General features: G+C 46.5%; 102 protein-coding genes and 1 pseudogene (2 of these 103 running past the window's edge). 70 read left to right on the top strand and 33 right to left on the bottom strand.

What is annotated here, in order from left to right; translation table 11 throughout:
• The 3 genes from CXK86_RS04635 to CXK86_RS04645 all read left to right on the top strand — a co-directional run.
• Nucleotides 1–524, top strand: partial view of an oxidoreductase gene (locus CXK86_RS04635; RefSeq protein WP_076252049.1) — the 3' portion only. Its footprint begins 403 nt before the window's first position; the window shows 524 of its 927 coding nt (coding positions 404–927); its start codon lies off the left edge, out of view; the stop codon is at nt 522–524.
• A 271-nt stretch (nt 525–795) separates the two neighbouring features.
• Nucleotides 796–1065, top strand: coding sequence for a CD3324 family protein (locus CXK86_RS04640; RefSeq protein ID WP_076252047.1), 270 nt, complete (start codon nt 796–798; stop codon nt 1063–1065).
• A 196-nt stretch (nt 1066–1261) separates the two neighbouring features.
• Complete coding sequence (locus CXK86_RS04645; RefSeq protein WP_257467767.1) at nt 1262–1795, top strand: hypothetical protein; 534 nt, start codon at nt 1262–1264, stop codon at nt 1793–1795.
• Nucleotides 1796–1846: 51 nt separating this feature from the next.
• On the opposite strand, the gene CXK86_RS04650 is transcribed toward CXK86_RS04645, so the two are convergent.
• Nucleotides 1847–2707, bottom strand: a complete 861-nt coding sequence (locus CXK86_RS04650; protein WP_076252045.1) for a GNAT family N-acetyltransferase — start codon at nt 2705–2707, stop codon at nt 1847–1849.
• 16 nt (nt 2708–2723) lie between these two features.
• Here CXK86_RS04650 and CXK86_RS31970 point away from each other — a divergent pair, with 16 nt between their 5' ends.
• From CXK86_RS31970 to CXK86_RS04675, 6 genes are all read left to right on the top strand, one after another.
• Nucleotides 2724–2876, top strand: coding sequence for a hypothetical protein (locus CXK86_RS31970; RefSeq protein WP_179086576.1), 153 nt, complete (start codon nt 2724–2726; stop codon nt 2874–2876).
• Nucleotides 2877–2975: 99 nt separating this feature from the next.
• Nucleotides 2976–3569 carry a hypothetical protein gene (locus tag CXK86_RS04655; protein WP_101313492.1) on the top strand — a complete coding sequence of 198 codons (594 nt, stop codon included), beginning with the start codon at nt 2976–2978 and terminating at the stop codon, nt 3567–3569.
• Nucleotides 3570–3838: 269 nt separating this feature from the next.
• Nucleotides 3839–5980 (top strand): sensor histidine kinase, encoded by a 2142-nt coding sequence (locus CXK86_RS04660; RefSeq protein WP_101313493.1) that lies wholly within the window; start codon nt 3839–3841, stop codon nt 5978–5980.
• A 4-nt stretch (nt 5981–5984) separates the two neighbouring features.
• Nucleotides 5985–6683 (top strand): response regulator transcription factor, encoded by a 699-nt coding sequence (locus CXK86_RS04665; RefSeq protein ID WP_036671783.1) that lies wholly within the window; start codon nt 5985–5987, stop codon nt 6681–6683.
• Between the two features lie 258 nt (nt 6684–6941).
• On the top strand, nt 6942–7880 hold the full coding sequence (gene minD / locus CXK86_RS04670) for a septum site-determining protein MinD (protein WP_180361724.1): 939 nt from the start codon (nt 6942–6944) through the stop codon (nt 7878–7880).
• A 462-nt stretch (nt 7881–8342) separates the two neighbouring features.
• Complete coding sequence (locus CXK86_RS04675; protein WP_180361725.1) at nt 8343–15395, top strand: InlB B-repeat-containing protein; 7053 nt, start codon at nt 8343–8345, stop codon at nt 15393–15395.
• A 73-nt stretch (nt 15396–15468) separates the two neighbouring features.
• Here CXK86_RS04675 and CXK86_RS04680 read toward each other — a convergent pair whose 3' ends face one another.
• Nucleotides 15469–15618 carry a winged helix-turn-helix transcriptional regulator gene (locus CXK86_RS04680; RefSeq protein ID WP_076252040.1) on the bottom strand — a complete coding sequence of 50 codons (150 nt, stop codon included), beginning with the start codon at nt 15616–15618 and terminating at the stop codon, nt 15469–15471.
• 105 nt (nt 15619–15723) lie between these two features.
• Complete coding sequence (locus CXK86_RS04685; protein ID WP_076252038.1) at nt 15724–17592, bottom strand: AbfB domain-containing protein; 1869 nt, start codon at nt 17590–17592, stop codon at nt 15724–15726.
• 245 nt (nt 17593–17837) lie between these two features.
• On the opposite strand from CXK86_RS04685, the gene CXK86_RS04690 reads away from it, so the two are divergent.
• Nucleotides 17838–19250 (top strand): DKNYY domain-containing protein, encoded by a 1413-nt coding sequence (locus tag CXK86_RS04690; protein WP_076252036.1) that lies wholly within the window; start codon nt 17838–17840, stop codon nt 19248–19250.
• A gap of 79 nt (nt 19251–19329) precedes the next feature.
• Here the strand turns inward: CXK86_RS04690 and CXK86_RS04695 are convergent, their stop codons facing one another.
• Together CXK86_RS04695 and CXK86_RS04700 are read right to left on the bottom strand one after the other, a co-directional pair.
• Nucleotides 19330–20775: a DEAD/DEAH box helicase gene (locus CXK86_RS04695; protein WP_076252034.1), complete on the bottom strand. Its 1446-nt coding sequence runs from the start codon at nt 20773–20775 to the stop codon at nt 19330–19332.
• Between the two features lie 222 nt (nt 20776–20997).
• Nucleotides 20998–21354 (bottom strand): hypothetical protein, encoded by a 357-nt coding sequence (locus tag CXK86_RS04700; RefSeq protein ID WP_076252032.1) that lies wholly within the window; start codon nt 21352–21354, stop codon nt 20998–21000.
• A 337-nt stretch (nt 21355–21691) separates the two neighbouring features.
• Between CXK86_RS04700 and CXK86_RS04705 the strand changes: the two genes are divergently transcribed.
• The gene (locus CXK86_RS04705; protein ID WP_076252030.1) at nt 21692–22381 is read left to right on the top strand and encodes a hypothetical protein; all 690 of its coding nucleotides are present in this window, start codon (nt 21692–21694) and stop codon (nt 22379–22381) included.
• A 144-nt stretch (nt 22382–22525) separates the two neighbouring features.
• On the opposite strand, the gene CXK86_RS04710 is transcribed toward CXK86_RS04705, so the two are convergent.
• Complete coding sequence (locus CXK86_RS04710; RefSeq protein WP_076252028.1) at nt 22526–24820, bottom strand: 5'-nucleotidase C-terminal domain-containing protein; 2295 nt, start codon at nt 24818–24820, stop codon at nt 22526–22528.
• A 261-nt stretch (nt 24821–25081) separates the two neighbouring features.
• Here CXK86_RS04710 and CXK86_RS04715 point away from each other — a divergent pair, with 261 nt between their 5' ends.
• Entirely contained in the window at nt 25082–26044 is a 963-nt protein-coding gene (locus CXK86_RS04715; protein WP_036611704.1) for an endo-1,4-beta-xylanase, read from the top strand.
• 137 nt (nt 26045–26181) lie between these two features.
• Here the strand turns inward: CXK86_RS04715 and CXK86_RS04720 are convergent, their stop codons facing one another.
• From CXK86_RS04720 to CXK86_RS04730, 3 genes are all read right to left on the bottom strand, one after another.
• The gene (locus tag CXK86_RS04720) at nt 26182–27342 is read right to left on the bottom strand and encodes an MFS transporter (RefSeq protein WP_076252027.1); all 1161 of its coding nucleotides are present in this window, start codon (nt 27340–27342) and stop codon (nt 26182–26184) included.
• A 312-nt stretch (nt 27343–27654) separates the two neighbouring features.
• The gene (locus CXK86_RS04725; protein ID WP_076252025.1) at nt 27655–28995 is read right to left on the bottom strand and encodes a glycoside hydrolase family 30 protein; all 1341 of its coding nucleotides are present in this window, start codon (nt 28993–28995) and stop codon (nt 27655–27657) included.
• 310 nt (nt 28996–29305) lie between these two features.
• Nucleotides 29306–30823 (bottom strand): leucine-rich repeat domain-containing protein, encoded by a 1518-nt coding sequence (locus tag CXK86_RS04730; RefSeq protein ID WP_179087888.1) that lies wholly within the window; start codon nt 30821–30823, stop codon nt 29306–29308.
• Between the two features lie 501 nt (nt 30824–31324).
• Between CXK86_RS04730 and CXK86_RS04735 the strand changes: the two genes are divergently transcribed.
• The 7 genes from CXK86_RS04735 to CXK86_RS04765 all read left to right on the top strand — a co-directional run bounded on the left by CXK86_RS04735 (nt 31325) and on the right by CXK86_RS04765 (nt 37406).
• Entirely contained in the window at nt 31325–32215 is an 891-nt protein-coding gene (locus tag CXK86_RS04735; RefSeq protein WP_076252022.1) for a diacylglycerol/lipid kinase family protein, read from the top strand.
• Between the two features lie 147 nt (nt 32216–32362).
• The gene (locus CXK86_RS04740) at nt 32363–33280 is read left to right on the top strand and encodes an aldo/keto reductase (protein WP_076213731.1); all 918 of its coding nucleotides are present in this window, start codon (nt 32363–32365) and stop codon (nt 33278–33280) included.
• A gap of 273 nt (nt 33281–33553) precedes the next feature.
• On the top strand, nt 33554–34936 hold the full coding sequence (locus CXK86_RS04745) for a transcriptional regulator (RefSeq protein ID WP_076252020.1): 1383 nt from the start codon (nt 33554–33556) through the stop codon (nt 34934–34936).
• 240 nt (nt 34937–35176) lie between these two features.
• On the top strand, nt 35177–35347 hold the full coding sequence (locus CXK86_RS04750; protein WP_017691550.1) for an aspartyl-phosphate phosphatase Spo0E family protein: 171 nt from the start codon (nt 35177–35179) through the stop codon (nt 35345–35347).
• A gap of 111 nt (nt 35348–35458) precedes the next feature.
• Entirely contained in the window at nt 35459–35839 is a 381-nt protein-coding gene (locus CXK86_RS04755; RefSeq protein ID WP_036611682.1) for a GntR family transcriptional regulator, read from the top strand.
• The gene (locus CXK86_RS04760; RefSeq protein WP_076252019.1) at nt 35836–36711 is read left to right on the top strand and encodes an ATP-binding cassette domain-containing protein; all 876 of its coding nucleotides are present in this window, start codon (nt 35836–35838) and stop codon (nt 36709–36711) included. Before CXK86_RS04755 ends, CXK86_RS04760 begins: the two co-directional genes overlap by 4 nt.
• A complete protein-coding gene (locus CXK86_RS04765) occupies nt 36708–37406 on the top strand; it encodes a hypothetical protein (protein ID WP_036671757.1) in 699 nt (232 codons plus the stop codon). Before CXK86_RS04760 ends, CXK86_RS04765 begins: the two co-directional genes overlap by 4 nt.
• Nucleotides 37407–37569: 163 nt before the next feature.
• On the opposite strand, the gene CXK86_RS04770 is transcribed toward CXK86_RS04765, so the two are convergent.
• The 3 genes from CXK86_RS04770 to CXK86_RS04780 form a co-directional block, all read right to left on the bottom strand.
• Entirely contained in the window at nt 37570–38088 is a 519-nt protein-coding gene (locus tag CXK86_RS04770; RefSeq protein WP_076252018.1) for a hypothetical protein, read from the bottom strand.
• A 50-nt stretch (nt 38089–38138) separates the two neighbouring features.
• A complete protein-coding gene (locus CXK86_RS04775) occupies nt 38139–38912 on the bottom strand; it encodes an isocitrate lyase/PEP mutase family protein (protein WP_076252016.1) in 774 nt (257 codons plus the stop codon).
• A 73-nt stretch (nt 38913–38985) separates the two neighbouring features.
• Nucleotides 38986–40050, bottom strand: a complete 1065-nt coding sequence (locus tag CXK86_RS04780; RefSeq protein WP_076252014.1) for a bifunctional transcriptional activator/DNA repair enzyme AdaA — start codon at nt 40048–40050, stop codon at nt 38986–38988.
• Nucleotides 40051–40354: 304 nt separating this feature from the next.
• On the opposite strand from CXK86_RS04780, the gene CXK86_RS04785 reads away from it, so the two are divergent.
• Nucleotides 40355–40732, top strand: a complete 378-nt coding sequence (locus CXK86_RS04785) for a LysM peptidoglycan-binding domain-containing protein (RefSeq protein WP_076252012.1) — start codon at nt 40355–40357, stop codon at nt 40730–40732.
• 180 nt (nt 40733–40912) lie between these two features.
• Nucleotides 40913–41488 carry a hypothetical protein gene (locus CXK86_RS04790; RefSeq protein ID WP_101313495.1) on the top strand — a complete coding sequence of 192 codons (576 nt, stop codon included), beginning with the start codon at nt 40913–40915 and terminating at the stop codon, nt 41486–41488.
• Between the two features lie 107 nt (nt 41489–41595).
• Here CXK86_RS04790 and CXK86_RS04795 read toward each other — a convergent pair whose 3' ends face one another.
• Entirely contained in the window at nt 41596–42513 is a 918-nt protein-coding gene (locus CXK86_RS04795) for a phosphatidate cytidylyltransferase (RefSeq protein WP_076252010.1), read from the bottom strand.
• A gap of 96 nt (nt 42514–42609) precedes the next feature.
• Between CXK86_RS04795 and CXK86_RS04800 the strand changes: the two genes are divergently transcribed.
• Entirely contained in the window at nt 42610–43164 is a 555-nt protein-coding gene (locus tag CXK86_RS04800) for a hypothetical protein (RefSeq protein WP_076252008.1), read from the top strand.
• Nucleotides 43165–43255: 91 nt separating this feature from the next.
• On the opposite strand, the gene CXK86_RS04805 is transcribed toward CXK86_RS04800, so the two are convergent.
• Complete coding sequence (locus CXK86_RS04805; protein ID WP_076252006.1) at nt 43256–43729, bottom strand: VOC family protein; 474 nt, start codon at nt 43727–43729, stop codon at nt 43256–43258.
• A gap of 161 nt (nt 43730–43890) precedes the next feature.
• Here CXK86_RS04805 and CXK86_RS04810 point away from each other — a divergent pair, with 161 nt between their 5' ends.
• From CXK86_RS04810 to CXK86_RS04825, 3 genes are all read left to right on the top strand, one after another.
• A complete protein-coding gene (locus tag CXK86_RS04810) occupies nt 43891–44325 on the top strand; it encodes an Lrp/AsnC family transcriptional regulator (RefSeq protein WP_076252005.1) in 435 nt (144 codons plus the stop codon).
• A 3-nt stretch (nt 44326–44328) separates the two neighbouring features.
• Nucleotides 44329–45486, top strand: coding sequence for a glycerate kinase family protein (locus CXK86_RS04815; protein WP_076252003.1), 1158 nt, complete (start codon nt 44329–44331; stop codon nt 45484–45486).
• A gap of 496 nt (nt 45487–45982) precedes the next feature.
• The gene (locus CXK86_RS04825; RefSeq protein WP_083684568.1) at nt 45983–49582 is read left to right on the top strand and encodes an S-layer homology domain-containing protein; all 3600 of its coding nucleotides are present in this window, start codon (nt 45983–45985) and stop codon (nt 49580–49582) included.
• Between the two features lie 226 nt (nt 49583–49808).
• Here the strand turns inward: CXK86_RS04825 and CXK86_RS04830 are convergent, their stop codons facing one another.
• A complete protein-coding gene (locus tag CXK86_RS04830) occupies nt 49809–50381 on the bottom strand; it encodes a GbsR/MarR family transcriptional regulator (RefSeq protein WP_076252000.1) in 573 nt (190 codons plus the stop codon).
• Nucleotides 50382–50579: 198 nt separating this feature from the next.
• Here CXK86_RS04830 and CXK86_RS04835 point away from each other — a divergent pair, with 198 nt between their 5' ends.
• The 7 genes from CXK86_RS04835 to CXK86_RS04865 all read left to right on the top strand — a co-directional run bounded on the left by CXK86_RS04835 (nt 50580) and on the right by CXK86_RS04865 (nt 57804).
• Complete coding sequence (locus CXK86_RS04835; protein ID WP_036612319.1) at nt 50580–51455, top strand: carbohydrate ABC transporter permease; 876 nt, start codon at nt 50580–50582, stop codon at nt 51453–51455.
• 59 nt (nt 51456–51514) lie between these two features.
• Nucleotides 51515–52360: a carbohydrate ABC transporter permease gene (locus CXK86_RS04840; protein WP_223199815.1), complete on the top strand. Its 846-nt coding sequence runs from the start codon at nt 51515–51517 to the stop codon at nt 52358–52360.
• A gap of 37 nt (nt 52361–52397) precedes the next feature.
• A complete protein-coding gene (locus CXK86_RS04845; protein WP_076251997.1) occupies nt 52398–53771 on the top strand; it encodes an ABC transporter substrate-binding protein in 1374 nt (457 codons plus the stop codon).
• A 95-nt stretch (nt 53772–53866) separates the two neighbouring features.
• Complete coding sequence (locus CXK86_RS04850; protein ID WP_076251995.1) at nt 53867–54637, top strand: HAD family hydrolase; 771 nt, start codon at nt 53867–53869, stop codon at nt 54635–54637.
• The gene (locus tag CXK86_RS04855) at nt 54634–54972 is read left to right on the top strand and encodes a DMT family transporter (RefSeq protein ID WP_083684565.1); all 339 of its coding nucleotides are present in this window, start codon (nt 54634–54636) and stop codon (nt 54970–54972) included. Before CXK86_RS04850 ends, CXK86_RS04855 begins: the two co-directional genes overlap by 4 nt.
• On the top strand, nt 54972–56066 hold the full coding sequence (locus tag CXK86_RS04860; protein ID WP_076251993.1) for a metallophosphoesterase family protein: 1095 nt from the start codon (nt 54972–54974) through the stop codon (nt 56064–56066). Before CXK86_RS04855 ends, CXK86_RS04860 begins: the two co-directional genes overlap by 1 nt.
• Nucleotides 56067–56346: 280 nt before the next feature.
• Nucleotides 56347–57804 carry a carboxylesterase/lipase family protein gene (locus CXK86_RS04865; protein WP_076251991.1) on the top strand — a complete coding sequence of 486 codons (1458 nt, stop codon included), beginning with the start codon at nt 56347–56349 and terminating at the stop codon, nt 57802–57804.
• 162 nt (nt 57805–57966) lie between these two features.
• On the opposite strand, the gene CXK86_RS04870 is transcribed toward CXK86_RS04865, so the two are convergent.
• Entirely contained in the window at nt 57967–59118 is a 1152-nt protein-coding gene (locus tag CXK86_RS04870) for a VanZ family protein (protein WP_076251988.1), read from the bottom strand.
• A gap of 235 nt (nt 59119–59353) precedes the next feature.
• Here CXK86_RS04870 and CXK86_RS04875 point away from each other — a divergent pair, with 235 nt between their 5' ends.
• The 5 genes from CXK86_RS04875 to CXK86_RS04890 all read left to right on the top strand — a co-directional run bounded on the left by CXK86_RS04875 (nt 59354) and on the right by CXK86_RS04890 (nt 62399).
• Entirely contained in the window at nt 59354–59695 is a 342-nt protein-coding gene (locus CXK86_RS04875) for a zinc ribbon domain-containing protein YjdM (RefSeq protein ID WP_017691576.1), read from the top strand.
• 149 nt (nt 59696–59844) lie between these two features.
• Nucleotides 59845–60657, top strand: coding sequence for a class I SAM-dependent methyltransferase (locus tag CXK86_RS04880; RefSeq protein WP_076251986.1), 813 nt, complete (start codon nt 59845–59847; stop codon nt 60655–60657).
• A gap of 109 nt (nt 60658–60766) precedes the next feature.
• Nucleotides 60767–61024, top strand: coding sequence for a hypothetical protein (locus CXK86_RS04885; RefSeq protein ID WP_076251984.1), 258 nt, complete (start codon nt 60767–60769; stop codon nt 61022–61024).
• On the top strand, nt 61021–61182 hold the full coding sequence (locus tag CXK86_RS31975) for a hypothetical protein (protein WP_179087887.1): 162 nt from the start codon (nt 61021–61023) through the stop codon (nt 61180–61182). Before CXK86_RS04885 ends, CXK86_RS31975 begins: the two co-directional genes overlap by 4 nt.
• 155 nt (nt 61183–61337) lie before the next feature.
• The gene (locus tag CXK86_RS04890; RefSeq protein ID WP_076251982.1) at nt 61338–62399 is read left to right on the top strand and encodes an LLM class flavin-dependent oxidoreductase; all 1062 of its coding nucleotides are present in this window, start codon (nt 61338–61340) and stop codon (nt 62397–62399) included.
• Nucleotides 62400–62529: 130 nt separating this feature from the next.
• Here CXK86_RS04890 and CXK86_RS04895 read toward each other — a convergent pair whose 3' ends face one another.
• Entirely contained in the window at nt 62530–63189 is a 660-nt protein-coding gene (locus CXK86_RS04895) for a TetR/AcrR family transcriptional regulator (RefSeq protein ID WP_076251980.1), read from the bottom strand.
• Nucleotides 63190–63438: 249 nt separating this feature from the next.
• Between CXK86_RS04895 and CXK86_RS04900 the strand changes: the two genes are divergently transcribed.
• The gene (locus CXK86_RS04900; protein ID WP_076251978.1) at nt 63439–64254 is read left to right on the top strand and encodes an SDR family NAD(P)-dependent oxidoreductase; all 816 of its coding nucleotides are present in this window, start codon (nt 63439–63441) and stop codon (nt 64252–64254) included.
• 22 nt (nt 64255–64276) lie between these two features.
• Here the strand turns inward: CXK86_RS04900 and CXK86_RS04905 are convergent, their stop codons facing one another.
• Complete coding sequence (locus tag CXK86_RS04905) at nt 64277–65584, bottom strand: VWA domain-containing protein (RefSeq protein WP_076251976.1); 1308 nt, start codon at nt 65582–65584, stop codon at nt 64277–64279.
• A gap of 104 nt (nt 65585–65688) precedes the next feature.
• Entirely contained in the window at nt 65689–66153 is a 465-nt protein-coding gene (locus tag CXK86_RS04910) for a DUF4385 domain-containing protein (protein ID WP_047840920.1), read from the bottom strand.
• A 96-nt stretch (nt 66154–66249) separates the two neighbouring features.
• Between CXK86_RS04910 and CXK86_RS04915 the strand changes: the two genes are divergently transcribed.
• The 4 genes from CXK86_RS04915 to CXK86_RS04925 all read left to right on the top strand — a co-directional run bounded on the left by CXK86_RS04915 (nt 66250) and on the right by CXK86_RS04925 (nt 69706).
• A complete protein-coding gene (locus CXK86_RS04915) occupies nt 66250–66717 on the top strand; it encodes a YfbM family protein (RefSeq protein WP_047840919.1) in 468 nt (155 codons plus the stop codon).
• A gap of 133 nt (nt 66718–66850) precedes the next feature.
• The gene (locus tag CXK86_RS32530) at nt 66851–66979 is read left to right on the top strand and encodes a hypothetical protein (protein ID WP_256720053.1); all 129 of its coding nucleotides are present in this window, start codon (nt 66851–66853) and stop codon (nt 66977–66979) included.
• A gap of 208 nt (nt 66980–67187) precedes the next feature.
• The gene (locus CXK86_RS04920; protein WP_076251974.1) at nt 67188–68696 is read left to right on the top strand and encodes a copper amine oxidase N-terminal domain-containing protein; all 1509 of its coding nucleotides are present in this window, start codon (nt 67188–67190) and stop codon (nt 68694–68696) included.
• Between the two features lie 224 nt (nt 68697–68920).
• On the top strand, nt 68921–69706 hold the full coding sequence (locus tag CXK86_RS04925) for a glucose 1-dehydrogenase (RefSeq protein ID WP_076251972.1): 786 nt from the start codon (nt 68921–68923) through the stop codon (nt 69704–69706).
• A 133-nt stretch (nt 69707–69839) separates the two neighbouring features.
• Here the strand turns inward: CXK86_RS04925 and CXK86_RS04930 are convergent, their stop codons facing one another.
• From CXK86_RS04930 to pdxR, 3 genes are read right to left on the bottom strand one after another with little or no spacing between them, the layout of a single operon-like run.
• On the bottom strand, nt 69840–70298 hold the full coding sequence (locus CXK86_RS04930) for a GNAT family N-acetyltransferase (protein ID WP_235193849.1): 459 nt from the start codon (nt 70296–70298) through the stop codon (nt 69840–69842).
• Nucleotides 70295–71215, bottom strand: coding sequence for a D-alanine--D-alanine ligase (locus CXK86_RS04935; RefSeq protein ID WP_076251970.1), 921 nt, complete (start codon nt 71213–71215; stop codon nt 70295–70297). The genes CXK86_RS04930 and CXK86_RS04935 overlap by 4 nt, the downstream gene beginning before the upstream one ends.
• 12 nt (nt 71216–71227) lie before the next feature.
• Nucleotides 71228–72679 carry a MocR-like pyridoxine biosynthesis transcription factor PdxR gene (gene pdxR, locus CXK86_RS04940; RefSeq protein WP_036612272.1) on the bottom strand — a complete coding sequence of 484 codons (1452 nt, stop codon included), beginning with the start codon at nt 72677–72679 and terminating at the stop codon, nt 71228–71230.
• A gap of 673 nt (nt 72680–73352) precedes the next feature.
• Here pdxR and CXK86_RS04945 point away from each other — a divergent pair.
• Nucleotides 73353–73709, top strand: a complete 357-nt coding sequence (locus tag CXK86_RS04945) for a nucleotide excision repair endonuclease (RefSeq protein WP_036612270.1) — start codon at nt 73353–73355, stop codon at nt 73707–73709.
• A gap of 208 nt (nt 73710–73917) precedes the next feature.
• Nucleotides 73918–74664, top strand: coding sequence for a Bax inhibitor-1/YccA family protein (locus tag CXK86_RS04950; RefSeq protein ID WP_036612268.1), 747 nt, complete (start codon nt 73918–73920; stop codon nt 74662–74664).
• Between the two features lie 166 nt (nt 74665–74830).
• On the opposite strand, the gene CXK86_RS04955 is transcribed toward CXK86_RS04950, so the two are convergent.
• A complete protein-coding gene (locus CXK86_RS04955; RefSeq protein ID WP_076251969.1) occupies nt 74831–75514 on the bottom strand; it encodes a 4'-phosphopantetheinyl transferase family protein in 684 nt (227 codons plus the stop codon).
• Nucleotides 75515–75677: 163 nt separating this feature from the next.
• Entirely contained in the window at nt 75678–76547 is an 870-nt protein-coding gene (locus tag CXK86_RS04960) for an arylamine N-acetyltransferase family protein (RefSeq protein ID WP_370511432.1), read from the bottom strand.
• A gap of 294 nt (nt 76548–76841) precedes the next feature.
• Between CXK86_RS04960 and greA the strand changes: the two genes are divergently transcribed.
• The 3 genes from greA (at nt 76842) to rlmN (ending at nt 80231) form a co-directional block, all read left to right on the top strand.
• Nucleotides 76842–77318 (top strand): transcription elongation factor GreA, encoded by a 477-nt coding sequence (gene greA, locus CXK86_RS04965; protein ID WP_036612258.1) that lies wholly within the window; start codon nt 76842–76844, stop codon nt 77316–77318.
• 283 nt (nt 77319–77601) lie between these two features.
• Nucleotides 77602–78957: a sodium-dependent transporter gene (locus CXK86_RS04970; RefSeq protein WP_036612255.1), complete on the top strand. Its 1356-nt coding sequence runs from the start codon at nt 77602–77604 to the stop codon at nt 78955–78957.
• Nucleotides 78958–79136: 179 nt separating this feature from the next.
• Nucleotides 79137–80231 carry a dual-specificity RNA methyltransferase RlmN gene (gene rlmN, locus CXK86_RS04975; protein ID WP_076251965.1) on the top strand — a complete coding sequence of 365 codons (1095 nt, stop codon included), beginning with the start codon at nt 79137–79139 and terminating at the stop codon, nt 80229–80231.
• A gap of 169 nt (nt 80232–80400) precedes the next feature.
• Here the strand turns inward: rlmN and CXK86_RS04980 are convergent, their stop codons facing one another.
• Nucleotides 80401–80841 carry a GNAT family N-acetyltransferase gene (locus tag CXK86_RS04980; protein ID WP_076251964.1) on the bottom strand — a complete coding sequence of 147 codons (441 nt, stop codon included), beginning with the start codon at nt 80839–80841 and terminating at the stop codon, nt 80401–80403.
• A gap of 158 nt (nt 80842–80999) precedes the next feature.
• On the opposite strand from CXK86_RS04980, the gene CXK86_RS04985 reads away from it, so the two are divergent.
• The 5 genes from CXK86_RS04985 to CXK86_RS05005 all read left to right on the top strand — a co-directional run bounded on the left by CXK86_RS04985 (nt 81000) and on the right by CXK86_RS05005 (nt 86054).
• A complete protein-coding gene (locus CXK86_RS04985) occupies nt 81000–81506 on the top strand; it encodes a MarR family winged helix-turn-helix transcriptional regulator (protein WP_076252229.1) in 507 nt (168 codons plus the stop codon).
• A gap of 101 nt (nt 81507–81607) precedes the next feature.
• Nucleotides 81608–82717: a glycosyl hydrolase family 8 gene (locus CXK86_RS04990; RefSeq protein WP_076251962.1), complete on the top strand. Its 1110-nt coding sequence runs from the start codon at nt 81608–81610 to the stop codon at nt 82715–82717.
• A 128-nt stretch (nt 82718–82845) separates the two neighbouring features.
• Entirely contained in the window at nt 82846–83721 is an 876-nt protein-coding gene (locus CXK86_RS04995; RefSeq protein WP_076251961.1) for a diguanylate cyclase domain-containing protein, read from the top strand.
• Between the two features lie 155 nt (nt 83722–83876).
• Nucleotides 83877–85172 (top strand): glycosyltransferase family 2 protein, encoded by a 1296-nt coding sequence (locus CXK86_RS05000; RefSeq protein WP_076251959.1) that lies wholly within the window; start codon nt 83877–83879, stop codon nt 85170–85172.
• Nucleotides 85173–85325: 153 nt separating this feature from the next.
• Complete coding sequence (locus tag CXK86_RS05005; protein WP_076251957.1) at nt 85326–86054, top strand: class I SAM-dependent methyltransferase; 729 nt, start codon at nt 85326–85328, stop codon at nt 86052–86054.
• Nucleotides 86055–86253: 199 nt separating this feature from the next.
• Here the strand turns inward: CXK86_RS05005 and CXK86_RS05010 are convergent, their stop codons facing one another.
• Nucleotides 86254–87036, bottom strand: a complete 783-nt coding sequence (locus tag CXK86_RS05010; protein WP_076251956.1) for an ABC transporter ATP-binding protein — start codon at nt 87034–87036, stop codon at nt 86254–86256.
• Nucleotides 87037–87114: 78 nt separating this feature from the next.
• On the bottom strand, nt 87115–88338 hold the full coding sequence (locus CXK86_RS05015; RefSeq protein ID WP_076251954.1) for an MFS transporter: 1224 nt from the start codon (nt 88336–88338) through the stop codon (nt 87115–87117).
• A 117-nt stretch (nt 88339–88455) separates the two neighbouring features.
• Here CXK86_RS05015 and CXK86_RS05020 point away from each other — a divergent pair, with 117 nt between their 5' ends.
• The 12 genes and pseudogenes from CXK86_RS05020 (at nt 88456) to CXK86_RS32415 (ending at nt 102843) form a co-directional block, all read left to right on the top strand.
• Nucleotides 88456–89259: an AraC family transcriptional regulator gene (locus tag CXK86_RS05020; RefSeq protein WP_076251952.1), complete on the top strand. Its 804-nt coding sequence runs from the start codon at nt 88456–88458 to the stop codon at nt 89257–89259.
• 366 nt (nt 89260–89625) lie between these two features.
• Nucleotides 89626–90531, top strand: coding sequence for an ABC transporter permease (locus CXK86_RS05025; RefSeq protein WP_047841090.1), 906 nt, complete (start codon nt 89626–89628; stop codon nt 90529–90531).
• Between the two features lie 29 nt (nt 90532–90560).
• The gene (locus CXK86_RS05030; protein ID WP_036612222.1) at nt 90561–91442 is read left to right on the top strand and encodes a carbohydrate ABC transporter permease; all 882 of its coding nucleotides are present in this window, start codon (nt 90561–90563) and stop codon (nt 91440–91442) included.
• Nucleotides 91443–91510: 68 nt separating this feature from the next.
• The gene (locus CXK86_RS05035; RefSeq protein WP_076251950.1) at nt 91511–93106 is read left to right on the top strand and encodes an extracellular solute-binding protein; all 1596 of its coding nucleotides are present in this window, start codon (nt 91511–91513) and stop codon (nt 93104–93106) included.
• A gap of 39 nt (nt 93107–93145) precedes the next feature.
• Entirely contained in the window at nt 93146–94114 is a 969-nt protein-coding gene (locus CXK86_RS05040; protein WP_076252227.1) for a LacI family DNA-binding transcriptional regulator, read from the top strand.
• A gap of 88 nt (nt 94115–94202) precedes the next feature.
• On the top strand, nt 94203–95315 hold the full coding sequence (locus CXK86_RS05045; protein ID WP_076251948.1) for a glycoside hydrolase family 88/105 protein: 1113 nt from the start codon (nt 94203–94205) through the stop codon (nt 95313–95315).
• Nucleotides 95312–96376 (top strand): pectinesterase family protein, encoded by a 1065-nt coding sequence (locus CXK86_RS05050; RefSeq protein WP_101313496.1) that lies wholly within the window; start codon nt 95312–95314, stop codon nt 96374–96376. Before CXK86_RS05045 ends, CXK86_RS05050 begins: the two co-directional genes overlap by 4 nt.
• A 375-nt stretch (nt 96377–96751) precedes the next feature.
• On the top strand, nt 96752–98323 hold the full coding sequence (locus CXK86_RS05055) for a chitinase (RefSeq protein WP_076251946.1): 1572 nt from the start codon (nt 96752–96754) through the stop codon (nt 98321–98323).
• On the top strand, nt 98324–100423 hold the full coding sequence (locus CXK86_RS05060) for a glycosyl hydrolase family 18 protein (RefSeq protein WP_076251944.1): 2100 nt from the start codon (nt 98324–98326) through the stop codon (nt 100421–100423). It abuts the gene before it with no gap.
• 152 nt (nt 100424–100575) lie between these two features.
• Nucleotides 100576–101794 (top strand): annotated as a pseudogene (locus CXK86_RS05065) (IS3 family transposase).
• A gap of 228 nt (nt 101795–102022) precedes the next feature.
• Nucleotides 102023–102337 carry a pectinesterase family protein gene (locus tag CXK86_RS05070; protein WP_245838418.1) on the top strand — a complete coding sequence of 105 codons (315 nt, stop codon included), beginning with the start codon at nt 102023–102025 and terminating at the stop codon, nt 102335–102337.
• A gap of 317 nt (nt 102338–102654) precedes the next feature.
• Complete coding sequence (locus CXK86_RS32415) at nt 102655–102843, top strand: hypothetical protein (RefSeq protein WP_076251941.1); 189 nt, start codon at nt 102655–102657, stop codon at nt 102841–102843.
• Between the two features lie 248 nt (nt 102844–103091).
• Here CXK86_RS32415 and CXK86_RS05080 read toward each other — a convergent pair whose 3' ends face one another.
• The 4 genes from CXK86_RS05080 to CXK86_RS05100 all read right to left on the bottom strand — a co-directional run bounded on the left by CXK86_RS05080 (nt 103092) and on the right by CXK86_RS05100 (nt 107153).
• Entirely contained in the window at nt 103092–103709 is a 618-nt protein-coding gene (locus tag CXK86_RS05080) for a hypothetical protein (RefSeq protein ID WP_036612205.1), read from the bottom strand.
• Nucleotides 103710–103735: 26 nt separating this feature from the next.
• Entirely contained in the window at nt 103736–104266 is a 531-nt protein-coding gene (locus CXK86_RS05085; protein ID WP_051447254.1) for a hypothetical protein, read from the bottom strand.
• 617 nt (nt 104267–104883) lie between these two features.
• A complete protein-coding gene (locus CXK86_RS05095) occupies nt 104884–105741 on the bottom strand; it encodes an aldo/keto reductase (RefSeq protein WP_076251938.1) in 858 nt (285 codons plus the stop codon).
• Nucleotides 105742–105938: 197 nt separating this feature from the next.
• Nucleotides 105939–107153: an MFS transporter gene (locus tag CXK86_RS05100; RefSeq protein ID WP_076251936.1), complete on the bottom strand. Its 1215-nt coding sequence runs from the start codon at nt 107151–107153 to the stop codon at nt 105939–105941.
• Nucleotides 107154–107317: 164 nt separating this feature from the next.
• Here CXK86_RS05100 and CXK86_RS05105 point away from each other — a divergent pair, with 164 nt between their 5' ends.
• The 3 genes from CXK86_RS05105 (at nt 107318) to CXK86_RS05115 (ending at nt 108983) form a co-directional block, all read left to right on the top strand.
• Entirely contained in the window at nt 107318–107713 is a 396-nt protein-coding gene (locus CXK86_RS05105) for a winged helix-turn-helix transcriptional regulator (RefSeq protein WP_017691613.1), read from the top strand.
• Entirely contained in the window at nt 107710–108387 is a 678-nt protein-coding gene (locus CXK86_RS05110) for a TIGR00266 family protein (protein ID WP_017691614.1), read from the top strand. Before CXK86_RS05105 ends, CXK86_RS05110 begins: the two co-directional genes overlap by 4 nt.
• 134 nt (nt 108388–108521) lie before the next feature.
• Nucleotides 108522–108983, top strand: a complete 462-nt coding sequence (locus CXK86_RS05115; protein WP_036612197.1) for a MarR family winged helix-turn-helix transcriptional regulator — start codon at nt 108522–108524, stop codon at nt 108981–108983.
• Nucleotides 108984–109127: 144 nt separating this feature from the next.
• Here the strand turns inward: CXK86_RS05115 and CXK86_RS05120 are convergent, their stop codons facing one another.
• Nucleotides 109128–110102 (bottom strand): aldo/keto reductase, encoded by a 975-nt coding sequence (locus tag CXK86_RS05120; protein ID WP_076251934.1) that lies wholly within the window; start codon nt 110100–110102, stop codon nt 109128–109130.
• Between the two features lie 335 nt (nt 110103–110437).
• Here CXK86_RS05120 and CXK86_RS05125 point away from each other — a divergent pair, with 335 nt between their 5' ends.
• Together CXK86_RS05125 and CXK86_RS05130 are read left to right on the top strand one after the other, a co-directional pair.
• A complete protein-coding gene (locus tag CXK86_RS05125) occupies nt 110438–111478 on the top strand; it encodes an LCP family protein (protein WP_076251932.1) in 1041 nt (346 codons plus the stop codon).
• Between the two features lie 189 nt (nt 111479–111667).
• Nucleotides 111668–114256 carry a DUF2339 domain-containing protein gene (locus tag CXK86_RS05130; RefSeq protein ID WP_101313497.1) on the top strand — a complete coding sequence of 863 codons (2589 nt, stop codon included), beginning with the start codon at nt 111668–111670 and terminating at the stop codon, nt 114254–114256.
• Between the two features lie 374 nt (nt 114257–114630).
• On the opposite strand, the gene CXK86_RS31980 is transcribed toward CXK86_RS05130, so the two are convergent.
• Nucleotides 114631–114786, bottom strand: coding sequence for a hypothetical protein (locus CXK86_RS31980; protein WP_156946129.1), 156 nt, complete (start codon nt 114784–114786; stop codon nt 114631–114633).
• Nucleotides 114787–115020: 234 nt separating this feature from the next.
• On the opposite strand from CXK86_RS31980, the gene CXK86_RS05135 reads away from it, so the two are divergent.
• A protein-coding gene (locus tag CXK86_RS05135) for an FHA domain-containing protein (RefSeq protein ID WP_036612185.1) crosses the window boundary here: on the top strand, nt 115021–115343 show its 5' portion. The gene runs 349 nt beyond the window's last position; only the first 323 of its 672 coding nucleotides appear in the window; the start codon lies at nt 115021–115023; its stop codon lies off the right edge, out of view.

Consider the following 115343-nt stretch of genomic DNA (forward strand, 5'->3'; position numbering starts at 1 on the left):
TATTGCCTCAATTGATCTCTACTCCGAAATCGAGAGTAGTCACTGTAAGTAGTATGGCAGCTCATAATGGTGCGATTGATTTTAATAATTTAGATGGCTCCAAAGGATATAATCCCATGAAGTTCTACAGTCAAAGCAAGCTAGCCAATCTGATGTTTGCGAAAGAGCTGCAGAATAAATTTAATTCCGCCCATATTGATTCCATGAGTATCGCCGCTCATCCAGGAATTTCGCATACCAACCTATTTTCCTTCGGTTCGGGGAAACAGACCAATATATTCATGCGCAGTCTTTTGAAAATCATTAGTCAACCGGCACATATGGGGGCATTACCTACCTTATATGCTGCAGCAGATCCGACGATCACGGGAGGGGAGTATATTGCTCCCAGCGGTATGGGCGGCACTAAGGGCTATCCCAAGAGCGCTAAGATCATCGAAAAATTATATGACGCTAACATTTCAAACAAGCTATGGAGCGTATCAGAAGAATTAACAGGGGTATATTACAGATTCGACGTGTAGATTTTGCCATTAAGGAAAGTAAACCTTATTATGGAATAGACAGTTAAAAGTTCTTCAGCACGAATAAGATTAACTGAATGGGGGGCTACCATGATTCGTTTCATAACAAGTTTCACGATCCGCTCTATGCAGAGTCCATGTGATGAACAACGGCGGTTGTTTGTATAGAGCGTGAAATCCATTTCCGCCATATCATTGTAGTGCATATCCAATGTGTTCATTGTACGACTCTGCTGCCTTAAAGATTTTAACTTTTAAGGAGTGGAGCAACGTGAAATATATTAATGCGGATACAATCTTCCCGGAAGAATTACTCAAAGAAATACAGCGTCATATCTCTGGTGGCTTGATCTATATTCCGAGGCCCAAGGATGCCCACAAGAAGTGGGGCGAGAATTCGGGTGGCAGAAGGGTTGTCCAGGAGCGGAACGACGAGATCCGCCAGCTTTTTGCTGCGGGGACAACCATCGATCAGCTTGCGGACCAATACTGCTTATCCATCGATAGCATCAAGAAAATTGTGTATTGCAAAAAGGGATGAAACTATAGAAGCTATGTTCGAGCAATCGAATGTGGCTTTTTCCTGTAAGAATAAAGAATAGTTATTAAAGCTTTTTTACATATTCGAGGTTGTTAATTACGCGTACAATTCATTTGACGGTAGAAGGTTATGCTGTGAGAGTTCATGAATTAACTCCTTAAATCATCTGGTAAGGTTGGTGAATATGAATATAGAAGTGAAATTAACGAATAAAGACGAGGCGTATGTGATTAAAAATATGTACCCGCTATACCTTCATGATCTATCCGGACATTATGGTCTGGGTGGAGAGCATACCCCGAACGAACATGGCATTTTTGAGCCAAGTCCTGATTATATAACTTTGCAGGATCAGTATAACGTCCAGAACATATGGTGGGAAAAACCGGAGTGTCTTTATCCGTTCCTCATGATTGTGGATGGCATACCGGCAGGGTTTGCGTTCATAGCTACTCCGCCATATTGTTCACAAGGCACGAATTTCTTTGTAAATGACTTCTTTCTGATGCAGCCGTTTCGAGGTGTAGGCGTTGCTGAACACGCGGCATCGACGATCTTTGGCATGTTTATAGGAAACTGGGAGTTGTTCACCAATCCATCGGAGAACAATAAGATTGGCCAATCTTTCTGGCGGAAAACAGTGAATAATTATACCAAAGGTAACTATCGGGAGATGTACGGGCAAACGTTCGATGGTTATAAATTGATTTTTCAATTCTCCAATATATAAAAAGAGAGACCGTCTCCCTTTGCGGAAAACGATATCTCTCTCCACTGCCTTTTATAAACTACCGTTGAAATAGTGATACTCAGAATTTACTTCAAAACCAACACTGCGGTACAGATTCAAAGCACGTTTGTTCTCGGTAACAACGGATAAGCGGATATCTGTGTAACTTTGTTTCCTTAGGAGATCAACCAGGATGCTAAGCGCAGTGCGCCCCAGTTTCTGTCCCTGATAAGCAGGCAAGATACAGAAGTTATGAATAAATGCGGTTGTTGCATTAATGGAGTTGACCCGTACCAGCCCAACAGGCAGTTGATTCTGCCATACAATATAGGTGACTCGGCTGGGTTCATTTGTTTGCATAAAGTACTCGCGTGTCCAGTCCTCCGAATCTCCAAAGGCTTGGGAGGAGCAAGTGACCATAAATTCCATAACCTCGGCTTCTGCCAAGGACAACGTTAGTTCAGGTGACTCCACAACCGAAAGGACCTCATTCACAAGTTGCATCGAGTACTCCGCACGATCATAAATGGCTCCGAGGGATTGGGCAGTATGAACACCCGGAGATAATCCCTGAGGAACGCGATAACTGAGTTGGTTGATTCCTTGTGGTTTCATATCCAGGATGGCCTTGTTCAGTAGGCTGCTGAATACACCTTGGCGACGAAAATCTGGGTGTACGATGGCATTAATATTTCCCGTTACGCCGTCGGATGGATACCAACTGAGGAGTCCTACCAAATCACGGTGGCGATAACAGAGGAGTGCATGGTCTCCGTCTTTTTTGCTAATATGGTCAAGGTCTGCTTTCAAATGAATGGAATCAAGCTGTTTACATTGTTGTTCGAGTAAAATAATAGCATCAATCTGTTCCTTGGAATCATAGATCATAGGAACGACTTGATAAGTTGACATAGCTTTCACACCTTCATTGTTGAAGGAAACACGCAGTTATTGGACCCGCAGGCGCTGTCCTTCGAGAGTTGGTCCAGTTGTAATTTTGATCATCATCATTATCTCCTCCAAATCACTTCCCGATGACTATAACACAATCTATGATGAAGATGACACCCAATGGATGTAATTCACTGGGTGTCTGTTCAGATACGCCCAATAACTGGACATTATATCCTATTGAAGGGATAATTGAGAGTAATACTGACGAGAAAGGGAGGGGTTAAGCATGCGCAAGTTGGCATATGTGATGGGTATATTATTTCTTTCCGCCGCCATGTTAATGGGATGTACATCATCTGAACCAGCGGAAAGCACTGAACCCGTCACTCCACCAGCAACGGAACAGCCAAGTGATACGGGGGACCAGAAGGCGACTGCGGAGGAGCAGCAACAAGCGCTCGAAATGTCGCTGGAGTATAAGACAACAGAACTCACTGTGGATGGCAAGGACTATGAGGATACGTTAGAGATGGAAGGGTTATTGGCCAAAGGAGAGACGATGAAGCCGTTCCTGACCTCCAGGAATTATGAGGCTTACATGGCTAATCGATATATTGTCTTACCTCTTCAGGTTGCACACATCGAACAAGCGAAACTGCATCCTGAAAATATACAAACCAAGATCAAAGATAACAAGAGCGACTGGATTCTGGTGGAATACACGCTTGATCTGAAATTTACAGACGAGAACGGCAAGGAGTTCAAGTCCATTCCGCTATCAGGCGATATCACCTTTTTGCAAGATCAGGGAGAATGGCGCATTCAGGATGATACGTACAACATGAAGCCCTTCACAGAAATCATTAATAATTCACTATAATGCATGAGTCATCTGTGAATCTGGCACATACAGATTGAGCTGGAATTATCCATTGCGAATATGCTCCTTCATATCAGTGCGCACTTCAAAGTGCGTACTTTTTTTGTGGCGGCGTACCCAGCTAAGCGCGCGTCGTCAAAAGGGTCTCATCGCGATGTTAGCTATCGACACCTGCTAGAAATTTGCAGGGTACATTCTCTTGTAATGATGATATTATTTGGATGATCAACTTACTTATTGCGCTCTTGTAGAATGGGGTTGGGTTCATCATGAGGGAGATTCTCCGAGTCGGTTCTCGTAAGGTTTGGTTGTATATCATTGCTGCTGTTATTGGTTTGGTTACAGGCTATGTCGTCCTCTCTTCGCCGGACTCTCCTAGGCTCCAAAGTGAAGAAGGTATTCTGGATTTAACGCAGGCTCAACTTAGTACGAATCCGCAAAAGTTAACAGGGAAGTGGGCGTTCTATTGGCAAGAACTGCTGTCGCCTGAGGATATGCGGGTTCGTTCGGCAAGGGAAGGAAATCAGGACCACTGGATTAACATTCCAAGCTCCTGGCTGGGCTACCCGTTAGAAGGTCAGCGGCTGACCGGTACAGGCTATGCAACCTTTGGACTGGTCGTTCATCTAAGCGAGCAGGATCGAGATGAGATGCTTGCTCTACGGCTGCCTAGCATTTTTAATGCGTACAAATTATGGGTCAATGGCGAGCTGCTGGCAGAAGTTGGTGAGGTTGGTCAGGACAAGCACAGCATGACCCCGCAACTGGAAACAAAGCTGGTGTATTTTCAGCCTGAAAGCGACACGTTAGAGCTGGTCATGCAAGTATCCAACTTCCAACATCATCGGGGCGGCATTACCAAGGATATCGAGCTGGGTGGCAGTGACGTACTAACGATCAAGACCAATCTGAATCTTGCCAGGGATATGTTCATCACGGCAAGTTTGCTAGTGATCGGTTTGTATAATCTGCTGTTGTTCATGCTGCGACGTAAGGATAAAGCTCCGTTATATTTTGGCCTGTTTACTGTACTGCTTGGTATTCGATCCTTGTTCAACGGCGAGCTTATCTTTACACAATGGTTGCCTCATTTTCCTTGGGAATTGCAGTTCAAGATCGAATATCTGATTCTTTGCCTCAGCGGTTATATCATCACCATGTATTTTGATTGTATTTTTCCGAATTATGTGTCGCGATGGTTTCGTCTTGGCACCCGGATCGTAACTGGTGCATTCTGTATCCTTGTAGTGGTAACCCCTGCAATTATATATACAAAATTTTTGCTGGTAATCGGTGTGATGGTAGTTCTACATATGATTTATCTGATGATCGGGCTGGTTCAGGCGGCTGTGCGACGTATGGAGGGAGCGCTGATCTTCCTGCTGGTGTCGGTGGTTACTTTGGTCACGGTTGTCAACGATTTTTTGTATTTTAACGGATGGTCGCTAGTTGGAAATACATCTCCGCTTGGCTTATTGATATTTACGATCGCGCAGCTGATTCTGCTGTCTTCGCGATCTACGAGGACGGCATCGAACGAAGAGAGAATTACACGTGAATTACAGGACGTTAATGACAAGCTGATTGAAATGAATATGAATCTGGAACAGACCGTTCAGGAGCGAACACGGGCCTTATCTACAGTGCATGATGATCTCCAAACCTCGTATGACCGACTGCTTCACTCCGAGCAAGGGAGGAAGAAGCTTCTTGCTTATATTACGCATGATCTGCGTATGCCGTTGTCCAGCATGCTTGGATATGTAGAAGCTATACAGGACAGGGTCAAGCCGGAACGCAATGAGCAATATCTGAAGTACATCCGGGAGAACACGATAAGGATTAACCGTATGATCGAGGAGTTGTCCTTCTTGTCGCATTTGGAGACCGGACAGGTCTCGTACCGAATGGAGCCGATTCAGATGATTCCTTTCTTGCATGGTTTTTTTGAACAATATGAGTTGGTAGTGCGAGACGCAGGATTAGACTTCATACTGGATATCGGAGATACCGAGGATAGACGAACTATTTTGCCAGTTGTCGAGATGGATGCGAAAAGAATAGAGCAGGCTTTATTTAATCTAGTGTCAAACGCCATGAAGTTCACCTCCAGCGGGGGGCTGGTGCGTATTGCACTAGTTGTGGAAGTGATGAATCATGCTCCCCATGCAGTCATTAGCATACGGGATTCTGGCATGGGGATTCCTCCGGATCAGCTTGAGCAAATCTTCGAACGTAATTACAGATATGATCGGCCGGGAATGGGCATAGAGGGCAGTGGACTGGGGCTTGCAATTTGCAGGGAAATCGTACAAGCGCACGGAGGCATGGTTCGAGCGGAGAGCGACGGCAAGATGGGGGCGACATTCTATGTAACGTTTCCTTGTACGGTGATTGAAGGAAAGGGGTGATGAGATGGACACGCACAAAATCATGATCGTTGATGATGATCCTCATATATGCGAGATTGTGCAGGTGTATTGTGATAGGGAGGGATTTGTCTCCACCTGCAGTCATAGCGGGTCAGAAGCGATGGAGCTGCTTGCATCGTTTGAGCCGGATTTAATTATACTGGATATATTGCTGGCTAATGAAAACGGTATTGACTGGTGCAGGAATGCGCGTAATCTCACCAGTGCGCCGATTGTGTTTCTAAGCAGTCAAGAGGAAGATGAAATAAAAATTAGCGCATTATCCTATGGTGGGGACGATTATGTGACCAAGCCGTTCAGTCCGGGAGTGCTCATGGCCAAGATCAAGGCTCACCTTCGCAGAGTGTCGACGGGTAGAAGGGAACAACTGCTGGAGTTACCGGGTTTGACACTGGATTTCTACACGCAGTCCGTCAACATGGGGAGTACATCTATCTCTTTATCGAAAAAAGAATTCAGTCTGCTGTCCTATATGGCACAAAACGTGAATCGTGTCGTCAGTGTCGATACGTTGTTTCAAATCATCTGGGGAATGGAAAGTCTGGAGGATACGAGAACGGTCGCTGTACATATCAGTAATTTACGCAAAAAAATTGAGTCTGACCCTGCCGACCCCGAGCGAATCATTACGGTTCGGGGGAGCGGATATATGCTGGTTTCTAACAGTACGTCACAAGCATGAATATAGCAGTAAGGGTAGTCTATTATAAATGGGAAAATGGCGTTGGAGCAGTATCTGACGCTATTGGCCCATTTTTTGTTCTTTCCACTAGCTTCGTAATCGACTCAAGATATTGAATCCCTCAACACCAGTCTGCGCTTTTCCATCCTCGTCAAAATGATGTGCCATCTCTCCGAAAAATTAAACGTTCCAATACGCACGGATTTAAAGTTTTCTTTAGATTTCTCAAGTAGGATAATCCATCATGATAAAATCACTGTGGTCGATATAACGACATATTTCATCAAATTGCAACTGATTATTAGCTACGAGGACGTTACATTCAACGTGAAGAAATGGTTGTCTTGCTGTCCCGCATTAGTACTTGAAGAGAAGGAAGTGGCTCCGATGGCACGAGTTATATGTATCACATCAGGGAAAGGTGGAGTTGGCAAGACAACGGTCACGGCTAATCTCGGGACTGCCCTTGCCTTATCGGGGAGCAGCGTTTGCCTGATCGACGCTGATTTTGGATTGAGAAATCTGGATATTCCGCTTGGTTTGAGTAATAGGGTAAGGTATCATATTTCTGATTTTCTGACGGGTCAATGTGCTTTACATCAAGTGATCGTCAAAGATAAGCGAATCAGTACCTTGTCCTTTATCTCCTGTAGTAACGACACGGTGCATCACGATGATCCGCAAGTTTTTGGCGAGGTTGTACAGCAAATAGCCCAGGGCTATGATTATGTGCTGATCGATTCGCCGGCAGGCATTGAAAATGGATTCTGGAATGCGGCTTTGGCAGCAGATGAGGCTATTGTCGTTACTACACCTCATCGTACATCGCTTCAGGACGCGGATCGCGTAATCGGATTATTAGAAGATATGATTCCGGCTCCGCCACAGCTCATCATTAATATGGCCGACGGACAGGAAGCTCGTTCCGCAACGGTAAAGATGCAGGATATGATCGATATTCTCAATATCGGTGTGATTGGCGTGATCCATGCCGATGTAGAAATTATACGTTCCGTACATAAGGGCATTCCGATTGCGCTTAATCCCGAGTTTGAAAGCGGGCTGCGCTTCAGGCATATCGCCCACAATGTGGCGAAGAATCAGCAGGAGCCTTTTATCTCATTGAAACCCAAGAGGCATATTAGTGTTTTTTCACTTCCTCCAAGACTGCGTTGGGGGAAGAGCAGTTCGTTATAGTCGCTTCTGGTAGATGAATCGTTGAGAAGAGAATCATCTGGAATGGACTGCAGACGAGCTAAAGAATTCATGAAAGAGTGGTGTGGGAGTTACCTTCCCTACGCCGCTATTTTTTGATGTCATTGATGTTCTCACTTGCGAGTAGTTGCTTACTTAAAGTTTTCTTTATAATTCACAAGCGCCCCTATCTCGCATGATAAAATACGGAAGAAAAAACGACATAATTTGCTGTGTCGGTGTCACAATTCGACTGCGACTGATCAGGAAGGTCGGTGAACGAATTCAATCTGTAAATTTTTTTCGCTTGATCTCCGCGTGTCGAGCGAACTGACTTGCAGGAGACCAATGATCCCGATCTGGGTCAGTGGTATCCGCTATTAGTCTGGCTTTGTTGATTAGCTTGATTAGAAACCAATTTTGGATGGTCTTAGTTTGATCTATACATAGAAGGGATGAATGAAAGTGAAGAAAGTAAGACAGGGATGGAAGGTGAGCCGGCAGATCCTAATGTGGATGCTGGTGATCAGCTTAATAGTTTCTGCCGTGCCCCTATTACCAGCGCAATCGGCAGTAGCGGCTGAACTGCCGATGCAGATGACAAAAGTAACCACATCCACTGGATTCCAGGATGTGAGTCCCACCGACTGGTTCTATGATGCAGTCGTCCATGTGCAGGAGAAGGGCATATTCAGCGGAACGAACGCGAGTAGCTTCTCTCCTAAGGGGACAATGACACGTGCCATGTATGTAACGGCACTTGGACGGATGGCCGGAGTCGATGCGGGGGCGTACTCTACTTCGAGCTTTGCCGATGTACAGGCGGGCAGCTGGTATGCGCCATATGTCGAATGGGCGGTTAAGAAGGGAATTACCGATGGCACAGGAGATTGGAAATATTCGCCGGATGCTACCGTATCTCGGGAGCAAATGGCGACGATGACGTTGCGGTATTTCGAAAGCGAACAGATCCCTTATCAGACCGAGAATCCGGTCACGACAGAACCGGGCGATCTCGGGGATGTATCGCCTTGGGCGGCTGATGCGGTCATCAAGCTGTGGCAAGCCGGTGTGTTCACAGGGGACGAAAAGGGGAACTTCAATCCGCGTGCGCAAGCGACTCGCGCGGAAGCAGCGGTTCTCTTCATGCGCAACAACGCGGTTGTAGAGGCGTGGAATAATCAGAATCAAACGCCGGTTACGCCTGCTCCGACACCGATACCAACACCAACACCAACGCCATCAGCAGGTGGTAATAGTGGCGGCGGAACGTCTGGAGGCAGCGGAGGCGGTAACACCGGTGAGGCTACATATACACTCACCTTCGAGAGCAACGGAGGTACGCCAGTCACTGCACAGAAGGTGCGGAAAGGGCAAGTGCTAAGTGCTCTGCCTGCCCCAACAAAGGAAGGTTACATTTTCCAAGGGTGGTTTGTGGATAGTGATCTTTCACTTATCTTCGCAAGTGGCACTACCTTGACTGCGGATACGAAGTTGTATGCGAAGTATACCGATAGCATAGATCGTGCCGTACAGAGCGTACCAAGCTATTCGGTACTGGATGTCGCGCCGAACTTCACCATTAAGGTGCAGGATTCATCGGGCAGTCTAACGGAATCCCAGGTCAAAGAGGGGATGACCTTCGTGGATACGGCGAATCCCGAATTCGAAGGGGTTACCGTCTCTGGCGGGAACGGAGTTTTCACGGTATCGTCAGCAGCCGAAAATGGCAAGTTCGTTGAAGGTAACACATATCAACTTACGTTGACGGATGACAGTTTGTCCTTCCAAGGCCAAGACGCGACGACAAGTATTTATGTATTTAGCGTTGCTAAACAAGAAGTCATGAATGTTCCACTCAATCCGAACATGATCTACATTCCGTTCACGGATGTCTCGGATATGGTGATAAATGGAGCAGATGTCGATTCGCCCGCGATTTCAGTCGTTACTACGACGGTAGGCGGCGAAAATGCACTCGCCGAAGTGAATGCGAGTAGTGGAACGTTCAAGTACACCGGAAGCACTGGCACGGTGATTCAAGTTGGTGATACCGTAGCCATCTATGAGGGAATTAGTCCCAAACTGCGCACAGTCGAAACGACTGGTGAAGACGATGGTGATGTGGCCTATGTCCAGATCACGTCAGTAGATGCAAGTGTCTACACTTATGATCACGCAGATGCCAAACAAGTGTTGCTCAAGCCAGATGTGCTACCGGTGAGCGTAGAGGCAGATACGGATGGAGATCCCAGTAACCATTCCATCACGGTCGATCATACCGCGATGAACTACAGCGACGGCCTGTACGAGCCCTTTGGTTTGGATCAACTGACCACGGTCGATGTGGGAGACTTTATCGGGTTCTATGAAGGTGAATTCGCCGAAGAAGGTTCTAAGGTAACCGGTTATGGACGTATTACGTCGATTACGCCTGAGGCAGAGATGGACGTCATTACGTATACCGATGCCACCATTGAAGATATTGAAAATGTCTTCAACATCTATCAGAAGCAAGCAATTGATGGCGAAGATCTGTTTTCGAAAGAACAGATTGCACAGCTCGAAGAGCAAATTGAGCAGCAAGCGAGAGACAGCGGATTCGTCAATGAAGCCGCGGATTATCTGTCTGACATCGCCATGGAGACAAAGGAAATTCAGGAGATCAAGGCTCAGTCCTCCCTAGCGTCCGGTAAAGGGAGCCGGGTAAGTGTGGAGAAGCTGACCGTTGTTGCTTCACTCGGCACGAGGCTGAAGAATATTGACGGCCGAACCTCAGGCGTAAGCGCTACATTACAAGTGGGTGCCGATATTGTTGTCAATATCAATGAAGACAGCGATCTTGTCATCCATATGACGGGTACATTCGTGCAGGAGATGAGCCTAGACCTCGGTATCAATGGGGATATGAAAGGGCACTGGCTGAAAAAGTGGGGAATTCCTTACTGGTACAGCATTGATGATTATGTAATTACGGCGAATCTGGATGCTTATAGCTATACCGGGATGAACATCACGGCAGAGATAGCTCTCGTCGAACACGATAAGTTAAATGATGCACTGAATGACTGGGTGGGCGAGAAGAACGCAGGCAGGTTGGGAAAGGTTCAGAACATTGCGACACAGATTAAAGCGGTAATGGCGGGTGTGCAGGATACTGCCGTAGATGCGGAATCGTTGAAGGAAAAGTATCAAGAGATGTTGGAGCAAGACACGGAGTGGGTTCCGTTAATCAAGAAAGAGCTTTTTGAAAAGAGCGTACGCGTGGCTTTAGGTATTGTGGAAGTCAAATTTGAAGCGGAGTTTGTGGTCAGCGCCCAGGTGAACCTGACGGTGGGGGCAGATTTCTACTATAAGATGGCGAAGCGCTACTCGGTTAGCTTGCGCGTATTGAGTTTCAGTGGTTCGAGCAATACGGTCAGCTTGCCGGGAGACGGAGATTACCAATTTACCTTCTATGTGATGGGGACGATCGGTTTACGAGCTGGTATTCATATGGAGGTCAAAGCGGGGATTGGAAGCGTCAAGTTGAATAGTATCGGGCTTGCTGTAGAACCCGGTGTGTATGTGAATCTTTGGGGCTACTTCTATTATCAATTGAAAAATATTAGCGGGGTGAAGACCACGAAGTCTTTAGGTGCCCTGTTCGTCGAGATTGGGATCTATTTGGAGGTCGAACTCGGCGCTCAATTAGGAGATGGAGCGCTTTCCGGCGGCGTGGAGCTGGTCGATGAAGAGTGGCCACTGTATACGATTGGAGAAGAACAGAACGTCTACGACTTCGCCTATCCACAGGATAAGTCGCTCAAAGTGAACATGGCGGGTTCTGCGTCATCCATCGCTGTACCGGAGTTGTGGGTCACGATGAATACCTTTGATTTGAAGACAGGCGATACGGATGAACAGGCGTATGATCGCTCGAATTTCGATATTCAGGTGGACAATCCAAACTTCAAGTATGACGCAGCAAACGGGATGATTGAAGTGGTGGACAAGAACATTCAGGTGAGTGATGGCAATCTGGTTATCACCTGGAAGGGGGCACCGGCGTCGTTCATGTCCGAGCCACTCAAGCGTACGATTCAGTTAAGCTGGCTTGCCAGAGTGGGTGACTACATCCTTCAGCTGGATCCACAGAACAGCGGAGTGACCCAGGTTGTGGCGGCTCCTTATAACGCGCCAATCAGTGTGGTCACCCCGGTATATCCAGGATACACCTTTGACGGCTGGTATACGGCCGCTTCCGGCGGCACGAAGATCACGATTCCGAACCGAATGGGTGCGGAGGATCGGAAACTGTACGCGCACTGGATTGCGAACAAGAATACGCCGTATACGGTTGAGTATTATGTGCTAGACCCGAACAGCAGAATACAGGCTCCGCCTGTGGATACTGAAAATAGGACTGGAACAACGGACACAGAGATTCGAATCAGCTCCGACAGGTTTAAGGAGCAGGGCTATGCGACCGGAACGGTAAGCGGCGTATTAATCAAGGGAGACGGCTCGACAGTCGTAAGAGTTAATTACTATCCGGAGAATCGAAAGATGACCTTCGTTGGGGGTTATGCCGGTGCGCCCCAAATCTCGCTAACGGAAGCCGTTGGCAAGAACATTGCTGCTCGTATACCTGTGCCGACAAGGCAGGGATATACGTTTGCCGGTTGGTCGCCAGAAGCTCCAAGTACAATGCCGATTGAGGATACTACGTATACAGCGAAGTGGACGGGGAGAGAGGGTACGCCTTATCAGGTCGTGTACTTGCTGCAAAATATCGGAAGTGACACCTATACGGTTGCAGATACGGAATCGTATCGTGGAGTTACGGGTACCGAGGCGAATTTGGCGGATGTCAAGCCGAGATCCTATGATGGCTTCGTGCGGGACGACAGCATTTCGGTACTGACGGATCTAATCACGAGCAACGGCAAAACGGCGTTGAAGGTATATTATAAGCGTGATGTATACCAAATGACGGTTGATTATAACGGTTCTGGGGCAACAAATAAAACGGATAATGTTCCTTTCGGAGCGACGATGCTGTTGCGTCTAGGCACTCCGACATGGCAGGGATATAGCTTTACGGGTTGGTCGCCAACGCCTCCGACCACGATGCCTGCTGAAGATGTCCAGTTTACCGCTCAGTGGGCAATTAACGACTACACTGTAAATTTCGACAGTAACGGTGGGTCCGAAGAAGTGCCGGCTCAGACTGTAGGGTTTGGCGCCACGATTAGTACGCCGACTGAACCGACGAAAGATGGTTATGTATTCGGCGGTTGGTACAGTGATAACACGTTGACGAATGCTTACGACTTCGCTACAGCGGTGACGGCGGATCTCACACTGTATGCGAAGTGGCTGATCCCTTACACGATAAGCTTCGAGAGTAATGAAGGGTCGGTAGTAGATGCCCAAACAGTGAATGAAGGCGTCAAGGCTATGGCTCCTGCCCCTCCGACGAAAGACGGCTATGTGTTTAGCGGCTGGTACAGCGATAGTGAGCTAATGAACGCCTACAATTTCACGACTATGGTGGTTACGGGAGACCTGACATTGTACGCGAAGTGGACGGTATATGTACCGATTACCTACACTGTAACTTTCGAGAGTAACGGCGGATCGTTGGTCACAGAACAGACTGTGAATGAAGGTGCCGTGGCTACTGCTCCTGGCGCTCCGATGCTGGAAGGGTATACGTTCGATGGCTGGTATAGCGATAGCGAATTGATGATACCTTATGGTTTCACAGAAGGTGTAATTGCCAATGTGATGCTGTACGGGAAGTGGACAAAGAACAGCTACACAGTGAGCTTCAACAGTAACAACGGATCGTCGGTGAGCAGTCAGTCCGTGAGTGAAGGTGACACGGCAGTAGTTCCTGACGCACCGACCCGTGCAGGGCATGTATTTGAAGGCTGGTATAGCGATGCTGGTCTGAATGAATCTTACAGCTTCATGACACCTGTGATGAATAACCTCACATTGTACGCGAAGTGGACGGCTATATATACGGTCACCTTCAACAGTAACGGCGGATCACTGGTGGCTGAACAGAATATGCAAACCGGCGGTAATGCTACGGAGCCTGCCGTACCGACGAGGGAGGGTTACGTGTTTAACGGTTGGTACAGCGACGCTGGACTGAATGAAGCCTACAGCTTCACGACATCGGTGACGGGTAACCTCACGCTGTACGCGAAGTGGACATTTAACAGCCGCACGGTGGACTTTGACAGTAACGGTGGAGCAGCAGTAGGTAGTCAGACGGTGGTTACTGGCGACAAAGCTGTGGCACCTGCTGCGCTGAAGTGGGCAGGGTATCGATTTGAAGGTTGGTACAGCGATCGCGATCTGGAGATCGCCTACGACTTCATGACGCCGGTGACGTCAAACATCACCCTGTACGCGAAGTGGACGATGACATCGTGGCTGCAAGTAGGTGACTTGTTGGATTTGAATAGTAAGTCCAATGTCATCTTCGACAGTCAAGGAACTCCTTACGTGGCTTATATAAAGGACAATTACGAAGTGTTTGTGATGCAATTTAAGGGAGGCAAGTGGCAGTCCTTTGGCAATCAAAGCGATCTTGAAAAAGCGGGAGGATTAGGGAGCTCAGCTATATCGCTCGGAATAGACAGTAAGGACAAGCTTTATGTTGCTTATAAGAATAGCTCAGGTAAAGTAAGCTTTAAGAATTATAATGATGAACATAAGTGGTGGAGACCAGTATCTACTATCTCTGATTTCAGTTGGAATGATGGAAAGACGAGCAGAAAAGTGGATAAAGTTAATGATAGCTTCTTCATTACCTTCGATAAGGATGATAATCCTTTTCTGATGTTTAGAGGTATTTTGGCCGGTAATGCTGCGGAACCGTCAATGCTTATGTCATGGAGTTATCATGAAGGTAGTGGATGGAAACAAGAAGCGAGACTAGAGGCATTCGCAGGTCTAAGAGCCTTCCTCGCACCATTACCAAACAACGGCATGTATTTATTTGCTCCATTCAGGTTAACTGGTACCCCTGTGGCAACAGGATATAGCTTGGTAGATGGATCATGGAAACAATTGGATCGTAAAGCATATCTAATAACTGCGAATATGGATGCTGCATCCGCGCTTGATCCATCTGGCGTACCTTATATGATCTATCTCAGCAGCTCCAACGTTGTTGAAATGTGGAAATATCCGCACACCATTCCGTCAGAAGATACAGCATGGGAGAAGGTGAGTACTCCCGAATTCTTGGTCGGTTCATCTCAAGAAGGAAGCATAGATATGGCCTTTGACAGCGAAGGAACGCCTTACGTTGCTTATCGAGATGCAGCAGACGGCAACAGGGTGACTGTGATGAAATACGAGAATTTGGATTGGAGACCCGTAGGGTCTGCCGGATTCTCCGCTGGTGATGTTCTTCAGCTAGACATCACCATAGACAGCACCGATAACATCTATGTGAGTTATAAGGAACAAGGTAAAATGAACGTGATGAAGTTTGATCCTAATTTCAAATAACTTGGATAGATCAGACTGGCAGAAGAGCCTACTCCCATCGGAGTAGGCTTTTTTGCATATATTACATAACTCACTATATTTCATGCAGCGTTTGTGTCTCTGGGACGTTATGCACACCCCATTTGCAGATTTCCTCCAGAATGGGCATTAGACTTTTATCTCGGTGGGTTAAGTAATACTCCACTTTGGGCGGGGTTTGATCGTACTTAACTCGTTTTATCACACCTTCACGTTAACCGCTTCTTCAGTTTTGAACCCTGAAAAACGGCCTTTCCCGAGATCTAAATTGTAGATGTAGATGGCTCATCCTCATCTCCAATTATCTTGCTTAGAAATTGGTTCGCCCAAACGTGGCATCACTCTTCACTGTTGAGCTGCTGGATGCATTGATGGCATCGAGCTGTAACACGTAGTCATAATGACGGATGTAATATCCGGGCTGACTGTACGATTGAAGGGATACTTTGGTGCTATCAGCCCAACCAGGACTGCTTAGGAACGTAGCATCTCCCTTATAGGCGGCGGTGTTGGCGTAAGCTTCAAGTACAATTTTGTTGCTGGCATTACGCTTCAGAAAGTAGCCTGGGAAGTTAATGGACTCAAGCGAGATTCCTGTGGAGCTGACAAGACCCGGTACGACGCGGAACTGGGAATCCAGAACAGGGGAGACGTTGGCATCCACGCGAGCGGTGTAATTGGCATGACGGATGTATCGATCCGGAACGTTGTGTGAACTGAACTGGCTGAACCCTGTGGCTTCTGGTGTTGCAGGACCCAACATTTTGACCTCGTGCAGGGTTGGGGTGTACCAGTTCCCCGGATTATTCCACAAGACGGCGTTCACCATATTGATCCGTACATAACGGGCAGTGAAATGCACGGCATCCGTGGTGAAGCCATAGGTCAGATTATTGGTGCGATCCAAGGTGGAGTAATTGACACCATCGTTGCTAATTTCAATTTTGTATTTGTAGTACCCTTCGGAACCTTTATACATAAACCAGGACGTGTCGATCTCGGTGATCGTCTTTGGTGTGCCGAAGTCCACCTGCCACCAGGCAGGCCAGCTATTGGAGGAAGCCACCCATGAAGTCTGGTAGTTGCCATCATTGACACTGGATGCAGATGAGCCGGAGGCTGTGGAGCTGGCGGTAGCTGTTTTGCCTTGGGCATGATTGACGAGAGGAGGCGGTGTTACCACACCCGTTACTGCATCGATATTCCACGTTGTATACCACTCCAGTGATGCGGTTCCGTTCGAATCATTCAAGGTTAGCGGCAGCCAGATATGTTTGTGCTCTCCGAGGTTCATCGGATTCCAGCGATCCCCCATGTAGATGTAGGATGTGGAGTTGCTGCCTGTAATCGTAGCAATATCATGAATCTGCGAGCCGAAGGCAGATGGATTGCCATATGGCGTAAGCGCAGTCCATGGACCCGTCATGGAAGTTGCTGTAGCATAAGCACCCTGATTCGGATACCAGCCAGCGGCTTGGGAGGTGAAGAGGTAGTAACGGTTGCCTTTTTTCACAACAGCAGGCGCTTCACGATAGGCGTTCTCGAACAGCCAGCCCTCGAAGGATTGTATTCCCGTATAACTTGCATTCATTTTAAAAATAGCCATCGTATCATTGGCACCGCCATTCTTGCGGGAAGCAGTAACCAGATAACCCGTGCCATCTGTATCGACAAAGACGGTCATGTCACGGGATTCATAATCCAGCGGTCGGAAGCTGCCTTCATAGGTGAATTTGCCATTCGGGGTATTGCTTGTTGCGACCGCTACACGCCCGAGGTTGTAGTCCGTTCCATTCTCATAGTGTGCCCAGAGCACATACTGGTTGGTGGAGGCGTTATAGATGACTTTGGGGCGTTCAATTTTGCTGGAGGCCAGCTCGGTTGCGGAATCTTTTGTCAGAATGGCGTTGCTGAAAGTCCAGTTCTTCAGATCAGTGGAGGTGTAGACGTTCACGCTGTCGAACTTGCCGCCCACCGCATGTTCACCATACAGATAATACGTCGAGCCTACCTGCAGAATGTTGCCACTGTTCGCATGGATGGGGTTACCTGCGGTGTCGAGCCAATCGGTACCGTTGGTTATCGTGACACTTGCTGCGCTTGTTCGTTCAGGATGAAGTCCAACCAGGGTGAACGTGAGTGCAAAGACCAGAAACCAGATGGCTTTCCTGTTACCCATTACATACACCTCCCGAAAGATATCAGATTAAATGTAGCGCTTTCATTTATATTTTAGTTGGGTCAGACTCTTTTTCAAGTGAACAATCCATCCATTGCTGAACAAACCTTCATTTCATCGTGGCTGAGCGGTGAGAGCGGAGGAAATATTCCTAAATATCAAGTACGATTATGTAGAGTGGATCAAATACACACGTTAAAATAAAGCTAGACTGAATTCACATCATGGTTGGAGGGTGGACCGTCATGAACAAGTTTATTGTAGATGAAGACCTTCAGGTGATATTGCATAATGACGAGGATGGAACGAACACTCCGATTAAGGGAGGCATTACTGCTCAGGATTTTGAAGTCATCTCTACCTATCAAAAGGGATGGTTGACCTTCGCCTATCTGCGTGATCGTCAGGGAATATGGTGGTTCAATGCCCGCAAGAATAAGGCGAGTTTGTTCAGTCGGGATACGGAAGCTTTTCGTGTGATCGATGAAGATTACTGCTTCGACTCTCAGTATGTCTATCTGGAAGATCAGGTCGTGCCTGACTCCGATCCGAGCAGCTTTCGGCTGTTGCCGGATACGCCTTACTTTGCTCAGGACCAACGTTATTTATATGTAAAGAGCAGCACGCATTTTCATCTATTTGAGGATATTGATACGAATGCTGTGATTGCTCATCACGACTATTGCACCGACAAGGACCATCTGTTCCATCTGTCCAGTTCTCTTCGCTATGCGAATGGGGAAAAGGATGAGGTGAGGGCATGGCTGCAAGAACATCATCCCGACGTACATGGCTGGTGGCATGCGAATTATGCCCACAGTGCAGAGGGCGCTATGCAAATCAGAGGCAATTGGTATGAGACGGCGTCGTCCATTTTTTATAGAACAGAATGGGGCCGTACCCCACATCGAGAAGCAAAAGCGGTATTCAACCTTGTTCGTGGAGCAGACAGGTCTACCTTTGAACCGCTTGATGAGCAGTTTGCACGGGACCGGGAACGTGTTTATTTTCAGTGGCGTACTGTAAAAGGAGCAGACCCGGATACGTTCGAGCCGCTAGGTGGACCTTTTGGTCGTGACCGCAATCATGTGTATTACAACGGATACCGTGTCGACGAGGCAGATGCTCAGCATTTTGTAGCGTTTGCCGGGACGGAGCATCTTGGACTTTCCATGGATCAGCAACATGTGTATCGTGCGGAGGTTGTTCGGACAAGTCAGCCCTTCGGTCATCCTGACGATGTGCTTCAGATCATTAAGGGGGCTGACGCAGCGACGTTTGAGTTAATAACACCTTCCGGCAGTTGGGCGGTGGATGCCAATCGTGTGTATCTATGGGGTAAACCGAATAAACATATCGATCGAGCCAGCTTTACACATCTATTTGATGCTGATCCCCAGAGTTGGGCAATGGACCAGAAGGGTCTGTATAATGCCAATGGCAACCGTACGGTAAAAGGTATCAACGGAAGTACATTTGTCATGCTGAATCAATATTGGGGCAAAGACGACCGTGTGGTGTTCAGTTTTGTGACGGGTGGGGTTTATAAGTCGGGAGATGCAGCGACGTTTATGGTTACGGATGATATCGGGGGCGCCGAAGATGCGCTATTTCGGTATACGGTGGAAGGCGGTACAGTGCGGAAAAAGAAGAGGTAATGAAAAAAGGGATGGTAGACTTAGAAAAGAGTCCACTATCCCTGTTTGAATTCCTAGTTATTTGACCGTGTTTACCAAACTATTTATGACCTTTGCGAACCTTGAGCTGCATCTTTTTGATCGTTATGTTTTGCATGAGCTCCAGTACGAGAGGGCCTTTGCCGTTCAGGATCTCTACATCCGTCACATTATCCAGAATCGTAATGATCCCGATGTCGTCTGCGGTTACCCCTTCAAGCTTGGCGATGGTACCTACAAAGTCAACGGCACGAAGTTTCTTCTTCTTGCCTCCGTTGAAGTTCAGCTTCATGATCTGTTGGTTCAACTGTTCACGCTTGTCCTTCTTGCGTTCAGGTACAATCTTCAATCGCTTCTCAAAATCTTCTCTGCGGCGATCTACAGCTTCTTCGGAAGGTGCTTTCACAACAGGGATTTCGAATCCAATATAGGATTCAATCTCGGCGAGACGTCTGCCATCTTTCGGTGTAATCAACGTAATGGCTTTACCTGTTTTGCCTGCGCGACCCGTACGGCCTGTACGGTGAACATATCCCTCTTTTTCCAAAGGAATATCGTAGTTGATGACATGGGTAATATTCGTGATATCAATACCACGTGCGGCTACATCCGTCGCGATCAGATAGCGGAATTGTCCGCGTCGGAATGCGTTCATTACTTCGATCCGCTCATCCTGCTCCATACCACCATGGATACGATCTGCTGGGTAGTCAAGATCAGCCATAACCCGGAACAGTTTATCCACATTCTCCTGCGTACGGCAGAACACGATGCAGCTATCCGGATTTTCCACAATGAACAAGTCTTGAAGCAGTGCGGTTTTGTTCACCTCGGGTACGTTAATCACAGCATGTTCAATCGTGGCTGTTGTCAGTCCACTTGCCTTGATCTCGATCTCCACCGGTTTGTTCATGTATTTGCGTGACAGCTTGGCTACATCTTCAGGGAATGTAGCAGAGAACAACATCGTTACGCGCTCTTGCGGCAGTTTCTGAATGATGGACTGTACTGTCTCAATAAAGCCCATATTCAACATCTCATCGGCTTCGTCAATAACGAGATAGGCGATCCGTTCGAGTGGCAGCGTGCCGCGTTCGATATGATCCAGTACCCGACCTGGTGTACCAACAGCTACATGGGTTCTTTGTTTTAACTCCGCTTTTTGGATATGAAAAGGGGACTGTCCGTATAGTGCGGTTGCTTTAATACGCTTAAAGCGGCCGATATTCGTAATATCTTCGTTAACCTGCAAAGCCAGTTCCCGGGTTGGTGTAAGAATCAAAGCCTGTGGCTTATTCTCGTTCCAATCCACCAGCTCGCAGAGCGGAATGCCGTAGGCGGCTGTTTTACCACTACCTGTCTGTGATTTGACCACAAGATCCTGATTCTCCAGTGCTACCGGAATAACTTTAGTCTGTACCTCGGTTGGTGTCTCATAGCCCAGACTGTCCAGTGCTTTTACGATCTCTTCACCAAGTCCATAATCTTTAAATTGTTGCTTGCTCATCGTTTACCTCTTTTGCGTTAGTTTTTGTACAATTATTGCACCGTACATTTATCGTATACCTCTTCATTATACTCTATATGCAGGCAGGCTAACGGAGTAAATGCTTCGAGTGTGTAAATTGTTTTCATCATTTCTGATTTGAGGGAGCAACATTCGTTGCTATTCGTATGTGTATCATAACGTTCCACGTGAAACGAAATGTATCGGCGTATATGCTTGGTGTTAATGAATGACCATCTTCACAGCCGTGGTTTGGGGAGGGTAAGATTGATTGATAAATCCACCGATCCACACTTCTGCTCTTCGACCAACGAGTGTCTCATCCAAAGAGACGGTGACAATCTCTTCTTCGATGATGAGTTCGGCGTCCTTGCTGAGCGAGACCCAAATCGGTCCAGAATCAACACCGCCATCTTCTTTATTCTCGATGAGTACCTGACCTCTTTCTTCCTCAAAATCCGTAATAATTCCTCGCACATGTGGCTTCTCTTTCCCTTGTTCCTCGGATTTATCTGCGCATCCGAGCGTTAGCAGAAGCAAGATAAACGGGAATACGAATAATCTTCGTAAAATGGACATCGAGTTGCTCACCTCCTTTTTAATACATCTATAAGTATGGACGGTCTTAGAGACATCAAAGTTCCTTTACATCAATGGAATAAAGAACAAAAATCACTCCATTGAGGCTGGAACTGAAAAATGGGATATGGTAGCATATGGGTACCCGTAAAAAAGCTATAGGATAATCAATCGTATATTACACGTATGTCGCTAGTCATGAAAGAATTTTTATAATAGTGGTACTTTTATATACTACGTATTACCCGGCCGGAGCGAGTACAACCGAAATTTTAATGGACTGCACAGACATGGATGTCTGTGTTTTATTTTTTTATCAGGAAAAGGGGGATAAGATATGCCGCGAGTAAAGATGACATGTTGGTTGTTAAGTATCGTACTGGCTCTGGTCAGCCTATCCGGGTGCTCGTCCCCTTTTTACGAATCGTTTAATGCCGCAGGGGGCAGGTTATCCTCTGATCGAATGAATGAACTCCGCAAGGAATATCCGCTATCCACTGGCGTCCCCGCGACGATTAACATGAGAGAAGTTAGCTTCAATGAGGTCATGGCGTTTGGGGATGGGGTCGTTGTGGCGGAGGTCGTGAAGGTGTTGCCGAGTTTTCGTGTGGAGCTATCGACTAAACCCGGTACGCCTGAACGAAAGGTGGCTGATAAGGTTAGGGCTAATGGAATCACATCCTACCAACCTGAATTCATCTCTTATCAGGTGAAGGTAAATGAAGTAGTAACAGGAGATGATGTACCCGAGGATACTTTTTTATTTTACAACGCTGACTTCGCAGGTGTGGAGCCTGAACTTAAACCAGGTATGAAGATTATCGCTGTAGTCAAAAAGGGGACGACCGGAGAACAGCAGGGAGGATATTCGTTCACCCGCTACGGCACGTACTATATTGTCGATGATGACTACGTACTTGCCGCCTACGAGGGGGAATCGGAGGAATTGCGTGATTTTATGGAACAAACGAATGGCATCCAGCTGAACGCTTTTATGGATAAAATCAAGAACCAACCACAAGGCTAAATGACTTCATTCCCCTAGAGCAGTAGAGGAAGGGCCATACGCATAACCATTCGTTTAACATAACAAAGGGCGATCCCGACCATGATATTCATGGGAGAATCGCCCTTTTTCTTTTTCGTTAAGCGTGGTGCGTCACGATTGTATCTATTTCAAAATACTCACATATTTCCCATATACAAATGCTACACGTCCATCCAGCTTCACTTTTACCCAGCCATACTTGTCTGTACTGATCACCTCAAGCAGGGTGCCCTTTGGTACCGCAGCAACGACCTTCGCTTTGGATGAAGCGCCAGTGCGTACGTTCAGGTAAGCCGCAGTAACCTTGGCTTGTTTGCCTTTGGTGACAGTTCCTGGTTTACCCGTGCTTGGTGTGGATGGTTTACCAGGTTTCGACGTGCCTGGAGTTGGTGTTGGTTTTGGTACTGTTGGCGTTGTCGGCTTCTCAGGTGTAGGAGTAGTTGCTCCCTCACCACTACCTACTGCTTTGCGAGCCTTGTTCAGCTGTTGATAGAATGCTCCCTTGTTTTTCACGCCTGCGAATTGTGCTGCACTCACACCTGCTTTGGCAGATAGTGTATCAATCTCTTCTTGAGTCACCGCATCCAAAATGTTAATGGAGGCAATGTTGGTGTACTTGCCATCTTCCGTTGTTGGCACAGACATAATGCCATCGTTAATTAACTCCACCACATCTGCACGCTCCGGTGCAGTCAGGTCTACGCCGGTGATTTTCCAGTTGCGTTGAATCTTCGGTTCGTAGACACCTTCCATGACATCTTTCAGATAGGCGATGGACAGGTTGCGAATCGTGCCTTGAATTTCACCAAATGCCGAGGCGTCCTTGGAGGACCAGAGTTGCTTGAACTTACGCCCTTCCATGGCGCCACCTTTGGCAATCAGCGCTTCCATCCGGTAGGCATTCATACCGAGCTTCAGCGTATCGTCTTCTTTGACAACGGATCCATTGCTGTACTTGAGATTTGTAATCCGACTACCGTATGGCTTGGTCAGGTCAATCTCATATGTTACGCCGCCGAAGAAATCATCGGTGCTGTATTTGGAAGCACGTCGTTTCGGATCAAAGCTGACGGTCACATCACCCGGGCGTGCGGAGTTGAAGTACCCCGCAGACCACTCCATATAATCCATTAGATCGCGTCCGGTTACTTCATATACGGTCACTTCACCAAAGGTGTATTGGTAGTTGAATGCAATATCCTTTTTCTTAATAGGGCCTACATCCAGCTTGGCTTTGTCGTTATCAATCTGATGCGCGACCACGTCGGCATCACTGTAATGCAACATCACTTCGGTGAAAAAATCAGACAAAAGTGTTTCCTGGATCTGCACCGCAGGGATACCCTTAATCTCATCAGCAGGGACCAGGTTCGTTCCTTTCAGTTCAGCCACTTCAATGTTGGCATCGGCACGAGCGAACTCGTGGAATGGGTGCAAAGTCTCTTCCAGCGCAGGATCGGAGACTTCATATGTTCCGTCTGCTGCTTTTACAGCGAGTGCTTGAGCTTCTTTGCTTTTCAGCACAACTTTGTCGCCGTCTTTTTCAAATGTCAGATCGATTCGTGAAATATGTGAGCCATATTTATTCGGTTCGGAGATCAATACGCCGTTAACCGTTTGGGATTCAATCAAAGTATGCATGTGTCCGGCAAAAATGGCAGCCAGCTCCGGGTTGGCATTGGCGATATCCGTCACTCCGGTTCCCGGATTACCGTTCTCGTTGTCCAATCCCATATGCATGAGTCCAACCATGACATCGACTTTGCCTTTCAGCTCAGCAATGGCCTTTTTGGTCTCTTCCACAGGATCTTTGACGATGATACCGTCCAGGTGATCCGTCCCTTTCTCGAACTCGGTAATCATAGGTGTGTTCATTCCGATAACACCCACTTTGATTCCGTCTTTCTCGATAATCGTATAGGCAGGCATGTAGCGGTCGCCGTTTTCTTTGAAAATGTTACCCACGAGAGGCTGTCCATTGAATTGGGAAGAGATCTTCTCCAGTACGTCCAGTCCAAAGTTAAACTCATGGTTACCCATAACCCATGCGTCATATTTCATTTCGTTCATTGCAACCATCATGGGAGATTGAGGTTGATCATTGAACAACTCAGCCGAGTTATCCTGAATCATGTCTCCTGCATCCAGCAGGATCGTGTTGGGATTCTCAGCACGGACTTTTTTCACAATGGTGTAGAGCTGTGTCATGCTACCGGTTGGATTTGGACCGTCCAGAGCATAGTCCCACGGCATGAATCGACCATGTATATCCGATGTACCCAGCAACGTAATCTTGGTCTCCTTGTCTGCCTCAGCAGCCTGAACCGGAGTGGAAGCAAAAGGGGCGAACAAAATGGAGGCACATAAGAGGAACGATAAAGGCCATCCGGCGAAACGTTTCGTTGAAATTTTGCGCATGTTGTAATCTCCCTTGTTATCTAGTGTGTGTAAAGATATGTATCATTTCATACTAGATAAACATCTGGTGAATGTAAACTCCAATGTAAGAGTTATGTTGGATTTAAGAGAGTGAATCTATGAATAACTTCAGAAAAAGCATTTAAATCTATTTTTTTACAATGAAATACTATAATTTGACAGGTGTTAAAAACCAAAATTATCCAGTAAAATGATGTTTGTAAGCGCTTTACAAAAAATGAATTCTAAGGAGGAAAATCATTGATTAAGTCTAAGTGGTTCAAAACAGTCGGCTCACTGGCATTGGTAGGGATTCTCGCTGCTTCTGTTGCGGTTGGTAGTGTGAGCGCTGGTCTGGCGAAAGGTAGCAAATTTCTGGGCAATATTATTGCCAATCAGGTTCCTTCGAATTTTAGTCCATATTGGAATCAGGTAACTCCGGAGAACTCTACCAAGTGGGATGCTGTTGAAGGCACACGCAACGTGATGAACTGGGGCCAGGCGGACATGGCCTACAACTATGCTAACAACAACGGATTTCCGTTCAAGTTCCATACGCTCGTATGGGGAAATCAACAGCCAAATTGGATTAACAGTCTCTCAGCCGCAGATCAGAAGGCTGAAGTGACACAATGGATTAAAGCGGCAGGACAGCGGTATTCGAAGTCTGCCTTCGTTGATGTGGTGAATGAACCTCTGCATGCGAAACCATCCTATCGCAATGCTATTGGTGGAGATGGGGCAACGGGTTGGGATTGGGTTATCTGGTCATTCCAACAGGCGAGACAAGCCTTCCCTAACTCCAAATTGTTAATTAATGAATATGGTATTATCGGTGATCCTGCTAAAGCGGACCAATATATCCAGATTATCAACCTTTTGAAAAACAGAGGTCTAGTTGATGGTATTGGAATCCAGGCGCATTACTTCAATATGGACAACGTTTCTGTGAACACAATGAACACGGTACTGAACAAGCTTGCGGCTACAGGGCTACCAATCTATGTATCCGAGCTGGATATGACAGGTGACGATAATACACAATTGCAACGTTATCAGCAGAAATTCCCTGTGCTGTGGAAACACTCTGCTGTTAAAGGTGTGACGCTGTGGGGTTACAACCAGAATCAAACCTGGCAGGCTGGCTCTCACTTGGTCAATAGCAACGGTACAGAACGTCCGGCTATGCAATGGCTGAGAAATTACCTGGCGAACAATCCTTAAGCGTGCGTTTGCACGAATCTGAGCTTCCTTTGTAAATCCGGTAATCATATAACACCAAATAGCGCCTGTTCTACATGTTAAGCATGGGAATATGGCGCTATTTGTGTTAGTGCTTTCTCTCAACAGTGTTCGGCAATTTATGGTGCAGGGAAACATTTAATTTTAATCCAAACCAATACAAAAGCGATCAGTGCAAATATCATTCCGCTCCAGATCAGCTGATGTATTCCAAGGTTCGCGATGAACCAGCCGCCGATGGCAGTACCCAAGGTAATACCGAGGTTGGAAAAGGATACATACAAGCTGTTGCCGAATTCTGGCGCGTCCTGCGCTTCAGCGGTTAACCAGGTTTGGCTTACAATTAATCCTCCTGAATGCACGGATGCCCAGAGGATGACTACAATAACCATCCACATGAAGTGAGGACCGGCCCAATAGACGAGTGCGTAAGCTGCTACATACAGCAGGGGGAACATGAGGACAGTTCGGACCACGCTCTTACGCAGAAACTGTCCAAACCCCAAATTTCCGATGATCATGACGACACCAAAGACGGTCAGCATGACACTGATCCATGATCCGCTCATGTGGGTGACCTGTCCAAGATACTCGGCGAAATAGCTGTACACGGAGAACATGGCGGCGAATATAAAAATGACTGCGGCAACATTCAGCCATAATCCACGTTTGCGCAGAATACCGAGCTGCTTGCCATAGGACATCTTTTCCTTCACGGGCATCGAGGGTAGCCAGATCCATATGCCGATCAAAGCGACCACACTGACCATCGCTCCAAACAGGAAGGCGATTTCGAGGGATAGGCGTTCAGCAAGATACGATGTGAGTGGCACGCCAAAGGCAAAGCCCGCGGTAACTCCGGTGAATACTTTGGCGACGGCCTGACTGCTTTTCTCTGCTGGTACGAGTTGGGCACTGGTGACCAGGGCTACGGAAAAGAAGACGGGATGGAATAACGCGGGAATGATACGGAAGATAAGCATGGTATCAAATGTTGTGGCGTAGGCATAGACCACGTTTGAAATGGCAAACATCAGCACAGCGGCTAAAAGGATAATTTTGCGATTCATCCCGGATGCCAGCAAGGTGAGAAAAGGGCCCGCAATGGCTACGACTAGCGCAAATATACTGACCAGCCAACCTGCCTGTGCAGCCGTAATGTTGAATTTATTCGCAACCTGAGGCAGTACCCCCACAATTCCCATTTCTGTTGTAATAATCCCGAATACCCCGAGTGCCAGCATCAGGATAAGGAGTGGATTGACCTGTTGTGATTTCATGCAAAGCGTACCTCCAATAAATTTAAATATACAGAAAAGTAGATATGTTATGCTGAAATGAGCCTGCCTTGCCTCCTATAATATGATGGACATGAGAGTAAGTTCTCTGGATTACATTATATCTAGATTTATAGATTTGTAAATATAAAAGGTGAAACGTCATTTCTTTAAGTTGTCTTCTGCTTGTGTTCTACAGGAGTAATTATGCTGACAATAAGCATGGTCTGGCCCATAAAAAAATAGCGACGGCCCGGGGAATCCTTGGGGCCTGACGCTATTGATGTCCGCGTTTTTAACGATGTGTTGGATTAGTTATTTCGGTTGAATAACCATGCTGTTGAATGAATCAGCCTCCAGCTCAATATGAAGGGTCTGCCCTTCCTCGATGGTCAGATACAGGTCACGACGGTCCTGGAATGGATTGTTGATGACAATCACGAGACTGTTATCCGGGTTGCGGAAAGCGACGGATTTCCCGCTCCACGCGCCAGACAAGCCGACTCTTCGAGCACCAGGAACAATATGATGCGCGAAGTGTTTCATCACATAATACTCCGGGTTCCGAGTAACCTCCGTCGTGTCTGGATCTATCGTAATCATGGAGTTCTGCTCCCAGCCCCATGTGCTGCGGCCTTTGGGTTCCAGAACCATGTTCCAGTAGATGTACGCGTTCACTCCGTTGCTGAAGTAATGCTGGTAGAGGTTATATACATATTTGGCATAGTTCCATGAGTTGTTGCCATCACCGCATTCGTTCTCAGTCTGCATATAACGTAGCTCCGGATAACTCGCTGAGGTACGTTGAATCGCATTTTTGCCTGCCCACTGATATCCAACACCTTTGATATAGGAATAGGCTTTTGGATCACTCAGGACAAGCCCGGCGTACTCATCGAAGTCGTTTGTTTTTTTCTTGATTAATTCCTCCCATGGATCAGGGGCGTTGATCGTTCCCAGCCAGATCTCCGTATCCAGACCGTGTTGGTCAAAAGCCGGGCCCAGATAATCGGCAATAAACTCACGAAGCTGCTCGCCTGTCCACATGCAAGAAGGAAATTTCTGATCTGCAATCACTTCGTTCTGCACATGCACCTGATGGATCGTAATGCCTGCTTCACGGTAGGCCTGTACAAATTTTACAAAATACAGGGCGTAGGCCTCCAGAATATCTTTCTCCCAGCGCAGTGTCCCATAGTTATAGGCTTTGGGCGACTTCATCCACGTTGGCGGACTCCATGGCGAGGCGAAGAATTGCAGGTTCGGGTTATAAGTCAGAGCTTCCTTGATGTAAGGAATCAGATATTTGAAATCACGTTTGATCGAAAAATGTTCCATGGCCACGTCGCCGTCCACCTCGTTGTGGCTATACCACTGCTCTGCATAATCACTTGCGCCGATCGGCAGGCGACAGATGTTAAACTTGTGCTCGCCCTCGGGATGGAAAAGAGAGTGAAATACCTCATGGCGCTTCTCCTCATTCAAATGGGACAGAGCCATATAACCAAGCTCGTTGAAACATCCGCCAAACCCTTCCACAAGTTGGTGCTGTTCACCCGTGAGTTTTAGGTTAGCGCTTTCATTAATTGGCACAAAAGATAGCTCTCTCCACGGGCTGTCTTGGGTTGTGGAATAACCAGTGAGCGTGAATGTCATGTGAATTTCCTCCTCGCTTGAACCTCAGTTGTCATATATATTACGTTCAGTATAACAACTCCCACGGCAAAAGAAGATATGCTAAACCGTGTGAAATTTACCCTAATCGAAGATGGAGTATCACGAGTTCGTATTCGCATAGACAGATCGTATGCTGTATTTGCTTGTGATCAGCGATGTCCATATACCATTATCCAATGTCTTAACACAACTGTCATAACACAACAAAATCCCCGCTGATTATTCAGACGGGGACTTGCGCTATGTTTCTCATATTCTCTTATGGCTGCAAATGAACGTGAGACACAACTTAAGGCTGTACACTCTCACCAAGCTGTTTATTTTCAAAAATCAGAATCGTTTTGCTGCTTCCGATGTAACCAACAGAGGTATTGAATTGCTCCGAGATGAAGCGAACCGGTACAAAAGCTTTACCATCTTTCATCAGAAGAGGAGCATCATTGATCGCAAGTGTATCATTCACGACAACTTGTTTGTTACCCACGCTCCAGCGGATGGTCTTATCATTCTGTGTGATCACAGCTTCGCGCGTACCGCTGTTCCAGTTCACACGGGCGTTTAACTGCTCCGAGACAAAACGCAGAGGCACATAGGTCCGGCCTTCATCGATAAAAGGTGCAGCATCCAGTGCATAAGCACGATCCCCAACATAGGCGGTGGTAGACCCTTCGATTAGACGCTGAAAGCTGCCCTGGGGCGTTCGTTTCTGCTCCCGCACATTCATCCGGTTCAGAAGTTGCATCGTATGACTGCCACTCACAACATCCAGATAATTGTTCTGCACCGTGAGTCCGGCAGGCTCAACCTCTGAGACAGACGTCTGAATACCGGAGGATAACGAGGTAGACGCCGAGATATCCTGTATAACATTTGTCGCTGACTGATCACGGGTAAACGTAAAACCTGCGATCGGTGTCAGATCCCACACCCGGTTGTTGGATAATTTCAACACGTCCAGGCTGGAAAGCTGCCGTAAAGGTTCCAGATCATAGATCTGATTGGACTCTGCATTCAGCTCTGTCAGCCCAGTCAGTTCCTCAAGCCCCTTGAGATGCTGTACTTGGTTACCAGAGATATCAAGTGTCCGAAGGCGTGTCATATGCTCCAGTGGTGTCAGATCCGTGATTTGATTACCTGCCACATTCAGATTCCGCAGTGTATTTGGCAATTCAGCCAGTACGTCCAGCGTCTGAACCTGGTTGTTTGCTACATTGAGTTGTTGGAGCCGGGTTTTACCCATGAGCGGTGTCAGATCGTTAATCGTATTGTTCGAGATCTCAAGCCACTTCAGTGCATCCGCATCCGAGAGGGCCGCAAGACTGGCAATCTGGTTACCGCTGGCGTGGAACGTATGTAATCGGTTGAACCCACGTACAACCTCTATGGAAGAAATGGAATTGTTGCTGATATACAGCCGTCCCAAGTCTTTTAATTCAGTAAGTGCGTCTATGGATGTAATGTAATTATTGCGAACATCGATCTCGCGAAGCTGGGTTAGGTGCGCCAGCGGTGTGAGATCCTCAATCTCATTCCCATATAATCGGAGGTGAGTCAGATTGGTTGCATATTCGAGACCGGACAGGCTGTGAATACCTGCATTGCTCAGATCTACCACTTCAAGCTGCTCCAGATCCGTTGAAGTTAATGGCACATCCAGAGGTTTGTTCAGGATTAACTTCAGTCCGTCCTCCAAAGCGGGATCTTCAATGATTCCCTCGCCCAAGTCTGTAGTGGTGTAAGCCATGGCTTGCCCCGATGCCCCGAGACTCAGGATGAATACTAGAAATAATAGCGTCATTCTTCTCATTGCATGCATTCCCTCCGATTTTTAGAATTATAAAATCATCCGAACAGATTGAGTTAGTTAAGTATATTGAATCAATTTCATAACTCATTAAAATGAATTTTTGTAACTAGATATAGACAAATTGGACCATTTTGATCTATATCTAGCCTTGATTGAAGCAGCTAAAGGTATTATGAAATTGATTCTAGTATCTACACGATAACAGCGACCGGAAGGTTGTTCTGCCCACGGAGTGTTCAGTGTGAATTGAAGAGTTTAACATATGCAGGTTCGGCTCAAAGCACATCTATAGTTATTAACCCGTCAACGGGAAAAAGGAACAAGGAATTTCGTAATGGCTATTTCTCTACTTCTATTCTATATGAAACAAACCCTGCTCTGCACTCTTCAGAGACATGTTTATCAAAAAAAATAGAACATCTCCCGCAGACCCTATTCAACCCACCCTTGAAACGGGTAAAGATGAAGTAAAGATGCCATTTTGGAGGGGAAGATGTGAGTATGCGCCAAGCCATGATCATTAGTAATCCATCGTCAGGTAAGGAAGAGGCCGAGCAGTATGTGTCCCAAGTCAGAGAAATTCTGGAGTCACAGCAGTATGAGGTGGTTGTTAATGAGACGGCCGGGGAAGGTGATGCCACCAACTACTGTCTGAGCGCCTGCAAAGACGGCTGTGATCTGGTCATCTCCATCGGAGGCGACGGTACACTGCATGAGACGATTAACGGCATGATGGATCAGGATCATCGCCCCCGATTAGGCGTTATACCGCTAGGTACGGTGAATGATTTTGCGCGTGCGCTGAATATCTCGCTTGACCCGGAAGAAGCCATAAGGCAGTTACGTTCGAATCAGACCCATATCGTGGATTTGGGGGAAATCAATGATCGCCTGTTTGCCAACGTTGTGGCTGCGGGTTCTTTGGCAGAAGCTCTGTTCTCCGTATCCTCGGAAGAGAAGTCGAAGTTGGGATCATTCGCATATCTCAAAGAAGGCTTGAAAGACCTGGTGAATACACCAGCCAATCATCTAACCATTGAATATGACGGACAGCTCTGGGAGGGGGAATCGCCACTTTTTCTGGCGGCGCTGACCAATTCGGTCGGAGGATTCGAGAAGTTATCCCCGGATGCAGAGGTGGACGATGGTCTGATACATTGTTTTGTTGTTCGTAATATCAGTGTGTTCAACAGTCTGACCCTGGGCACCTCCCTATTATTTGGTAGTCTGAAAGACCATAAGGACGTGGACTATTTTACAGCCAAAGAAGTTCATGTTCGCTCAGACGAAGCCATTCGCACTAATGTAGATGGGGAAGAAGGTCCTGCCCTGCCGATTCATATCCGTGTCCTGCCAAGGCATATTGAGGTCATTATACCGGAAGAAGTATAGTTTATTCTTTTGGATCTATAGGCTGGAATGAAGAACCTATCATTTCTCCATATGAATGTAGGATAAAGCTATTGAAACCGATTGCAGATATATGTCACAATCAAAGGTAAGATACACGATAATATTCGAATATGGAGGGAAAACATCTTGAGAACGATTAAATTGGGCAGCAGCGCACTAGAAGTACCTGTAGTTGCGGTGGGCTGCATGCGGATTAATTCACTAGACGGTAAGGAAGCCGAACATTTTGTTCGTTCTGCAATGGAGGTTGGCGCAAATTTCTTTGACCATGCCGACATTTATGGTACAGGAACATGTGAGGAGATCTTCGCCGAAGCAGTACAGATGAATCCCCAAGTTCGTGAAAATATGATTCTTCAATCCAAATGCGGTATCCGCAAAGGCATGTTTGATTTCTCCAAAGAGCACATCCTGAATTCGGTGGATGGTATCCTTCAACGTCTGAAAACGGAATATCTTGACGTTCTGCTGCTGCACCGTCCTGATGCATTGGTTGAGCCGGAGGAAGTGGCTGAAGCCTTTGATCAACTGGAGCGCGAAGGTAAAGTGCGTCACTTCGGGGTATCCAACCAGAATCCGAACCAGATCGAATTGTTGAAAAAATACGTGAAACAGCCACTGGTAGCCAACCAGTTGCAGATGAGTATTACCAATACCACGATGATTGACAGTGGCATTAATGTGAACATGGAGAACGATGCCGCGGTTAACCGTGACGGTAGCATTCTTGATTACTGTCGTCTGCATGATATCACCATTCAGCCGTGGTCCCCGTTCCAGTACGGATTCTTCGAAGGTGTATTCCTGGGTAGCGACAAGTTCCCGGAATTGAATGCAAAGATTGACGAGATTGCTGCGAAGTATGACGTGAGCAATACAACGATTGCAATCGCATGGTTGCTTCGTCACCCTGCGCAGATGCAACCTGTGACAGGCACGATGAATATTGAACGTCTGCAAGACTGTGTAAAAGCAGGAGATGTTCATCTCACTCGTCCAGAGTGGTATGAAATTTACCGTGCGGCAGGTAACATACTGCCTTAAATCCAAGTTATAGTGAGCATGATGACTGCTGAGTCAGTTGAGAACACGAGCCCGTAGATGGCTCGTGTTTTTTGTCTATTTTCAGGTTTGATGTCAGGCGCGTTTTCGATATAAAATAAAGATAGGAGTGTCTGTTTTATAAAAGGATTAAAATGGTTTTAATACAAATTAGTTGAAATTATTATATTGACCGATACTTTCTAATTACATATAATTACTTTTGCATACCGATAATCCTGTTTGTGTTTTTTTATTTTGGAGGGTGGTGTTCGTTTGGAGTCGACAACCACGATACGCGATCACTTGGAAAGTTATCTGAAGCGTGAACAGATGTCCATTAGTCATTTTTCGGAAACGTCAGGGATTAATTCGGGTACGCTCAGCAATATTTTGAATAAAAATCGGCCGATTGCCATGCAGCAGTTGGATCGCATTACTTCCGCCATGAGACTGGAAGAAGGTTACTTCTATGAGTTATACATAGATGAGTGTTTCGTACACGCGACCCCGGACTGGCGAAGACTGGGACCCTTCCTTCATCGCTGTGCCGAGTTGGACAAGTTGGACTGTATTGAAGAGGTTATTCGTCTGATGATGGATAATCTATCCTATATTCCTTTATTATTTGATGTGGCTGAAGAATTCTTCCAAGCGGGTAAATTCAAACCGGCCATTCTTCTATATGAAAACATTGCTGAAAGCGAGAAAATGCAACATTCCGAGCGGCTTGCACTCTGTCAGTATCGGCTGTTCAGATTGGGACTGACCAATGATCAGCAGCGGAATCTGATTATCGCAGCCCGGTTCGAATATTATGTGGATCGGCTGGATGAGCGCTATCAATTGGATGCGCTTAACGAACTAATTAATGCATTTGGAGCATTGCATAGATGGAACAAGGTTCAGGAGTTATCTGAAAAATTGAAAGTAAAAGCGTCCATCCATTATGAGATGAATGGCCGAAGGAAACAAGAAGAGACCAAAAGACCAATTGTCTTCTATATTCTGTACTCCGATCTAGCTGCAGGAAGTGCCTGTTATCATTTGAAAGACTACACTGGGGCACTTAAATATGTTTCTTTATATTCGGATAATCGCTGGGTGAGGAACCCGGATAAAGATGAAATCGTTGTTATGAATCAGTTTCAGGAATGGGCTGAAGCTAATCGATATATATATCATTTAATGGGCGGTCATTTTGAGGTGTTACCTGATTATCTGGCGTATATCTCAACGAAGGAAAATGAGATATTCCCAGCGCTGTGTGATATTGTAACAGCGGCTAACCGTTATGATAAGGATATTGATCATGTTCTCAAACAGTATGAATCGTACTTCACTTATCAGGAACAGAGTAACCGAATTGGCAAAGTGAGCAGTCAGGTTACGGATGATCGATATTTACGACTTTTAGCAGATTTGGGTGCATATTATTTAAAGAAAGACGAGTATCATTTAGGTATAGAATTTGTGCTAGATAGTTTAAAATTTTCTATTGAAATTAGCAGTGGACGAGGTATGCTTAGAGGTGTCGGACTGTTCGAGCAATATCGGGAATTTGCATCTGAGACGGCGAAACAGCAATACAAAATGATAATTAGTGAGGTGCAGAAACTCAATGAAGAGAAAGTTGGCTTTGCTGATAGCTACCTGTAGTATCGTTGTATTCATCGTAGCCCCTGCTACGGAACCTGTCCCAGGCAAGGAAATCCCGAACCCCGAAATTATGAGACCCGCTGATCATGGATTTGGAACTTAATGAAAGTAAAGAACGCTTCTGATTTATTCAGAAGCGTTCTTTTTTTGTGTATCAAAGTGGAAGAATAAGTATGTCGTATCTCACATGCGCTTATGATTGGCATAATACACTAAAATATGACAAAAAGGAGGGGTACTATGGATCGCCTGGATTTGATATCACGGATCGAAGATGCCAGACAGTTGTTATATCGCATGCATATGGAATACGGCAGTCTGCTTCATCCGGAAGTGATCCAGCAATCCGTAGTCCTAGACGGGCTTATTAATCAATACAACAGAGCAAAGGTAGGGAAGGCGATGAATTAAGTTCGCCTATTTACATTTTCGTTTTTGTATACTATAGTTAGTTACATGAGTAACTAACCGACTAACTAACCGACTAACTGACTAATGAATACGTATGAAAGTTGGAAGCACATGAAATCGACTTTGGATGAATCTCAGCCTATTTTTCATCAGATTGCTACGATGATTATGGACGATATTGTGGAGGGCAGATTGAAGGTGGAAGAACAGGTTCCCTCAACCAATGAACTGTCACGCTTCTACAATATTAATCCGGCTACAGCCCGCAAAGGACTGCAGGAGCTCGTAGACAAGGGGATTATATACAAACAGCGAGGTGTTGGAATGTTTGTTGCAAAGGGAGCAAGAGAAGCATTGCTCGTTGAACGGAAGCAAGATTTTTATGAAGAATACATCAAGCCTTTACTTGAAGAAGCCAGACGGATTCACATGAATGAAGACATGATCATTGATCTGATTCGTGGCAAGAAGGATAAGGAGAGTGAGTTATGATTCATATGGAGCAGGTCAACTACAGCTACCAGAAGACGCCCGTTCTGAACCAGGTTACGCTACATGAGAGTGAGCCAATCATTAGTGCAATCTGGGGAAGAAATGGAGCGGGTAAAACAACCATGATGAGTTTACTTGCAGGGCATAACCGCCCGGACAGTGGAACCATTCAGATCATGGGTCAAGACCCCTATAATAATCTGGCTGCCCAAGAGCATCTGTGTTACATCCAGGAGAATCATCCCCTGGGGAAAAACTGGACAGTTAGTGATATGGTTCAAATGGGACAATATTTTCATCCGCAGTGGAATCAGGAGTTGGCGGAACGTTTAATCGATGTGTTCGAACTACCGGCGAAGAAAAAGATCATTAAATTTTCGAAAGGCATGAAGACTGCTGCCCAGATTATATTGGGTCTTGCCAGTAATGCAAAGATAACCATTCTGGATGAACCTACCAATGGACTCGATGCTGAGAAGCGTAAATTCTTCTATAATGCGCTACTGGAAAGTTATGAAGATAACCCGCGTCTGATTCTAATATCCAGTCATCATATTGAGGAGATTCAGCCTTTATGTGAGTCCCTTATTGTTTTGCAAGCCGGAGAGGTGTTGTTAAATCAATCGATGGAAGAGATGCGCGGAAAAGGAGTTCTTCTAACAGGGGGAATAGATGATATCAACCGAGTCACAGCAGGTGTTAAAGTTATAGAGTCTTCCCAGATGGGATCGACTGTGAAAGTCATGATTGATGAGCCCTACTCGAAAATGTGGAAGGATATCGCTCATTCACAGGGGCTATCCATTGAGAAAGCGACATTACAAGATTATTTGGTTAACAGGACCCGTAATCAAGAGGGGGTTAAACCATGAACGCAGTAAAAGGTACGAACCGACTGATTCGCGATGATATGCGTTTGTTTCTGAGCATATTTTCATCCATCGCTCTAATGCTCGCCGTTGTATATTTGGCCATTGGCTTCATATTTGATGTCTCGTATGCTACGCAACTGTTTGGTCCCATGTACGGAGGGATATGTGCGTTTGCCATCGGGGGAATGATTACACTGTTTCCGGTTGCGATTGGTATGGGCAGTACACGAATTCAATTCATGAAATCCTTCTATATGAACTCGGTATGGATGGTTGCAGGCACCATGGTCATTCTGCATGTGGCGTATTTCCTCATACACCTGCTTCAGGAAAAAGGAATTGTTGACGTAACCCTTTATCAACCAGGCATGTTGTATTCAAACAAATATCATTTTTTATCCTACCTGTGGATCGATCTGATGAGCGGCTTTCTCGTACTGGGAATCTCTGTCTTCCCAACGGTTTGTTGGATGCGCTTGGGGATGCGTAACTTCTTCATTATGTTCTTCGGGGTTGGCTTGTTCTTTACGCTGATAATTACATTGGGCGATCTTGGTGAGTTTATGTTGTGGATTGCTAGGATCAATCGCATGACATTGTTCACCGTTCTGGGATGTATTGGTGGTGCGCTACTTCTATCTACGTACCCCATGATGAAGAATGCGCCGCTTACCATGAAATCCAAAAAAGACTGACAGGAAACAGTTATAAAGGAACTGGGTAAGGAATCTAAGTGAAATCATTCCGAAATCAGAAAACACGAGTGCGAACACGCCTCGTGTTTTTTTGTATCATATTAAATCACTGAATATACCTATTCAACAATCTTTGTGCGGAATTCCAAATGAAGGTGCACCCTTAAGCCTGAGCCTGCGGTTTGAATCCTTCGTCTTTGAGATACTCGCCAGCTTCGCTACGCGTTTCAAAAGCCATATCCAGGTTATCACCGGAATACACATACCACATGTCATCTTCGTATTTTAAAGTAAGCGTATGTCCATCTTCATCGATCCACGTTCCGCCACCCGTAGAGATTGTAGACAATGCAGGAGCAGCAGCTTTTACTTGTTCTGGCTCTTGGAATTCAACTGCGTTGGGATTGTGAGACATCGCTTGGATCGTTTCATCTAACAAGGTGCGCAGATCTGCTTCGGAGTAATCACGAATATTGACGAATCCTTTAGCATCGGTCTCATAGTTAGGCAGTAGTCCTGCATAGATATAACCGTTTCCGTTAGGGTGAATATGGAGAGCAACAATTTTTTTATCATACGCACTATCCTCGTAGTGGAAATTAACTCGACCGAGAGAAACATCTTTGCGTTGCAGTTGGGGATACGATTGTAGTACTTCAAGCTTTTGTTCCACGTTAAGCATAATTGCCTCCTGTAAATGTTCAATAGAGGTGATTATAACATGCCCTCCTGTTAATTTCCCGATAAAATGTTTCTCCCCAGTTCTTTTAGGTGTTCCATAACTTGCAGATAGGGATATGGCCCGTAGCTTACACGTGCTACACCCAGTGTGGCAAGCTGTTTTGGTGAAGGCTCAGGAGACGTGACCATAACGTTAATTGGCAGCGGTGAACGCTCACACAATTCCTGAATCAGTTGGTGATCCTGCAAACCGGGTACAAACAGACCACTGGCTCCTGCATCTGCATAATGGCTCGAACGTATAAGTGCTTCCTCCAGAAGAGAGTGGTTATGGTGTTCAGGTGCATGTTGCAGAAAAATATCTGTGCGGGCGTTAATGAACAACGGGATGCCTGCCTGCTCCGCAGCTTCCCGGGCGGCGGACAATCTCGGGCATTGCTCCTCCACGGTGTACAATCCCAAGCCAGCGGGAAGTTGATCTTCAATGTTGATTCCTACAGCACCATGATCGATGACTTGCAGGATATTTCGCTTCACTTCTGACACAGACCTCCCATACCCTCCCTCTATATCGATTGTTACAGGCAGATCCACGCTTGCTGTAATCCGTGCGAGATTGGCAAGCACCAGATGGAATGGCATGGCTTCACCATCGCGTTCACCGTGGGCCGCAGCAACGGACCAGCTACCGGTAGCAATGGCCGTTGCTCCAGCGGATTGGATGGCTTGTGCGCTTCCGGCATCCCACACATTGACCAGAACAAGTAGTTTTCCTTTCACATGGTATTGTTGGAACAACGCTGCTTTTTCTTCTAAGGTACTCATATTATGTTGACTCTCCTTTGTTATATCATGCATTCCTTTGGACATTTGATGCGTACTTCATTACTTCATTCCGTTATTCGTAGCTATCCTGTTCCTGCCCCTGTTTCTCGTGAGTCAAAAGCCAGTTTTTGCGAGTTAATCCCCCGCCATATCCACCCAATTCGCCACTGGCATTAATTACACGGTGACATGGAATCACAATCGCAAGCTGATTGGCCCCATTCGCCTGTGCCACAGCTCGGCAAGCAGTCGGTTTTCCCAGTGCATTTGCAATCTCTTGATATGACCTCGTTTCACCAGCCGGAATGGCCAGCAACTCGTCCCACACACGCTTTTGGAATGGTGTTCCTAAACAGAACAACGGTGTGTCGAATGCTGTCCGAATACCTTGAAAGTACTCGTTTAGTTCACGCTCAATGGACTGGATGGGAGCTGTAGTGCCGGGTACAATCGCTGATTTGGTTCGTTTGCGCAGACGCTCAACTTCGCGTTCCAGACCTCTGCGGTCCACAAATTCCAGTAAATATAGCGACTCCTCATCAGCAATAGCCATCATCGGGCCGAGGCGGGTGTCAATCCAGGACGCTTTTAGGATATGTCCTTCATCGACTTGTGTAGGGGCAGCACCCATGATCCGTGAAAAGGCATCGCGGAAGCCGCTGCTTGATTCATATCCAGTAGATAATTGGCTATCAATCACGGTGCGGCCGGAGCGAATATTTTTCAGGGCAAGACCCATGCGTCGGGCGCGAGCATATTCGACAAAGGTCATGCCGAACCGCTTCTTGAACTGACGGCGCGCCGTGGATTCATCGATGGAGAGGGCCTTGAAATCCTGTCCTTTCCAGCGTTTCTCCGGATTTTTCTCCACAGCTTCCACTAATATGCGAACGACATCGGATACTTGGTTGGGGTGAGAGAGCGGGCGACAGCGCTGGCAAGGGCGATAAGAGGCCAGAAGTGCCTGTTGAGCCGTCTCATAGAATTCGCAGTTTTCGAATTTTGGCTTTCGCGCAGGGCATGTGGGACGACAGAACACACCTGTGGTTCGGACTCCAACATAGAATAAACCCTCGTATTCCGAATCCTTGGCCACAAGCGCCTCGTAATATTGTTCCTTCAGATCAGCAGAAATCATGGGGGCACGTCCTTACTCATTAGAATCTTTATCTATACCTATTATAGAAAAACGTTGCAGCAAGCATCGCCGAAAATCAGGCATGAATATTGGATAGATTAAATCTGATATAACATTGAAATTTGGTTGTTCAGAATTTGTTTAGAGTGAACTGGTAGTATAGACCTATCAGGGTAGGGTGACTTAGGCAAAGATACCTATATAGTGAAAAAGTGAGTTATTGATCATTCATTGTTATAGGAAAAATACATAGGTAAACATGAAATTAAAGATTAGCGGAATGAAAGTCTGGAGGTCGAATAGAATGAGATATTCTACGTACAAAAGTATTTATGAATCCGTTTATACCAAAACGTCCGAGTCCCGCACCATGTATGTCAAAGATCAATTCATGCAGCGTGTGAAGACGCCAACCTGGCTAATGAAGATCGTCACTATAACTCTAATTATAATCATAGGGTGTAGTGCTGTATTCACTGCATTTGCCGGAGATGAGCAATTGTTGTCGGGGGACCAGATCGTTGTATCTCAGGGAGATACACTGTGGGGCATTTCATTGGCACATAAACCTCAGCAGATGGACACTCGTGTGTATGTAGAAGCTATCAAGAAAGTGAACAAAATCGAGCATAACGCCATTCAGATTGGACAAGTGTTGGTCTTACCTGGGTTTGATCGATAAAATAAACGGTGCATGACGTCATGAACAGAGTTCTTTTTTTATTCATCAAGGTGCAGTTACATACTGAATTTATTAATCATTTACATATAATGGAGCTTCATGTGGGACGATATGGTGTAGTGATTAATAAGTGGTGTGCTGGATATACGTGCTGAAGATGGATGAAGGGAGAATTAGATGATGAAAATAAATATAAAGAAATCTGTACTTTGCATATCTGTGCTCTGTATTTCGCTATTCGTCAGTGCCTGTGGTGCCAAGAATAATAATGAATCGGTTCAGGAGCATGCCTATCCGCAATCGAAGCAACCCGTAGAGGAAGCTGGAGAAAACTCTGTACCGAATGCGGATGCGAAGAATAACAATAGCCAAGGCAGTGCCAGTGGTGATGAGGGCAAGCCTACAGCTCAATCGGAATCCACTGAACTGTCTGAGCAGATTGATATTGTCATTGACCAGTCGGAGAAACCGAGCGAGGGTAACAGTTTTGATTTTGGAATTAAAGAGGTTCCGAAGGGGTATACACTAACGGAGATGCGGTGGACGTCTAACACGGTGACGATTGTGAATTCACTACAGGAAGCCATTGAACATGGTGGAAATGGAGAAGATGGCTTTTACTTTAGCGGCAATGGACAATTCTCCGGCTTTATCTATTCGGATGAGATGAAGGGCGAGCGGGGCAAAGCCACATTTGTCTTCACAAATGATGAGGGGAACGAAATCATGTCCGAAAAAGAAATTACGTTGAAGTAGCAGGCACATCATGAAGGCTCCGTCTAGGGCCTGTTGAACAGGAAAAGCAGCCACTTGGGCTGCTTTTTTTGACATACATGACTACAAGATCGCCGATCTATCTGTTGCTACATAAAGTCAAAGAAATAACGGACCACGTGGAACATAACCGGCGAGGTATAGGTCAGGCTGTCGACCCGGCTCAGGTAGCTTTTTTTGAGCGAATCGAACTTGTTGTCATCTCCAATTAACAGATCGCGCTTCAGTACAGACACCGTCAGACTACCGAAGAATCCAGCCAGACTGATCAACACCCCGATGAACAGCGAGAATTTCCAATCAAATGGCGTCAGGTAGGGATGGATGAAATAAGACGTAGCTGTCGTTACAATGAACGCACACGCGAACCCTTCCCAGGTGACAAAAGGATTAGCGGTAGGCACCACTTTTCGTTTGCCCAGATAGAGAGAGACCAGATAGTGTACCACATCATTAAGCTGTGTTAACACGACCAAGAACAGCACCAGCTTGGAGCCGTACTCCGGTGAGGCAAATGGGAAATAGGCCAGGTGGCTCAGTCCAAACACCATCAGCATTAGTCCCCATTGTGTGGAGCTGACACTGCGCAGGAAACCGACCGTACCTTTGTTAATCAGGCGTGGCAAGGGCAGCACCAGGAACACATATAGTGGAATAAACACGATAAACATGCCATACCATCCAATGTAGATCCAGTAGAACTGAACCGGAATCGCCAGATACGCCCACAGGAACAGCCTACGGTCGGCTTTGCGTGTACTGCGAATCATGGAGAAGTATTCTTTGAGTGAGAAGAATGCAAGCACCATGAGGGAGATGAGCGACACGATGGGGTTAAAAAGGGTGGCGAGGCAGAAGATCACAAACATACCCCACCAGGTTTTGATTTTTTGGCCGATGCCTGAATAGTCTTTGCTTGGCTGAAGCTTTGCAATAATTTTGTACACGATATGTATCACAAGTAAAGCTGTGAAGATTAACGTTAGTGTAAAGAGTGAACTGCTCACGTACCAATCACCTGCTTATTCAAAGTAAGATTCCATTGTAGGGTACCTATGTTATTATGAAGGAATAGTGCCAACTTGATAAGGGGAAATTTTGCTATGACAGATGAACGCTCCATCTATATCCTGCTTACGAATACAGGAACGCTGTTTACCAAGGTTATTCAGAGCTATACCCGAGCGCCATATAATCACGCGTCGATCTCATTTGACCGGGAGTTGACCGAGCTGTATAGCTTCGGCCGCAAGCATCCGAGTAATCCGCTGAATGGCGGATTTGTGAAGGAAAATATTCAGACAGGTACATACAGCAAGTATCCCAATACCACATGTGTCATATACAAGCTTCAGGTGACGGATCGTGAAGTGGAAAAGATGAAACGTGTGCTGCACATCTTCATCCGCAGCCGCCAGAAATATATGTACAATCTGCTCGGCGTGATCGGCATTACACTCAAGGAACCGGTGGAGTTCAGCAACTCCTACTTCTGCTCCCAATTTGTAGCCGAGATTCTACAGCGTTCGGGAATCAAACTGTGGAACAAGCTGCCTGCGCTGGTGACACCGGATGATTTTCGCCAGAGTGAACGATTGCAATTGGTCTATGAAGGGAAATTAAGCGAGTATACGCTGGGGAATGCAGAGCAAGAGTAGGGTAGGTGTGTGTGCCGATGCTTGCCAAGGAAATCGAACCATGCAACAGCCTGCTGCCACGAATGACGAGGCAACAGGCTGTTTGTGTACTTCATATGGATGATGGTGAGGATGAGGATGAGGATCGGTCAAAATCAACCTCTTCAAGAAACTCGATCACTTCACCATTCGGACTGTGGACGAGCGCATTTCTAACCCGAAGTGCAGGTTCGCCAAGCGATATCCAATCCGGTTCAACGTAAGCCTTGGCTCCATGGGAGAGCGCTCGCTGATAGATAACTTCTACATCATGCACGTAAAAGGCGAAATGTAACAGTGCGCCGTGCCGGACCGCTTCAGGAGAGGTGGCTGGTTCACCCTCGGCAGGAATGACGGCTTTTGGGTCAAATACCTCAATACAGGTGCGCTGATCCGGAGAGATCAGCATACATGCCTCAGTAATGTGGAAGGCAGGCAAACTCCAGGAGTGACCGACCTTGAATCCCAATACTTTTGTATAAAACGCCAGAGTATCTTCGTAATTACGAGCCTGAATGGCTACATGTGCAAGTCCAATAACACTCACATTACATCGCTCCTTCTTTAGATTGTATTCTAAATTATAGGGTTGATATCGCATTGGAAACATACAATATCAAAGGATATAATGAGATGAAATCTAACTATTTTTAGCTAATTCATTAGAAAAACCTTATTAAATAAGCCGACGACTCGGAGGTCTTACAAATGGAACACATGATAGATGAAATTGATCAGCAGATTATGCGCTTGTTGCAACATCATGCACGTATCCCCGTTTCACAGATCAGCAAAGAAATTAACATGTCCCAACCTTCGGTTAAGGAAAGAATTCTGAAACTGGAGGAGAGAGGTGTAATAACGGGCTATTCGACCATCTATAATCTAGCCCAATTAAACCGTGGAACCACAACGTTTATTTTGCTCAAAACAGAGCATTGCGATGAGTTGGTCCAGTTCTGTGAACAGGCCATCGAAGTCACGGACGTTTATCGGATTAGCGGTGAGTATAACTACCTGATCAAGGTACAGACGGCGTCCATTGAAGAACTTGCCGAATTTCAGGATTCACTGGTGAAGCTGGGACCCTCCAAATCCCATATCAGCATGAAAAATATTATGGAAAACCGTGTTCTTCTTTAAGATATGAGAGAGACTAGAGAGAAGACATTTGTTCTGGCACCGGATTCGTTCAAAGAAAGCATGACAGCGAAAGAAGTATGTATCGCGATGGAAAAAGGGTTGCGTAAAATATATCCGACGGCAGACTATATTCATGTACCTATGGCAGATGGTGGAGAAGGTACGGTGCAGTCCCTTGTGGACGCTTCCGGCGGCGTCCTTCACCAGCACGAGGTGAGCGGACCATTGGGGCAGACAGTCACTGCACAGTATGGCATTCTGGGTGGCGGAACAACCGCGGCCATCGAAATGGCGTCGGCCAGCGGCATCCACTTGGTTACCAAGGACACCCGGGACCCGCTCCGGACGACAACCTATGGAACAGGCGAGTTGATTCGCGCATGTCTGGACCTTGGCATACGCAAGATCATCATTGGTATTGGTGGTAGCGCGACCAACGATGGTGGGGCTGGCATGGCTGAAGCGCTTGGTGCGAAGTTTCTGGATGCAGAGGGTCGTCCGCTTGCGCGTGGTGGCGGGGTTCTGGATCAACTGGCTCAGATTGATGTATCTGGTCTGGATGAGCGTTTGCAAGAAGTGGAGTTCATTGTGGCCTGTGATGTGACCAATCCCCTATGTGGGGAGCATGGCGCATCAAGGGTGTTTGGACCACAAAAAGGGGCTACTCCAGAGATGGTTGAGCAGCTGGATGCAAATCTGTCCCATTATGCAGATGTAGTGAAACGACAGCTTCATAAAGATATCCGAGATGTACCAGGAGCCGGAGTGGCTGGAGGGTTGGGCGCGGGACTCTTGATTTTTACACAGGCTGTATTACGTAAAGGGATTGAGATTGTCATTGAATATACTGAGTTGCGTAAAAAGTTGATTACTGCGGATGTGGTATTTACGGGCGAAGGCGGTATCGACTTCCAAACGAAATTTGGCAAGACCCCCTATGGTGTTGCTCGGGCAGCCAAGGAAGCGGGTAAACCTGTGATTGCCCTTGCAGGCTATGTGGGCGAAGGGATCGACACCCTCTACGCGGAAGGCATCGATGCCATATTTGGTATTGTGCCTGGGGCAGCAGATCTGGATCGACTATTGAGAGAAGGCCCGGAGAATGTGGAACGTACTGCCGAGAATATTGCAAGAGTACTGAAGCTGGGGTTGCTTTCTTAGGTCGGCGACCATTGAGATCGTATGGGGGCGGATTGGAATGTGATGTGACCAAGACGGGATACGGGTATGCCTGATATCAGGTGATCTGTCTCTCGTTTTTTTTGCCGTGAAGTTCCATTGTATAGTTGTCGTTCAGGTCGCTTCGTTGCGTTATTTTTACCCTTGATGGCACAATGAAGAAATTGCACATACAGTTACGTATCTGATGACCAATACGTTCACGACGGGCAGCACATTGTATGTGGATGGCGGGTACACCTTGATTTAAGAGTCGGAGCTATATAGGTCCCGAAGAATACTTTTTTTAAAATAAAATGATGAATTTTGGCGAAAAAAATTGAGATCTATCCTGTTTTTGTACTACAGGATGGATCTTTTTCCTTTTATTTGCTCTTTTTGTTTAGATTCTGTTTATCGCAGTGCACTACAATAGGCCTTACGTATCAGATGGATTGAATTTATATGTAAAAAACATGAGATAGGGAGGATCAAGTACATGAATTATAGGAGAATAATTAGTTTGGTGCTCATTATGGTGTTAATAGCTCCGTGGTTGGCACCAGCAGGGAAGGTTAGTGCAGGTGGCTCATATCCTGTACCAGGAAATGATGGGAAAATCACAGTCAAGCTTACTGATGATAATAACATAGAGGTGCGTTGGAGCAATGCTGACTCTGATTCCACTGCAACTTATGAGCTAAAATACCAAGTCTTCGTTTCCAATACTTCTAATCTGAATAACATGACAGAGATCAGGGACAATCTAGAGTATGGAGATGAGGATTGGGTGTTGGGTTCAGCATCTCAAGACGGTACGTTCTCCAAAAAAATTCTAGGTTTAGATACCAGCCAGACGCTCTATTATAATGTGATGGTTGTGGATCGATATGATTTAGAAGCCGCCTATCAGATGAAATCGTTCAACCCAAGCACACAGCTGAGCCCGTTGGAGCAATTCAACGATATTATACAAACGAAGGATCAGAATTCACAGATAGATCTCAAACCTGAACTAATTGAGTTACTTGGCAATAAAAATTTCATAGCCGATCCTGATTTCAAATTGTTGTCTGAGGAGGATCAGGGGGACATCATAGAATATTTATTGCGTATAGATCCACCGACTAGTGAAGGGTATGAGGATAAGGAGCAAGTTCAATATATGGTGCAATTGGCTCTGCAAGCACTTGAACTTCCTCGCAAAATCGGGGGATCAGACTCCAGAAAAATACTCGATGAATTTTATAATAAAAAAGCTGAAAGAAAACAACATTTCAATGATATGGAAGAAAATAGTGATTATTATAAATGGATTAACTTTTATTTCGATTCATCCGAGGTAGAAAAGCGTATGACCGCATTTTATTATGAGCATAAATTCAGAAAAAATCCTGATATTTTAGATATACTGGATTATACGGAGCAGGCTTGGGATCGTACTCCTTTTATAAACAAGGTAGAGACGTCAGAAGACATGTTGGTAATGATGGAAAGGATGTCATCCATTCAAGAGGGGATCGAGTCATACAATTCCGAAGATGATGTGGAAATTCCACTTGGAAGCTTCCCTTTGAATATTAGTAAATGGGAGGATCTTACGGCCGAGGAGCAAGAAGAATTAGCAGAACATATGCTTAGTGAAAGACCACTTGGTGGATATATAAGTTTTGAAGAAATTCAGACTGCATTTAATAAATTTTTCCCTGATGATAACGAAAGCAATCCATTGAGTGTCTTAAATACTGCAAAGAGCAACAGTAATATAGCGGCTATGCGAATGGCTATGGAAGATCCGGATCTGGGTATTACTCTTCCTAACGGATACGGTGCTTTGTCTTTGCAAGTTAGAGATTTCATTGCGGGATTCCTGATCGACTATGTAAATAAAGATTACAAAAACAAAGAACAGGTCCAATATATGATTGAACTTGGTGTATTGGCACAATCTGTTTGGGAGCAGAGGGAACTCAGTGTTCTTAGGAATAAACTGGATCTGCTCGCTCAGCAATTAGTAAATGGACCTAATCACTTTAATGACCAACAGACATATGTGTTACGCAGCCTTGGACAACAACATTTGGAACGTAGCAAAGTAGATAAAGGTGTACTGGCATATAATTACTTGCATCTAGTTGCATTCGAAAGGTTGGAAGGAGTGTCTAAAGGGGATATTGTTGATCCTGATATTGTCCTGAATCTCCTCTCTATGCCTATCGATTCATTTGAGCAAGCTACCTCTATACCGCGAATGGATCAATGGCTTGATAAAGCAATGAAAGATCAGAGTAAAGGTGAAGCATTCTTCAGCAAATACAAATTTAATCTTAGAGGCGCTCTTGATTTATCCAAAAGGGCAGAACTTAGTCCTGAAGGCCAGAAGGAATTGGCTGAATGGGTCCTAAATGAACAAGACAGTTACGAGGATGTTGGGAATCTACAAAATGTATTTAATCGATTCTTTACGGCTCCTAATGTGAAGGGGAATGACATCAATAACACCCTAACGGGCTTGGACAGCACGATGGAGATTTCTTTTGACAATAAGCTGCACTGGATTGATGTTGCCTTCATTCAAAAAATGGACCTTAGCGGCAACAAAACGGTATGGGTTCGTTACAAAGCAATCAGCGATGAACTGCCAGGCCGCGCCGTGAAGTTTGTCTTTACACAGAATGGTGATAGCAGCACAGATAATGGCAATACTCCAACGCCTAACCCGGGTGGAAACACAGGTGGTGGTGGCGGATCATCTACGACTACGCCAGTAACGTCTACACCTGCTCCAACAACGAAACAAGAGCAGATCGTGGTTGACGTTAATGGAACAAACGGCACCAACCTGACCAAAACGCCAATTACCCGTACAACCGAAACCAACGGCACGATCAAAGATCTGGTGAAAATGACTGAAGCCATTGCCAAGGAATCGGTGGAAAAAGCGAAGCAATTGAACATGAACACCGCACGCATTGTTATTCCAGATAGCAAAGATTCCGTGTCCGAGACACGCATTGAACTGCCTAAAGCAGCGGTAAAAGAACTGAATGATGGTTCACTCAAGCTGGAGATTTCCACTGAAAATGTAGTGATTTCCGTTCCGACAAATTCCATCGCCGGATTCGATCAAGACTTGTACTTCCGTGTTGTACCTTTGAAAAAGGAATCGGAGCGCAAAGAAGTTGAAGAGCGTGCGAAGAAAGAACAGTTGATTCAACAAGTTGCTCCGAATACGAATGTGCGTGTACTGGCTCGTCCGGTAGAGATCGACACGAATATGCAGAGCCGCGAAGTGACACTCACATTGCCACTGCGTGACAGTCTGCCAACCGATCCGGCTGCTCGTCAGCAAGCATTGGACAACCTGGCGATCTATATCGAACACAGTGACGGCACAAAAGAATTGATCCAAGGCAAATTGGTGAAACTCACGGATAATAGCGAAGGCATCGAATTTACCGTAACCAAATTCAGTACGTTCACCCTCGTTGTTGTGGATGGACTGAAAGCTTCACAAAGTACACATCAACCGTACATCCAAGGATTTGGTGCGGATTTCCGCCCGGATGCATTCGTAACACGTGCACAGATGGCAGCCATGCTAGCTCGCAATCTTCCAACTGAAGCGGCAGCAGGTTCCGTGAATAGCGTGAGCTACAAGGATGTATCTGCAACACACTGGGCAACAAGTGAGATTCAAAAAGCGCAATCCGCTGGCATCATGAACGGCATGAGTAACACCCAATTTGCACCGGAAGGCTCGATCACCCGTGCACAGATGGCAATGATTGCTTATCGGTGGATGCAGCAACAAGCGAGTAATACAACAGTGAATGGTCCAGCAGTTTCCTTCACAGATGTATCCGCAGACCTGTGGGCAGCAGATGCGATTGCATACGTGCAATCTGCTGGCCTGATGGTTGGTTACAACGATGGTACATTCAAACCGGACAGTAAGCTGACCCGTGCTGAAGCGGTGAAAGTGCTGAATGTATTGTTCAACCGCACACCACTAACTGGCGAAGTTACGCCAACGTTCAGAGATGTGCCAGCAACACACTGGGCATATGCAGATATCGAAGCTGCAGCGCAAAAGTAATATTTTTAAAAGAAAAAAGGGGTCATTAATGCAGTAGTATATGGAAAAGAAAACCCCTAAAAACGGATAGGATATGACAATACAATAGATAGAATAAAAAAAGAGCTGTTCCAAAAGCCATACATTGGCTAGGAACAGCTCCTTTTTGCGCTTTAGTGTGACTTAACATTGGTCTAGGTTGGTTAGCGCTTGATCACCCATTATTTATTCTGTTTACGCAGTTGTACTACTCTTTATCGGGCGTGTGTGCAACATTCTCGTAAAACTTACCATCCCGCAACTGATCCACGAATCCTTGTAACCAGACGTAGTATTGCTCCGCATGTTGGAGTTTGTGTAGATCACGCAGTGCATCATCTCGATCTTCAGAAGAGGTATGTTCCGAAAGGATCATTGCCGACAGGTCAGGAATGACCTCACGAATGCCTTCTAACATGACATCTACTTCCCGTTGGAGCTTGGCCCCGAAGAAATTCTGGAACGTACGATAGAAGTCGGTCTCAGCCAGATATTGATCCTGGCGCTCCTTCTTTTCCTCCAGTTTATAGATCATCTGTGATTCTGTAAGCGAACGAACCGCATAGCTCATGTTGCTCTTGCTCATATTCATCGAGTTTTTCATCTCTTCAAGTGTCATCGGTCGATCCTCAAAATACATGATGCCGTATAATTTGCCAAACGTATGATTAACCCCATATAGATCCATCGTATTGGCGATGGCCTCAATAACTCTCTCCCTCAGCGCATGCCGATCAGGTAACGAAGAATGATTCGGGTTCCCGGCGGTTTCTTTTCCCACAATGTCACCTCTGGTTTATGATAGCGTTCCCACTAGCTGCCTCATATTTTACATGACTTGCTCCAATTTTAACATAAGCCGGAATTAGAATTTTCAATACGAGTGTACAATGAATTTTGTACAGAATAAATATAAAGCTGATTATACTCAAAAATTCCCAATCATTAAAGAAAAATTGGACAGTAAGGAGTGGGGGATTTGCGTTTAAAACTATGGAGGGAGTCTGAGGCGGTACTATTCACGCTGCCAGCTCTAATCCCATTGCTGATCTTCTGGCTGGGGCCTCTGGGATATATCGTTTATCTCAGTTTCACCGATTGGGACTTTATGAGCCCGAATAAGCTGTTTGTTGGTTTGGACAATTACAGTTATCTGCTGACAAACTCTGAATTCTATCGGTCATTGAAAGTCACCTTGTTATTCGGACTGGGGAGTGTAATCCCAACTATTGTGGGCGGATTGGCGCTTGCGATGCTCATGAATAGCAAAATCAAATCATCCGGCATCTTCCGGACATTACTCTTCTCACCTTGGGTCACCCCGACAGTTGCGGTGTCTATTGCGTGGTCCTGGATCTTCGAGCCCGAAGTGGGACTCGCTAATCTGATGCTGGGCTGGGTAGGCGTATCTCCGATCGGCTGGTTGCGTGACGCGGACTGGGCATTGGTTGCTGTTCTGATCGTCACGCTCTGGAAGTCGATTGGGTGGGCAATGGTATTTTATCTCGTTGCGCTACGAAATCTACCTTCCGATCTGCTCGAAGCAGCTTCAATCGATGGTGCAAACGGTTGGGATAAGTTCAGAAGTATCACATTGCCGCTGATCTCACCAACGACGTTTTTTCTCTCAATTATTCTTACTATCCAGTCCTTGCAAGCCTATGACCAGATCAATGTCATGACGCAGGGTGGACCGGCGGGATCAACGAGAACGTTGCTGTACATGTATTACCAGTCTGCATTCGAATCCTTTAACGTAGGTGAAGCTTCGTCCATCGCCGTTGTGATCATTCTGATCTGCGTGTTGCTATCGGGCGTATCCTTCCTGCTTGGCAGACGTCTGGTGCACTACTAATGACAATGACATTGCCCAACAAAAAGTCTAAACGGATGAAGCGCAAGGAGTTGCAGAACGTGTCACAACCGAATTTTAAAATAAGTAAATTAATCCGCTACCTTCTGTTAGCCATTATCGCGCTGGGTACAGCCTTTCCCTTCTATTGGATGGTCATTAGCGGGTTCAAAACCAATGATGAGATCTGGCAGTTTCCGCCGACCTTCTGGCCGGAGACGTTCCTGTGGAGCAACTATGTGGATGCCTGGAATGCGGCACCATTTGCCCGTTACATCCTGAACAGTACCGGTGTAGCCTTAGCCATCTGTTTATTTCAGATCGTCAACTCCAGTATGATGGCGTACGCCCTGACACATATGAAATTCCGTCTCAAAGGTGTACTGACATCCCTGATTCTGGTGGGTTATATGATACCGAGTACGGCTGTGTATCTGCCCAGTTACTTGGTGCTTAGTGAGCTTAATCTGCTGGATTCCTACACTGGCTTGATTGTATCCAACTGTGTCAGCGTGTTCTCGATCTTCCTGATCCGGCAGGCGTTCATGCAGGTATCTCATGAATTGGTGGAAGCCGGACAACTGGACGGTGCATCCCACTTCCGGATTCTCTGGACGATTATTACGCCGCTTGTTCGCTCAAGCTTCGCCGTGATGGTGCTGATTACGTTTATTGAACAGTACAACAATTATTTCTGGCCTATGCTCATCACCAAAGACCCTGATTTACAGCTGGTATCGGCGGGTCTGCGTAGCTTCTTTGTAGAAGGCGGGGCATATGGACTTGCTTGGCCACAGATTATGGCTGCGAGTGCCTTCACCATCGCACCTCTACTTATTCTCTTCCTGTTCACCCAGAAGACGATCATGCAGAGCGTGAATATTACGGCTGGTGTTAACAAGAACTGATATGCACTACCATTCACCTAAAACGGGAGGAACAACAATGAATTGGAGTCAGGCAAGCATGACATGGAAAAAGAGATTGAGGTTGAACTGGAAGGGTGGCATGTCGCTGGTACTTGCGACCAGCTTTGCACTGCTGACCGCTTGTGGAACACAAGCACCCGCAGAATCAGGCACGACGGCTGCTGCCAGTGGAACCGAAGCTCAGGCGAAAGATCCGGTGGAGATTGAGTTCTGGTATGGTCTGGGTGGTAATCTGGGCGATAACATGAAAAAGACGATTGATGCGTTCAACGCCTCCCAGAACGAAGTCGTTGTAAAAGGGATTGTACAAGCAGATTACACGGAAACGGAACAGAAGCTGCAAGCAGCAATTGCTTCCAAGAAGGTTCCAGCCGCTGTACTCAGCTCCAATATAGACTGGGCACGCAAAGGATATTATGCACCCATGGATGAGATGATTGCCGCTGATCCGAATTTTAAGAAAGACGATTTCATTCAGACATTCCTGAACCAGGGACAGGTGGATGGAAAGCAATACTTTTTGCCAATGTACGGTACAACTCAGATCATGTATTACCGTATGGATACGTTCAAGGAGAACGGAATCGACCCAGCGAGTCTGACGACTTGGGAGAAGCTGGCTGAGGCGGCAGCGAAGATGAGCAAGCAAGAAAATGGCAAGACCACCTTCTACGGTTGGGAACCGATGTGGGGTAGAGACAATATGATAGATGCCGTGCTGGGTAAGGGCGGACAGATTCTTAGCGACGATGGCAAAACCGTTATGATCGACTCTCCGGAATGGATCGAGACATGGGACTTATTCCGTAAATGGATTAACGAAGACAAGATTATGGGCATTCATTATGGAGGTCAGGGCTGGGAGTACTGGTACAAAACGATTGATGATGTGATGAAAAATAAAGCAGCAGGTTATACCGGATCTAGTGGTGACCAAGGCGACTTGGACTTTAGCGTAGTCGCTGCGATGCAACAACCAGGCTGGGAAGGTATTGGTGAAGGAAAACCGGTAGCAAGTGCCATTTCGGCAGGTATTCCGTCAGCTGCAACGCCTGAACAACAACAGGCAGCATACAAATGGCTTACGTATTTCTCTGAAACTTCGAACACAGCTTCATGGTCCATGAACACTGGATATATCGCAGTACGTCAATCGGCCCAACAAGATCCAGAGTTTATGAAATTCAGTGAGGAAAATCCACAGATCACCGTACCACTGCAACAGGCAGCTCACGCTTCGGCTCCATTCCAGGATCCAACGGGTGGCAAGATCAATGATGCATTGAAAGATGCAGCTGATCAGGTACAGATCAATAATATGCCAGCAGAACAAGCGCTGAAGGAAGCGAAAGAGAAAGCACAGAAGGAACTGGATAGGGTAACGAAATAAGAAACGTATACAGGCAATTGACCCACGCGATAAGGGCGGTACATGCTGTACCGTCCTTTCCGTTCATACAAGATCGCAGACAAGGAGTTTAACCAATGCAAGATGAAACGTATGTGGATGGATTACCCAATCCGATTAAAGCCGTTTTGTTCGACAAGGACGGGACATTACTTGATTTTACGGGCATGTGGGGGTTCTGGACCGATTGTGTGTTGAACGATTTCAGAGAACAGTTAGCGACCAGAGGACTCCGTATCGACACAGATGAATTCCCACAGATATGGGGTACATTCCACGATGATCAAGGCCGAATGAATGGGTATGATGTGCGGGGCCCGCTTGCGATGGGCACGATGGATGAAGTGTATGCCGTGCTGACGTGGCATGGATATCGTGCGGGTCTCAGCTGGGCGGAATCCAAGATTATGGTCCGGGAGTGTTTGGCGCGAGCGGAGGAAGAGATGGAGCAGCATCGTCCGGCACATCCGTTACCGGGTGTTCGAGAATTCCTTGAACAGTGTCGTACCAAAGGCGTGGTTATGGGTGTAGTGACGGCAGATGATACACCAAGTGCAATTAAACATTTACAGTGGATGGGACTGGATTCCTTTTTTGACGTGGTGATGGGTACAGATCTGGTGGAACGGGGCAAACCTTTTCCCGATATGCTTCTGCTTGCCTGTGAACGGTTGGGTGTATCAGTGCAGCATACCGTGGTCATTGGAGATACGGACGGAGACATGGAGATGGCACGAACCGCTGGTGCGGGGTACAGGATTGGCATTGGAGAACCGGGAAAAATCCGCTTGGCAGATAGAACGATTCAATCCTTCCATGAATTGCTGAATGGTGGGCTGAATCGATGACAAACAGTCACGCCTACTTGGGCTGGGTACTGTTGGCACTGGCTATCGGGCTGGAGCTGAGCGCTACCATTTTGCTAAAAGTATCGGATGGATTCTCGCGGTTATGGCCTTCGGTGTTGATGTTTGTCTGTTATGGCGCAAGTTTTACGTTTCTCAACTTTGCAGTGAAGTATATGCCGCTGGCTGTGGCCTATGCGATCTGGTCTGGCGTGGGTATTACGCTCATTGGCGTCGTGGGGCATTACTTTTTTGGTGAACGTCTGCGGCTCACATCGATGGTCTGGATCGGGTTTATTCTGATTGGCATTATTGGACTGAAATGGAGTGATTCTTGATGGGAAATGAACATACACCGGAGCAACCTCTTGTCAGCTTTCAGGTTATTACGGACACACATGTACGGGACGAGGCAGACCACATTCATAACCGACATTTGGAGTTGGCATTAGCCGACATAGCTACATTCTGTCAGGGGAGCAGCGGGATTATGCATGTGGGTGATGTGACAGATCGGGGGCTGCCGAGCGAATATCGTGAGTTGCAACGCATATGGAAGCAGCATGCGGAGAGTTTGCCGGACATCCGGTACACGGTAGGTAATCATGATATTGGAGCCGTGGTATGGCAAGATCCGCCGATCGTATTGCTTGAGATGAAAGAGGATGAAGTAGCCGAGTTGTTGGAGCAGGAGGCAGATATCAAGCTGGTCACAAAACAAACCGCTGCTGAATCAGCTGCACTAATTGAGCAACTATCCGGCGGGACCTATACGTTGTCTGCTGTAACTTCTGAGCAGGAGGGCCAAGACGGGGGACCGATCTCTTCAGGAGTAGACCCCATTACAGTCGCAGGGTTATGGCAGCGTCGATTAAGTGATTTTGAAGGGACAACAGGCATGAAGGGCGCATACCACGATCATTGGATTGATGGGTATCATTATATTTTCCTGGGCACCGAGCAACCTCACCCGAAGGATTGTGATATGTCGGCTGAACAATTGGCGTGGCTGGATGCGAAATTGTCTGAGCATGCAACACTGAATCAACCGATCTTTCTCTTCTTACACCAGCCGCTTATGGATACGGTAGCGGGGTCGTTGAAGGAACAAGGCTGGTATGGTGTGAATCAGGATGCGGAACTCAAGGCCGTTCTGGCCAATTACCCGCAAGTGATTCTCTTCTCCGGTCATACCCATTGGCAACTGGAAGCACAGCATACGATGTACGATGGTGCAGGCCACATGCCAACCATGTTCAATGCGTCGTCTGTAGGTTATCTATGGACGGATCAGGATGAACATCTGGAGGGCAGCGAAGGGCTTCATGTGGAGATTTATAAGGATCGAGTTGTTGTAAAGGGGCGGAACTTTGTTACGAGCGAATGGATTGAGGGTGCTGAATTTACGGTAAGTTATCCTGTAGAAGGGTAGTTATTTGGATGGTAAAAGGGAAAGGGTTATACTAAGGGTCAATGCCATTAAGACAAGTTAAACTTGATGACATTGCTTAATGGGTGGCCTTTTTGGTGTTCATCTTAAAGATATGTATCAGATCATCCACCCCATAAAGTTCCACGTGAAACGTAGCAGGGGAGGCTAGAGTTGGGTAAAGTTGTAAATGGGTATGATTACAAACTATACTCAAATAAGTACACATGATATGCACATACTCGTTAATTCAACCTATTTACGGAGAGGAAGTAGAAGTGGCATGAGAGAACTTCAAGTTCAAACGACATATGGCACCGTTCAAGGCGAACGTTTGCACGATGCAAGCGTATGGAAAGGCATTCCCTATGCGAAACCTCCGGTAGGTGAGCTGCGTTTCAAGGCTCCGGTACAGCCCGAGTCATGGGATGGAATCAGACAGGCCACTCAATTTGGACCTGAGAATATACAACCACGAAATCATCAACCAGAAGGCCAGACAGAAATTCCGAATGAGTCAGAAGATAGTTTATATCTGAACATCTGGGCACCTAAGGAAAAAGGAGCAACACCACTGCCGGTCATGGTATGGATTCACGGTGGTTCCTTTGTAACAGGTTCAGGTAGCCAGCCGATGTATGATGGTACACAGTTAGCGGTTCGGGGGGACGTCATCGTTGTGACGATCAACTACCGATTAGGACCTTTGGGATTCCTGCATATGGCTCCATTAGGTGATTCATATGTATCCAATGCAGGTCTGCTGGATCAGGTTGCGGCATTACAGTGGGTGAAGGATAATATCTCTGCTTTTGGTGGTAACCCGGATCAAGTTACGGTGTTCGGCGAATCAGCAGGCAGCATGAGTATTGCAGCACTGATGGCGATGCCATCGGCCAAAGGACTCTTCCGACGTGCCATTATGGAGAGTGGTGCTTCCCAGTTGATGCCGGCAGAGCAAGCCTCAGCGTTGCGGGAAGGGATGCTGAAGATTCTTGGGGTGGACCGGGACAACCTGCAGAAGTTAAATACAATTCCTGTAGAGCAGATTATTGCAGCGGGGGAAACGGTCAAACAGCAGAGCGGTGCAGGTATGGCATTGTTGTTCCAACCTGTATTGGATGGAAATACACTACCACAGGTGCCACTTCAGGCAGTGAGCGAAGGCTCAGCGCAGGATATTCCGGTGTTGATTGGTACGACATTACACGAGGGTGCACTGTTCATCCAGCCACATGTACCTTTTTCAAAAGAAATCGATATGGTTCAGGGCGTAGACTTTATGACGCCAGATCTGGATAACCGGGTAGCCATCGCGGATAGTTATCCAAAAACGGCAGATGGACAAGCCCAAGTCATGACCGATATGTTCTTCTGGCGGTCAGCGCTGCAATATGCTGCGGCACAGCAGAAGTATGCTCCGGTGTGGATGTATCGATTTGATTGGGTCATGCCGGAACATCCTTTGTTAAAAAGAGCGATTCACAGCATCGAAATGTTCTTTGTGTTTAATACACTGCATGTCCTCAAATTCATGAATGCAGAGCCGGATGAAGCTGCGGCGGCACTTGCCCTCAAGGTACAGGATGCCTGGATTTCCTTTGCCAAGAATGGCCAACCTGAAGTTGCAGGTGTGAACTGGCCTGAATATGAGCAGGATCGTGCGACACTAATCTTCAACCATGAGATTGAGGTCGTACATGATCCGGATGCAGCCAAGCGAGAGCTGTTAGGATTATAACCCAGGCTGATTATTTGAATGGATACTCTGAATAACTGCTATGCGCCCGATCAAAAGAGGACGTTCATCTCATAATGAACGTCCTCTTTTTGTAATCCGGCTGAATAATAAGCAGAACGTAAGCACTGAATAGAGGTACATTGTGCCGTTATACTCCATACATTATTTACGAGAGGCACGTGTGCGGGACACCTCATCGAAGTAGAAGGAACGTTTTCCACGGGAGAAGAGCACGATCAAGACATGAACAAAGAGTACGGCGTAGACTAACATATAGATACCGAATGTCCCCAAGGAGATCCACATTTGATAAGGTTGAAGCATAACATCCTGATGACCTGAAAAAGCATAATCGTTGACCAAGCGAATGATCGTAACGAGCAGCCATGGAACATAGAGTGCGGCAAATCTTTTGAATAACGATTCACTGGTGGGTGTGCCGGTCTGACGATTCACATAGCGGAATCGCAAGATGGCCGAGCCTGGAGTTACCCCATTTCGCACCCAAGGTATGAAGAACAGTACAATGACCATAGCAATGGATGTACTTAACGCATCACTGATCACATCAGATGCTGTGAAGATCGATATCAGAATCGAAAGGAAGACAACAATGATTCCATCAATAATTAACGCGAGCAATTGAGGCATAGTATACACTCGGTTTTGCTCCACGATCTGTTCACTCTTCGCCTGAATGCTTGCACGTGATGGGAATAAAGCAAGCAGGATGGGCGCTGTGAAGAATCCAATGACTGCTCCCGAAGTATTCAATAACAGATCATCTGCATCGAAAAGGCGGTAAGGACAATTATAATACCCGTAGAATCCGGTGATTTGAGTGATCTCGAAGAATAAGGAAAGCCCGAATCCACCAATCAGGGCGTACTTCCAGAATGATCTTTTTTGAAAAAAATAACGGATATATACACCCAGCGGCATGAGAAGCAGGACGTTAAATAGAACTTGCAGGAAGGCTCTGCCCTGAATCATGCTGAGATAGCTGGAAGGCTGGGTCCATACAATGGGTGTTTCCTTCATGATGTCTTTGACAAAAGTGAATGGAACCAGATTGTAGTAGATCGTGTCAGCGGCTTGCTGCGCACAGGTATCTCGCGTAGTTGGAAACGGGAGAATGACGAGGCAATAGGCGGCCAGAATATAAAAGATAAACGAAAAGCTGATGCCAAACCGTGACCAGCTGAAGAAACCGTCTTTACGATACCCATAGATCAACCACGGCACCAGCAAAAACATGGCCGCAACAACAAAGATCAAAAAAGCCATTTGCACAGGGAAAACATATGAGGACATGAGTAAGAACTCCTTTGGTATTAAATATAATAACATTCATAGAGACATTAAAATTCATGTATGTGTAGTGCGTATCTATTAGTTACATCATAAGTAGTTACCCTTAAAGTGAGGGATGCATGAACCTTAAATTTGGTTTAAATCCATCCATGCAGTGACCAAGCGTATGGAATATACCGTCGAAATCCCGTATACTTGCGGGAATGCCAATCGTAGAATGGAGAGTTTAATACATATGTCTAATTTGCCTAACTGCCCCAAATGTAATTCAGAGTACACGTACGAGGATGGTAACCTGCTGGTTTGCCCGGAGTGCGCGCATGAATGGTCTTTGGAAGCAGACAATGATAACGCAGAGGATGCAAAAGTAATCCGCGATGCCAACGGAAATGTGCTAAGTGATGGCGATACCGTTACCGTCATTAAAGATCTGAAGGTAAAAGGTAGCTCGCTCGTGGTCAAACAGGGCACGAAGGTGAAGAATATCCGCCTGATTGATGGGGATCATGATATTGATTGCAAGATCGACAGCTTGGGTGCGATGAAGCTGAAGTCTGAGTTTGTGAAAAAGATATAAGATCCAGAAACGTTCAGTTCCGCATTCAATGGGGAATTGAACGTTTTTTGTTTGACAGGAAATATTTAGTAGATATATACTGGTTGGAATTTAATTTTTTTGAACATGGATGAGTAGTCTACATATAAGAAAAGGCAGGTGTCAGAGCGATGAAGAGAGATCATATTATTGAATATTATTCCGGGTTTGATGAATGGGGCAGACTGGAGCGGGAACCAATTGAATTCATCATTAACATGCATTACATCAGGGAACATCTCCCTGCTACTGGTTGTATTCTGGATAATGGCGCAGGACCAGGGAAGTATGCCATTGAGCTTGCGAAGCTGGGGTACAAGGTCACTTTATCGGATCTGACACCTTCCTCTGTGGATACTGCGAGGCAAAAGGCTCAGGAGTTTGGTTTGACACAGCAATTCGATGGATTCCATGTTCTCGATGCGACTTCGCTCTCCGGTATGGCTGACGAGACGTACGATGCGTCCCTCATGCTGGGGCCGTTATACCATCTGCAGACAGACGAAGAGCGCACGGCTGCTGTACGGGAGCTGTACCGTGTGACCAAGCGAGGGGGCGTGGTGTTTGTAGCCATGCAAAGCCGAATGCGCATGAGTATCAATTCGCTGCAATCCCCGCAGCATTGGAAGCCGAATGATAACATGGCAGCCATCCGTTCTTTTGTGGAAAAGGGCATATTCGATCATCAGGATCAAGGACGATTTACGGGAGCATACTATTTTAATATTCAGGACGTTACACCCTTCATGGAGCAACATGGATTTGAAACCGTTGATTTGATTGGTTCATCTAGCCTTAGAGCGATGCTTACGGACGAGCAACAGCAATACTGGAAAGAGCGTGGCGAGTATGATGAACTCATGCAATATATGATTGAAGCCGCCAAAGACCCTTCCATATTGGGAATCTCGTCTCATTTGCTGTACATCGGGAGGAAGAAATAATAGACTTACAGGCAATGCTCTAAAAATCTATGTATTTTAGAATTTCAGCCCGTGGAATACTGTTTCCACATGATATAATATCTCTATCTAATGGTCTGGAGGTGTCACTATGCAATGGAAGGAAGTTCAGGAGCGATTCCCTAACGAGTGGGTCGTTTTTGAGGCAACCAAGGCGCATTCTAGAGAAGGCCAGCGTTATATTGAAGAGATGGCAGTGATTGATTCATTTGATGATTCTACAAAGGCACTAAAACGTTATGGTGAATTGCATCAGGAAGATCCCAGACGGGAATACTGCTTTTTTCACACTTCACGTCCAGAAGTTCTGGCAAGAGAACGATATGTTGGCATGAGAGGTCCTCGATGAAAATTTCAGATGGAACAACGATTAATGATTTTCAAGTTGAAATAGGAAATATGGATTATGGTTTGGAGATTGACGGAATTCTGGGATTTAATTTTATGAAACAGACCGGTGTTGTAATTAATGCCAACCTGATGGAACTAAGTATAGATAAGCTGTAATCTATAGAAAATAAACATAAATGTGCCCTCTGGAAACAGGGGGTACTTGTGTTTTTCATCAAAATAGTTCAATATTAAGATACATAACAAAAGGTGATCTACTTACAATAGGTAAGATGAACAACGGATCGCTTCATACCAGGGAGGAACAGACAATGGAAATCGGAATTAGTACATTTGTGGAGACGAATCCGGATGTAAAAACAGGAGAACTTATCAGTCATGCGCAGCGTATTCGGGATGTTGTTGAAGAGATTGTTTTGGCAGATCAGGTAGGTCTGGATGTATATGGCGTGGGAGAACATCATCGTGCCGACTACGCCGCTTCATCACCAGCTGTCATTCTGGCGGCCGCAGCTTCACAGACCAAGAATATTCGCTTGACGAGTGCAGTAACTGTGCTGTCATCGCATGATCCGGTACGGGTATATCAAGATTTTGCGACACTGGACGGCATTTCGAACGGACGTGCAGAGATTATGGCAGGGCGTGGATCATTTATCGAATCGTTCCCACTGTTTGGCTATGATCTGAACGACTACGATGAGTTATTCGACGAGAAACTGGATTTGCTTCTCAAACTGCGTGATTCGGAAAAAGTAACTTGGGAAGGCAAACACCGCCCTTCCTTTAACAATCTGGGCGTCTACCCGCGCCCTGTACAGGAAAAGCTTCCGGTATGGATTGGCAGTGGTGGTAATCAGGAATCCGTAGTTCGTGCAGGATTGCTCGGTTTGCCATTGGTGCTTGCCATTATCGGTGGCCGTCCGGTGCAATTCGCACCACTGGTGGAGCTGTATAAAAAAGCAGCTGCACATGCAGGACATGATGCTTCCAAGCTGACCGTTGCTTCTCACTCTCACGGCTTCATTGCCGATACAACAGACGAAGCCGTGGAGAAATTCTTCCCGCCAGCGCAAGCGGTCATGAACATACTGGGTCGTGAACGTGGCTGGGGACACTACAGCCGTGCGACATTTGATGCGGCGCGCAGCCTGGAAGGTGCATTGTATGTAGGTGATGTGGATACCGTAGCTCAGAAAATTATTTACCTACGCAAAGAAGTTGGGATTACACGCTTCATGTTACACACCCCACTCGGAACCATGCCGCACAACGAGGTCATGAGAGCGATCGAACTGCTTGGTAAAGAAGTCGCTCCTATCGTGCGTAAAGAAATTGCACGTTGGGAAGCTGAGAACGAAGAGGCACGTTAATCGACTGAAACCGTTACGGAACTAGATGAGTCAACAAAACAAAGGAGCATGCCCTAGGCGTATTACGCCAATGGGGCTGCTCCTTTTTGTTTATCTTCTAAAAGTATCTAAAACAGCACAGGTTTAATGCTTACCCATTCGCAGATGTACTCACAAGGGAGTGTATAACCATGGACAACGTATGATCATAGAGGGTTTTGGCAGCTTCTTCGCTCTCAATATGGCCTCCCAAATACAGATGAATAACACCGTGTAAGGGAGCCCAGATCATCCGAACCGCAAGCAGGGGATCTTGCACCTGAAGCATTCCCTGTTCAATCGCTACCTCAACCAAGGCAGACACTTGTTTCAGTGCAGTTGCTGTTCCCTGTAAGGTCTCTCCATCTGGTTTGAATTCGGAAAAAGATCCTCCAAACATCAGCTGATAGAAGCTGGATTGAGAAATGCCGAAGTCCCAATAGACATGGGCCAGATCACGGAAATATTGTTCGAACGATGCCTGCCGGGGCATAGCTTCAAAACGCTGGGCCATGAGGGAACATCCCTCTAGATACAGATGTTTGGCTAACCCTTCTTTTTTGCCAAAGAGGTTATATATGATTTTGGTCGAGCACTCCATGCGTTCAGCTACACGGCGTACTGTGACGGCTTCTGGTCCATGCTCTTGCAGTAAAGCAGCAGCAGCATGCACAATATTTTGCCGCAGATTATGCGAGTGCTGCAGTCTGGCTTCCTGAAAGGTTGTTACCGTATGTGCAGATTCCGTGGAACCCGAATTAAGATCCTTCATTGATTTCATCCTCGTAACCGTATTGTTGTTGAACAGAAACTACGTTTCCTTTTCTTAAGGTCATTCTACTGTTTTACGCCAGATAACGTCAATTTAATCCGAGTTTAGTAAGTAAGCACTCCGTTCTAGAATCAAATTTAACAAATGCATTTGACATCGTCATGGGTTTTGGTTACGATGATTCTATACAGAAACAGTGTTTCCTAATGAAAACGAGTGTTTAAATTATACACAGAGGATGGATGAGAGATGATAAAGGAACAGCATCAATGGGTACTTATTACAGGTGCTTCTTCAGGTATTGGGGAAATTTTTGCACTCGAAATGGCTTCTAAGGGTAAAAATATCGTGCTGGTGGCCAGAACAGAATCCAAACTGAATCAATTGGCAGAACGTATAGAACGTACATATCAAGTAAGGGCTGAGGTAATCGTATCGGATCTTTCCGAAGTAGAGGCACCTCAGAACGTATATGAGGAATGTCAGAATCGAGGAATACACATCGATATGCTGATCAACAATGCGGGATTTGCTACCCATGGATGTTTTGAACAACTGGATGGTTCCCGGCAACAGGAGGAGATTATGTTGAACGTGCTCGCCTTGACAAACATGACACATCTTTTCTTGCCAGGCATGTTACAGAAGAAAAATGGTGCTGTAATTAATGTATCGTCGACGGCTGCCTTTCAACCTGATCCCTATATGGCTGTGTATGGAGCAACGAAGGCATTTGTACTTTCTTTTACAGAGGCATTATACGAAGAAAACAGGAAGCGTGGCGTTCAGTTTTTGGCACTATGCCCAGGTTCAACCGAGACTTCGTTCTTTGATGTAGTGGGTGCTGATGAAGCCTCGGTGGGTAAACGTGATACACCTGAGCATGTCGTGGCGGTGGCCATGAGTGCACTCGAGTCAGGCAAACCTTATGCTGTGCCGGGGGCCGGTAATTACTGGACAGCGCAGTTCACCCGCCTCGTGCCACGCAAGTTGATGTTGCGAATCGTAGGAAGTATGCTCCGTCCACGTTCCAAGGATGGTAAAGCAGAAAAAGTACAAGCCTGATTAGGGGTATAGGGTAAAAGCTTTAGGCCAAAATGCCTTTGGCCCGAGCTTCCTTTATCCAGCCTGGAAATTCAGTGAGGAGACGATCATACAATTCTTCATCGCTGATCTTGGAGATGTCGTCGAGAGCAAAAAAATCAGCATTATCGATGAAACGTCCAGTCATGTCATCAAGTTTCTCGAGAATACCGTAATTGGCTTGGCCTAGGCCAACAAATTGCCAGAACAGGTTTTTGGTTGAACTTTCGGTAATAAGCCGCATGATTTTCCCTTTTTGACTGACTCCACCATCGCTAAAAAAGATAATATACGTTGGAATCTTCACATCGGGTTCCTCGATCGTATATTTGCGAATGACATCCTGCATCACAGGAGGTTCGTTATTGGTACCGCCTTTGCTTCCCAGCGTATATGTGCGTTCAATATAATTCTCGAAATCCCTGGCGGTGACGCTAGGTGCACGCAAGAAGTCTTTGGCGAAGAACCAGACGTCCAGCTCTCCGTTATCATCAAAAGCGGATGCAATCGCCAGGATACGCTCGAAGGCTTCTTGCACGATGCCTTTACGATATAGATGGTACATGGAACCTGATGCGTCAAACACAACGGCAACACGTGCCTGTATAGGTTCGATCTTTTTCTTTTGTAGAGACAGGGTTACTTTACGCTTGAGGAGATCGATCTTGGTCAGGTTAAGCGGCGCATGATTCGTGTTTGGTGCAGCATCAGGTACCAAGACTTCTGGAGAGGCCGCTGCCACTTCAGCTTGTGCCGTGAGAAGAACCTGTTCGGCTTCCGAGGTGTCGTTACTCTCAATTTCAACACCAAATGACTCTGCCAGCGGCTGCAATCCACCAAAGAAACCTCGTCCAATCGCACGAACTTTGAACCCGTCACGATACTTATAGATTTCAATGAGAATAAGTGCTGTTTCCGCAGTGACCTGTGTGATCTCATAGGTGATCTGCTGGGAACCAGCTTGTACAATCGCCTGACATGCCTGAACATCGGCGAAAGTCCCTCCCGCATCCAGAGTAGCGGTAAACACACATTTTTCCACAGAGGCCTGCTGTAATTGATTCGTATCCAGTACAAACGAGGATTTCAGTTCCTCTGCCTGTTGAAGAAGTACACTTTGATGGGGATCGGCCTTCTGATTATAAAATACAAAATAGTCGTCAGATGGGACCTTTCCCTCTTCGTTCACCATAAAGCAGCTAACATCCAAGGGAGAAGGAGATGATGTACATTGAATGGTTACCTGAAGTTGAGCACATTCGTTGATACTGATATTCTGGCCTGTGTTTAAGTGGATGAACGAGTCTGTCATAATCGGATGCGCCTCTCTTCTCCAATATAATGGTTGAAAATGTACAGTAACAAGATCGATTCTGAGACAAATGTTTCCATAAGTCAATCTTTTCACCGTTGATCCTACGCTTCATCAGACTCGTACTTTTCCCGATGCTCCTTCTTCATTTTCACATAGTCTGGATCGGTCTTCGCAATCTCCCATTGTGCTTTGAATATAGCCGCGGCTTCTGCCTTCACCTTATCATTCTGATAGGGTAAGATTGAGCCATCCTCTTTTGAGTATTTGCGTCCTCCTTTGTGATTTGTATACCGTCTGGCCCGTGTATAACCCATCTGGAGAAATTTACGAGCCATATCCATACCGACGAAATCACCCTTTTTCTTATACTCCAAAAATAGCTCATAGATTTTCTCCGATGACTCCGTCGCAATCTCGGGTGTTTTGAATCGCCAGTGTGGCAGAATCTCGCCCTTGTATGGCTCAACCATGAGAACGCCCTGCTCTCCCCGGCCTACGGTGTACAGCTCAGGGTGTTTGCGCAGATCCAACTCATCATAATTGAGACTGTAATCAAATTTTTTCATGTATACACCCTCCTTGATAGGGATTACCCCGATTCTGAACCAACAAGCACGGTTAATGGGGAACAATAGAAGGAATTACACAGGAGGGGTAGCGGTATGGGAATGTCCGGCAGATATCTTGTGGTAACAAAGGAGCTAGTTGAATCCATCAAGTCAGGCGAGGTTAGTGTGCATGATTGTGCAGTGGATCTGGATATCGATAAAACATGGCAGATGCTGCAGTTCACGCTGAACGGTAACCTGGTACAGGGGGAACCACCTCTCGGTTTTGTGGTGCCTCTCGCAGGTGAGCAATACGTGGGAAACTATTCAGACATGGATCTGTTTTTGCTTAGTAACGAGCAGGTGCTGGAAGCCTACATGGCATTGGAGCAGCTCACACCGGAAGAATTAAAGCAGCGGTATAGTCTGGACCAGATGATCGCTGAAGGCGTCTATCCAGTCATGGAAGATTGGGATGCGGAAGAGACATTTCAGGAGATCGTTCAGACTGTGGATGATGTCCAAGCCTTATTTCAGGCCACGGCTGCAAGTGGGAACGGGATCATCTTTTATGTTTTCTAAGTGAGCATTGAAATTATGATGGAAAATGGTTGGCCGACACAGAGCAGGTTTGAACTACGCCTATTCGGGTTATTGATAGACACAAGGCTCAGGCCTTGATGCATGACAATCCGGTAGAGAGAGGGAATGCGATATGACACAGGATCAGAACGAAGAAAACAAAGCGATTCAAGAGGATGAGCCGGATCAATTCGAGACTCCCCCAACTGCGGAAGATGAAGAAACGGATGAGAAACTTGCAGAAGATCAGGAGCAAGAATAACTCCCAGCATTGCACAATGAAGCAGGATGTTTTATCGAAACATACGATATGCTGAAATATAGATAGACCAGAGGTCGGACATGTTCCGGCCTTTTGGTTTATTTTTTTGCGTATCCGTTTACAAGAATTACCTATACCTTCATAATGGAAATGAACCATATTTTTCTAAGGAGGAGTTCATATTACGAATCGGAAGTTAGTCCAATGGATGGCAGTGCCACTAGTACTTTTAATGGTTGTTCTTACAGGATGTCAGGCTGTGGGTGGAGTAGACGTTGGCAAAGCAATGGCCAATGGCGCGAGTATCAAGTCCGGTGAATCCAGACAATCCATGAATATAAACATAGAACCGGCTAAGGAATTTGCTACAGAGAAAGACCTTGAAATGATCGAACTAATTAATTCCATTTCCCTGGATATTGATCAAGCCAAAATGAAAGATGCGAAGACAGCATCGATCAAAGGTACACTGAGCATGGAGGGAACGAAGTTACCTTTCCACGTGTCCATGAATGAGTCCCAATTGGTCATTGATCTGGACGGAGCCCAGAAACCGCTGTACATGTCTCTGGATACGTTCCAGGATGCACAGGCGCTTCCGATGGTAGATACGAAGGCTCTGGAGAAACAACTCGAGGAAATTTCCCCGAAACTGTTCTCTTTTGTCCTGAAGCATCTGTCCAATCCGAAGAACATCTCCGTAACACCGGTACAGGAATCCGTGAATGGCGAAGCACTTAGCCTCTCCAAGCTGCATCTGGAAGTTAGTGGTGAAGAGATGCTTGCCATGGTTAAACCGTTCCTGACGAGTATTTCGAAGGATGAGCAAGGACTGAAAGATTTGATTGGCGATCTGTACGATGTGTTCTACCCTGTACTGGAAGCAGTGAATGAGGTAGAAGGTGGGGGAGACGACACGCTGAATTCGATCGTTCCTGAATCGAAAGATGAAGCCGTTGCGTCTCTGTATGCCATCATCAAAGTAGGACTGGACAGTATGCTGGTCAATTATGATCAGGAGCTGAACAACCTGTTGAATGAGACTCCTGAATTCAAAACGGTCTTTGGCACAGAAACCAAACTGAAATTGGACTTTTATCTCGACAGCAAGCTGGATATTCGCAAGCAAAACTTTGAACTGAAAGTAGCACTGCCTGCTTCTGAGGATCTGCCGGTAAACTCTGTAACCGTAAGTGGAGACAGTGAACAGTGGAATATCGGTGGCACAGTTGCAGTTGATGAAGTGGATGTATCGGGTGGCGTTATGGATCTGATGAAGGATGATATTACGCCTGGACAGATGCTGCGCAATTTTGATTCCAATTCACTCGCATACCAATTGCTGAAAGATGAGGCTGGGATCACGAGTAAAAGTGTAGTGCTCTTCCCGGATGATGAATACGCTGGGGCGATCACTGTGAAGAACACAACATTTGTACCGCTTCGCTACGTGTCTGAAGAATTGGATGCTGAAGTGAAATGGACCAAAGGCTCGAACCAAATCGTTGTCATTGACGACATCACTGGTGATGAGATTGTCCTGACCGTAGGTTCCAAGAAGGCAACCGTTGCTGGTAAAGAAGTAACCATGGTGGAATCCGCTTATGTAGGCAAAGACGGCAAGACGTATGTGCCGCTGCGCTTTATGGCTGAATCCCTTGGAGCTACTGTAGATAAGGAACAAGAAACAGGCTGGATCTACATTGACCGTCCTTAATTTCTTATGACTTAAAATAATGAAATGCATGGGGAGTGCCTCTAGTAGAGGTTCTCCTCTTTGTCATTTCGTACCAGGTCAGAGGAATGGCAGGGCCCATACGGAAGAATACTAATCCGGTTGAGATGATGGTTGTAACAGATCCCCGTTAGATTAGAGCAAATGAAGAAATGGGTATTTACGTATGGAGGATGTCAAAAACAGCAAAGGGAGGTCTATGGATTATGACTGAACGATTTGCGGGTAAAGTGGTACTGATTACAGGCGGTGGCTCCGGTCTTGGACGATCCGCTGCTGTGGAAGTTGCACGTGAAGGGGCGAAGCTTGCCCTAGTGGATGTGAACATGAAGGCGCTGGAAGAGACCAAGCGTGTGATCTCGGAAGAGGTACAGCATGCCGAGTTTCTGTTAATTGAAGGTGACGTATCGGACGAAGAAGCTGTGAAGAAGTATGTTAGTGATACGGTCAATGAATTTGGGCGTATCGATGCATTTTTCAACAATGCAGGCATTGAAGGCAAGCAAAACCTGATCGAGAACTACGAGACGGAGATGTTTAATAAAGTTATCGACATCAATCTGAAGGGTGTATTTTTTGGGTTGAAGCATGTTCTACCTGTGATGAAAAAACAGGGCGAAGGCTACATCGTGAACGCGTCCTCTGTTGGAGGGATTCGCGCCGTGCCAAACCTGGTTGCCTACGGAGCGAGCAAACATGCCGTAGCCGGCATGACCAAAGACGCAGCGATTGAATACGCCGAGCACGGGATCAGCGTTAATGCAATTGCACCCGGAGCCATTCTGACAGATATGGTCATCGGTTCGTTCAAACAGATCAATCCGAATGACTGGGAGTCAGCATCCAAAGAGTTCGTGAAGGACAACCCGGCGAAGCGCTTGGGTGAACCGAAGGAAGTAGGGCGTCTCGTTGCCTTCCTGCTGTCTGGCGAAGCACCGTTTATCAATGGAGCCATTATTCCGATTGATGGTGCGCAGTCAGCCAAATATTGATCCCATATTCATCAAAAAGTATATCAATGTGGCATAGATATATACTGAGGAACGCCCTTTTTCGCCAATGTGTGGATTGGGGCGTTCTTTTTTTGATTTGATATTTAAGGGGGCGTATCCCGTATCCGGCAGGTTAAGTATGCTGTAGAATCTGCGGCTTTTTGCTAAAGCCGGTACTCCCGGCTGTAAAGCCCATCTGGCGATAGAATTCATGTGCAGCTTCACGTTCTGGGCGATTGCCACTGTTCAGAGACAAGGAATCCACGTTATGCGTGGCTGCCCATTGTTCGGCTTCAAGAATGAGCTGACGGCCGATGCCTGAGCCCCTGAACTGGTCGTGTACAACCAATGCCAAGATGCGGCAGTGTCTTCCGTTTTTTTCATACATATAAGAAGTCTGTAATCCGATCAGTCCAACTACGCGGCCTCGTGCTTCAGCAACGAGTGTAGTAAAGTTTGCGTCCGCAGAGATATGGGTATAGCGCTCTTCCATCTCGGCGTACGTGGTGGGATAACCAAGTTGGTCCATCAGAATGACCATATCTTGCAGATCGGTAGTGGAGCTATGTCTAATCGTCACATCCAGGCTCATAATGTTGTATCCTCCTTGGGTCTTTCCTTCAACGAAAGTTCAATAATGGTATCCAGCAGTTCTGCAAAAGAAATGCCTGCAGCAGCTGCACTTTTGGGCAGCAGACTGTTACGGGTAAGACCCGGCAGCGTATTCACTTCAAGCACATACGGCATGCCCTCCCGAATCATCATATCCACGCGAGCGTAGACGCTGCATTTGAGCACCTGATAACAGGCCAAGGCCGCGGCTTCGACGCGATTGTGAAGGTCCAAAGGCAATTGCACAACCTGCTCATCGGCCCCGTGGTCATCATATTTGGAGGCATAATCGAAAAACTCGGCGCTCGAACGAATGGAGATCACCGGCAGCATCTTACCATCCAGAATGGCACAGGTAATCTCCTCACCTTCGATATACTGTTCAATCATGACCGTATCATCCCAGGCGAGGGCAGCCTCTACAGCAGTTGGCAGGGCGGAAGCTTCCTTCACCACTTGGGTACCGATGCTGGAACCGCCTGAATTGGGTTTGACCACCACGGGGTACGTTAATTGTTGAACAGCAATAGAGGACAGTGCCTCCATATGGCTCACTCGCAGCCATTCTCCAGTAAGTACACCTGCATGCTGCATGAGCTGTTTGGACATGTCTTTATCCATGCATACACTGCTTGCAAGCACACCACAGCCTGTGTAGGGAATACCCAGAGATTCTAATGTGCCTTGGACCGTACCGTCTTCGCCGTATTTGCCATGCAGGGCAAGCAGTGCCACATCGATCCCCGCTGACTTGTCGATTAGATCGCGCTTGGTATTCAGCTCAATGGGTACAACCTCGTATTTGTCTCTATTCAGGTTTGCAATCATCTCCTGTCCGGTGAGCAGGGAAATATCCCGCTCTGAAGATGTACCGCCCATAATCACGCCAACTTTCATGTGAAATCCTCCTTATCTCATTTGAGCTGCTGTCTCGCCAATGATGCGAATGCCTTTACGTATATTCTCATCGCTGACTCTGGAGAAACCCAGACGCATCGTGTTTACACCCTGACCGGGTTCCAGATAAAAGGTATCCCCTGGTGTGAACGTTACACCTTTCACTTTACAGGCTTCCAGCAGTTCACGGGTTCTGTATTCGGACGGGAACTGCACGAACAGATGCAGACCACCCGCACCGGAAATTCGGCACATTGGCAGATACTGTTTCAGGCAACGCACAACCAATTCATATTTTCGCTTATATTCGGTGCGAGCTCGCTTCAAATATTTCTCGAAATTACCGTTGCTCAGATATTGATACAATAATGATTGGTCCAGCGTGGAGGTATGGATGCTGCGTGCCCGTTTCATACTCTCCAGATAATCAATCAGCGCCGCATCCGCAATAATCCAACCCACCCGCAGACCTGGGAACAGGACTTTGGAGAAGCTGCCCAGATACACCAGTCCATTGCCTTTGCCCATGCTGGCGATCAGGGGAGAGACATGCGAACCGGAATATCGCAATTCTTCGTTAAAACCGTCTTCAATAATCGGTACCTGATACTTGTTCATCAACCGGATGATCTCTACCCGTTTCGCAGGGGACGTCACAATCCCGGTTGGATTGTGATAGGATGGCACGAGATACGCCAGATCATATGGACTTGCCTCAAGTTCATGTTCCAGTTGCTTCAAGTCCAAGCCATCCGGCTCCATGTTCACACCGGTCAGGTGGAACTGGTGCAACTTTAGATTTTTGATCGCCGTGTGGTGCGTTGGATTCTCGCAGAGCGCTTTTCCGCTTTTTTTGCGTAACACTCCAAGCACCAGATCGAATCCTTCCGTGAATCCGTTGGTGATCAGGATGTCCTTGCCACGGAGGTCAACACCTTTGTTCTCCATATAACGTAGTAAATAGTTCATCAGCGGTCTGTATCCTTGCGCATATCCGTAATTCAGCAGTACTTCGCCCTCAAGTGACATGCGATCCAGAAAAGCCCGTTTCACGTTGTGCAGATCAAACAGCTTTTCATCCGGCGCTATGCTGGTAAACGATATCTCACCGCGCTCTGCTCCGGAGCCATGCTTCATCAGATCGTACTGCTCTGCCTGAATTGCATACTCGCTTACCTCCGTCGTCCAGTCCAGTTCCCAGCTTGCTGCTGCCTCAGGTGTTTTGATGGAGGTACTGACGTAATTGCCCTTGCCTTTGACTGCATAGATCAGACCTTCATCTTCAAGCTCGGCATAAGCGAGCAGGACCGTGCTGCGACTAACCTTCATGAGTGTACTGAGTTCACGGGTCGAGGGCAGTTTTTGTTTAGCTTGCAGGCCGCCTTTGAGCATCAATCGCTTCATATAATCTTTGACTTGTATATATACAGGGCGGTCCTCCGTCAGTTGCAGATCGGAATACATCCCATCACTCCCTCTACTGGTATCTTGTCATATTATAAACCCCGCAGAAAGAACCACGATACCTCTGTTTCCCTGAGCGTGTGGTTGGTTGTTCGCACAAACGCAAAAAAGCCCTGGCAGTATGCCGGGGCCTGGTGGTGAAACTTGATCCATTTTCTATAGTACTGCTGCTATAATTTCTACAGTTGTATTGCATGACTAGTCTCTCTAGGATCGATAGCTATCTGACCTTCTACGTGTGTCTATTAACTTCAGTACGACTATAATTGCAGGCTTTCTAGGTGATACTTAAAATCTACAGTGAATCATGAATCTAGGTCTTTCTAGGTTTGCTTGCTGCAAGGGTCGATTAGATGATGAATCCACAATCTATAAGCTAGGGTTCTTGCTAACTGTACTCTTGTCGTGATCACGTAACAGAATTCAGCATGAAAAAGAGTTTCAATCATAGGGTACAATAGACGGAGGTAGATATAAAGACGTATGTCTCAGTGCCCAATTTCTTCCTCATACCCCTATAGTACCACTTTGAATCAGGGAAGTTAACCTTTTTTTTGAAATATTTGTCGTAATAGCGAAAATTGCGTGAATTGTACTTCATATAGATTGAAATGGTGTCCCTTTATAATATGTGATAGGATGAAAACCTATAGATAATGAGGAAGTGAGCCTATTGATTAATATTACCGTGCCAACACCGGATGTAACCATCACAAAGCAGGCTGATCCACAGCTTAGCCACATTTATGGATTTACTGATTTTCACCTGATTACCCGGGAACTAGGCGGGATTTTCATGTTTTACAATGCCGCTGGAGAGTTGTTATTTGTCGGGAAAGCACGAAAATTAAGACCACGTATCAAAAAGCATTTTGAAGACACAGTATCACCAATTAAGAATCACCGCGAAGAAGTAACGAAGATTGAAGTATGCCTGGTTGAAGATCCTGTAGATCGTGAAATTTACGAGACGTATATCATCAACACGATGCGTGCGAAATACAATGTAGATAAAGTCTTGTACAAATAAGACGCTTAAAAAGCACATGAACATGCAATGTCTGGGACATATGTCCTAAGTGTTGCGCCAGTGGGTAAGGATGTGATCGAAGGATTGCATCCGATTCCTTCTGGTGCTATCCCGATCTTTTTGAGGGAGTAGCTTGTAGAATTTGAAACGTAGTAAACCCAAGCTTAGTATCATAGATATACCAAATACATATGAAGAGGTGATTGTGTTGATCGGTCGTAGCGGTAACCCTACACTTAAAGACAGCACGTTTGAAAACAGAGGATATGGAGAAGATCGGTATCAGAATTACATGACAATCAACGGCACGGTGAACAAAGCGTTTATTACGCTTGTGATTCTGCTGGGCAGTGCGTTTGCAACATGGATGATGTTCTTTAACGGACAACAAGTGATGCCGCTCGCTTATGGTGGATTAATTGTTGGTTTCATTCTGGCACTTGTGATTTCGTTCAAACCCGTAGCGGCACCGTATCTCGTACCTGTCTATGCCGTGGCAGAAGGCCTGTTCCTGGGAGCACTCTCCGCAACCTATGAGTCACTGTATAACGGAATTACCTTGCAGGCGGCTCTGTTGACCATGGCTGTATTCATCGCTCTGCTGGTGGCATACAAAACCAGATTGATCAAAGCTACGGAGAACTTCAAGTTGGGCGTTGTTGCTGCAACTGGCGGCATCATGATCATGTATCTGTTGAGCTTTGTACTGGGTTTCTTCGGCATTTCAATTCCTTATCTGCATGATAACAGCTTGATTGGCATCGGTATTTCGGTCGTTATCGTCATTGTGGCTGCCCTCAATCTCGTCCTTGATTTCGACTTCATCGAGGGTGGTGCTGAACGTGGTGCGCCCAAGTATATGGAGTGGTACGGTGCATTTGGATTGATGGTAACGCTGGTATGGCTGTACATTGAGATCATCCGTCTGCTTGGCAAATTGCGGAGCCGGGATTAGTCCTATCCATACGTCAGAGACGTAAACGGAGTGTGAATTTAAAGCTAAAAAGCTAACGCGTGATGCTCACGTCGTTAGCTTTTTTTGATTAACATTAGCAGAATTTCCTTAATGGCGCCTCTTATAAAACTCAACTGATTCCAACTCGTTGAGGCCCGGCACCACTTTATACTAACTCTGTATACAGATCCTCCAGAGTGATGATCTCGGGCTTGCTCGACAGCTCTCCCCCGGCTGAACAGGCTGCAAGCATATGCTGATCATCCAAACGCTGACTATAGAAGCGATGTGCTGCAGCCTGTTTGCAATGCCAATCTTCCCGCTCATTGGGAAGGATGGCGAAGGAGTCCAGTGGTATGGACAACCCCATACCGACTGCCTTGATATAACTTTCCTTCAGCGTCCATAGACGGTAGAAGGTTTCCAGCCGACGATCGTCAGGCTCGGCGACCAAGAACTGGCTCTCCTTAGGAGAGAAGAAACGCTCTGCAATCTGCATGTCAATTGGAGCTATTTTTTCCACATCCACGCCTAGTTCATCTGTACTCCCGGAGATCAGCGCAATCCAATCACCAGAATGGGAGACGTTGAATTGTACATCCGAATGGTGAATGAGCGAAGGTTTGCCGTAGGAATTACGGGTAAAAGAAAGCTCAGCAGGTCTCAGTCCAGTTAACTTGCTCAAAGTCACACGGGTCAATATCTCTCCCAGCACGGAACGATACGCGTCAGCCTGATGCACAAAACGCGAAGCTTGAGCACGTCGCTCCGCAGAAACTTGCGACAGCAATTGGTTCCAGTTCGCCTCGGGCAATACTTCTGGAACTTGGAGTACACGAATAGTTATCATCATTAATCACCTGAGGACATATTCGGCGTGGATCAGTAACTTTCCTTCATATGGAATGGGCCCTCAACTCTTCCTCCCAAATCATCACTATACGGATGCCCCTAAAAAGCAAGCCGGTTGTCTCGCTTTTTATGTTAAGGCCTCAGGTTGTGCATCTTCTTCATCATGCTTCCTGTACTCGTTTCCATTCTGTATGCGCAGACTGCACTCGCTCCCACATATCTTGGCATTCCAGTTCGTTGTAATTCACCAAGGGTTCATAGAATATTTCAGTTAATACGTTACGCCACTCGGTATAATCCCGGATCTCCTTTTTCTGGATTCCTTCGATATCATGTGTTCGGAGCATACATCCACGTAGTTCATGACTGCGGATCTCATCCCGCTGACGAAGCAAAAATACGTTATGCCAAGGTGATTCGACTGCCCGACTGTAGAATTCATGTTTGGGAATGAACTCTTCCAGGCTGGTAATTGCTTCAGGAGCATAGTCCACACCTTCACTTGGCCCATGCGGCTCGTACTCAAGCCGCCATCCCCCAGCCACAACAGATGATGGCATCAATTGGTACGTAAACGGAGCTGAACCATAGGTTCCATAACGAAGTGGCAGAGGTTCAAAGGGCATTCCGCCGAGACCTACATCTACAATCCAGCGTTCAACTGTCGGGTCAGCATCTGGCAGAAGCACAGATAGACCGAGATGGAATGAGTTCACACGGGGTTGTTCCCCATGAGGCTGTACTCCCCCGCGATGCCAATCAACCGTATAACCCAGCGAGCGGAGAAGAACACTAAATGCACCATTTAGATGAAAGCAGTAGCCGCTACGTCCCTGTAATATAAGCTGAATTGAATCTTGAAGACTGATTTCCGCAGGAAGACCTGCAAAAATATCGACCGTTTGCCAGGATAAATATTGCACATGTGCTCGCTGGAGTTCAAATAAGAATTCCAGTGTAGGTTCCTTTATATCATCTATGCCGATCCGTTTCAGATAGGCCTGTATTTCAGCTGTATTCAATAGTTCAATCATTATTCAGATCACCTCACGTCATATAGTGGGCTGCAGGCGATGGTTATAAACTTCTGCTGCCCTGTGTTCATTGTAAAAGCGAACGGATGAAAACGACATCATCAGTTGTGCAGATTGTAACGGTACAATTATTGAACAAAGCCTTGAAATTCATCTCAAGAGATGGGCATGGTTCTGATTTCATTGAAATACAATATATGGATGAGCTATTTCTTTTTCCGGGGTATGCTAACCCTTTGGAGTGGATATAGGTTAGAATATAGATAGATAGCAGGATTAGGAGATGGAAAAATGGCTAATGATGAAGTGATTTTGACACAGGAAGGCTTGGAAAAGCTGGAGGACGAACTGAAGGATTTGAAGACGGTGAAGCGTAAGGAATTGGCAGCTCGTCTGAAACTTGCGATCAGTTACGGTGACCTGAAGGAAAATAGTGAGTATCATTCAGCCAAAGATGATCAGGCCTTTATGGAGACCCGAATTTTGATCTTGGAGAAGATGCTGACAAAAGCAAGAGTCATTTCTTCAGACAATATAGACTCCAACAAAGTGAGCATTGGATCCACGGTGTTGCTTAATGACATTGAGTTCGCCGAGAAGATTGAATATAAAGTGGTTGGCCCTGCCGAGGCCGATGTTGCGGATAATAAAATTTCGTACGAGAGCCCGCTGGGCAAGGAGATAATGGGCAAAGAAGTGGGCAGCGTCATTCATGTCAATGCTCCGATGGGCGTTATCAAGTACGAGTTACTTCAAATTAAAGTGTAATTCAAAAAGAGAGGTGCTCCGCAGTCATCCAAATGGCTGAGGGGACACCTCTTTTTGATTCTATTGGGCTTTGAACAGTTGGGAATACGGATTTGTTGAAACTTCATACGGTTGGACTAACGGACTTTATCACATACTGTGTTTAAGGAACTTATGAGATGAAGATTTCCGTGCGTTTTATATGTAAAAAAATAACATTTCGACAAATTTCGAATTTCGAATGACCTGACAAGGTGAGTAGTATATAATTACGGGAAAACTTTAAAGTGATGGAGTAGATACGATGAATTTTAGTAAGCCTAATCTAGATCAAGACAACGCTGGCAAAGGAGAACGTTTCTCTCAAGCTGGATTTATCCTGGCGGCCATTGGTAGTTCGGTTGGTCTGGGCAACATGTGGAAATTCCCATACATTACGGGTGAAAACGGAGGGGCTGCGTTTTTCCTGCTCTTCATCGTTTGTTTGCTGCTGATTGGTCTGCCAGTGCTCCTGGCTGAACTTGCGATTGGTCGCAGTGGCAGAGGTAGTGCAGCTACGGCTTTTATCAAAGCAGGTGGACATAAAGGTTGGCTCGCAGCCGGTTTGCTGCAAGTACTGACGCCTTTTATCATCCTCTCTTTTTATGTCATTATTGCAGGGTGGACCCTCCAATACGCAATTACGTCATTCAGTGGAACACTGTTCAACAATCCGGATTATGCCGGACAGTTCGATTCCTTCATAGGTGGCTATATGCCGATTGTATGGCAACTGGTCGCGGTCCTAATTACAGGCTGGATTGTAGCCAAAGGGGTATCCAACGGAATCGAGAAATTCAACAAAGTTCTGATTCCAGCTATGCTTGTACTGCTTATTATCCTGATGATTCGTGCAGTTACATTGCCGGGTGCAGGAGCTGGGGTATCCTTCTTCCTGAATCCGGACTTCTCGCAGCTTACAACGGAATCTGCACTGGTGGCGCTTGGGCATGCCTTCTTCTCCCTGTCACTTGGGATGGGTATTCTTGTAACCTACGGTTCGTATGTGGATAAAAATCAGTCCCTCGGTGCGGCAACCGTCGCCGTCGGCGCGGGTGACCTGATCTATGCATTCATTGCGGGTCTGATCATCTTCCCAACAACATTCTCGTTTGGTATTGCACCGGACCAAGGACCTTCACTGATCTTTGTGGCACTTCCGGCGGCCTTCTCGGCGATGCCACTTGGTTTCTTGTTTGGTGGACTGTTCTTCATCCTGCTGGCTATTGCGGCATTAACGTCAGCAGTATCCTTGCTGGAAGTTCCGGTGAAATATTTCATGGAACGTTTGTCCTGGAGCCGCAGTCGTTCGGTGTGGGTTATCTCTCTAGCGGTCTTCATCGTAGGACTTCCTTCGGTATTGTCGCTCGGCTTGCTGCCTGAATGGACGATTGGATCGAAGAGTGTGTTCGACTGGATGGACTTTGTAGCATCCAACATCCTGCTGCCTGTAGGTGGACTGCTTGTAACGATTTTTGCCGGATACTTCTGGAAAACGGCTGCGGAAGCTTCCGGCCTGCGTTCCGGATGGTTCCGGGTGTGGCTGTTCATGCTGCGTTACGTGGCTCCGATCCTGGTTTTGCTGGTTCTACTGCACACATCCGGCATCATTCACTTCTAATGGTGAAGGCCCGATAGGGTTAAATATGGTCTGTTGTGCAGATTTACCATGGATAAAACCTCTTGGAAGAAATGCAAAAGCCCTTGTTTTCCCTCGTCAATTTTGGGACAATACGGAGTAGAGGTTTTTTGGGTAGGACCGATAAGCCATATGCTTTTTTGCGAAAAGAGGATTATACAATGAACAAATCATCCATATATGGATTAACATTAGAGCAATTACGTTCCTGGCTGCCGGAGCATGGGCAGAAAAAATCCCGTGCATCCCGGATCTGGGAATGGTTATATCAAGAGCGTGTACACGATTTTCCCGCGATGTCTGATGTCCGTCAAGAATGTCTGGATGTTCTTTCCGAGCATTTCACCATGAACTCGCTGAGCGAACATGTGAAGCAGGAATCGGCAGATGGTACCGTGAAGTTTCTGCTTCGGATGCAGGACGGCAACCTGATTGAGACGGTATTAATGCGACAGAAATACGGACTTACCGTCTGTGTAACCACACAAGTGGGTTGTAATATTGGCTGTAGCTTCTGTGCGAGCGGTCTGATCAAGAAGAGCCGTGACCTGACCGCTGGAGAGATTGTGGAACAGATTATGCATGTGCAGCGACATCTGGATGCAGCGGGTCAAGACGAGAGGGTAACTAACGTGGTTGTGATGGGGATTGGTGAACCATTCGACAACTTCCAGCACATGAGTGATTTCATCGAAGTCATCAAGGATCGCAAAGGACTGGCACTTGCCGCCAAACGGATTACTGTGTCCACGAGTGGCCTTCCGGACAAGATCAAGGAATTTGCAGACAGCAGTCTGCAGGTTAACTTAGCGATCTCTCTGCATGCACCTAATAATGAATTGCGTACACACATCATGAAGATCAACCGGGCTTTTCCGATTGAGCAATTGATGGATGCGGTGGATTATTATCTGGCTACAACGAACAAACGCATCATGTTTGAGTACATCCTGTTACGTGATGTTAACGATCAACGTGAGCATGCCGCGGAGCTCGCTGAACTGTTGTCCAGTCGCAGAAGTATGGTCAGTGTGAATCTGATCCCATACAACCCGGTGGATGAGCACAGTCAGTATCAACGGAGTACAGAAGAGTCGATTCTGGGCTTCTATGATACACTCAAAAAGAACAACATCAACTCCACTGTACGTATGGAACATGGTACGGATATCGATGCTGCCTGCGGACAGTTGCGCAGTAAACAAATGAAGAACAACACTGCCGAATCCGAGCCAGGCCGTCTGGCACTGGGATAAGACACAACGCGGAGCTGGCAAGTAAGTTAGGATACTTGGTTGTTATAATCAGTGCCTGTACTTTGTACGTGCCATCTACCGTTGTTGGATTCGCGAATGCGTTGCCTGAATGCAAAACGCCTCTGTATATCACTGAGAAGTGATAACGGAGGCGTTTTTTGGAGTTTCATTATTTCAGTTTTTTGGTCATCAGCAGATGGGGAATGCCGTCTTCCATAAATACTTCCGAAGCGGGTGCGTATCCGAGACGTTCGTAGAACCCGGAAGCTTGTACCTGTGCGTGCAGCTTGGCTTTCTCAAGACCATCAGCAACAGCCATCTGCTCCAGTTTGTCGATCAGCACACGGCCCAGGCCGTGTTTGCGGTAATCAAGCATGACACAGATCCGTTCCAATTTGGCAACTTGTTCCACAATGCGCAGTCTGGAGGAGGCAGCAGGTACACCGTCTACGTAGAGCAGAATGTGGCGCGCCTCCGCGTCTAATGTATCATAAGCATCGAATTCGTCCGCTGCGGATACGCCTTGTTCTTCGACGAAAATAGCCGTACGAATGGCGAAGCAGGCATCGAGCAATTCCTGATTAGTAACTTCAACAATCGTTGTATTCATGAATGTTTCTCCTTTGGGTGATCGTAATGTTATCCTGACGTGATAAACTGGTACATAACAGGAATATGGAACGATTTTCGTTCCATATATACGGTTTGAGCTATATGTTTAAAATTGAAACCAATTCAACTGTAGTTATACCATCAATTATGTTGCGAATGCAACAATTTTATAGGGGCGTGAGTGTGTTGACTGAGAAAAAAGAAGTGCTACGTGAAATTGGTATGATTGCCCGCTGTCTGGATTCAATCAGTAATGTCGAGTTTCAGCATCTGAACCTGTCCCGTGGACAATATCTATATCTGTATCGAATCTGTGAGAATCCGGGCATAATTCCGAATCAGCTTGCTGAACTGATCAAAGTGGATCGCACAACGGCGGCCAGAGCTATTAGCAAACTCGAATCCGATGGGTTCATTATTAAACAGCCAGCAATGGGTAATAAGAAGAATAAGGTGTTGTATCCCACCAAAGCTGGGCTTGAAGCATGGGAATTCATTCGTAAAGAGGGCGTGCATTCGGATCAGGTGACTCTGGATGGTCTGACGGAGGAAGAGATCGAGACCGCGGTCATGCTTCTCCGTCGAATGCGACATAATATCGAGGTGGACTGGAAATTTGTCAAAAAGGGTGGACGGCGACCCTACATGGATATTTCGGAATGAACAGAGGAACGATTCTTGACCCCTGCATCCCAGACTCTAGCCGAACCTATCCAAAGGAGAAGAGCCATTATGCCAGAGAAGCATCAGTACAGGAGGGAGTCATGAGACGGGTAAACCGGAAAAGGCTAACGTGGTGGATCATATTGGCAGTCAGTATCACAGCAGCGTTAATTATTTTTGTGAAGGAGCGGTTTGTGATGAATGAATCATCCCCTACGGTATCCTTTGTTCAAGATCATATGACTAATCCCAATGGTACACTTGCGACCTATTTGCAAGATGCTACCTCAGAGAGAGCGGACATCGTAGCAGGCAGAGAGGCTTTATCTGAGTCACTTGGTCTTTGGATGCAATATGCTGTAGCCAAGAATGATCAGGCGTTATTCGAGGAAAGCTATAAACTGCTGACGACCTATTTCCTCATGCCGCAAAAATATATTGCCTGGAAGCTGGATGACGAAGGTCAATCTCAAGTGACAACCAACGCGCTTGGCGATGATTTTAGAATTGTCGGTGCCTTATTAAAGGCAGCAGATCAATGGGAACAAGGAAGAGGAGCCAAACTGAAAACGGCTTCGGAAATATCCCGTACACTTTCACAATCGGTTCAGAATAAAGGATATTATGTGGATTTTCACGATTTTGCGAGTGGTCACTCCACAGATACATTAAGTCTGGTCTATGTTGATCTCCCGTCTCTTCAATTGATGGAAAAACATCAGTTGGTGGAACCGGGAACCTATACCAAGTACGAAGCTTTGCTGAAGAAGATGCCTGACGATGGATTGTTCTATCCGAAGACCTTCGATGTAGTCCGTAAAAAATATACGTATGATGATACGGTGAATCTGATCGACCAGTTGATCGTGGCGAATCATCTAACCGTGACCGACCGCAAACCGGACAAGCTCATTTCTTTTTTGAAAAAAGAGTTCAACACCCGGCATCAGCTGCCCGGACAGTATAAGCGAGAATCACGCACACCTGCCGTCTCTTATGAATCTTCCTCGGTATATGGCCTTGCCATTTTACTCGCTGTTCGTTCAGGTGATCCAAAATGGGCCAAACAGTTGTATAACCATATGACTACGTTGCGTGGTCAGGACTCTCGTTATCCAGGTGGATATGTATTTGACGGTAACACACATCTGTTTGATAATCTTTTTCCTTTATTGGGAGAAGTTAATTTACAGAAAAATATGAAAAAGTAATGATTTTGTCATTTAATGAATTCTTCAATGTGTTAGCATAGCTTTGTCTAAACATGTCATAAATTGTTGCGATATAAAAGAAGTGAGGTTGAACAAGAGTTCTATAAATTCAACGGAGAGAAGGAACTATGAGGAATAAAGCACCTACCCGCCGTATTGCGTGGGGATATGCCCTTTTAATTGGACTAGCCCTGATGCAGCAAATGATGATTTATCTTAAAGTGTACATGGATCAGAGCTACACTACAGGGGATTTGATTTTTAGTATCGTGTCGCTGGGTGCCTTGGTTTTTGGTCTTTTTCTGCCTGTTGGTGTATCCGTCGTGACGGGGTTTGTATATCTGGTTTCTTATTTTGTGTGGCTTGTTACTTATGCTGATGCAAATGTGCTTGTGTTCTCCTGGTGGTTGCTCATCCCTGCCAACGTTGCCGTGGCTGCGTTCATCAAGGCAAGTCTGCTGCGCAGTGCACGTGTAGTGGAACGTCTCCAGGATATGCAGGACCGTAACCCGGAAATCGATCTGGATACCACGCTTGGTAATAAGGGAGCGCTGGCAGATACGTTAATCAAACATAGTAACCTTGCGCGTCGGTACTCCGAAAAGTATGGATTCAGCATTGCCATGTTCAAGATTGAATTTTTGCCACTGGTGATGGAATCCCTCGGTTCTGTCCGGTATGCACAGTTCCTGCTTGAAATCTCGGGTACGATTCAGAAGCAGATTCGGTATGAGGACTATAAATTTTTCGTGGATCGTGGGCGATTTGTCATCATATGTCCTATGGTGAATGTGGAATATCTTCCACTTCTTACACAGCGGATCAAAAAAGCCATAATGGATCTTCATATTATCGATAAAAAGGGAAATGAGCTGCAAACGGTGATACGCTCTGGTGCTCTGGTATTCCAAAAGGAGCAATTCAGCAAGTACGAGGACATTGACGCGGTTATTGCTGCCCTTGAACGAAACACAGAGACCGATCTCATCGGAGAATATATATAACGGGAAGGAGAGAGGCGCTGTGGACTATATGTCCTGGTTCATCCCGATCTGTATCGCCGTCAGTTCTTTATTTGCGGTAATCACGATTTGGTTAACAATTGCAACCCTTCGCTTTCGGTCGAAAGTTATTCGCAAGTATGATCGGAGGAAAGTAAGTGGCTGATTTTATATTAATATTATCCATATTTAGTATCTGGATTGCCGTATTCGAGTCGATTGTTATTATGGCAGGTGCGATTCGTTTTATTAATAAACAGGACAAAAAAGGGATTCAGATCCCTGAAAATATGGATCATTATCCAACAGTCACGGTCATGGTACCTGCGCATAACGAGGGTCTAGTTATTGTTGCGACAGTAGAGCATATTCTGTGCCTGAATTATCCGGAGGATAAAGTCCAGGTCATCGTGATCGCGGATAACTGTACAGATGATACCGCAGAGAAGCTGAGATCATTCCTCAGTCAGACCAGTTATAGGCATCGCAATGTGACGGTAATGGAGCGTAAAGGAACAGGTGGCAAGTCCGGGGCATTAAATGACGGACTGGAAATTGCCACGGGCGACTGGATCTGTATCTTCGATGCAGATGCCGCACCTGAACGGAATGCATTAATGTTTTTGACGCAAAAATCGCTGGAGAACCCTGAACAATATGGCGTGGTTTTTGGTAGAAACAAAGCACGCAACAGAGGACAGAATTTCCTCTCCAAATGCATTAATCTGGAGATCATTACTTCGCAACGTGTGTATCACACGGGTCTGTGGGAATTGTTCCAGCTTGGTTCCATCCCGGGAACGAATTACATTATCAAAACCGAGTTGATCCGGGAGATTGGCGGCTGGGATGTGACAGCCATTACAGAAGATACGGCGCTATCATTTGAGATTTTGAATCGCGGACAGTTTGTGGCACTTGCGCCGCAAGCGGAAGCCTATCAGCAGGAGCCGGAACAGCTTAGTGTGTACATGAAGCAGCGCGAACGCTGGGCCAAGGGGAACTACCAGGTGGTACTGGATAATATCCATAACCTGTTTAACCGTTCCAGTTGGCGTAATAAGTTGCTGGTCATCTATTATGCCGTCAGTTATTTCTGGTTTATGCTTGCGATCATTGTATCGGATATTATATTTCTCGTGAATCTGGTCTATCGGGTCATTGCGATATTTAAACCAGAGGTAAGTTCACCGTTCCAGTTTGCCGGCGATGCGTATGTGTTCCTGGTCATTGGTTGGGCACTCATGTACTTTATTTACGTGTTACAGATCAATCTGGCACTTGCCGCAGATATTGGACAGAGCAATACTCGTAATTTCATCTATGCCTGCGTGTCCTATTTCACGTATGCACAGCTGTTCATCCTGATCTCGATCAAGGCATTCTACTCCTTGATTATGGACAAGATTCGGAAACGCGAAAGCAAATGGTACAAAACAGAACGTTTTGGCTAAGCGGCGAAATTTTATAAGTGTAAGGCAGAAAGGCTGTTTGCTGGATAACTCCAGACAACAGCCTTTTTTGTTATAGCCAGACACATCCATATTCTGTATACTCTTACAGGCTGTATATAGGAAGCATGCTTATCCAAAATGGAGGGTCGCGGAATGAAGGACAGAGGATCGGACTTTTACGATGATGAGGCGAACTTTGAGAAGTACATGGAACGTCGCCAGTGGCAGGAGAATGCCAATGATACGTTGGAGAAGCCGGTGATGCTGGAGTTGATTGGAGATGTTGCCGGCAAGAACATACTGGACCTTGGTTGTGGAGATGCAAGGTTCGCCGCAGAATTGCTGAGTAGGGAGCGCGAAGGTGCGACGTATACGGGGATTGAGGGTTCTGTGAATATGATTCAGGCAGCTAACGAATCGGTAAAAGGATTAAATGCCCGGATTGAGCAAGCGTTCATGGAAGACTGGACCTACCCGGCCGGAGCATACGATCTGGTTATATCAAGACTGGCTGTTCACTATATTGAAGATGTGGAGAGCCTGTTCCGCAACATATACAATACTTTGAAAGAGAACGGGACATTTGTATTCTCTGTAGAACATCCTGTGATCACGTCCACACTGCAACCTTCCGGGACGCGAACGGATTGGGTGGTTGATCAGTATTTTGTAGAAGGATATCGTGAGCAGCAGTGGCTGGGCGGTTCTGTGAAAAAGATGCATCGTTCCATTGAATCTTACTTTATGGCATTGCAGCGGGCAGGGTTCCATGTAGAGCATTTACGTGAGTCAGCACCACAACGTGCTTATTTTGTAAACGAGGAAACCTATCTGCGCAGGCAGCGTATTCCATTGTTTCTGTTTTTAAGTGCCCGGAAGTAGATAGTGATAAAGCGTATAGATAAATAGAAGGACATAACTAAGTTATACTCATAAATTAGAAAGTTCTACACAGAAAACGGTGGATAACACTAGATATAGCAGTGAAAAGCCCAAAATCTATCCACATGTGGATAAGATGTTGGGCTTTTACTGTTATGTTTCTACACCTATGTTACGTTTGCTGTGTATAACCCCGCAATTATGAATCCGCCGCAGCTCTGACATAGACACGATCCCCGTGCCGATCAACTTCCACAGGTGCCTCGAAGAAGTTACTCAGCACTTCGGTGTTCATCAGATTGTTAGTTAATCCGCTATGGACTATTTCACCCCGGCGAAGCAGGAGGCTGTGACTAAAGACAGGCAATATTTCTTCGGTATGATGGGTGACATAGATGAGTGAAGGGGTATCTGGACGCTGTGATAATTCACGGATGCTCTCCAGCAATCGCTCTCTAGAGAACAGATCCAGTCCATTGCAAGGCTCGTCCAGAATGAGTACGCGCGGATTGGCCATCAGTGCTCGGGCAATAAGAAGTTTCTGTTTCTCCCCTTGAGAACAGGTACGATATTCGCGATCCCATAGATGCTGACAGCCCAGCGTTTGCATCAATTCCTGTGCTTGTTCCAGATCATCCTCCGATAGCTTGTCATACAAGCCAATGGTGGCGTGTTTGCCACTGATCACGACATACTGTGTGCGATCCGTGCCGTACAATTTCTCTTGCAGAGACGAACTGACCCAGCCGATGGATTTGCGGAGCTGCCTTAGATCCACATCCCCATATTCATGGCCTAACACGGATATCTTGCCTTCGGTCGGCCAGAGATAACCGGTGATCATGTTCAGGAGTGTTGTTTTGCCGGAGCCATTCAGGCCAAGCAACGCCCAGTGTTCACCATCCTTAACCTGCCAGCTCACATCGTTCAGCAGGGTAAGTGGTCCCCTTTTCCAAGTGACATGCTGTACATCAATAATCATGCGTTATTCCTCCCTTCTGTTATCCTCGAGTGTCCTAGATGTATTGTAGTCACAAAATCAGTGAGGTTTCAACGGTTATCACGCTGTTCTTGGTTGGTCCTTGCGCAGAAATACAGCACACACACCAAGCAGTGGCAAAAACGAACATAACTTGATAACAAACGCAATGCTGGTCACGTCAATTAAGGAACCTAACACAACCGAGCCAAGTCCAGCCATGCCAAACGACAGGCCAAAAAACAATCCGGATACCGTTCCAATATGACGAGGAAGCAATTCCTGTGCATAGACAATGATGACGCTGAAGCCGGACATCAGGATGAGTCCAATCATTCCGCACAACACCATCGACAGGATGGGGCCCGCATAAGGTAGTAGTAGGGAAAACGGTGCAGTGCCTGCAATGGAGAACCAGATCATCGGTTTGCGTCCGTAGCGGTCAGCGAGTGGGCCACCGAGCAAGGTTCCGACCATGCCTGCAAATTGCAATATAAACAGACAGATCTGTGCCTGGGAGAGCGGCAAGTCATATGCATCGGCATAATAGAAGGCGTAGTATCCGGTCATGCCTGCAATATATACGAATTTGGAGAATAACAGCAGGATGAGAATTCCCATTGTAAAAGCGATGAATCCCCTGCTCACAGGCCGAGCTGCTGGCCCTGCGCCGCTTGATTTTAGAGGGAGTTGCTGACGAATGCGAGTCTCAGCAAGCTTGTCTCTGTACCAACGACTGACCATAGACTGAATGAAGATGCCGATCAGGGCAAAACCCATCAGCCATAGAAAACTACGCTGCCCATGTGGCAGCAGGATGAAGGCGACCAGTAATGGAGCAATAGCCTGTCCTGTGTTGCCTCCCACCTGGAAGATCGACTGTGCCATTCCTCGTCCACGGCCGGCTGCCATATGAGCCACGCGTGAGGATTCGGGGTGGAGGATGGATGAGCCTATGCCAATTAATGCTGCCGAAACAAGCAGCATCCATAACTCGGAAGACAAAGCTAAACCGAGAACACCGATCAGGGAGAATAGCATACCTCCGGGAAGCAGGATCGGCATTGGCTTGCGGTCTGACATATAACCGACCAGTGGCTGAAGGACGGATGCGGTAATATTCAGGGTGAAGGCAATCCAGCCCATCTGGGCGAAACTGAGCTGCATGGTCTGCTGGAATAGTGGAAATGCAGACGGAACCACTGTCTGCATCGCATCATTCAGCAGATGGGCGAAGCTGACTCCGGCAAGTGCCCAATTGGCTGAAGAGTTGATTTGCATTTTGCTTAAAGTGGCCTGAGCCATGGGAGATCACCTCGAATTATTTTTTTCAATGATAAAAGATGGGGGCAGATCATGTCTTTGTGAAAAGTGCTTGGAAAGTGAGCACGATTTGCTATAATGTCAGCAGGTGAGCAAACGATGGAATTAAACATGACGCTAAATGGGTTGGAATTATGGAAAGCTACCGGAGGGTTTGCGAATGAGCCGCATGTACATGACGACTGGTATCAGCTAACGCTGCCGGTCAGAGGCCAATGTCATCTGGTACAGGAACGGCATGCATACCCGCTAAAAGCAGGGATAGGGATTATTGCTCATCCCCAGACTGAGCATTATTTTGAGATAGGGTCGGATTCGGCTGTCATTGTGATCAAGTTCCGTAAACCGCCATTAGGCAGTTTCGAAGGTGCGGAGTTAAGTGGGGGGCGAGCTGAGTTTCGACCTACCCAGACATTTGATCCTGCTGAGATCAGCAGTCTGTTTCGAGGCTGGAATTCCATTTTGTTAGATGATGTGCCCGAAATGCTGCAAGTGCAGGAAACAGAAATGGCGATCGAGACGTATCTAAGACGTATGTTGACGGGGCAGGAAAATGGAAAAAGAACTGTAAATCCCGGTACATTCATTGACCCTCATCTCCAACGAGTGCTGGATTACATTCACAGTGCCTACACAGGTCCAATGGATATTGATTCGATGGCGATGGTTGCACATCAGAGCCGGTATCATTTTATGCGTTCTTTCAAGGCTCTTACGGGAACAACACCGTATCAATATTTGCTGAATTTGCGCGTAGAAGAAGCGTCCAGGAGGCTTCGCCATACAACGGATTCAGTGACCACAATCAGTTATGAACTGGGATTTTCCAGCGTCAGTCAGTTTTACAGAGCCTTTCAGCGAGTGTATGTTATGACACCGATGGAATATCGGAATCACATTTAGATTTTAACGGGCAGTCTCGCGCATGCGAGACTGTATTTAGTACGTTACAGCATGCCACTCATTTTTGTTGTTGCCAAACATTGAAGACTTTGCTAAGATGGGAAAAAGTTTATGTAAGCGTATACATTTAGATTAAAATTACAACGTTGTAATTATGGTTATGGCGATTATTGAAAAGAAAGAAATACGGTGTGAGGAGGATTATTTCTAATTAATTATCTCATTAGTACGCAGAATGATATAGGTTGTTACAAAATGTGAATGAGATGAATAACAAATACGTCAGTGGATTGATAGTTTTTTTATTCAAGAATTCAAACGTTGTAATTATGTAGCGAAGGGGAGTGTTTCACGTTGAAAAAACGCATGTCCACGCTGTTCAGCCTGATCAGACGGGATAAGTATTTGCTACTGATGTTTTCGCCTATCTTTCTGTATTACCTCATCTTCATGTACCTTCCGATGCCTGGCGTGCTGTTGGCATTTCGTAATTTCTTGCCGGGGCAGGGCATGCTCAGCGGGGAGTGGGTGGGACTGCGCTGGTTCGAACAGTTTGTGAATTCCATTTACTTCTGGCGACTGCTGCGTAACACATTTCTGCTCGCCTTCCTGCCACTCCTGTTTGGCTTCTCCATTCCGATTTTATTCGCTGTCTGCATCGTGGAGATCAAGAACCGGACATTCAAGCGATTTGCCCAGACCGTTACGTACCTTCCTCACTTCATCTCCACTGTTGTTGTAGCCGGTATGATTATTAACTTCCTGTCACCAACAGACGGTATCGTGAACACCCTCATCGCGAGTCTTGGCATGGAAAAAGTGAACTTCATGATGGATGCGAGCTGGTTCCGTACCATCTTCACAAGTTCCGATATCTGGCAAAGTTTTGGCTTCAGCTCCATCATCTACATTGCAGCCATTATGGGGATCGACCCCGAGATGTACGATTCCGGCAAAATTGACGGCGTCAACAAATTCCAGGAGCTATGGCACCTGACCCTACCCAGTATCAAACCAACCATTGTCATTCTTCTGCTTCTGTCGCTTGGCGGCATTATGAGTGTAGGTTTCGAGAAAGTATATCTGCTCTACAACGGAGCCACCTACGAAACGGCTGATGTCTTGTCCACCTATGTATACCGGATGGGGATTGAGGGCCAGAATTACGGCTTCGCCACAGCGGTCGGCCTGTTCAACTCCATCATCACCTTTATCCTTGTTTTTGCTGCCAATTCCATGACCCGCCGCCTGACCAAGATGTCACTCTGGTAAGACTATAACCCGGACCAAAGGAGACCTGTATGCAAAAATCGAGAAGTGACCGTTTGTTCTACGGATGTGTCTACCTGCTGACCATACTGGCGGTTGTTGTCACGTTGTATCCCTTTCTGTACGTCATTAGTATTTCATTCAGCTCGGTGGATGCCATCGACAAACAAAAAGTTGTATTGTGGCCCGTTGGATTTACCCTGTCAGGTTACCAAATGGTACTGCAATACAAGGAGTTATGGGTTTCGTTCTACAACACCCTCTGGTACACCGTGGTAGGCACACTGTTGAACATCGTGGCAACATGTCTTGCCGCGTTTCCATTATCCAGACAGCAGTTTTTCTTACGTCGCAAGCTGAATTTCTTCATCGCCTTCACCATGTATTTCTCGGGTGGACTCATTCCGGTCTACATGCTGATTACCTCGCTTGGATTGTACAATACCCGCTGGGTTATGGTGTTGCCTGTGCTGGTGATTACATTTAACGTCATGATCTGCCGCTCAGCTTTCGAAGGCATTCCGAATGAAATTTTCGAAAGTGCCAGTATAGACGGGGCCAACGAGATGACGATGCTGTATCGTCTGGCGGTTCCGATCATTAAGCCAACACTGGCTGTGCTCACGCTGTACTATGCGGTATTCCACTGGAACAACTTTTTCACGGCCCTATTATATCTGGGCAAACAGGATATGCAGCCCTTACAGATGTTCCTGCGAAGAGTGCTGATCATGGCTTCGCCGGAAGTGATGCAGAAGATGGGCGGTACGATGACATCTGGTGCGCTGGCGGTCTCCTCCCTTCAGGTTCGTTATGTATCCATTGTGGTCAGCATTCTGCCTATTGTTACGATCTACCCGTTTATCCAACGGTACTTCGTTAAGGGAATTACCCTCGGAGCCGTGAAAGGATAGCTTTACTTACTTAAGTGTCATGTCATTCAAGGGAGTTCAAAATGGTTCATACCAAGGAGGAATGATGGATGAGATTTAAAGGGGCAGGAAGAAAAAGTGTAATCGCAGCGATACTGGCAATCAGCCTGGCGGGATGTAGCGGCGGAACAGGGGCGGGAACCGATGCGGGGAGCACCCCGTCCAGTTCGGAGCCAGCCTTCAATTATACCGGAGCAGGGCCGGTGACGGATCAGCCGGATGCCAAGCTGTCTATTCTCGGCACCAACGCTTGGACGACCAATGTGGACTTGTCCACCGCAGCCATCGTGAAGAAAATTGAGAGCAACGCCGGTGTGACGGTGGATTGGGATCTGATTCCGCCGCAGAACTATGCGGATGCCGTCAATCCGAGACTGGCTGCTGGTACCGGCTTGCCCGATATCGTGTACCTGCCGGATCAGGATCAGCTGATGAAGTACATTAACAGCGGTCTATTCATTCCGATTAATGAACTGGTAGAGAAGTACGGCGTGAATCTCAAAAAAATATATGAAAAGTCGCCTTCCGTCAAAGCCAGTTTAACAACGCCAGATGGTAAAATGTATTATATCCCGCAGCAGACGTTAACACGCAACTACATGCCGGTATTTATGGTCAATGTGCGCTGGCTTGATAAACTGGGATTAAGCGAGCCGACCACGCTGGATGAATTCACGGCGATGCTGCGCAAATTCAAGACAGAGGATCCGAACGGCAACGGAAAAGCCGATGAGATTCCACTGTCCATGGAAGCAAAATTTGTATCCATGGCCTTTGGCCCCGCGTTTGGACTTGATTTGTCCAACCAGTTCTATGCAGACGATCAGGGCAAGGTACATTTCAGCTATTATGAGCCTACCTACAAGGAGTACTTGACCTATCTGAACGGACTGTACAAGGAAGGTCTGCTTGGGGTGGATTATGCGAGTACCACGAGTGATCAGGTCACGTCGCGCATCTCTCAGGATGTGACGGGAGCAACGTTTAATTTTAGCTGGTATATGTCGATGGTCTACAGTCCGTTGTTCAAGGATTACAACCCGGAAGAGCCAATCATCAAAGGCATTTTACCACTGAAAGGACCGCATGGGGATCAGTTCTATGTAGGACGTACACCAGTGAGTGGCATCTTTGGCATTACACGTGATAGTAAAAATCCGGAACTTGCTTTCCGTTTCCTGGACTATGCCGTAAGTGAGGAAGCACAGACGTATTATACGTGGGGCATCAAGGATGACACGTATACGGAAGAGAATGGCGTGAAGACATTTACGGACAAAGGCAAGGACAATGAATACATCCAGAAGCTTGGCATTGGTCCGGTGAATCTGCCGAACATCCAATCCACCGATTCTGCTGATTCCGTCGTAGCCCCTTGGCATGCGAAGATGGATAAAGAACTGGAGCCGTATGTGCGCGAACCGTTCCCGTTTGTCTATGCCCTGCCGGATGAAGCGAGTGTGGAGAGCATGGCGATGCCTGACATCACGACATATGTGGAAGAGATGAACTTTAAGTTTATTAGCGGGGACGCCAGTCTGGACCAGTTTGACAGTTATATTGAGACGTTGAAAAAGATGAATATAGAGCAGGTTATTGCGGGCAGACAGGCACAATATGATCGTTATAAATCTGCACAGAAATAAGAAATAGGGCTTCAGGCGTATGAGAGGTGTTGATTGATTTTGATAACCATTAAAGACATTGCCAAACTGGCGGGGGTGAGCTATAGCACGGTATCAAAGGCGCTGAATGATGATCCCCGAATCAAACCGGCAACAAAGCAGAAGGTGCTTGCAGTCGCAGAGAAACATCAATATCGGAAAAACATGCTGGCCCGGCAGCTCTCCACAGGCAGAAGCAACATCATCGGTTTTGTGCTGGATGAGCTGAGCAATCCGTTATTTTCGAACATCTCCGGCCGTCTGCACACCGAGCTGAAGAAGCGGGGATATCAGATGATCTTGGTTGTGGCGGATGATGGAGTGGATGTCTTCAGCCAGCTGCGCGTGGACGGATGTATTCTGTGGGACTATGCACTGGACAATCGGGAGATGTTCTGGAAAAAATTCGCAACACTCAACATGCCATGTTTTGTGCTGGGTACAGATGAAGCGCCGAACTCTCCTTACATCAAGATTGATCGCAAAGAAGGGCTGTTCAAAGCAGTGGAGCATCTGAAATCGCTGGGCCACAGCCGAATCGGATTCATCGGCAACTCCCAGCACGTCAAGCTGGAGGGATACCGGGAAGCGTTGCAGCGTACGGGTCTGGATTTTAACGAAGACCATGTGCTGCCAGCGCATTCCTCTTGGGAAGACGGGTATTTTGCCATACGTAATCATGCGTTTGGGGCGGATTCGCCGACAGCTTTTATTGGACTGAACAACCTGGTCACCCGAGGTGCACTACGGGCTTTACTTGAGGCAGGTTACAGTGTTCCACGCGATATCTCGTTAATCGGGTATGATGATCTGCCGGATATGCAATATGCGGAAGTGGCCTTGACGACAATTGGCCCGCCTCTGGATGAACTGGCCGTGCAGGCAGCAGAGCTGATTGTCTCGTTAATCCGTGATGAACAGGTCGATGTTCCGGTAGTCATTCAGCCTAAGCTGAACCTTCGCAATTCAACGGCAATGTGCCGGCAATAAGGACAGCAACCTTTGAAGAGTGAAGCGGTTATCCGTTAGTCATACATGTATGTATTAGGTGAGTACAACATTCAAGGAGGAATTGCTTATGCAGGTACAGACACAGTTATCCTGGTCTGAGCGAATTGCAGCAACGATCATCCAGCAATGTGACGGGGACGGTTATCATGCGTTCCCTTCGGGACGATGGGCATACGTGGAAGGCATGACCTTGATGGCGATGGCACGAACCGGGCAGTATTATGGCAAGCAAGAGTATGTTGATTTTATGAAAAAACATATGGACCTGTATATCCAGCCGGACGACTCTATTGGCACCTATACTTTGGAAGAATATAATCTGGATCAGATTAATCAGGGAAAAAACCTGTTTACATTACTGGATGGTGCTGAAGATCAGCGTTACGCAGAAGCGGCGCATCTTTTGGCAGCACAGCTCGCAGGGCAACCCCGCACGTCGGAGGGCGGCTTCTGGCACAAAAAAATCTATCCATTCCAGATGTGGCTGGACGGCCTGTATATGTCCTCTCCCTTTTTGTCCGAGTATGCGAAGACATTTCATCGTCCCGAGTTATGGGATGAAGTTGCACATCAGATTCTGCTGATCGAACGTCAGACCCGTGATCCGCGGACCGGGCTGCTCTATCATGGCTGGGATGAATCGAAGGAGCAGGTCTGGGCAGATTCATCTACAGGGTGCTCGCCACACTTCTGGAGCCGGGCGATGGGCTGGTATGCCATGGCGATTGTAGACAGCGTGGAGCATTTCCCCGTGAATCATCCAAAGCGCGGAACCATCATCGGTATCTTCGAACGGATGTGTCATGCTTTGGTACGCGTGCAGGAGCAGGAAAGCGGGTTATGGTTCCAAGTGCTGGATCAGGGCTTCCGCAAAGGCAACTATCTGGAAGCATCCGGGTCAAGCATGTTTGTATATGCGCTTGCGAAGGGTGTGCGGTTGCGTTATCTGGAGCCACATTTCAGAGAGGTGGCGGAGAAGGGATGGCAGGGACTGTCCTCCAGATTGGTGGAGGAGACGGCTGACGGCGTTCGGTTAAACGGGATCTGTCATGGCGCAGGACTAAGCCTGGATCGGGATGGCTCGTACAACTACTATGTAACCGAAGCGGTTGTAAGCGATTCCTTTATGGGTGTGGCTCCGCTTCTGCTGGCAGCACTGGAAATGGAGCGACTGCCATGACGCAGCAGAGATTGCCAAATACAGCATTGGAATCATCGGCTCCCTGTCTGACTGTTGCTTCAGATGGGACAGGGGATTATGTGACGATTCAGGCCGCAGTTGATGCGCTGCCGGAGAATGGCATCGGAATCGTTCCAATTCGAGTGAAGGCTGGTGTGTATTATGAGAAGCTGCATATGGAGAAGCCGGGCATCCACCTGATTGGTGAGGGGGCGGAGCAGACGATCATTACGTATGATGATTATGCACTCAAGAAGTTCCCGGATGGTTCGCCATATCATACGTTTCATTCCTATACGGCTTTCATTGGTGCCGATGATTTCACGGCAGAGGGAATTACCTTCGTAAATGCTGCCGGGCCGGGCAAGCAGGTTGGTCAGGCGCTGGCCGTTTATGTGGATGGAGACCGGGCTGCCTTTCGCCGCTGTCGTTTGATCGGTCACCAGGATACGATCTTCACCGGCCCGCTGCCGGAGCAGCCCATGGATCGCAGTTATTTTGGCGGGCCACGCGATGGTGCCGAGCGGCGCAAACTGCGGCAGTATTTCGAGGACTGTTACATCGAAGGTGATATCGATTTTATTTTTGGTTCGGCTACGGTGGTGTTTAAGGGCTGCGAGATCTTTACGAAGAATCGTCTGACTGAAGCGGAGGCTGCGGATGGACAAGTGAACGGTTGGATTACCGCAGCCTCTACGCCGGAGGATGTGCGTTACGGCTATGTATTTCTGGACTGTGATCTGACCAGCAATGCTCCGCCGCAGTCGGTGTATCTGGGTAGACCGTGGCGTCATCATGCCAAAGTCTGTTTTCTGAATTGCTGGATCGGCGCTCATGTGAAGCGGGAGGGATGGCACAACTGGAACAAGACAGATGCAGAGCAGACCGTTCAGTATGCGGAATACAACAGCGCCGGGCCCGGTGCCGGATGTGCTGCTGATCGTGTGCCTTGGGCCAAAATACTGACCGAACAGGAAGCGGCCGAGTACACTGTACCTCTGATTCTGTCCGGCGTGGATGGATGGCAGCCTTTTGAAGGGAGAGGGGAGCAGCGGCAGTAAGATACGCCCTCTTCTCTGCGCAATATCTAACACAGGTTTTCTTTCAAGTCTCCTAAGGAGTTGAAAGAAAACCTTTTTTGTGCGCTATATTACATTTTTCGCCCCCCATAGAACTATTTTATCCCTTATCTCTTTTGCATTTTACTGATTAAATACAGGGTGAGGATCTGTAAATTCCCTGTAAAATTTGGATGGTGTCTGCAAAAAAAGAACACGAGAGGGAAGGTCCATTTTGGTAAGGGAAGGGAGTGAAGTGACACGCAACATCAGATGGCTGAATGGGGCTGGTTCTAATCGATCACAGATCAGATGCAGGTGGACAATTGAAGTTTTGTTTGCAAGGTGAACGTATCCTTAGTACAGGAGGGATTTTGCTTGAATCAAGCTGTTCGATTCCGCCCGGTCATTACATTTGCTTTGGCATTTCTTCTTCTTATTTCGTGGTTTGCACCGAGAGCCGATGCCGCCGCCCAGTGGCAGGCAGGCACCGCATACAAGAAAGGAGACCTCGTAACATATCAAAATAAAGATTATGAGTGTATTCAGGCACACACAGCTTTGACCGGATGGGAGCCCTCTGTTGTGCCCGCGTTGTGGAAATACGTCGGGGAAGGTTCGGGAGGGGAAACGCCGACGCCAGATACGGCACCACCTTCTGTTCCTGCGGGTCTGACTTCATCCTCCGTCACGAACACCTCTGTGAGTCTTTCCTGGAATGCATCCACGGATAATGTGGGCGTAGCGGGGTATGAGGTGTACCGGAACGGCGTTCTTGTGACAAGTACTTCAACTACAACAGCTGTAGTCACGGGACTGACAGCCAGCACGACTTATGCTTTTACGGTAAAAGCCAAAGATGCCGCAGGCAATATATCCGCTGCGAGTACCTCCCTCAGTGTGACAACTTCCAATGGATCATCCAATCCGGGGCCAACCGGCGGCAAATGGCTGATTGGCTACTGGCATAACTTCGACAATGGTTCAACCAATATCAGACTTCGTAACGTATCAACAGCCTATGACGTTATTAATGTCTCCTTTGCCGAACCGATTTCACATGGCAGCGGAACGCTTGCTTTTACTCCATACAATGCGACGGTAGCCGAATTCAAATCCGATATTGCCTATCTGCAAAGCCAGGGGAAAAAAGTACTTCTTTCCATGGGGGGAGCCAACGGTACCATTGAGCTCACCGATGCGACCAAGAGACAGCAGTTCGAAGATTCGTTAAAATCAATCATTTCCACGTATGGTTTCAATGGTCTGGATATCGATCTGGAAGGAAGTTCCCTGTCTCTGAATGCAGGGGATACCGATTTCCGTAGTCCAACTACACCGAAAATTGTTAACCTCATCCAAGGTGTGAAAGCGGTTAAGTCACACTTCGGCGCCAATTTCATCCTGACGGCTGCGCCGGAGACGGCCTATGTACAGGGTGGATATCTGAGCTACGGCGGCCCTTGGGGAGCTTACCTGCCAGTCATCCATGCATTGCGTAATGACCTGACCCTGCTTCATGTGCAACACTATAACACGGGCTCCATGGTGGGGCTGGATGGGCGCTCTTACGCCCAAGGAACAGCTGATTTCCATGTGGCCATGGCGGAGATGTTGCTTCAAGGCTTTCATGTAGGCGGCAGCACAGGCCCTTTCTTTAGTCCCTTACGACCGGATCAGATTGCCATCGGTGTACCGGCTTCCCAGCAGGCTGCTGGAGGTGGTTATACAACGCCAGCCGAGCTGCAAAAGGCACTGAATTACCTAATCAAAGGTGTGTCATACGGCGGTTCCTATACCTTGCTCCAGCCTGCGGGCTATGCGGGGATAAAAGGGATTATGACCTGGTCAATCAACTGGGATGTATATACGAATAACCAGTTTTCGAGCGCACATCGTCCGTTCCTGACCAGGCTGAGTACGCAAACGACAAAGGAGGTTGTATATTAGATGATACATTTAAATAAACACACTGCTGTCAAGAAAACCGCGAAGTTTCTCCTGGGTCTATCCCTGCTCTTATCCGTCATTATTCCTTCTTTTGTGCTCCAACCCGCTACGGCAGCAGCTGCAGATTCTTATAAAATTGTTGGTTACTACCCGTCCTGGGCTGCGTATGGGAGAAACTATAATGTAACGGACATCGACCCAACCAAAGTCACGCATATCAACTATGCGTTTGCCGATATTTGCTGGAACGGTATTCATGGAAATCCGGACCCTTCGGGCCCTAACCCGGTGACCTGGTCGTGTCAGAATGAGAAGAGCCAGACAATCAATGTACCCAATGGAACGATCGTGCTTGGCGATCCATGGATTGATACCGGCAAGACATTTGCAGGGGATACGTGGGATCAGCCCATTGCAGGCAATATCAATCAGCTTAACAAGCTGAAACAGATCAATTCTAATCTGAAGACAATCATCTCCGTGGGAGGATGGACATGGTCCAACCGCTTCTCCGATGTAGCTGCGACTGCTGCAACGAGAGAGGTATTTGCAAACTCTGCCGTCGACTTCCTGCGGAAATACAATTTTGACGGGGTAGATCTGGACTGGGAGTACCCGGTATCAGGCGGACTTGATGGTAACAGCAAACGTCCTGAGGATAAGCAAAATTACACACTGCTTCTGAGCAAAATCCGTGAGAAGCTGGATGCTGCCGGAGCTGTGGACGGCAAGAAGTATCTGCTTACGATTGCAAGCGGTGCATCGACGACCTATGCTGCGAATACTGAGCTTGCCAATATAGCTGCCATCGTCGACTGGATTAATATTATGACATACGATTTTAACGGGGCTTGGCAAAAAGTCAGCGCGCATAACGCGCCGTTGAACTATGACCCTGCGGCTTCGGCTGCTGGGGTGCCGGATGCCAATACATTTAATGTGGCTGCCGGAGCACAAGGGCATTTGAATGCAGGCGTACCAGCCGCTAAACTTGTACTTGGTGTTCCGTTCTATGGCCGCGGCTGGGATGGATGCGCACAGGCGGGCAATGGTCAGTATCAGACCTGTGCGGGAGGTTCTTCCGTTGGAACATGGGAAGCAGGCTCCTTTGATTTGTATGATCTGGAGACCAACTACATTAACAAAAACGGGTACACGCGTTACTGGAATGACACAGCCAAGGTGCCATATCTCTATAATGCGACCAACAAGCGATTTATTAGCTATGACGATGCGGAGTCTATTGGATATAAAACCGCTTATATCAAAAGCAAAGGACTCGGCGGAGCGATGTTCTGGGAACTTAGCGGTGACCGGAACAAAACACTTCAAAATAAACTGAAAGCCGATCTGCCTACCGGAGGTACAATGCCTCCAGCAGATACGACGGCGCCAAGCGTACCCGGTAATGCCCGTTCGACAGGCGTGACGGCCAACTCGGTTACGCTAGCTTGGAATGCTTCAACAGATAATGTGGGTGTTACCGGTTATAACGTCTACAATGGTGCCAATCTTGTGACCTCCGTCAACGGGACGACCGCAACAATCAGCGGACTGTCAGCGGGTACATCCTATAGCTTTACGGTAAAAGCAAAGGATGCGGCAGGTAATCTGTCTGCAGCCAGTAATGCTGTAACTGTAAGCACGACAGCTCAGCCGGGTGGAGATACGCAGGCGCCAACTGCGCCAACGAACCTCGCATCAACCGCGCAAACAACATCCAGTATAACGCTGAGCTGGGCGGCATCCACGGATAACGTGGGTGTAACGGGTTATGATGTGTACAATGGAGCGGCTCTGGCGACATCCGTGACCGGAACGACAGCAACGATCAGCGGGCTTGCAGCGGATACCTCGTATACATTTACGGTAAAAGCAAAGGATGCGGCGGGGAATGGTTCTGCTGCGAGCAATGCGGTGACTGTGAAAACGGCAGCAGGAACGACAAATCCGGGCGTTTCCGCCTGGCAGGCGAATACAGCCTATACTGTAGGACAGCTGGTCACCTATAGCGGTAAGACGTATAAATGTTTGCAATCCCACACATCCTTGTCTGGGTGGGAACCATCCAATGTCCCTGCATTGTGGCAGGTTCAATAGTTAAAAAATGGATTACCACATTTTGAATTGAAACATGTAGTTTTAGCGAGGCTTGGTTATCGGGAAGAGAACATAACGAAAAAACACCGGTTTCTGGTTGAACTGCACCCCAATTGTTAGACACAACTACCAATTGGAGGTGCAGTTTTTTTATGACTAAATTCAGTTCAGATGAAAAAATACAAGCCGTTATGCGTTATGAAAAGGGATCAGAAAGCTTGAAAAGCATTGCAAAATCGAGCGGGCTTCACGATTCTGTCTTTTTAAACTGGATTAGACAATATGAGCATCATAGGGAAAAAGCTTTTTATAAAGGGCTATACATCATATCCTACACAGATTAAACTAGACGCCCTTCAACCAAAGAAAAAGGGGCGCCCATCCATGAAAAAAGGATATAAAGCACAGAAGGATCTGTAGAGGCTTTACAAGCAGAGGTAGAGCGTTTGAAAATGGAGAATGCTTATTTAAAAAAAAGTTGAATGCCTTAGTTCGAAACAAGGAAAACTCACCAAATAAGACAAAGCGCAAGTAGTCTATGAACTAAGGAACGAATTTTCGGTGAAAGCACTTCTACAACTAGCAGATATCCCTCGTAGCACGTATTATTACGTGGTAAAAGCATTTGGTACGGTAGACAAGAATTAGAGCTAAAAGACATGATACAAGCGATTTATGAGGAGCATAAGGGACGCTATGGTTATCGTCGTAATCGCGATGAGTTAATCAATCGTGGACACCATGTGAATCATAAAAAGGTACAGCGTTTGATGAAAGTATTGGGATTAAAGTATTTGGTACATATGAAGAAATATCGTTCGTATAAAGATTCGATTGGCAAGATTGCACCGAACCTATTAGAACGCAATTTCCGCGCTGAAAGGCCAAACGAGAAGTGGGTTAACGGACATTACAGAGTTTAAATTGTTCGGAGAAAAACTATATTTATCTCCCATACTTGATCTGTATAACGTAGAAATCATTACATATACGATTGGTTCAAGACCGGTCTACTCGCTTGTTTCCACGATGTTAGACCGACCATTTTGCAGTTTAACAAATGAAGATAAACTCCTTATTCATTCGGACCAAGCTGGCACTACTAGATGAGAACATATCGTCATACCCTTAAAGAAGTTGGCATCACGCAAGTATGTCCCGGAAAGGTAACTGTTACGATAACGCCGTCATGGAGAACTTCTTTGGCATCATTAATCCGAGTTCTTGTTTTTAAAGAAATTTGAAAATATCTCACATATTAAACAAGAGCTATCCAAATACATCGATTATTACATCAACAAACGCATCAAGGCAAAACTAAAAGGCATTAGTCCGGTACGGTACCGGACTAATGCCCAACAAGTTGTTTAACGTTATAATCTGTCTAACTTTACAGGGTCACTTCACCTGGTCCGGTGGTTTTTCGTTATGCTATGTCAAACAAAGCAGGCTCCAAAAAGGCTATTCATTAAAAATCGAAGTTGTCCGGATCAGGTCCAATGCATACATCTTCGTTCAGTGCGGCGCAAACTTCGGTAGTATTTCGAGGACTGTTACATCGAAGGTGATATCGATTTTATTCTTGGCTCGGCTACGGTGGTGTTTAAGGGCTACGAGATCGTTACGAAGCATCGCCTGACTGAAGCGGAGGATGCGGATGGACAAGTGAACTGCTGGATCGGCGCTCATGTGAAGCGGGAGGGATGGCACAACTGGAACAAGACAGATGCAGAGCAGACCGTTCAGTATGCGGAATATAACAGTGTCGGGCCTGGGGCGGGAAAAGCGACAACGAGAGTTTCATGGGCAAAAGTGCTGAGCGAACAGGAAGCCGCCGAATATGCGTTGCCGCTTATTTTGTCTGGTGAGGACGGGTGGCAGCCTTTTGGGGAGAGAGGGATTAATCGGCATTAAGCCAAGTATATTTACTTTGCGATATTTATAATGAAAGGTTGTCTTTCGAATCTCTTATGGACTTGGTGGATGGCCTTTTTTGTGGGCTTACATTAACAAAAACTGATACACGGGGTACTGGAACGATACTTGCCAAGGGGCCTTATCGCTGTAACGCCTCCAACGCGATTGTTCTACAGGCGTAACAGTAGACTCGGTGACGCTGGCCTAGATTGCTTCAACGTTAATGTAGGCGTTACAGGTTATAACGTCTTACATTGGCGCTCAGGTAACACTAGTTGTATTAATCGTAAAAATTTTTGTGGGAGAATTTGAATGTGGAACTGCTTAAAAGTAGTGCCGAAGATGGCATTTTCATAATGAGCAATGATTATACTACCGATCTATTTCTAGAGAGGGGACTCAAGAACGATTCATATAATAATGATTCCAAAATGGAAGTTAGATTTATAGAAGTGTATCTTTCACATCATGGTTTTTTTAAATTGGGGAAATTTGATGTTTAAGGCGTACAGATTTTTAAAGCGTGGCGAAAGTATCTTCCGCCAGATCCATTAGAAACGGTAGCGGAGGTATACCAGTACGTCCAAACTCATTAAGAGCAAAATCCGGAAGTTCGCATTATTGCCGATCATGATGATTATAATGTTGTTCAAGCGCTATACGCCATTATTGTTTTTCGAAAAATAATGGCTAGTAGAGGGATAAAAAGAAGGCGCTGAAATTAATCCAGTCAGTGCCTTCTTTCGAGTATTTACTGTTGTTCTAACTTCAACAAATTGTTCATTTCAATTTTGATTTGGTTTTTTTCATTCCCTTTAATCGTACCATCATCTTCTACCGTGTATGAACCTTGAACTGGATTTAACAGTGATGCCGGTGAATTTTCAAACGTCGCTAGGAACATAACGTAGTTTTCATTCGTTTTGAGTTCTTCAGAATCTTCTACCTTAAATGTATGTTCTTGATCCTCTCCCCCTACTTGTTTGACTTGAATGATTTCTTTTTCGGCTGCTTCCCCTTTATAGTTTTTTTGTACTTCAACATCATAGATCGTATATGGAATAGCGGGGCTGTCTGATATATCCCCACCTGGGTTTAATTTTTCATCATTAGGATCAGCAGGTTCTTCTGCGATATTTATAAGTTTAAAAGATGATTTTAAAATCTTTCCTTCAATAATTAAATCCGCCTGGTTAGCCAACTCATCAATGTTGTTGTAAGTTGGAAAAGAGGCATCCATCAGCACCACTTCTTTTTTTGCTGTTTCTGTTGCAGCGGATCCTTCTTTTGATGGCTCTGCTGTTCCACATCCGGCGAGTAACATTGCAGTGATACAAAATGCTGAAGCTACAGATGTAAAATTCTTCATGCTATCTTCCTCCCAATCCTTTTAAATTAGTAAGCAGTATTTACATCGTCAATATCATACTGCCTAGGGGTAGTGACTGTGTTAAAATCATTGCTATATTTCATAATAGACGCCTTAGTTGTATTCGGGTTATCTTTCAAGAAGAAGGAATGCCCAAATTCATGAACGGTCGCTCCTTTAACAAAATTGGAGAAATTAGTGGCGTCTCTGACAATTGTTCTTGAGTTTAATTGAATTGTGTATCTATACTTTGGGGAAAACCACTGTGAATTTAGGCCATACCAGGTATCTGGATAAGAAGCCGCTGTAATTGTGTTGGTTGATGAACTCAAGTATCCAATTGTAACTGGAGTAGGAGTACCGTTCCAAGCAATAATTCCTTCATTGATTGGTGTCTTCCAGGTATCATTCAGGTTATCTGGAGACTTTACGCTAATTCCTGCGTCTGGACTACCGGAGTTAGTAAGTTCTGCGCTTGTTGTAAGGTTAAAACTGAACATAAGTGGTACAGCGAGAGCTAATGTGATAATACCATTTTTTACGTAATTAACCTTCATTCATTATCACCTCATAGTTTTTTTATTCTTGCTTTTGTTTTCTGAGTGGTTTGGAAAATTATTCCACATATACTTAACGTCATACTTCAACAAAAGGTTGCGATCTACTAGAAAAAAAGGAATAATTTTGAAAATTTTAAACTAAACGAAAAAGTAGATGCTATTTTACTCTTTTAAATACACTAGCAGTCAAACAAAAACATCTTTCGGTTAAAGTGCAAGGAAAAGAATACAACTTCAATTATGAATTTGATCCAGTTCCGGATTATCACGAGCAAGATAGCCTTGGGTTTGGTGGTGTATACATTTATTTTTTTTGGAAAAAATTGAACCTCAGGGGATCTGTTGGCCGGTCTACCACCACATATGTGTGTGAATTCAATGTCACTTATAAATTTGACAATGCGAGAATGAATTTGTTGCGGATCAAATTGAAAGTTAAGCTGATTGATTATAGAGATTGAGGTTTCAGAATTTTAGAAGTGACAATGTCATCTGTTGAGAAACAAAAAACAGTGAAAAACCTCCAACTCTCGTACGTAACGAGAAGTCTGGAGGCTTTTCACTGTTTTATTTTACCTGCAAATCAGCACAGAATAACAGCAAGTCGATTCAATTTAGAAATCGAAGTTGTCCGGATCAGGTCCAACGCGTACATCTTCGTTCAGAGCACTGATCAGATCCATCTCTTCATTTGAAAGTTCAAAGTCGAAGATGGAGGAATTCTCGATAATCCGGTTTTCCTTGGTGGACTTCGGAATAGTAATGACTCCATTTTGCAGATCCCAACGCAGGATGACTTGTGCAACCGATTTGCCTTTGTCTGAAGCAATCGCCGTAAGCACTGGGTTGTCCAACAGTTGACCTTGCATTAGAGGAGACCAAGCTTCAAGCTGGATACCATGCTTCTCACAGAAAGCCTTAAGCTCAACCTGAGTCAGGCGAGGGTGGTATTCCACCTGATTGACCATCGGTTTCACTTTGGCATCCTGCATCAGGTCTTCGAGATGATGAATCTGGAAGTTGCTTACACCAATAGCTTTAATGCGACCAGCCGCGTACAGTTCCTCGATTGCTTTCCAGGCTGCTTTGTATTTGCCTGCCTTAGGCCAGTGAATCAGATACAGGTCCAGGTATTCCAGTCCCAGTTTGTTCAAGGTTGTATCAAAAGCCGCAAGTGTCTCTTCATATCCGAGGTCTGCATTCCATACTTTAGATGTAACAAACAGTTCTTCGCGTTTCAGGTTGTTTTCTTGCAAAGCTTCTGCAATCGCTTGACCAACACCGGCTTCATTGCCGTATATTGCAGCAGTATCAATGCTGCGGTATCCATGTTTAATCGCATTTTTCACGGCTTCAATCAGTTCAGATCCTTCTTCTACCTTAAATACCCCAAGTCCGAACCAAGGCATAGAAACACCGTTATGCAGAGTTACTGTGGATTGTAAATGTTGTGCGGTTTGAGCTGTTGTCATGAGATTTCCTCCTTAAAGTGTGTAAAAATCAGTCATATTAAGCTGAATTTTTGTTGTTTTATCATACAAAATTAAATCATAGTAGATCAAATTGGGTTCAACGTATTATAGTATAATAAAATACCATATGAAACCGGTTCCCCTCGAAGGCTGGAACTGATATATATATAAGAGTGAGACCTATGGTCGGATGGAAATTAGCACGAAGCTTTCTCCATTTCGACTGATGCATGTTGATCTTTGCTTTCCAGCATTTTAGCCCATGCGGTCAGGATTACAGCTACGAGAACCATCAAGGCTCCGACCCATGTCGTGTGAATCAAACCGATGGAATCATTGATCACTCCACCCAAATAGGCACCTATAGCGATCCCTGCATTAAATGCGGCGATGTTAAAGGCTGAGGCTACATCCTTGGCCTGTGGTGCATATCGTTCAGCCAAGGTTACAACGTACATCTGAAGACCAGGCACATTCATGAAAGCGAGCAGGCCCATACCCATAATGGTGAGCAGTGCTGCCAACTTAAACGGGACGGTGAAGTACATCACGCCGAGAATGATGGTCTGAATGATGAACATGTAGAAGAGCGCCTTGAGCGGGTTGCGATTGGCTGCTCTGCCGCCGATGATGTTGCCAACAGCAATGGCGATTCCGTACAACAACAGAATGAACGCTACTGTTTTCTCGGAATAACCGCTAATATCATGCAACAACGGGGACAGATACGTAAAGACAACAAATGTTCCTCCGTACCCAACAGCCGTGATGGCAAAAGCAAGCAGCAAGCGTCCACCTGTAACGAGCTTCAGCTGATCCCGAAATGCCGTCCGTGTTCCTCGCTTCAACGTGGATGGCAAGAGTATCAGGTTACCGATCATTGCAACGATGCCAACCACAACAATCAGGATAAAGGCAGCGCGCCAGCCCCAATGTTGACCAATGAGTGTACCGAGAGGTACACCGGTTACTGTGGCAATGGTTAGACCGGAGAACATGATGGCAATGGCACTCGCCCTACGGTTGGCAGGCACCAGATCAGCTGCAATCGTGGAGCCAATGGACATGAACACCCCGTGTGCCAGAGCGGACACTACTCGTGCAATGAGTAACATGGTGATGCCCGTCGATAGTGCAGCCATCGTGTTACCCGCAATGAAGACAATCATGATGGCAAGCAATAGCGTTTTGCGTGATATGGTAGACGTCAGTGAGGTCAGAACAGGAGCCCCAAAGGTAACGCCTAATGCATATAAAGTAACGGTCAGTCCCGCAGTAGTTACGGAAATGCCCAGGTCATCTGCAATGAGGGGCAGTAGCCCAACGCTGATAAACTCTGTGGTACCGATCGCGAATGCACTAATGGCCAGTGCCAGCAGTGCCCACGTGCTGCGTTTTGAATCTTGTAACATTTCTTGCTCAACTCCCCCGAATGTAGATTTACGTACCGGCAAATGCTATTATGAGTTATTCGGTATAGATTGAATAGTACGTACTTTTTAGTACCCTACGTACTTTTTGGTGCCTATACAGCATGCGACGGATGTAATTCAATTCATCAGGGAGGAAGCAAGTTATGGTTAGAAAAAAATATAACATCTCGGTTGAAGCTACCCTAGAAGTGATCGGTGGCAAGTGGAAATGCGTGATTCTCTGTCATCTGACACATGGAAAAAGACGAACCAGTGATCTTAAGCGTATTATGCCCGCAATTACACAAAAAATGTTAACACAGCAACTCAGAGAGCTTGAAAACGACGGAATCGTAAACCGAATCGTATATAATCAAGTCCCTCCCAAAGTAGAATACGAATTGAGTGATTACGGGAGAAGTCTTGAACCGATTCTCAATGCGCTCTGTAATTGGGGAGATCAACATATTGTGAAGGAATACGGAGACAAATCAGCAGTTCTGGAAGATAATGGACTCAATGATTTTAACTCTGACAATAGGGAGCTGGTGCAACCGTGAACTATGAGATTTTATACGATGGTGCTTTTGCGATGCTCAAGGTACATTTGCAGCGGGGAGAGCGGTTCAAGGCCGAAAGTGGTGCGATGGTATCTATGACTCCTACGGTTGAACTGAAGGGTTCAGCAGAAGGTGGGATGTTTGCCGGGTTCGGTCGGATGCTGAGCGGGGAGAAGTTTTTCTTTCAGGAACTGACGGCTGCGGGCGGATCGGCAGAGATTCTGCTCTCACCTTCAAGCATGGGCGATGTAGAAGCTGTTGAATTGGACGGTTCCTATTCACTCTATGTGCAGAAAGACGGATTTCTGGCAGGAACAGAGGGCATTCAGGTGAATACCAAAATGCAAAACCTGAAAAAAGGTCTCTTTTCGGGAGAAGGTTTCTTCATTATTGAGATCAGTGGACGTGGAACTGTATTTCTGTCTTCCTATGGTGCCATCCATGCGATTAATCTGGCAGCAGGTGAAGAAATGATCGTGGATAACGCCCATTTGGTGGCATGGCCTCATTATGTAGATTACCGTATTGAGAAAGCTTCACAGGGCTGGTTATCCAGTGTTACAAGTGGAGAAGGACTGGTATGTCGGTTCCGGGGAGAAGGAACCATTCTTATACAGAGCCGCAATCCGCAAGGATTCGGACAATGGGTGAAGCAGTTTATCCCTGCGCGCTAATTATTTTTTTGAGAAAGAACACACAGAGTTGCAACGGATATGTTTCCATCATCGTTATATGAATAATGGATTTACTTCATTGACTGACGGGTATATATTCTGTTGCATAAGGTCGCACATCATGGAGGTATGAGATGACAAGCTCACGGTATAAAAACGCACAAGAAAGTCCGGGATATCTGTTATGGCAGGTTACAGCCATGTGGCAAAAGGAAGTACGCAGGGTGCTGGAGCCCCTCGAACTGACACAACCTCAATTTGTATTATTGCACGCCTGTTTATGGCTCAATGAACACGATGAGGAAGGCAAGGGAGTGACTCAGGTTCAGATTGCTCAGTTTGCCAAGGTGGATGTTAACGTGACTTCTCAGGTTCTACGTGCGCTTGAAAAAAGGGGATTAATTACCCGCGCTCGTCATCAGACAGATACGCGTGCCAATATTATCACAACAACGGAAGAAGGAACCCGATTGGCTGTGGAGGGAATCCATCTGGTCGAGGAATCGGACAAGGCATTTTTCGAAACTTTGGATGAACGTAAGGGAGAGTATTTGGAGATCATGCAGGAGTTTCTTCGCCAAAAAACAGAGAGTTGATCCGTAATATATCTTTTTTTAATGTATTAAACTACAGAATGTAGTGGAACTGGAAAATTTTCTGATTATTAATAATTATAACACCTCTGTAAAATACAAATAGACCTCCTGACTTCATCTTGTCGGGAGGTCTATTTCGGTTGCTCAATCGATTCGATAGGATGCAAACGGCTCGCGGCGACGGAAAGAGTCACTGATCTGGTCCAGATCGGCCAACAGTTTATCGGGCAGTGACATGTCCAGACTAGCCAGATTATGTTCCAGCTGTTCGGTGCGTGTAGCCCCGACAATCACTGTGGATACAGCTGGACGTGTCAGCAGCCATGCGAGTGATAGCACACTCGGGGAGCAGCCATATGAGGCAGCTTTAGCACTCACTTGTTCACTCAGTTGGATATTATGCTCCAGCAGGAAACGGTTGAAGGACGGATCGGTGTCTGCTCTGGAACCAGAAGGCACACGGGTCTGTCCGTTATATTTACCGGTCAGAATACCACCTGCCAGCGGGAAATACGGGATAATGCCTACACCCTGATCGAGACACATCGGCACCAGTTCAAGCTCGGGTGTACGGTCTGCCAGAGAGTAGCTGGTTTGGGTGGAGATGTAGCGCACATAACCTTTCTGTTCACTGATGCCCAGAGCTTTCATCAGCTCCCAAGCTGCGTAGTTGGAGGCTCCGATGTAACGGACTTTGCCGGAAGTGACCATATCATCCAGTGTGCGCAGTGTCTCATCCAGCGGTGTATGCGGATCAAAAGTATGGATCTGGTACAGATCGACATAATCCGTTTGCAGGCGCCGCAGGCTATGTTCCAGCTCTTGTTGCAGATGGTAGCGGGAGGAACCCCGCCCATGAGGACCATCATGCCGGGGTAATCCGGCCTTGGTAGCAAGCACCGCGTTATCCCGTCGACCTGTGAGAGCCTGTCCAATAATGCGTTCCGATTCCGTGCCTGCGTAGATATTGGCGGTATCGATAAAGTTGATGCCCTGATCCATCGCTGCATGAATAATGCGGGTAGAAGCTGCTTCATTCGCGCGTTTGCCAAACGCATTGGTGCCGAGCCCCAGTGCCGACACACGCAAACCACTATTGCCCAAACGTCGATACTCCATCATTCATCGCTCCCTTTATGTACATCTTATAGAGGTAGTTCAAAAAGTCCACTTTTGATTACGAATGATGCCTGGTGGCATCATCAGCATCGAATATGAAATTCAGCCGAATAAGCATATGCTTACGAAGTATGTTTCCTTCGGAAACATTTTAGTTGCTCACGTAGTTTTCCCTACGCTCCGCTACTCCATTTCTAGCTTCATTCCATCTTCTCGGTACTGAAAATCAGACTTTTTGAACATGCATTTGTATAGCAGATTATAACGTAATCTATTGAAAACGTGTTATTAATATAGTTAAATGAATCTAAGAACCCGTTATTAAAGGAGATATGATGGAAAACAGTGCCGCACATTTAACAAGACGGAAGCCGAAGAAACCGAAGAAGAAATGGAAGAAGCCATTGATCATCACCCTAAGTGTGCTGCTTGTGTTGGGAGGACTCGGATTTATCTATCAAAAGCAACTCGTCGTGTTTGCCTTTAATTTGTTCGCTTCAGCTACGGTGAAGGAAGCCTTGGATGACTCCTTTGTACCAGCTGGTGATAAGGATGCCCCTGTTGTGGAACATACGGACCCGTTCTCGCTCTTGCTGCTAGGGATTGACCAACGCGATAACGAACCAAGCCGTTCGGATACCATCATCTATTCCGTTGTGCGTCCAGAAGACAATAAAGTGCTGCTGCTGTCCATTCCACGTGATTCCTATACCGAGATTGTCGGCCGGGATGTGAAGTCGAAGATCAACTCAGCATATGCCCACGGTGAAGCCAAGATGGCGATGGATACGGTGGAGAATTTGCTGGGGAACAAAGTGGATTTCTATGCCGCGATTAATTTTAACGGGCTCAAGGATATTGTTGATGCGGTGGGTGGCGTTGAACTGCCAATCAAGAAAAATATTGAGAACAAGCTCAAAATTCATGAGAAGCTGTTTGTTGAAGCGAATAAACCAATCTATAGCGGTGAAGAAGCGCTTGGATATGTGCGTTACCGGGAGGACTCTGATTTCAATCGGACGATGCGTCACCGGATTTTCCTAAGTGCCTTCATGAATCGTGCGCTGGAAGTCAAAAATTTGACCAAGATCCCGGACGTAATCCAGATTGCCGGATCGAATTTTACAACCAACATGACCTCGGACTTTATCGTGAAATTTGCCGAGTCCTTATATATGAAAGATAGCATACCAACGATCAGCAATTACATGCTGAAGGGTGAGGGTGCAACGCGCAGTGGCACATGGTACTACGATCTGTCTGAGGACGATCTGCAATATGTGCGTGGCATGATCGCCAGTTGGCTGGACCCAGATGCGACCGAGATAATTGAGCCCGAGTCAGCGGACCAATCGGAGACGAGTGATGCGGCATAAGCATCGATTCTTGTGCAAATGCTCATATGAATATAAGTCCGGCGAAGCAGTTGCTTCCCGGCTTTTTTGCGTTTGAGATCCTACGGATGAAATATTGCACAGATATATCTAATGTTTAAACCTCTTTTTATGGCATACATATAGTAAAATATAGGGAAAAGATTAAACATCAACCAACGGAGGAAGCTCATGAAGGAGTTTAAGGATCGGCTTCAACAGGTTCAGGAGCAACAAAAGCAACTGGCGAAGGAGTATCACGCCTTGCTCCAGGAATACCAGTCCGATGACCTGATCGTTCAGAATGAACAGTTACAGGAACAGTATGAAGCCCACAAGCTCAAGCTGCAACAGCTCGAACTTCGCTCACGCAAGATGGAAGAAGAGAATGCACGTCTTCGCATGGCGTTATCGGAACAGATGCTGGATGAGAAGCTGAATCTGATCCGGGTATCGCGGGAGAAGATGGAGACCTATTTTCAAGGGAAAACAGCGGTACATAATGATCGAATTGCATTCCATGAACATCGAACGAAATCCAATCTAAACGCGCTGTACAACCAGGCCGCACAGGAGTTGCAAGAGGATTCCCACGAGGTGAAGGAGAGGATTGCTTACCTTGCGGCAGAGGTGAATGAGCGCATTGAATCGCACAGACGAGCCGTACGGGATAGAGAAGAGGCTCTGCGTGGGCACATGGAACATGGATATGGGCATATGGCGGAGGAAGGGTTGAGCGAAGAGACTATTCAACGCCGGATTAAGCAGAATCGCATGGAGATGAAGATTGGACTCAGCTGGATCAACAAAGTAGCCATCTTGCTCCTCATTCTGGGGGTTGGAGCAGCGTTTCAGTACTCGTACTCGACCTGGTTTAATGACGAGATGAAGAGCGGAGCCTTTTTCCTGCTTGGTGCTCTGATGCTCGCCGGAGGAGAGTGGCTGTTCCGCCGCAAAAGGCAGACGTTTGCGTCGGGGCTGCTCGGCGGTGGGATATCCGTGTTGTTTGGCTCCGTCTTCTATAGTTACTTTTTACTGCATATTATCGGATTATATACGGGACTTGCCCTGTCTGTATTGGTATCGGCAATCTCCGTATTGTTGTCCTTGAGATACCAGTCGAAGACCATCTGTTCACTAGGTTTGGTGGGCGGATATCTTCCGCTATTCTCCTACATGTTCTCGTTCGGGCTTGAGGGCCCTGCTGTCTATGTAGCCATGATCTATCTGCTGCTCTTAAACGGCATTATTGTGTTCATTTCGTTTGGCAAACGGTGGCCGGTGGTGCACTATATCAGTTTCCTGTTCAATACACCATCCATGCTCATCCTATTATGGCTGTCGCCAAGTGAGAAGATTGGCATGTTGTATTCCATTGTGACGTTTGCATTATATCTGGGCATTACGCTGGCATATCCGTTCAAACACCGAATGAAGTTAACCTGGTGGGATTTCGCTCTACTCGCCATGAATACGAGCATTAGTTGTCTGATGTTATACGTATTATTTGATGTGGCGGGTTGGAATGATGCTCAGGGCTTGCTGGCGTTGATCTTCTGCGTGGTGTATCTGGGCCTCGCACGATTCGTCCAGCGCCATATGGCTCAGGAGAAACAGACGATATTACTCTTCTATGTCACTTCCCTGACCTTTGCCATTCTGATTATTCCGTTCCAATTCGGGGCCAAGTGGTTATCGATGGGCTGGTTAATCGAAGGGGTTCTGTTGGTTGCGCTCGGACATATGAAACGGCTCAAGTCGGTGGAACGTGCCGGATGGGGTATCGTGCTTCTATGTCTAATCACTTTTGTGTACTACGATCTGCTGGCGCTATTCTTCATCGGGGAACGTTCTTACTTCATGTTAAAGTACTCCAGCATCACGCTGGGAACTGTGCTTATTACACTGTATTATGCCTGGGCAGTTCACAGCAATTCATCTTCCAGAGAGAGATTTAATTACAGCCCGCTGGAGCTGGGTTTTCTGAACGGATTCAAGTATGTGACACTTGGGAATCTGTGGTTATATGTGCTGTATGAGTCGAATGAATTGTATACCAGAGCTGTCGATGGGACGTTCCTGTTATACATGTTCTACAAGTTGCTCATGTTCGCAGCGCTCACCATTGCATTGGCCTATGGACTGAACAAGGTGAAGCTGCTGCGTGATCGATACGTGCAGGTGTATACCACTTTCTTGCATGCTATTGGCTGCTGTATTGCACTGGCCGTAACCTTAACCATGCCAGCGCTTCAGCCGGAAGTTCAACAGCATACAGCGGCAGAGATTGTTGGTTTGCTGGTGTTAATTATCTTTAACGTAGGGGTATTCTTTGCAGGAAGGGATCTGCTGATTGCAGGCATCCGCGGGCAGTTCAAGAGCATTGAATGGTACCCGGTTATCGCAGGGGTGTATCTGCTCGGTGTCATCACCGTATTCCTGACGATTCAGTTCCAGTGGGGTGATGTGGGGCTGATGTTCAGCCTGATCTATCTGCTGCTGGCGATTCTCTATATTGCCTATGGATTCCGTAGAAAATATGTCATGATTCGGCGCCTCGGCCTTGGCCTAACGTTGTTCGCTACGGGGAAGATGGTGTTCTATGATGTGGGGATGCTTACCTCGGGTAGCAAAATCTTTGCCTATTTCAGCTTCGGCGTACTATTGCTGGGGATCTCTTACCTATATCAGAAGGTGTCCAGCCGGATGGAGGAAGTACAGTCCAGAGAGACAGCGAAGCCTGACGACGAGCCGACTGTACCGGAGGAAGAAGTAGATTGATTTGGGTTTTGAACGATTGTATGTACCTTTGCGATTATCGGAGGAGGGATTCTTGAAATGGGATTCGACCTGAAAATTATGCTATGGCAACTGTTATGGATTGCTGGCCCTGTAGCTCTTATCGTGTATGCGTGGAGGAAATTCGGTGTGAGAAAGAAGCGACAATGACGTGAGTGCGGATGGTGGTAGTGTTCACTGTCGACTTCACTTTGCTTTGGGAAATAAGTCGTGTAATATAGATTTTTTGGATTAAAATGAGGCTCCGGGCTGCTGTGACCAGCAATCTGGGGCCTTATTGATGTGAGTCTATGGCTTAGCCTAATATGACATTCGTGAAACGTTTTGCGCGGAGATCACGTTATAATAGAGTAGACTTAGGGCTGGATCTTCATTTGTAACCATGAGTTTTCGGCAGCCGAGGTGCCTTTCAGTGATTCTCCGCCATCATCATTCATACGGGAGAGCACGGTTAATGTCATGGACAGGGCAAAGGCGAGCAATACGTATATGAAAATATTTTTTTTGTTCATTAGAAGGTACCTCTCTTGTTGAATGAGCTAAAGTAGACATCCGGCCGTCATGAGAAAAAAAGCACAACGTCTGGTATAGTAGAGTGAGTAGAACCGAACATAAATCGTTCCTGTGTACCACTATATTGAACTATAGCGGTGCAAACAATGGAACAAATCTGATGATCTTATCATTATTGTTGAAGATATGTTTATAGAGATCGAGTGAGTGATCATTGAAGGTGGGAGAATAACATGCGGGAGACGGCAAAAATCGTCATTCGTACGCCAGGACAGGAAAGTGACGGCTCATTTGCTTATGTAAGCCAGGGTCGCTCCATTACGGTGGGACGTTACACAGGTGGCAGTGAATTGGACTTGTCTGTTTATAATCAGATGATATCGAAGCGGCATTGCCGCATTCATTATGATGTACAGCAACAGTTATGGATCGAGGATCTGGATAGCAAAAATGGAACGGAACTGAACGGGCAGCGCCTCATTCCCTATGAGAAATATCCGTTTGGCGAGGGAGACAGCCTGACGTTGGTCAACGGCCTGATCCAGCTTCGCGCTGA

This window comes from Paenibacillus sp. BGI2013, assembly GCF_002843485.1.
In the GTDB taxonomy this organism is placed as follows: domain Bacteria; phylum Bacillota; class Bacilli; order Paenibacillales; family Paenibacillaceae; genus Paenibacillus; species Paenibacillus amylolyticus.

Bases quoted from the DNA above. Each gene is read 5' to 3' on its own strand.
- CXK86_RS04650 (WP_076252045.1), bottom strand. From the start codon at position 2,707: ATGTCAACTTATCAAGTCGTTCCTATGATCTATGATTCCAAGGAACAG.
- CXK86_RS04655 (WP_101313492.1), top strand. From the start codon at position 2,976: ATGCGCAAGTTGGCATATGTGATGGGTATATTATTTCTTTCCGCCGCC.
- CXK86_RS04660 (WP_101313493.1), top strand. From the start codon at position 3,839: ATGAGGGAGATTCTCCGAGTCGGTTCTCGTAAGGTTTGGTTGTATATC.
- CXK86_RS04665 (WP_036671783.1), top strand. From the start codon at position 5,985: ATGGACACGCACAAAATCATGATCGTTGATGATGATCCTCATATATGC.
- CXK86_RS04685 (WP_076252038.1), bottom strand. From the start codon at position 17,592: ATGGGTAACAGGAAAGCCATCTGGTTTCTGGTCTTTGCACTCACGTTC.
- CXK86_RS04690 (WP_076252036.1), top strand. From the start codon at position 17,838: ATGAACAAGTTTATTGTAGATGAAGACCTTCAGGTGATATTGCATAAT.
- CXK86_RS04695 (WP_076252034.1), bottom strand. From the start codon at position 20,775: ATGAGCAAGCAACAATTTAAAGATTATGGACTTGGTGAAGAGATCGTA.
- CXK86_RS04700 (WP_076252032.1), bottom strand. From the start codon at position 21,354: ATGTCCATTTTACGAAGATTATTCGTATTCCCGTTTATCTTGCTTCTG.
- CXK86_RS04705 (WP_076252030.1), top strand. From the start codon at position 21,692: ATGCCGCGAGTAAAGATGACATGTTGGTTGTTAAGTATCGTACTGGCT.
- CXK86_RS04710 (WP_076252028.1), bottom strand. From the start codon at position 24,820: ATGCGCAAAATTTCAACGAAACGTTTCGCCGGATGGCCTTTATCGTTC.
- CXK86_RS04720 (WP_076252027.1), bottom strand. From the start codon at position 27,342: ATGAAATCACAACAGGTCAATCCACTCCTTATCCTGATGCTGGCACTC.
- CXK86_RS04725 (WP_076252025.1), bottom strand. From the start codon at position 28,995: ATGACATTCACGCTCACTGGTTATTCCACAACCCAAGACAGCCCGTGG.
- CXK86_RS04730 (WP_179087888.1), bottom strand. From the start codon at position 30,823: ATGAGAAGAATGACGCTATTATTTCTAGTATTCATCCTGAGTCTCGGG.
- CXK86_RS04735 (WP_076252022.1), top strand. From the start codon at position 31,325: ATGCGCCAAGCCATGATCATTAGTAATCCATCGTCAGGTAAGGAAGAG.
- CXK86_RS04750 (WP_017691550.1), top strand. From the start codon at position 35,177: ATGGATCGCCTGGATTTGATATCACGGATCGAAGATGCCAGACAGTTG.
- CXK86_RS04755 (WP_036611682.1), top strand. From the start codon at position 35,459: ATGAAATCGACTTTGGATGAATCTCAGCCTATTTTTCATCAGATTGCT.
- CXK86_RS04760 (WP_076252019.1), top strand. From the start codon at position 35,836: ATGATTCATATGGAGCAGGTCAACTACAGCTACCAGAAGACGCCCGTT.
- CXK86_RS04765 (WP_036671757.1), top strand. From the start codon at position 36,708: ATGAACGCAGTAAAAGGTACGAACCGACTGATTCGCGATGATATGCGT.
- CXK86_RS04770 (WP_076252018.1), bottom strand. From the start codon at position 38,088: ATGCTTAACGTGGAACAAAAGCTTGAAGTACTACAATCGTATCCCCAA.
- CXK86_RS04775 (WP_076252016.1), bottom strand. From the start codon at position 38,912: ATGAGTACCTTAGAAGAAAAAGCAGCGTTGTTCCAACAATACCATGTG.
- CXK86_RS04780 (WP_076252014.1), bottom strand. From the start codon at position 40,050: ATGATTTCTGCTGATCTGAAGGAACAATATTACGAGGCGCTTGTGGCC.
- CXK86_RS04785 (WP_076252012.1), top strand. From the start codon at position 40,355: ATGAGATATTCTACGTACAAAAGTATTTATGAATCCGTTTATACCAAA.
- CXK86_RS04790 (WP_101313495.1), top strand. From the start codon at position 40,913: ATGAAAATAAATATAAAGAAATCTGTACTTTGCATATCTGTGCTCTGT.
- CXK86_RS04800 (WP_076252008.1), top strand. From the start codon at position 42,610: ATGACAGATGAACGCTCCATCTATATCCTGCTTACGAATACAGGAACG.
- CXK86_RS04810 (WP_076252005.1), top strand. From the start codon at position 43,891: ATGGAACACATGATAGATGAAATTGATCAGCAGATTATGCGCTTGTTG.
- CXK86_RS04815 (WP_076252003.1), top strand. From the start codon at position 44,329: ATGAGAGAGACTAGAGAGAAGACATTTGTTCTGGCACCGGATTCGTTC.
- CXK86_RS04825 (WP_083684568.1), top strand. From the start codon at position 45,983: ATGAATTATAGGAGAATAATTAGTTTGGTGCTCATTATGGTGTTAATA.
- CXK86_RS04845 (WP_076251997.1), top strand. From the start codon at position 52,398: ATGAATTGGAGTCAGGCAAGCATGACATGGAAAAAGAGATTGAGGTTG.
- CXK86_RS04850 (WP_076251995.1), top strand. From the start codon at position 53,867: ATGCAAGATGAAACGTATGTGGATGGATTACCCAATCCGATTAAAGCC.
- CXK86_RS04855 (WP_083684565.1), top strand. From the start codon at position 54,634: ATGACAAACAGTCACGCCTACTTGGGCTGGGTACTGTTGGCACTGGCT.
- CXK86_RS04860 (WP_076251993.1), top strand. From the start codon at position 54,972: ATGGGAAATGAACATACACCGGAGCAACCTCTTGTCAGCTTTCAGGTT.
- CXK86_RS04865 (WP_076251991.1), top strand. From the start codon at position 56,347: ATGAGAGAACTTCAAGTTCAAACGACATATGGCACCGTTCAAGGCGAA.
- CXK86_RS04870 (WP_076251988.1), bottom strand. From the start codon at position 59,118: ATGTCCTCATATGTTTTCCCTGTGCAAATGGCTTTTTTGATCTTTGTT.
- CXK86_RS04875 (WP_017691576.1), top strand. From the start codon at position 59,354: ATGTCTAATTTGCCTAACTGCCCCAAATGTAATTCAGAGTACACGTAC.
- CXK86_RS04880 (WP_076251986.1), top strand. From the start codon at position 59,845: ATGAAGAGAGATCATATTATTGAATATTATTCCGGGTTTGATGAATGG.
- CXK86_RS04885 (WP_076251984.1), top strand. From the start codon at position 60,767: ATGCAATGGAAGGAAGTTCAGGAGCGATTCCCTAACGAGTGGGTCGTT.
- CXK86_RS31975 (WP_179087887.1), top strand. From the start codon at position 61,021: ATGAAAATTTCAGATGGAACAACGATTAATGATTTTCAAGTTGAAATA.
- CXK86_RS04890 (WP_076251982.1), top strand. From the start codon at position 61,338: ATGGAAATCGGAATTAGTACATTTGTGGAGACGAATCCGGATGTAAAA.
- CXK86_RS04895 (WP_076251980.1), bottom strand. From the start codon at position 63,189: ATGAAGGATCTTAATTCGGGTTCCACGGAATCTGCACATACGGTAACA.
- CXK86_RS04900 (WP_076251978.1), top strand. From the start codon at position 63,439: ATGATAAAGGAACAGCATCAATGGGTACTTATTACAGGTGCTTCTTCA.
- CXK86_RS04905 (WP_076251976.1), bottom strand. From the start codon at position 65,584: ATGACAGACTCGTTCATCCACTTAAACACAGGCCAGAATATCAGTATC.
- CXK86_RS04910 (WP_047840920.1), bottom strand. From the start codon at position 66,153: ATGAAAAAATTTGATTACAGTCTCAATTATGATGAGTTGGATCTGCGC.
- CXK86_RS04915 (WP_047840919.1), top strand. From the start codon at position 66,250: ATGGGAATGTCCGGCAGATATCTTGTGGTAACAAAGGAGCTAGTTGAA.
- CXK86_RS32530 (WP_256720053.1), top strand. From the start codon at position 66,851: ATGACACAGGATCAGAACGAAGAAAACAAAGCGATTCAAGAGGATGAG.
- CXK86_RS04920 (WP_076251974.1), top strand. From the start codon at position 67,188: ATGGCAGTGCCACTAGTACTTTTAATGGTTGTTCTTACAGGATGTCAG.
- CXK86_RS04925 (WP_076251972.1), top strand. From the start codon at position 68,921: ATGACTGAACGATTTGCGGGTAAAGTGGTACTGATTACAGGCGGTGGC.
- CXK86_RS04930 (WP_235193849.1), bottom strand. From the start codon at position 70,298: ATGAGCCTGGATGTGACGATTAGACATAGCTCCACTACCGATCTGCAA.
- CXK86_RS04935 (WP_076251970.1), bottom strand. From the start codon at position 71,215: ATGAAAGTTGGCGTGATTATGGGCGGTACATCTTCAGAGCGGGATATT.
- pdxR (WP_036612272.1), bottom strand. From the start codon at position 72,679: ATGTATTCCGATCTGCAACTGACGGAGGACCGCCCTGTATATATACAA.
- CXK86_RS04955 (WP_076251969.1), bottom strand. From the start codon at position 75,514: ATGATAACTATTCGTGTACTCCAAGTTCCAGAAGTATTGCCCGAGGCG.
- greA (WP_036612258.1), top strand. From the start codon at position 76,842: ATGGCTAATGATGAAGTGATTTTGACACAGGAAGGCTTGGAAAAGCTG.
- CXK86_RS04970 (WP_036612255.1), top strand. From the start codon at position 77,602: ATGAATTTTAGTAAGCCTAATCTAGATCAAGACAACGCTGGCAAAGGA.
- rlmN (WP_076251965.1), top strand. From the start codon at position 79,137: ATGAACAAATCATCCATATATGGATTAACATTAGAGCAATTACGTTCC.
- CXK86_RS04980 (WP_076251964.1), bottom strand. From the start codon at position 80,841: ATGAATACAACGATTGTTGAAGTTACTAATCAGGAATTGCTCGATGCC.
- CXK86_RS04985 (WP_076252229.1), top strand. From the start codon at position 81,000: ATGCAACAATTTTATAGGGGCGTGAGTGTGTTGACTGAGAAAAAAGAA.
- CXK86_RS04990 (WP_076251962.1), top strand. From the start codon at position 81,608: ATGAGACGGGTAAACCGGAAAAGGCTAACGTGGTGGATCATATTGGCA.
- CXK86_RS04995 (WP_076251961.1), top strand. From the start codon at position 82,846: ATGAGGAATAAAGCACCTACCCGCCGTATTGCGTGGGGATATGCCCTT.
- CXK86_RS05005 (WP_076251957.1), top strand. From the start codon at position 85,326: ATGAAGGACAGAGGATCGGACTTTTACGATGATGAGGCGAACTTTGAG.
- CXK86_RS05010 (WP_076251956.1), bottom strand. From the start codon at position 87,036: ATGATTATTGATGTACAGCATGTCACTTGGAAAAGGGGACCACTTACC.
- CXK86_RS05015 (WP_076251954.1), bottom strand. From the start codon at position 88,338: ATGGCTCAGGCCACTTTAAGCAAAATGCAAATCAACTCTTCAGCCAAT.
- CXK86_RS05020 (WP_076251952.1), top strand. From the start codon at position 88,456: ATGGAATTAAACATGACGCTAAATGGGTTGGAATTATGGAAAGCTACC.
- CXK86_RS05025 (WP_047841090.1), top strand. From the start codon at position 89,626: ATGTCCACGCTGTTCAGCCTGATCAGACGGGATAAGTATTTGCTACTG.
- CXK86_RS05030 (WP_036612222.1), top strand. From the start codon at position 90,561: ATGCAAAAATCGAGAAGTGACCGTTTGTTCTACGGATGTGTCTACCTG.
- CXK86_RS05035 (WP_076251950.1), top strand. From the start codon at position 91,511: ATGAGATTTAAAGGGGCAGGAAGAAAAAGTGTAATCGCAGCGATACTG.
- CXK86_RS05045 (WP_076251948.1), top strand. From the start codon at position 94,203: ATGCAGGTACAGACACAGTTATCCTGGTCTGAGCGAATTGCAGCAACG.
- CXK86_RS05050 (WP_101313496.1), top strand. From the start codon at position 95,312: ATGACGCAGCAGAGATTGCCAAATACAGCATTGGAATCATCGGCTCCC.
- CXK86_RS05060 (WP_076251944.1), top strand. From the start codon at position 98,324: ATGATACATTTAAATAAACACACTGCTGTCAAGAAAACCGCGAAGTTT.
- CXK86_RS05080 (WP_036612205.1), bottom strand. From the start codon at position 103,709: ATGAAGAATTTTACATCTGTAGCTTCAGCATTTTGTATCACTGCAATG.
- CXK86_RS05085 (WP_051447254.1), bottom strand. From the start codon at position 104,266: ATGAAGGTTAATTACGTAAAAAATGGTATTATCACATTAGCTCTCGCT.
- CXK86_RS05095 (WP_076251938.1), bottom strand. From the start codon at position 105,741: ATGACAACAGCTCAAACCGCACAACATTTACAATCCACAGTAACTCTG.
- CXK86_RS05100 (WP_076251936.1), bottom strand. From the start codon at position 107,153: ATGTTACAAGATTCAAAACGCAGCACGTGGGCACTGCTGGCACTGGCC.
- CXK86_RS05105 (WP_017691613.1), top strand. From the start codon at position 107,318: ATGGTTAGAAAAAAATATAACATCTCGGTTGAAGCTACCCTAGAAGTG.
- CXK86_RS05115 (WP_036612197.1), top strand. From the start codon at position 108,522: ATGACAAGCTCACGGTATAAAAACGCACAAGAAAGTCCGGGATATCTG.
- CXK86_RS05120 (WP_076251934.1), bottom strand. From the start codon at position 110,102: ATGGAGTATCGACGTTTGGGCAATAGTGGTTTGCGTGTGTCGGCACTG.
- CXK86_RS05125 (WP_076251932.1), top strand. From the start codon at position 110,438: ATGGAAAACAGTGCCGCACATTTAACAAGACGGAAGCCGAAGAAACCG.
- CXK86_RS05130 (WP_101313497.1), top strand. From the start codon at position 111,668: ATGAAGGAGTTTAAGGATCGGCTTCAACAGGTTCAGGAGCAACAAAAG.
- CXK86_RS31980 (WP_156946129.1), bottom strand. From the start codon at position 114,786: ATGAACAAAAAAAATATTTTCATATACGTATTGCTCGCCTTTGCCCTG.